105 protein-coding genes, 1 tRNA gene, 3 pseudogenes and 1 riboswitch (2 of these 110 cut by a window edge) are annotated in these 115,343 nt (G+C 50.4%); of the genes and pseudogenes, 30 read left to right on the top strand and 79 right to left on the bottom strand.

What is annotated here, in order from left to right; translation table 11 throughout:
* Together MKX50_RS03630 and MKX50_RS03625 are read right to left on the bottom strand one after the other, a co-directional pair.
* Positions 1-666: the 5' portion of an MFS transporter gene (locus MKX50_RS03630; protein ID WP_213595118.1), read on the bottom strand. Its footprint begins 528 nt before the window's first position; only the first 666 of its 1,194 coding nucleotides appear in the window; it begins with the start codon at positions 664-666; its stop codon lies beyond the left edge, outside the window.
* A gap of 52 nt (positions 667-718) precedes the next feature.
* Positions 719-1,135: a MarR family transcriptional regulator gene (locus MKX50_RS03625; RefSeq protein WP_213595119.1), complete on the bottom strand. Its 417-nt coding sequence runs from the start codon at positions 1,133-1,135 to the stop codon at positions 719-721.
* A 144-nt stretch (positions 1,136-1,279) separates the two neighbouring features.
* On the opposite strand from MKX50_RS03625, the gene MKX50_RS03620 reads away from it, so the two are divergent.
* The 4 genes from MKX50_RS03620 (at position 1,280) to MKX50_RS03605 (ending at position 4,094) form a co-directional block, all read left to right on the top strand.
* The gene (locus MKX50_RS03620; protein ID WP_213595121.1) at positions 1,280-1,438 is read left to right on the top strand and encodes an asparagine synthase; all 159 of its coding nucleotides are present in this window, start codon (positions 1,280-1,282) and stop codon (positions 1,436-1,438) included.
* Between the two features lie 169 nt (positions 1,439-1,607).
* Positions 1,608-1,838, top strand: a complete 231-nt coding sequence (locus MKX50_RS03615; RefSeq protein ID WP_230873867.1) for a DUF2642 domain-containing protein — start codon at positions 1,608-1,610, stop codon at positions 1,836-1,838.
* A gap of 164 nt (positions 1,839-2,002) precedes the next feature.
* Positions 2,003-2,332, top strand: a complete 330-nt coding sequence (locus tag MKX50_RS03610; RefSeq protein WP_155611822.1) for a metalloregulator ArsR/SmtB family transcription factor — start codon at positions 2,003-2,005, stop codon at positions 2,330-2,332.
* Between the two features lie 25 nt (positions 2,333-2,357).
* Positions 2,358-4,094, top strand: coding sequence for a SulP family inorganic anion transporter (locus MKX50_RS03605; RefSeq protein WP_339158442.1), 1,737 nt, complete (start codon positions 2,358-2,360; stop codon positions 4,092-4,094).
* A 129-nt stretch (positions 4,095-4,223) separates the two neighbouring features.
* Here MKX50_RS03605 and MKX50_RS03600 read toward each other — a convergent pair whose 3' ends face one another.
* The 3 genes from MKX50_RS03600 to MKX50_RS03590 all read right to left on the bottom strand — a co-directional run bounded on the left by MKX50_RS03600 (position 4,224) and on the right by MKX50_RS03590 (position 7,367).
* A complete protein-coding gene (locus MKX50_RS03600; RefSeq protein ID WP_213595125.1) occupies positions 4,224-5,525 on the bottom strand; it encodes an ABC transporter substrate-binding protein in 1,302 nt (433 codons plus the stop codon).
* Positions 5,526-5,652: 127 nt separating this feature from the next.
* Positions 5,653-6,486, bottom strand: a complete 834-nt coding sequence (locus MKX50_RS03595; RefSeq protein ID WP_213595127.1) for a carbohydrate ABC transporter permease — start codon at positions 6,484-6,486, stop codon at positions 5,653-5,655.
* Complete coding sequence (locus MKX50_RS03590; RefSeq protein WP_213595129.1) at positions 6,486-7,367, bottom strand: sugar ABC transporter permease; 882 nt, start codon at positions 7,365-7,367, stop codon at positions 6,486-6,488. The genes MKX50_RS03595 and MKX50_RS03590 overlap by 1 nt, the downstream gene beginning before the upstream one ends.
* Positions 7,368-7,554: 187 nt before the next feature.
* Here MKX50_RS03590 and MKX50_RS03585 point away from each other — a divergent pair, with 187 nt between their 5' ends.
* Positions 7,555-9,141, top strand: a complete 1,587-nt coding sequence (locus MKX50_RS03585; RefSeq protein WP_339158441.1) for a response regulator — start codon at positions 7,555-7,557, stop codon at positions 9,139-9,141.
* A 102-nt stretch (positions 9,142-9,243) separates the two neighbouring features.
* Here the strand turns inward: MKX50_RS03585 and pgmB are convergent, their stop codons facing one another.
* From pgmB to MKX50_RS03550, 7 genes are all read right to left on the bottom strand, one after another.
* Positions 9,244-9,885 (bottom strand): beta-phosphoglucomutase, encoded by a 642-nt coding sequence (gene pgmB / locus MKX50_RS03580; RefSeq protein ID WP_213595133.1) that lies wholly within the window; start codon positions 9,883-9,885, stop codon positions 9,244-9,246.
* A gap of 43 nt (positions 9,886-9,928) precedes the next feature.
* A complete protein-coding gene (locus tag MKX50_RS03575; RefSeq protein WP_213595135.1) occupies positions 9,929-10,552 on the bottom strand; it encodes a YitT family protein in 624 nt (207 codons plus the stop codon).
* A 24-nt stretch (positions 10,553-10,576) separates the two neighbouring features.
* Entirely contained in the window at positions 10,577-12,292 is a 1,716-nt protein-coding gene (locus MKX50_RS03570) for a glycoside hydrolase family 3 N-terminal domain-containing protein (RefSeq protein WP_244996887.1), read from the bottom strand.
* A 251-nt stretch (positions 12,293-12,543) separates the two neighbouring features.
* Positions 12,544-14,361: a sensor histidine kinase gene (locus MKX50_RS03565; protein WP_213595139.1), complete on the bottom strand. Its 1,818-nt coding sequence runs from the start codon at positions 14,359-14,361 to the stop codon at positions 12,544-12,546.
* 212 nt (positions 14,362-14,573) lie between these two features.
* Positions 14,574-15,332, bottom strand: a complete 759-nt coding sequence (locus MKX50_RS03560) for an SDR family oxidoreductase (protein WP_339158440.1) — start codon at positions 15,330-15,332, stop codon at positions 14,574-14,576.
* A gap of 58 nt (positions 15,333-15,390) precedes the next feature.
* Positions 15,391-17,043 carry a DUF4179 domain-containing protein gene (locus MKX50_RS03555; RefSeq protein WP_339158439.1) on the bottom strand — a complete coding sequence of 551 codons (1,653 nt, stop codon included), beginning with the start codon at positions 17,041-17,043 and terminating at the stop codon, positions 15,391-15,393.
* The gene (locus MKX50_RS03550) at positions 17,016-17,558 is read right to left on the bottom strand and encodes an RNA polymerase sigma factor (RefSeq protein WP_213595145.1); all 543 of its coding nucleotides are present in this window, start codon (positions 17,556-17,558) and stop codon (positions 17,016-17,018) included. The genes MKX50_RS03555 and MKX50_RS03550 overlap by 28 nt, the downstream gene beginning before the upstream one ends.
* 194 nt (positions 17,559-17,752) lie before the next feature.
* On the opposite strand from MKX50_RS03550, the gene MKX50_RS03545 reads away from it, so the two are divergent.
* Positions 17,753-18,214 carry a hypothetical protein gene (locus MKX50_RS03545; RefSeq protein WP_339158438.1) on the top strand — a complete coding sequence of 154 codons (462 nt, stop codon included), beginning with the start codon at positions 17,753-17,755 and terminating at the stop codon, positions 18,212-18,214.
* A gap of 146 nt (positions 18,215-18,360) precedes the next feature.
* On the opposite strand, the gene MKX50_RS03540 is transcribed toward MKX50_RS03545, so the two are convergent.
* From MKX50_RS03540 to MKX50_RS03525, 4 genes are all read right to left on the bottom strand, one after another.
* A complete protein-coding gene (locus MKX50_RS03540) occupies positions 18,361-20,058 on the bottom strand; it encodes a cellulase family glycosylhydrolase (RefSeq protein ID WP_339158437.1) in 1,698 nt (565 codons plus the stop codon).
* Between the two features lie 203 nt (positions 20,059-20,261).
* On the bottom strand, positions 20,262-21,728 hold the full coding sequence (locus tag MKX50_RS03535; RefSeq protein WP_339158436.1) for a glycosyl hydrolase family 18 protein: 1,467 nt from the start codon (positions 21,726-21,728) through the stop codon (positions 20,262-20,264).
* A gap of 626 nt (positions 21,729-22,354) precedes the next feature.
* Complete coding sequence (locus MKX50_RS03530) at positions 22,355-23,032, bottom strand: metal-dependent hydrolase (protein WP_339158435.1); 678 nt, start codon at positions 23,030-23,032, stop codon at positions 22,355-22,357.
* A gap of 394 nt (positions 23,033-23,426) precedes the next feature.
* Positions 23,427-24,434: an alpha/beta fold hydrolase gene (locus MKX50_RS03525; RefSeq protein WP_339158434.1), complete on the bottom strand. Its 1,008-nt coding sequence runs from the start codon at positions 24,432-24,434 to the stop codon at positions 23,427-23,429.
* A 135-nt stretch (positions 24,435-24,569) separates the two neighbouring features.
* On the opposite strand from MKX50_RS03525, the gene MKX50_RS03520 reads away from it, so the two are divergent.
* Positions 24,570-25,469, top strand: coding sequence for a LysR family transcriptional regulator (locus tag MKX50_RS03520; protein ID WP_339160005.1), 900 nt, complete (start codon positions 24,570-24,572; stop codon positions 25,467-25,469).
* A gap of 289 nt (positions 25,470-25,758) precedes the next feature.
* On the opposite strand, the gene MKX50_RS03515 is transcribed toward MKX50_RS03520, so the two are convergent.
* Positions 25,759-25,872, bottom strand: coding sequence for a putative holin-like toxin (locus MKX50_RS03515; protein ID WP_019635316.1), 114 nt, complete (start codon positions 25,870-25,872; stop codon positions 25,759-25,761).
* Between the two features lie 569 nt (positions 25,873-26,441).
* Between MKX50_RS03515 and MKX50_RS03510 the strand changes: the two genes are divergently transcribed.
* The 3 genes from MKX50_RS03510 (at position 26,442) to MKX50_RS03500 (ending at position 28,761) form a co-directional block, all read left to right on the top strand.
* The gene (locus MKX50_RS03510; RefSeq protein WP_155611813.1) at positions 26,442-26,885 is read left to right on the top strand and encodes a GNAT family N-acetyltransferase; all 444 of its coding nucleotides are present in this window, start codon (positions 26,442-26,444) and stop codon (positions 26,883-26,885) included.
* 113 nt (positions 26,886-26,998) lie between these two features.
* The gene (locus MKX50_RS03505; RefSeq protein WP_339158433.1) at positions 26,999-27,121 is read left to right on the top strand and encodes a YjcZ family sporulation protein; all 123 of its coding nucleotides are present in this window, start codon (positions 26,999-27,001) and stop codon (positions 27,119-27,121) included.
* Positions 27,122-27,621: 500 nt separating this feature from the next.
* A complete protein-coding gene (locus MKX50_RS03500; RefSeq protein WP_339158432.1) occupies positions 27,622-28,761 on the top strand; it encodes a hypothetical protein in 1,140 nt (379 codons plus the stop codon).
* 507 nt (positions 28,762-29,268) lie between these two features.
* On the opposite strand, the gene MKX50_RS03495 is transcribed toward MKX50_RS03500, so the two are convergent.
* The 6 genes from MKX50_RS03495 to MKX50_RS03470 all read right to left on the bottom strand — a co-directional run bounded on the left by MKX50_RS03495 (position 29,269) and on the right by MKX50_RS03470 (position 34,392).
* Positions 29,269-29,341 (bottom strand) — tRNA-Thr (locus tag MKX50_RS03495).
* 76 nt (positions 29,342-29,417) lie between these two features.
* Positions 29,418-29,720, bottom strand: coding sequence for an MTH1187 family thiamine-binding protein (locus MKX50_RS03490; protein ID WP_213591057.1), 303 nt, complete (start codon positions 29,718-29,720; stop codon positions 29,418-29,420).
* 212 nt (positions 29,721-29,932) lie between these two features.
* Positions 29,933-30,733, bottom strand: coding sequence for a PHP domain-containing protein (locus MKX50_RS03485; RefSeq protein WP_339158431.1), 801 nt, complete (start codon positions 30,731-30,733; stop codon positions 29,933-29,935).
* Between the two features lie 45 nt (positions 30,734-30,778).
* Complete coding sequence (locus MKX50_RS03480) at positions 30,779-31,603, bottom strand: energy-coupling factor transporter transmembrane component T (protein ID WP_339158430.1); 825 nt, start codon at positions 31,601-31,603, stop codon at positions 30,779-30,781.
* Positions 31,587-33,500 carry an energy-coupling factor transporter ATPase gene (locus MKX50_RS03475; protein WP_339158429.1) on the bottom strand — a complete coding sequence of 638 codons (1,914 nt, stop codon included), beginning with the start codon at positions 33,498-33,500 and terminating at the stop codon, positions 31,587-31,589. Before MKX50_RS03475 ends, MKX50_RS03480 begins: the two co-directional genes overlap by 17 nt.
* Positions 33,501-33,519: 19 nt before the next feature.
* Complete coding sequence (locus tag MKX50_RS03470) at positions 33,520-34,392, bottom strand: cell division protein FtsQ (protein ID WP_339158428.1); 873 nt, start codon at positions 34,390-34,392, stop codon at positions 33,520-33,522.
* Between the two features lie 209 nt (positions 34,393-34,601).
* Here MKX50_RS03470 and MKX50_RS03465 point away from each other — a divergent pair, with 209 nt between their 5' ends.
* From MKX50_RS03465 to MKX50_RS03445, 5 genes are all read left to right on the top strand, one after another.
* On the top strand, positions 34,602-35,432 hold the full coding sequence (locus MKX50_RS03465) for a MurR/RpiR family transcriptional regulator (protein WP_339158427.1): 831 nt from the start codon (positions 34,602-34,604) through the stop codon (positions 35,430-35,432).
* A gap of 139 nt (positions 35,433-35,571) precedes the next feature.
* Positions 35,572-35,808, top strand: a riboswitch (cobalamin riboswitch).
* Positions 35,809-35,998: 190 nt separating this feature from the next.
* Positions 35,999-37,975 (top strand): anaerobic ribonucleoside triphosphate reductase, encoded by a 1,977-nt coding sequence (locus MKX50_RS03460; protein ID WP_213591051.1) that lies wholly within the window; start codon positions 35,999-36,001, stop codon positions 37,973-37,975.
* Entirely contained in the window at positions 37,972-38,490 is a 519-nt protein-coding gene (gene nrdG / locus MKX50_RS03455) for an anaerobic ribonucleoside-triphosphate reductase activating protein (protein ID WP_339158426.1), read from the top strand. The genes MKX50_RS03460 and nrdG overlap by 4 nt, the downstream gene beginning before the upstream one ends.
* Positions 38,491-38,743: 253 nt before the next feature.
* Positions 38,744-41,077, top strand: coding sequence for a ribonucleoside-diphosphate reductase subunit alpha (locus MKX50_RS03450; protein WP_339158425.1), 2,334 nt, complete (start codon positions 38,744-38,746; stop codon positions 41,075-41,077).
* Positions 41,078-41,849: 772 nt separating this feature from the next.
* On the top strand, positions 41,850-42,881 hold the full coding sequence (locus tag MKX50_RS03445) for a ribonucleotide-diphosphate reductase subunit beta (RefSeq protein ID WP_155611799.1): 1,032 nt from the start codon (positions 41,850-41,852) through the stop codon (positions 42,879-42,881).
* A gap of 142 nt (positions 42,882-43,023) precedes the next feature.
* Here the strand turns inward: MKX50_RS03445 and MKX50_RS03440 are convergent, their stop codons facing one another.
* From MKX50_RS03440 to MKX50_RS03410, 7 genes and pseudogenes are all read right to left on the bottom strand, one after another.
* Positions 43,024-43,410: a YmaF family protein gene (locus tag MKX50_RS03440; protein WP_213591049.1), complete on the bottom strand. Its 387-nt coding sequence runs from the start codon at positions 43,408-43,410 to the stop codon at positions 43,024-43,026.
* A 732-nt stretch (positions 43,411-44,142) separates the two neighbouring features.
* Complete coding sequence (locus MKX50_RS03435; protein WP_339158424.1) at positions 44,143-45,318, bottom strand: DUF4272 domain-containing protein; 1,176 nt, start codon at positions 45,316-45,318, stop codon at positions 44,143-44,145.
* 65 nt (positions 45,319-45,383) lie between these two features.
* Positions 45,384-46,145, bottom strand: a complete 762-nt coding sequence (locus MKX50_RS03430; protein WP_339158423.1) for a class I SAM-dependent methyltransferase — start codon at positions 46,143-46,145, stop codon at positions 45,384-45,386.
* 251 nt (positions 46,146-46,396) lie between these two features.
* Positions 46,397-47,152: an AAA family ATPase gene (locus MKX50_RS03425; RefSeq protein WP_155611795.1), complete on the bottom strand. Its 756-nt coding sequence runs from the start codon at positions 47,150-47,152 to the stop codon at positions 46,397-46,399.
* A 3-nt stretch (positions 47,153-47,155) separates the two neighbouring features.
* Positions 47,156-48,994: an ABC transporter ATP-binding protein gene (locus MKX50_RS03420; protein WP_339158422.1), complete on the bottom strand. Its 1,839-nt coding sequence runs from the start codon at positions 48,992-48,994 to the stop codon at positions 47,156-47,158.
* Complete coding sequence (locus MKX50_RS03415; protein WP_339158421.1) at positions 48,975-50,810, bottom strand: ABC transporter ATP-binding protein; 1,836 nt, start codon at positions 50,808-50,810, stop codon at positions 48,975-48,977. Before MKX50_RS03415 ends, MKX50_RS03420 begins: the two co-directional genes overlap by 20 nt.
* A 211-nt stretch (positions 50,811-51,021) precedes the next feature.
* Positions 51,022-51,204, bottom strand: a pseudogene (locus MKX50_RS03410) (ATP-binding cassette domain-containing protein); the annotation flags it as partial.
* 305 nt (positions 51,205-51,509) lie between these two features.
* Between MKX50_RS03410 and MKX50_RS03405 the strand changes: the two are divergent.
* Positions 51,510-52,874 carry an ammonium transporter gene (locus MKX50_RS03405; protein ID WP_339158420.1) on the top strand — a complete coding sequence of 455 codons (1,365 nt, stop codon included), beginning with the start codon at positions 51,510-51,512 and terminating at the stop codon, positions 52,872-52,874.
* A 167-nt stretch (positions 52,875-53,041) separates the two neighbouring features.
* On the opposite strand, the gene MKX50_RS03400 is transcribed toward MKX50_RS03405, so the two are convergent.
* Positions 53,042-53,764, bottom strand: a complete 723-nt coding sequence (locus MKX50_RS03400; RefSeq protein WP_339158419.1) for a hypothetical protein — start codon at positions 53,762-53,764, stop codon at positions 53,042-53,044.
* A 519-nt stretch (positions 53,765-54,283) separates the two neighbouring features.
* On the opposite strand from MKX50_RS03400, the gene MKX50_RS03395 reads away from it, so the two are divergent.
* Both MKX50_RS03395 and MKX50_RS03390 read left to right on the top strand, forming a co-directional pair.
* Complete coding sequence (locus tag MKX50_RS03395) at positions 54,284-54,757, top strand: hypothetical protein (RefSeq protein WP_339158418.1); 474 nt, start codon at positions 54,284-54,286, stop codon at positions 54,755-54,757.
* 46 nt (positions 54,758-54,803) lie between these two features.
* A complete protein-coding gene (locus tag MKX50_RS03390) occupies positions 54,804-55,007 on the top strand; it encodes a hypothetical protein (RefSeq protein ID WP_213591041.1) in 204 nt (67 codons plus the stop codon).
* A gap of 127 nt (positions 55,008-55,134) precedes the next feature.
* Here MKX50_RS03390 and MKX50_RS03385 read toward each other — a convergent pair whose 3' ends face one another.
* The 8 genes from MKX50_RS03385 to MKX50_RS03350 form a co-directional block, all read right to left on the bottom strand.
* Positions 55,135-55,731, bottom strand: a complete 597-nt coding sequence (locus tag MKX50_RS03385) for an AAA family ATPase (protein ID WP_330163464.1) — start codon at positions 55,729-55,731, stop codon at positions 55,135-55,137.
* 222 nt (positions 55,732-55,953) lie between these two features.
* Complete coding sequence (locus MKX50_RS03380) at positions 55,954-59,313, bottom strand: glycosyltransferase (RefSeq protein WP_339160003.1); 3,360 nt, start codon at positions 59,311-59,313, stop codon at positions 55,954-55,956.
* A 2-nt stretch (positions 59,314-59,315) separates the two neighbouring features.
* The gene (locus MKX50_RS03375; RefSeq protein WP_339158417.1) at positions 59,316-60,578 is read right to left on the bottom strand and encodes a hypothetical protein; all 1,263 of its coding nucleotides are present in this window, start codon (positions 60,576-60,578) and stop codon (positions 59,316-59,318) included.
* 26 nt (positions 60,579-60,604) lie between these two features.
* Entirely contained in the window at positions 60,605-61,252 is a 648-nt protein-coding gene (locus MKX50_RS03370; protein ID WP_213591038.1) for a beta-mannanase, read from the bottom strand.
* A 30-nt stretch (positions 61,253-61,282) separates the two neighbouring features.
* A complete protein-coding gene (locus MKX50_RS03365; protein WP_339158416.1) occupies positions 61,283-62,569 on the bottom strand; it encodes a vWA domain-containing protein in 1,287 nt (428 codons plus the stop codon).
* A 96-nt stretch (positions 62,570-62,665) separates the two neighbouring features.
* Positions 62,666-65,089, bottom strand: a complete 2,424-nt coding sequence (locus MKX50_RS03360) for a transcription initiation factor TFIID (RefSeq protein ID WP_339158415.1) — start codon at positions 65,087-65,089, stop codon at positions 62,666-62,668.
* A complete protein-coding gene (locus MKX50_RS03355; protein WP_213591036.1) occupies positions 65,089-68,478 on the bottom strand; it encodes a tubulin-like doman-containing protein in 3,390 nt (1,129 codons plus the stop codon). The genes MKX50_RS03360 and MKX50_RS03355 overlap by 1 nt, the downstream gene beginning before the upstream one ends.
* A 20-nt stretch (positions 68,479-68,498) precedes the next feature.
* Positions 68,499-70,310, bottom strand: a complete 1,812-nt coding sequence (locus MKX50_RS03350; RefSeq protein WP_213591035.1) for a VWA domain-containing protein — start codon at positions 70,308-70,310, stop codon at positions 68,499-68,501.
* Between the two features lie 195 nt (positions 70,311-70,505).
* On the opposite strand from MKX50_RS03350, the gene MKX50_RS03345 reads away from it, so the two are divergent.
* Genes MKX50_RS03345 through MKX50_RS03335 form a run of 3 tightly spaced genes read left to right on the top strand, consistent with a single transcriptional unit; the run spans position 70,506 to position 73,409 of the window.
* Positions 70,506-70,655, top strand: a complete 150-nt coding sequence (locus MKX50_RS03345; protein ID WP_213591034.1) for a hypothetical protein — start codon at positions 70,506-70,508, stop codon at positions 70,653-70,655.
* Complete coding sequence (locus MKX50_RS03340; protein WP_213591033.1) at positions 70,652-71,602, top strand: hypothetical protein; 951 nt, start codon at positions 70,652-70,654, stop codon at positions 71,600-71,602. The genes MKX50_RS03345 and MKX50_RS03340 overlap by 4 nt, the downstream gene beginning before the upstream one ends.
* Positions 71,592-73,409, top strand: coding sequence for a hypothetical protein (locus MKX50_RS03335; RefSeq protein WP_339158414.1), 1,818 nt, complete (start codon positions 71,592-71,594; stop codon positions 73,407-73,409). The genes MKX50_RS03340 and MKX50_RS03335 overlap by 11 nt, the downstream gene beginning before the upstream one ends.
* A gap of 827 nt (positions 73,410-74,236) precedes the next feature.
* Here the strand turns inward: MKX50_RS03335 and ssuE are convergent.
* Entirely contained in the window at positions 74,237-74,791 is a 555-nt protein-coding gene (gene ssuE / locus MKX50_RS03330) for an NADPH-dependent FMN reductase (RefSeq protein WP_155611782.1), read from the bottom strand.
* A 218-nt stretch (positions 74,792-75,009) separates the two neighbouring features.
* Positions 75,010-75,192: a hypothetical protein gene (locus MKX50_RS03325; protein WP_339158413.1), complete on the bottom strand. Its 183-nt coding sequence runs from the start codon at positions 75,190-75,192 to the stop codon at positions 75,010-75,012.
* Positions 75,193-75,272: 80 nt separating this feature from the next.
* Between MKX50_RS03325 and MKX50_RS03320 the strand changes: the two genes are divergently transcribed.
* On the top strand, positions 75,273-76,196 hold the full coding sequence (locus MKX50_RS03320; RefSeq protein WP_339160001.1) for an SDR family oxidoreductase: 924 nt from the start codon (positions 75,273-75,275) through the stop codon (positions 76,194-76,196).
* Between the two features lie 228 nt (positions 76,197-76,424).
* Here the strand turns inward: MKX50_RS03320 and MKX50_RS03315 are convergent, their stop codons facing one another.
* From MKX50_RS03315 to MKX50_RS03290, 6 genes are all read right to left on the bottom strand, one after another.
* Complete coding sequence (locus tag MKX50_RS03315; RefSeq protein ID WP_213591030.1) at positions 76,425-78,113, bottom strand: NAD(P)H-hydrate dehydratase; 1,689 nt, start codon at positions 78,111-78,113, stop codon at positions 76,425-76,427.
* A gap of 428 nt (positions 78,114-78,541) precedes the next feature.
* The gene (locus MKX50_RS03310; RefSeq protein WP_213591029.1) at positions 78,542-79,180 is read right to left on the bottom strand and encodes an NAD(P)H-binding protein; all 639 of its coding nucleotides are present in this window, start codon (positions 79,178-79,180) and stop codon (positions 78,542-78,544) included.
* Positions 79,181-79,579: 399 nt separating this feature from the next.
* Positions 79,580-79,963, bottom strand: a complete 384-nt coding sequence (locus tag MKX50_RS03305) for a DUF1634 domain-containing protein (protein ID WP_213591028.1) — start codon at positions 79,961-79,963, stop codon at positions 79,580-79,582.
* 3 nt (positions 79,964-79,966) lie between these two features.
* Positions 79,967-80,800, bottom strand: a complete 834-nt coding sequence (locus MKX50_RS03300; RefSeq protein ID WP_213591027.1) for a sulfite exporter TauE/SafE family protein — start codon at positions 80,798-80,800, stop codon at positions 79,967-79,969.
* A gap of 62 nt (positions 80,801-80,862) precedes the next feature.
* On the bottom strand, positions 80,863-81,282 hold the full coding sequence (locus tag MKX50_RS03295) for a GNAT family N-acetyltransferase (RefSeq protein WP_213591026.1): 420 nt from the start codon (positions 81,280-81,282) through the stop codon (positions 80,863-80,865).
* A gap of 1 nt (position 81,283) precedes the next feature.
* The gene (locus MKX50_RS03290) at positions 81,284-81,985 is read right to left on the bottom strand and encodes a DUF421 domain-containing protein (RefSeq protein WP_213591025.1); all 702 of its coding nucleotides are present in this window, start codon (positions 81,983-81,985) and stop codon (positions 81,284-81,286) included.
* A 100-nt stretch (positions 81,986-82,085) separates the two neighbouring features.
* On the opposite strand from MKX50_RS03290, the gene MKX50_RS03285 reads away from it, so the two are divergent.
* On the top strand, positions 82,086-83,078 hold the full coding sequence (locus MKX50_RS03285) for a hypothetical protein (RefSeq protein WP_339158412.1): 993 nt from the start codon (positions 82,086-82,088) through the stop codon (positions 83,076-83,078).
* 118 nt (positions 83,079-83,196) lie between these two features.
* Here MKX50_RS03285 and MKX50_RS03280 read toward each other — a convergent pair whose 3' ends face one another.
* The 4 genes from MKX50_RS03280 to MKX50_RS03265 all read right to left on the bottom strand — a co-directional run bounded on the left by MKX50_RS03280 (position 83,197) and on the right by MKX50_RS03265 (position 86,530).
* A complete protein-coding gene (locus MKX50_RS03280; protein ID WP_213591023.1) occupies positions 83,197-83,421 on the bottom strand; it encodes a YezD family protein in 225 nt (74 codons plus the stop codon).
* Between the two features lie 63 nt (positions 83,422-83,484).
* Positions 83,485-84,345, bottom strand: coding sequence for a sulfate ABC transporter permease subunit CysW (gene cysW, locus MKX50_RS03275; protein ID WP_213591022.1), 861 nt, complete (start codon positions 84,343-84,345; stop codon positions 83,485-83,487).
* A 252-nt stretch (positions 84,346-84,597) separates the two neighbouring features.
* Positions 84,598-85,428, bottom strand: coding sequence for a sulfate ABC transporter permease subunit CysT (gene cysT, locus MKX50_RS03270; protein WP_213591021.1), 831 nt, complete (start codon positions 85,426-85,428; stop codon positions 84,598-84,600).
* Between the two features lie 73 nt (positions 85,429-85,501).
* Positions 85,502-86,530: a sulfate ABC transporter substrate-binding protein gene (locus MKX50_RS03265; protein WP_339158411.1), complete on the bottom strand. Its 1,029-nt coding sequence runs from the start codon at positions 86,528-86,530 to the stop codon at positions 85,502-85,504.
* A gap of 232 nt (positions 86,531-86,762) precedes the next feature.
* Here MKX50_RS03265 and MKX50_RS03260 point away from each other — a divergent pair, with 232 nt between their 5' ends.
* The gene (locus MKX50_RS03260; protein ID WP_339158410.1) at positions 86,763-87,107 is read left to right on the top strand and encodes a hypothetical protein; all 345 of its coding nucleotides are present in this window, start codon (positions 86,763-86,765) and stop codon (positions 87,105-87,107) included.
* A 505-nt stretch (positions 87,108-87,612) separates the two neighbouring features.
* Here MKX50_RS03260 and MKX50_RS03255 read toward each other — a convergent pair.
* Both MKX50_RS03255 and MKX50_RS03250 read right to left on the bottom strand, forming a co-directional pair.
* On the bottom strand, positions 87,613-88,773 hold the full coding sequence (locus MKX50_RS03255) for a lactonase family protein (protein WP_339158409.1): 1,161 nt from the start codon (positions 88,771-88,773) through the stop codon (positions 87,613-87,615).
* 29 nt (positions 88,774-88,802) lie between these two features.
* The gene (locus MKX50_RS03250; protein ID WP_213591019.1) at positions 88,803-89,237 is read right to left on the bottom strand and encodes an Rrf2 family transcriptional regulator; all 435 of its coding nucleotides are present in this window, start codon (positions 89,235-89,237) and stop codon (positions 88,803-88,805) included.
* A gap of 141 nt (positions 89,238-89,378) precedes the next feature.
* Here MKX50_RS03250 and MKX50_RS03245 point away from each other — a divergent pair, with 141 nt between their 5' ends.
* Positions 89,379-89,870, top strand: coding sequence for a cytochrome c biogenesis protein CcdC (locus MKX50_RS03245; protein ID WP_213591018.1), 492 nt, complete (start codon positions 89,379-89,381; stop codon positions 89,868-89,870).
* Between the two features lie 165 nt (positions 89,871-90,035).
* On the opposite strand, the gene MKX50_RS03240 is transcribed toward MKX50_RS03245, so the two are convergent.
* From MKX50_RS03240 to MKX50_RS03220, 5 genes are read right to left on the bottom strand one after another with little or no spacing between them, the layout of a single operon-like run.
* A complete protein-coding gene (locus tag MKX50_RS03240; protein ID WP_339158408.1) occupies positions 90,036-91,193 on the bottom strand; it encodes an ABC transporter permease in 1,158 nt (385 codons plus the stop codon).
* The gene (locus MKX50_RS03235; RefSeq protein WP_339158407.1) at positions 91,186-91,353 is read right to left on the bottom strand and encodes a hypothetical protein; all 168 of its coding nucleotides are present in this window, start codon (positions 91,351-91,353) and stop codon (positions 91,186-91,188) included. Before MKX50_RS03235 ends, MKX50_RS03240 begins: the two co-directional genes overlap by 8 nt.
* On the bottom strand, positions 91,335-91,955 hold the full coding sequence (locus MKX50_RS03230) for an ABC transporter permease (RefSeq protein WP_339158406.1): 621 nt from the start codon (positions 91,953-91,955) through the stop codon (positions 91,335-91,337). The genes MKX50_RS03235 and MKX50_RS03230 overlap by 19 nt, the downstream gene beginning before the upstream one ends.
* A complete protein-coding gene (locus MKX50_RS03225) occupies positions 91,909-92,373 on the bottom strand; it encodes an ABC transporter permease (RefSeq protein WP_339158405.1) in 465 nt (154 codons plus the stop codon). The genes MKX50_RS03230 and MKX50_RS03225 overlap by 47 nt, the downstream gene beginning before the upstream one ends.
* A 17-nt stretch (positions 92,374-92,390) precedes the next feature.
* Complete coding sequence (locus tag MKX50_RS03220; RefSeq protein ID WP_339158404.1) at positions 92,391-93,326, bottom strand: ABC transporter ATP-binding protein; 936 nt, start codon at positions 93,324-93,326, stop codon at positions 92,391-92,393.
* Positions 93,327-93,505: 179 nt separating this feature from the next.
* Here MKX50_RS03220 and MKX50_RS03215 point away from each other — a divergent pair, with 179 nt between their 5' ends.
* Both MKX50_RS03215 and MKX50_RS03210 read left to right on the top strand, forming a co-directional pair.
* Positions 93,506-94,663, top strand: a complete 1,158-nt coding sequence (locus tag MKX50_RS03215; RefSeq protein WP_339158403.1) for a sensor histidine kinase — start codon at positions 93,506-93,508, stop codon at positions 94,661-94,663.
* 22 nt (positions 94,664-94,685) lie between these two features.
* Positions 94,686-95,603 carry a response regulator transcription factor gene (locus tag MKX50_RS03210; RefSeq protein WP_339158402.1) on the top strand — a complete coding sequence of 306 codons (918 nt, stop codon included), beginning with the start codon at positions 94,686-94,688 and terminating at the stop codon, positions 95,601-95,603.
* Positions 95,604-96,032: 429 nt separating this feature from the next.
* Here the strand turns inward: MKX50_RS03210 and MKX50_RS03205 are convergent, their stop codons facing one another.
* Entirely contained in the window at positions 96,033-96,251 is a 219-nt protein-coding gene (locus MKX50_RS03205) for a cold-shock protein (RefSeq protein ID WP_339158401.1), read from the bottom strand.
* Positions 96,252-96,352: 101 nt separating this feature from the next.
* Positions 96,353-96,553 (bottom strand): cold-shock protein, encoded by a 201-nt coding sequence (locus tag MKX50_RS03200; RefSeq protein ID WP_155611761.1) that lies wholly within the window; start codon positions 96,551-96,553, stop codon positions 96,353-96,355.
* Positions 96,554-96,975: 422 nt separating this feature from the next.
* Between MKX50_RS03200 and MKX50_RS03195 the strand changes: the two genes are divergently transcribed.
* Entirely contained in the window at positions 96,976-97,755 is a 780-nt protein-coding gene (locus MKX50_RS03195) for a TatD family hydrolase (RefSeq protein ID WP_155611760.1), read from the top strand.
* Between the two features lie 19 nt (positions 97,756-97,774).
* On the opposite strand, the gene nfsA is transcribed toward MKX50_RS03195, so the two are convergent.
* Both nfsA and MKX50_RS03185 read right to left on the bottom strand, forming a co-directional pair.
* A complete protein-coding gene (gene nfsA, locus MKX50_RS03190; RefSeq protein WP_155611949.1) occupies positions 97,775-98,518 on the bottom strand; it encodes an oxygen-insensitive NADPH nitroreductase in 744 nt (247 codons plus the stop codon).
* 77 nt (positions 98,519-98,595) lie between these two features.
* Positions 98,596-99,204: a LysE/ArgO family amino acid transporter gene (locus MKX50_RS03185; RefSeq protein ID WP_213591011.1), complete on the bottom strand. Its 609-nt coding sequence runs from the start codon at positions 99,202-99,204 to the stop codon at positions 98,596-98,598.
* Positions 99,205-99,379: 175 nt separating this feature from the next.
* On the opposite strand from MKX50_RS03185, the gene MKX50_RS03180 reads away from it, so the two are divergent.
* Positions 99,380-100,831, top strand: coding sequence for a PLP-dependent aminotransferase family protein (locus MKX50_RS03180; RefSeq protein WP_339158399.1), 1,452 nt, complete (start codon positions 99,380-99,382; stop codon positions 100,829-100,831).
* Between the two features lie 93 nt (positions 100,832-100,924).
* A complete protein-coding gene (locus MKX50_RS03175) occupies positions 100,925-101,596 on the top strand; it encodes a hypothetical protein (protein WP_339158398.1) in 672 nt (223 codons plus the stop codon).
* Positions 101,597-101,671: 75 nt separating this feature from the next.
* Here the strand turns inward: MKX50_RS03175 and copZ are convergent, their stop codons facing one another.
* The 17 genes and pseudogenes from copZ to qoxC all read right to left on the bottom strand — a co-directional run.
* Positions 101,672-101,872 carry a copper chaperone CopZ gene (copZ, locus tag MKX50_RS03170; protein WP_155611756.1) on the bottom strand — a complete coding sequence of 67 codons (201 nt, stop codon included), beginning with the start codon at positions 101,870-101,872 and terminating at the stop codon, positions 101,672-101,674.
* A 53-nt stretch (positions 101,873-101,925) separates the two neighbouring features.
* Positions 101,926-102,267 (bottom strand): metal-sensitive transcriptional regulator, encoded by a 342-nt coding sequence (locus MKX50_RS03165; protein WP_155611755.1) that lies wholly within the window; start codon positions 102,265-102,267, stop codon positions 101,926-101,928.
* 355 nt (positions 102,268-102,622) lie between these two features.
* A complete protein-coding gene (locus MKX50_RS03160; protein ID WP_339158397.1) occupies positions 102,623-103,024 on the bottom strand; it encodes a hypothetical protein in 402 nt (133 codons plus the stop codon).
* Between the two features lie 78 nt (positions 103,025-103,102).
* Positions 103,103-103,633, bottom strand: a complete 531-nt coding sequence (locus tag MKX50_RS03155) for a hypothetical protein (protein WP_339158396.1) — start codon at positions 103,631-103,633, stop codon at positions 103,103-103,105.
* 703 nt (positions 103,634-104,336) lie between these two features.
* A complete protein-coding gene (locus MKX50_RS03150) occupies positions 104,337-104,867 on the bottom strand; it encodes a hypothetical protein (protein ID WP_339158395.1) in 531 nt (176 codons plus the stop codon).
* Positions 104,868-105,203 carry a hypothetical protein gene (locus MKX50_RS03145; protein WP_339158394.1) on the bottom strand — a complete coding sequence of 112 codons (336 nt, stop codon included), beginning with the start codon at positions 105,201-105,203 and terminating at the stop codon, positions 104,868-104,870.
* A 713-nt stretch (positions 105,204-105,916) separates the two neighbouring features.
* A pseudogene (locus MKX50_RS03140) lies at positions 105,917-106,719 on the bottom strand (hypothetical protein); the annotation flags it as partial.
* Positions 106,720-106,879: 160 nt separating this feature from the next.
* Complete coding sequence (locus tag MKX50_RS03135) at positions 106,880-107,251, bottom strand: hypothetical protein (RefSeq protein ID WP_155611752.1); 372 nt, start codon at positions 107,249-107,251, stop codon at positions 106,880-106,882.
* A 14-nt stretch (positions 107,252-107,265) separates the two neighbouring features.
* On the bottom strand, positions 107,266-108,075 hold the full coding sequence (locus MKX50_RS03130; RefSeq protein WP_339158393.1) for a hypothetical protein: 810 nt from the start codon (positions 108,073-108,075) through the stop codon (positions 107,266-107,268).
* A gap of 98 nt (positions 108,076-108,173) precedes the next feature.
* A pseudogene (locus tag MKX50_RS03125) lies at positions 108,174-110,165 on the bottom strand (contractile injection system protein, VgrG/Pvc8 family); the annotation flags it as partial.
* 47 nt (positions 110,166-110,212) lie between these two features.
* Positions 110,213-110,644, bottom strand: coding sequence for a DUF4280 domain-containing protein (locus MKX50_RS03120; RefSeq protein WP_339158392.1), 432 nt, complete (start codon positions 110,642-110,644; stop codon positions 110,213-110,215).
* Positions 110,641-111,180, bottom strand: coding sequence for a hypothetical protein (locus tag MKX50_RS03115; protein ID WP_339158391.1), 540 nt, complete (start codon positions 111,178-111,180; stop codon positions 110,641-110,643). The genes MKX50_RS03120 and MKX50_RS03115 overlap by 4 nt, the downstream gene beginning before the upstream one ends.
* The gene (locus MKX50_RS03110) at positions 111,177-112,394 is read right to left on the bottom strand and encodes a pentapeptide repeat-containing protein (RefSeq protein WP_339158390.1); all 1,218 of its coding nucleotides are present in this window, start codon (positions 112,392-112,394) and stop codon (positions 111,177-111,179) included. Before MKX50_RS03110 ends, MKX50_RS03115 begins: the two co-directional genes overlap by 4 nt.
* Positions 112,395-112,422: 28 nt before the next feature.
* Positions 112,423-113,838 (bottom strand): contractile injection system protein, VgrG/Pvc8 family, encoded by a 1,416-nt coding sequence (locus MKX50_RS03105; protein ID WP_339158389.1) that lies wholly within the window; start codon positions 113,836-113,838, stop codon positions 112,423-112,425.
* Entirely contained in the window at positions 113,835-114,503 is a 669-nt protein-coding gene (locus MKX50_RS03100; RefSeq protein WP_339158388.1) for a hypothetical protein, read from the bottom strand. The genes MKX50_RS03105 and MKX50_RS03100 overlap by 4 nt, the downstream gene beginning before the upstream one ends.
* A gap of 249 nt (positions 114,504-114,752) precedes the next feature.
* Positions 114,753-115,037, bottom strand: coding sequence for a cytochrome aa3 quinol oxidase subunit IV (gene qoxD, locus MKX50_RS03095; protein WP_155612972.1), 285 nt, complete (start codon positions 115,035-115,037; stop codon positions 114,753-114,755).
* A gap of 1 nt (position 115,038) precedes the next feature.
* A protein-coding gene (qoxC, locus tag MKX50_RS03090) for a cytochrome aa3 quinol oxidase subunit III (protein WP_213591001.1) crosses the window boundary here: on the bottom strand, positions 115,039-115,343 show its 3' portion. 292 nt of this gene lie beyond the right edge of the window; the window shows 305 of its 597 coding nt (coding positions 293-597); the start codon falls outside the window, past its right edge — the gene reads right to left on this strand; it ends in the stop codon at positions 115,039-115,041.

Below are 115,343 nucleotides of genomic sequence, written 5' to 3'. Positions count from 1 at the left end.
AGCGAGCATAAAGCCGGAAATGGAAATCGGAATCGCCTTCGTCTCGATGAAGTTGCTCCAATGCCAGGATGAGGCAGCGCCAGACTTCTTAGGTTCCGGCTCGCCAGGGATTTGCAGCAGCAGGCCGCAGGCCAAAGATAGTGCCGAGAATATAAGACACATGATGAATAGCACGGGGAAACTAAAGTGGGTAATGATGGTTAAGCCAAGGAACGGCCCGAAAACCATTGCCAGACTCATGAAGAGCGTAAAATAACCGATCCCTTCGCCTTTGCGCTTCTCTGGAATGAGCTTAATTGCAATCGCCGAGGTGGTCGTCGCCGCAACGCCGAAGGCCGCCCCGTGAATGACGCGCAGGACGAGCAGCGGCGCAAAGCCGTGCACAATCAAATATAAGGCGCTGCAGACCGCAAACAGAATGAGTGAAACATTCATGATTTTGCGGTTGTCCAGCTCATTCAGCCACTTGCCGGCTAACGGGCGGAAGATGACGGCCGCGATAACGAACACTGTTGTTACGAGGCCGATTCCCTTCTGGCTGCCATGCAGCGATTCCAGCACAAAGGTCGGCAGCGTTACCGCCAAAATATAAAAGGTCATAAACACAAAAAAACTGCTGAAGCAAATCAGCAAGAAGTTCTTGTTCCATAAGCTGGTTTCTCTCAAATCGTATTCCTGCTTTCTATGTTGAATTTGGGGGATAGACGCTTCGCAGGGTCTATAGACGTTCATTTATTTTTTGAAAAATCTGGCGCAGCAGCGCAAGCTCTTCTACGGTCAAATCCTTTAAGTACGACTGCGTAAACTCTGCCTCGATCGGCAGAAGCTTCTCACTTAAGCTTCTGCCGCTCTCTGTGACATGGATCAGATAGGATCGCCGATCCTCCTTGTTGGCTCCTCTGCGTATGAATTCCTTCCTCTCCAGTTGGTCAAGAATACGAGTGACGTTGGTTGGGTCTTTCTCGGTGCGCCGGGACAGCTCTGCTTGCGTGATGCCTTCTTCCTCCGTCAGTGTCTGCAGCACGCCCCACTGCTCGGATGTGATGCCAAATTCATGGAATCTCTGGGTTAAATGCTGGGTGATTTTTCGTCCGGTGTTCGTAATGATATAGCCAAGGGAATCCTTGATCCGCAACGCTGAACGCCTCCTCGCGCGATTTATTATATGTATAACAATTATAGATATAGCAACTATCTATTGTCAATCCTATGCATAATTTGCATTTGGACGAATCAGAATAACCTTGTCTTTCCAACTGAATCCAAAGGAGTGTTATGCATGCGTGAAGGTTTGATTCCTACTGTTCTTGGAGCCGTAGTATCCGCTTCAGCCGTCTCACTGCTTCGGAGCAAGTATAAGCTTGCCGCCACCGGCGCTCTTGGCTTTGGCCTGGCCCATATCGTGCTCGGAGCCATCGACCTCGTCGAGCATCGGTAGCTGATCAGGAAAGATTGCCCGGGGAGTAAACCTTCCCGGGTTTTACTTTTCGCTCCTTCGGTGGGCTAGCGCCCATACGGCGAACTAGTCATTCGCATAGAATGCCGTATCATTTGAAATGGGAGTGAATCACTTGAATCATTATTATCCAATGCATCACCATCATCACATGTCTCATCATGGAGGCCATGGCCATCATCCTCTGGCAGTAACTCTGGTCGACCCGTGCGTGGTCGATGCGCTAAGAGCCAATGTCGGCAACTATGTGGTGCTGGAGACGACTCGCGGAGGAATCGACGGCTGTATCGCCGACGTCAAGCCGGATCATGTGGTGTTGGATGCACGCGGCAAGAAATTTTTGGTTCGCATCTGCGAAATCGTCTGGATCATGCCTAAATAACGCTGGAGATAAAGGGATACTAGGAAAGCTGCGGCCTTCGCAGCTTTCTTTGTTTTGTACATACGTCATTTACAAACGGCGTTTGTCATGCTATCATGAGCTTTGATTCAAATATTCAAAATTTCAGATATATGAATATATGAAACCAAGGAGATTTTTTCGTTATGGACAAAGGCATACAGCAATTCAAGGCCGATTTTTTCAAAGCGCTTGCTCATCCGATGAGAATCCGCATCTTGGAAATATTAAGCCAAGGAGAACGCAATGTGAACGAGCTTCAGACGATGCTGGAATCGGAGGGCTCGGCGGTATCCCAGCAATTAGCCGTGCTTCGCGCCAAGAACCTGGTCAATACCGTCAAGGAAGGCACAACCGTGATTTACTCGCTTCGTGATCCATTGATCAGCGACCTGCTCGCGGTAGCCAGACAAATTTTCAACAACCATTTAGTAGAATCCATATCTCTGCTGGAGGATATCAATAAACAAATTTAACGATTAGAAAAGAAGGTTATACAAAATGAAATGGGTAGGACGATTTAGTGGTTACTCTGCACAAGCGTTCCGCAAGGATTTAGTGTCGGGCTGTATCGTCGGGATTGTCGCCATTCCTTTAGGGATGGCTTTTGCCATTGCTTCGGGAGTAAAACCCGAGTATGGGCTGTACACAACGATCATAGCGGGGATTCTAATCTCTCTGCTCGGCGGATCTAAATTCCAAATCGGCGGACCGACCGGAGCGTTTATTCCGGTTCTGCTGGCGGTCGTCATGCAGTACGGGTACGAAAACCTGCTGGTCGCCGGATTTCTGGCGGGCGTATTCCTTGTGCTGATGGGGCTCCTTCGGCTGGGATCGCTGATCAGGTTTATTCCGAAGCCGGTCACCATCGGGTTTACCTCCGGGATTGCGGTCATTATTTTCAGCGGACAAATCGCTAACTTTCTTGGACTTGAGGGAGTGGAGCGCCATGAGTATTTTTTCTATAACATGAAAGAAATATTCCTGCGGATATCCTCTTTGAACCTGTACAGCGTGCTGATTGCCGGCATATGCTTGGCTGCTCTTATTCTAACTCCTAAAATTTTGCCCAAGGTGCCTGGATCTCTCGTGGGCATCATTGTTTCCACTTTGATTGCCGCCTGGCTGTTCCCCGGCAAGTTAACGACAATTGGTGCAGCCTACGGGCCTATTCCTGCAGGACTGCCGAGCTTCGCTCCGCTCGATTTCACCTGGGATCGCATCCTCCTGATGCTGCAGCCCGCTTTGATCATAGCTATGCTGGGGAGCATTGAGTCGCTCTTATCCGCCGTCGTCGCCGACGAAATGACTGGAACCCGCCATAACAGCAACCGGGAATTAATCGGGCAAGGGGTAGCCAATATGGCGGCGCCGCTATTCGGAGGCATCCCTGCTACTGGCGCAATTGCCCGGACAGCAACGAATATCAAGAACGGTGCGGCTTCCCCGCTATCCGGGGTCATTCACGGCATCGTCGTTCTGCTGATCGTTGTCTTGTTCGCGCCTTACGCTTCCAGCATTCCGCTGGCCAGCATGGCTCCTATATTAATGGTCGTAGCCTGGAACATGAGCGAATACAAGAACTTTACCCATATGCTCAAAATGCGGACAGGGGATTCGCTGATCCTGCTCGTTACTTTTGTGCTCACCGTATTTACAACCTTGACAGTCGCTGTTCAAGCCGGATTGGCCCTGGCGGTCATACTATTCTTGAAACGGATGAGCGGTATGGTTGCGGTTAATAAAATGCTGCCTGACCACACCTCGGGCAAAGAGAAGGTGCAGGCTCATATGGTATCCGAAGAGCGGAATTGTCCGCAGCTCGGCATTTATACGATTGAAGGAACGCTTTTCTTCGGGGCCACCCATGTCCTGGAGAAATTGGAGGAGAAGCTGCTCGGTGACCCCGACCTGCAGGTTGTGCTGCTGCGTATGGGTAGAGTCCCCTTCATGGACACCACGGGGGAGGCCAATTTTATCAGCCTGATTCAGCGTCTGATGCAGCGCGGCGTCATCGTTCTCATTTCCGGCATCAAGCCTCAGCCCAAAGAGCTGCTTCTCAAAACCGGCGGTTATGCGATGATTGGCGAGAAACGATTTTTTGAGCACACGGGAGAAGCCCTAAACTATGCCTTGGAAAATCTGCAATTCCAAAAATGCCTTGGCTGCAAGCAGTTCGCATTCAGGGAGTGCACCGGGCTTAGCAGCACTGGCAGCCTGCGTCAGCATATTTCGTAGGTCTTGGGTCAATAATTGTAAACAAAGCCTCCCTTGGCTCCGACTTTGGAGTCTTAAGGGAGACTTTATCAGCTCATCGACTATAATAAGATACTAAGATACAAGTACACTTTTAAATGTTGAACATGGCTATTTAAATTTATCCCAAGCACTCTTCAGCTCAATCAACAGCTGATCCCGATCAAGATAACCAGAAGAATATTTTTGCATAGCTGAGCCAAACTCTGGAACTACGCCAACCGGGTATCTTGGCCAATGCCAACCATATGTCTTGCCTTCCATTACGTAAGACTGTACCGCTGCCGCTAGATCACCAATGATTTCAGAATCAGCCTCAATGTTATTGAATGCAGGAATGAATTTGAACTCATCCGTAATATAACGTTGTCCAGTCTCCGAGGTGACCAACCAATTTAAAAACTCTTTCGCTTGATCCTTGACTTCGGAATTTTTATTAACAACCCAGAAGTTGGGTACACCGACATAAATATGATCATTCAGCTTAACATCGTCATTAATCGGTACAGGCATAATACCCAAGTTCATCTTATCATTTAAATTGTTAAGCATCGGCTGGATCCAGTTCCCATTAAATATGATAGCTGCATCCCCACTTGAAAATAACGTAACCTGTGTATTGTAATCGGTGGTCATTGGATTTTGAACGGAATGATTTAATTCCAGATCAATCAGATCTAACCAGTCTCTAAAAATAGGGTTATCTACGAAATTCATTGTTCCATCATTGATTTCCCGGATAAACTGCACCGGATCCCCTTGCATTGCAAACGGTACATTGACGCCAAAGCGTCCCGGAATAATACCTTGATAGGATGTAGCAAAAGCCTTGATTCCTGACTCCTCGAGCTTCTGAATTACTGCCTTTAACTCCGTGATTGTGTTAGGAATTTCTTTAATACCGGCTTGTTCAAATAAATCCTTATTATATATAAAGCCGTAGCCTTCCAAGTTCATAGGCATTCCATACAGAAGGCCATCTTTCGTAATTGGCTCCCGGGCAATTTCCACAACATTTTGTGCCCATGGCTCATTTGATAAATCCTCTAGATGGTCGATCCAGGTTTCCATTTCGGTATAACCCGTATTTACAAATATATCCGGCATTTCATTACCTGCAAATCTACCTTTAAGTGCAGAAGCATAGTCAGTACCTATCACTGTATCAATCTGTAATTTGACACCTGGATGTTCTTGCTCATAATCTTGCTTTAACTCGTTTAATTGATCCACAATTTCTGTCTTGGCATTAAATATTTTGAGTGTAATATTCTCCTTGTTATTTCCTCCGCTACTATCACCGCTCACACCATTTGCACCCTTATTGCCGGCACTGCTGTTGTTTTGAGAACAACCAGCAATAACCACGAGTACTAATAACATCAGCATAAGAGTACTTTTTATGCGCTTCATATTTCTACCCCCTATAGTATATATGTGACTACGCCTTTATTATCATCGTTTGCCAAATAGGTTGTACACCGAAAATACTGAGCAAACAAGTGGATTATTTTGAGCAGCCCTAAACATTCCTTCGATATTAACCTTTTACAGCGCCAGCAGTTACACCCTCAATGATGTGTCGTTGGAGAAAAAAGAAGAACACGATTGCTGGTGTAATACTCATTACTAAGGCGGCCAATGCCAGATCCCATTGCTTCGTATACTCGCTGAACAAAGAGTTAATTGCCAGTTGAATGGTTCGCAACTCAGGCTTAAGCAGTATGAGCTGTGCCAACAAAAACTCATTCCAAAACCAAAGGGTGTTCAGCAGAACAACTGTAACTGTCATTGGTTTTAATAGCGGGAATACAATGCTCCAATATACACGATAAGGTGAGCATCCATCAATAATCGCCGACTCTTCTATTTCATACGGTATGGATTTTACAAATCCATGGAACAAGAACGTCGAGAACGCAATACCCAGCCCAATATAGCTTACCACTAGTCCCGGAATGCTATTGATAATCCCAAGTACATTCAATATTTTAACGAGTGGGAGCATGATCGCCTGAATGGGGATCACCATCGCCGCTACGAATAGCGAAAACATCATATTATTGAATTTACTTGGTTTCCGAACCATCCGGTAGGCACACATTGATGCAATAGTAGTCAAGCCTACTGTACTAACTATTGTAATTATTAAGGAATTGGTTATAGCTAATGGTAAATTCAGTATATCCCAAGCACGTTGATAGTTTGCAAATCTCCAGATTTCTGGAATCGAGGCCGTGTTCTTAAGCAGCTCCGGCATCGACTTGAATGAATTAACCAGCACAAAATAAAATGGAATCAAAAAGAATAAAGCTAGAAGGATGACAACCACTTCAACTAAATGAAGCTTATTCCTGGACATAAAAGTGCTCATCACATGCGAATCTCCCTTCTTTTAGTCAGGTATACTTGAATAACTGTTATTAGGGCTACCGCTATAAAAAATATAAATGCTTTGGCTGTTCCGAGACCGTATCGGTTATTCGCAAAGGCTTCTATATAAATATTCATAGATACAGATTCAGTTGATCTAAATGGCCCGCCATTCGTTAAAGAATAGTTCAAATCATACATCTTATACGTATGATTTATCGTCCAGAAAAGACAAACAGTAATAGAGGACATAATCATGGGAAGGATGACATGACGCAGCATCTGCCTGCGCTTTGCCCCATCAACATATGCGGCTTCTTTTAAATCTTCCGGTACATTTGATAGTCCTGCAATGTAAATGACCATTACGTAACCCGTTCCTTGCCATACACTTACAATGACCAGACCCCAGAATGCAGTTGCTTCCGTACCAAGCCATGCCAAATTAAACAAGAAGAAATCAGAATGAGCCCCCAGTGTAGTAAAGCCCCTCACAAATATAAATTGCCAGATAAAGCCTAGCAGTAATCCACCCAATACGTTTGGCATGAAAAAAACGGATCTGAGCATATTACGCGTTTTTAACTTTTGAACAAGCATATAAGCAATAAAAAAACCCAGTAAATTAGTTAATATAACAATGGTTACTGTAATTTTCGTCGTAAACCAGAACGAATTGGCAAAATCCTTGTCCTCCATAAAGATCTTTTTAAAATTGTCAAACCACACCCAGTTAATGTTCGGTGAAACTCCATTCCAATCCGTCATGGAATAATAAAGTCCAAGCAAAAATGGAGCTATAATAACCAAACTAAAGATGAGCACAGCTGGTCCTATAAAAACAAGCTGTTGCATCCATTTTGAATCTTTCCCGACATGCATATGCTTTCCCCCTTCTCATTTTTAGCGGATAATGTCGATCCTTATCACTAGTTTAAAGACCGACCACCCATACTCCCACTCAGGAAACAGACGAAGATGGTGGATTTTATTGAGTCAAACAGTGCAGGAAATGGTGCATGAAGGAAAAAAGTCTTCTATAATCATATTAAAGAACACGGAGGACATCATGAAACTATTGATCATAGACGACGAGAAGCATGTACGAAAATCAATTCGATTGTTGGTGGATTGGGATTCCTTAAATATCAATACAATCGAGGAATCTCAAAATGGAGAAGAAGCGATCGAAATACTTAAATCAGGAGAGCCTGACATCATAATTCTGGATATGATGATGCCTTTAAAAAATGGTATGGAGCTAATGGATTGGATGAAGCTTCACCAGATCCAATCCAACATTATTGTGCTTAGCGGCTTTGATGACTTTAATTTTGTTAGGCACACACTGCAGCATGGGGCTATTGATTACTTGTTAAAGCCTATAAATCCACAGCACCTGGAAGATGCATTAAAGAAAGCTATAGACAAGCGTAATGAGTCTCGAAAAATGAAAGCTGAACACCAGGAACTGGTTACAGTCGTTAATGAATTAAAGCCAGTCTATCTCGATAAATTACTTTCAAATTTATTGCTGTTTCCAGACACAGTAATCAATAATACTATGAATAATGATTTTTTAGAGCTGTGCCACACTGGTACATGCCAAGTCACTGTCACGAATATCGATTTAGTAAGCAACAAAGAGAAGACCGCTGCTAGTGTCATTGAGCTGTGTAATCAATATTTATGGGAGCGTAAAAAAGGCTACGTGTTTAGAAACATCATTCATCCTGATGAAATAGTCATCTTACATTGGAATGATTTTACGGATATAGATTTTATTTTATCCAAAATTAACCAATTGCTGTGGGATATATCAGGTGATCAGCTCGAATTTGGCCTTGGTTCGCCAACAGCTTTCCCTGCAAATTTATCAACTTCCTACAAGGAAGCTATAAACTCACTAAAGCATTGCAATTTACTTATGTCATCTTCGTCCCGAATTCATTCTGGTAAAACTTCCTTTAGCACACAATTTAGCTCCCTTGGTTTCGGTGAATATAAAGAGGGGTTACGGCTCGCAGTGCGCAGTGGGAACACAGGACAAATACGAGCCGCTGTTCAGAAATGGATTGATCATTTATATACAAAGGATCATATTACTTTTATGCAATATAAGTGGTGGGTTGAGGAATACCAATTAGCCAAACAGATGTGGATCGAAGAATTCACAAATAATTATATTGAGGAATTAGAGCCGGATCAGAAGCGTGATTACCTTCCATTTCCACTTGATCAAAACAGAAAATTTTCTCTACAGCAACTACAGGAGCATATTATAGATGATCTTATAGTTTGTTCCATAAAAATAATAAAATATCAAATGAATAGTAATAATGTCATTCACGAAATATCAAACTATATCAGAAAGAACTACCAGGATGTCTCGCTATCGGATATAGCTAATCAATTTCATTTGAATCGGGAGCACATTTCGCGCAGATTCAAACAGGAATTTGGAATTACAATTGTTAATTATGTAAGTCAAATCCGTATAGATAAAGCTAAAGTGCTGTTATTGAACCCTCACTTGAAAATTGCTGAAGTTGGCAGTGCTGTAGGCTATGATGATGAAAAATATTTTAGCCGAGTATTTAAAAAGCTTACTGGACTATCGCCTACAGATTACCGTAACAACGAATCTACGCAATAATGGATTGAACATATAAAAAGAGGAGCGAATCTGCAGCCACATCGCTGCAGATTTTTGCTCCTCTTCTTTAACTTTTATATGGATTGTGAATACCCAGTACTTTTAAAATAGCGGGAGCTCTACCTCCAACATATTGGTAAATATAAAATCAGCTTCGCATAATATTTCCTCACTACCTATGCCAACTGTTTTCATCCCTGCTGCCTTAGCTGCCGCAATCCCAGCCTGTGAATCTTCAAATACTACACACTTATCCGACGTAATATTTAGTAAATTCGCGCACTTCACAAACACTTCTGGATCAGGTTTGGCATTTTGCACCATATTCCCATCAACAATTACATCAAAAGCCTCAATAATCCCTGTCCGGGTTAGAATGGCTTTCGCATTTTTACTGGCCGAGCCTATCGCGGTTAGTACTCCTTGGGACTTCAATTTATGAATATATTCCTCTGCTCCCGCCAGCAAGCCCGATTTATCCATGTTATGAATATACTCTCTGTACCAGTTATTCTTTTTCTCTGCCAGTTCAAGCTTCACTTCTGCACCTAGAGACACGCCCCCAATTTCCAGAATAATATCCAGGCACTTCATTCGGTTTACGCCCTTTAATCGTTCGTTGTCTTCTTCAGTAAATGTAATGTTGAGCGTATCAGCCAAACGTTTCCATGCAAAATAATGATACTTGGCCGTATCGACCAAGACTCCGTCTAAATCAAAAATTGCTGCTTTAAATATCGACATCGCCAACCGCCTTTTTAATTCTTATTCAAAATTACAATTATCTTTACAAAAGTGCATTATTCCCCCGGGAGCTTGGTTGGGCCGAATTTAGCAGTTTAAGAATGGTTTCGACAATTGTGCCTGTTAATAGTACTCCTAGAACAGTTCCAATTCCCAAGCTTCCCCCCATTAAAAATCCTGTCCCAGCAAGCACACTGTCAATTCCCAGCTTGGCCCACTTCAAATTAATGTTTAGCTTTTTATACACGATCATCATTATGGCATCGACGGCACCAGCCCCCATCCCCGCCCTTATATATATTGCCAAGCCGCTTCCAACACAAAGAATGCCCATTAGAAGCACAATAAAGGATATTATAATATTCTGCGGGGAAGGAATATTGAGCCGCAGCAATAAATCTATGAAAAAGCCAACCAAAAGAGCATGCATAATCGTACCGATTCCCAGCCTCGACCGATCAATAAAAAATACAACCAGAACTAACAACATAAGAAAAATCTGTAGTGCGCTCCCAATTGAGACGCCCAAAGTCTTAGATAATCCTTCGCAAAATACGGTAAAAGAATCTACTCCCAATCCAGATTTCAGATACATTACAACCCCCATAGCCAATATCATTAGCCCGAAAGTTATACTAACCATTTTCGATAATACTTTGATAATCATCTCAATAGTACCTTCGTTTCTCGTCTATAGTCTTGTATCCCAAAGTCCGCAGAATGGATCTACCGGGTTAATTCCCTTAAACTCTGACTTTCCTGTTAACTTTTCTACCAAAGCCTCGGCTACATATGTGTTAGAACTGTAGGCATTGATATAAGCGGAAACCATAGGCACGTCCAGAAGATGATACGGGTTTGATGTAGAGATAAAAATAACGGGGATATCCCTTGCGTATTTTGGAGCGTCTTCACCCAAAAAGTCAGACCATGTAATTCTGACGCTCGTTTGGTTGCTGGCCACACGCATATTGGCATAATAAAGAACGAGGTCATATTTCTCCCCCAGCTCTTTGATGCTAATATTGCCTCTCAAGCCGCCCGGCATGCTTTCTGCATTAAAATCGTCGACATGAAATCCAGCCTCTTCAAGCCTGGTTTTAAATCTCAATGCTTCAGGTGTAAAACCGGCATCATCCGTTGGTTCATTAGTGACAACACAAAGAAGAACTTTTTTACAGCGTTCAGGGGATATCGGAATTAATCCCTCTGTGTTCTTCACTAACGTTATTGCCTGATCAGCACACTCTTTAGCCCATTGTATATGCTCGTCACATTTCAATATACTTAAGGCGCTCTCATCAGGGACGAGTGTATTGCTCGCTTGCTTTTCATGTAATTTGAGCGAGGCTTTCAGCGCCAGAATGCGAGTAACCGCCTCGTCTAATCTTTCTGTGCTGAGAATACCTCTCTCAATCCCTTTAAACATGTAATCAACATCTTCTTTATGATTGATCGTAAATAAAAACATATCGCAGCCAGCAGCAATCGTTGTGGGAACAGCATCTTCACGTTTCATAGCTACAGTGAATCCCGCCATTTGCGTAGCATCACTAACAATTAGTCCGTTAAACCCTAGTTGCTCTCTTAACAGCTTATTATTAAGTTCACTGGACAGGGATGCCGGCATAATATCTTTATTCTGAATTTCCGGATTTAATTTCCTGGAATAGGCCGGAAGCTTGATATGAGAAGCCATCAGCGTATTAGCTCCAGCGTCAATCATCCCCTTATACACTTTACCAAAGGTGTCATCCCATTCCTGAACGGACATTGAATTTACGCTGGCCAGAAGATGCTGATCCCTGAAATCAACGCCGTCTCCTGGCCAATGCTTGATGGATACGGCCATCTCATTTTCATAAGCAGCTTTCATATATCCCTTAGCCATCTTTAATATCCTGTCAGGATCTGAGCCAAATGTGCGAACATTAGTAATCGGATTATTATAATTTATATCAATATCAATAATCGGTTCGAACGTCCAATTAATCCCGACAGCAGCGCCCTCTCGACAAGCTACGAGCCCTAGCTTATATCCACATTCCTCATCATCGGTCGCCGCCACCTGCATTGGTGAGCCGTAATAAGTTCCGTCCTTAAGCCCGCCATTGCCTCCACTGCCGCCACGTTCCAAATTACCTGCAATCAACATCGGTATTTTTGATTTCTGCTGCAAGTATCTGATTGAACTTTGAATGTTTTTTCCCGAATCCGGTCTGAACATAATACCACCGGGCTGAATCGTCTCGAATAAACTGTCGATATCCATTCCAGGCTTGTCCCATACAATTTCACAAAACAATTGCCCGACCTTCTCTTCAAGACTCATTCCTGCAAGTGTGTCTTGTACCCAATTCACACCGTCATCGTTTAAATAAAATGGTTTTCCTTTAAGATCAATCACCAAAATCAGCCCCCATCTTATAGTTTTAGGTATCACTGGTGTCACTCAAAGGCCATCTCATTCGCATAATCTTTTCTTTACAGTTAAACTCCTGGAATATTTCCAGGAGTTTAGCCAGTTGATTTGAATATTTATGAATTTGATTACTAAATTTGAGCTATTTATAGACTTGTCAGATATGCGGTGAAATGACTTTGATATGACCAGTATAAAACCTAAGATCAGGGAGCTACACTGATTTATCTGAGTGTTTAGGTGGACGATTTTGTGCTCTCTTCCTCATCGTTCGACCATAACGGAATGAGAATAGTGACCTTTAATCCCCCATTTTCTAAGTTGTTCAACTCCAGCCCTGCCTGGTTACCATGGTATAGCCGCAGTCTGTTTAATACATTCATTAGACCTATATGCTCTGCTCTATCGATTGCACTATTTTGAATTCGCGATAATTCATGACGTAGCTGGTTCAACCTCTCCTCTGGGATACCGCCCCCGTTATCTTCCACAACGATGATAAGAACCTCTTCATTCAAATAAGTATGAATTGTAATATGACCTGCCTGAGCGGAGCTATGCTTCCCATGCTTAAAGTAGTTCTCCACAATGGGCTGTACAATCATCTTTGGAACCGTTATATTTTTCGTGTCATTATCTATATGCATATCAAAATGCAAATCATCTTCAAATCGCTGCTTCTGCAGCACTAAATAGTAGTTAACATACTCCATTTCCTTCGCTAAGGGCACTGTAGTTTCTTTAGAATTCATACTGTAATGCATGATTTGCCCCATCGACATTAATAACATATATACCTTCGGAACATTATATTCTAAAGCGAGAGCACCTATCGATTGCAATGAATTATACATAAAATGAGGATTAATTTGTGATTGCAATATTTTCAACTCATTGGTTTTATTGGCTAAACTCAATTTATATCCCCTAAGGATTAAGTCATTGATGGTTTGCATCATCGACTTAAATCTTCTTGCCAAGCTGCCAATCTCATCCATCCGATTAATAGAGATTGTCTCCTCCAACTTACCAGCCTGTATGGCGTTGCTCCAACGAATAAGCTCCTTAATCGGTTTTGTAAAACGATCAGAAACCACGACGATGGCCACTAAAGCTATGACAAGAAATATAATTGCCACCCATGAATTGATAAGTCCTAATTGACGAGCGTTAGCATATAAAGAAACGTCTGGCACCCTTTTAACGATCGTCCAATCCACCATGGATGATTCCAGTTTGGAGAATATCGTAATTCCTGAAAACTCGGCAGTTTTCAGTTCTAGACTCCCTAACGTTTCGGTCGACATTGCGATATTTTGCGCCCATGCTTCGGTCAAAATCTCCCCGACTTTTGAATCCCCAGACGTGTAAACAACTCTTCCTTCCTTATCCAAAATATACAATTCCTCTTTTTTGCTATCAAATAATCTAGCTACTAAATTCTCAACAATATCAAGCTTTACATCTACGGAGATTATTCCGATCCGTTCTGTAGATGGAATCATATAAAGAGGCCGATGGATAGTAAAGACCATTTTACTGTCAGCAGAAGTAACTGGCTTCAACTCAAAATTATGACTTTCGTGCGTAGATTCTACATATGCAACATACGGAGTAATCTGTTCATCCAATATAGGAGGGTGATTAGTGAATCCTTTTGTATAAGTATCCTTATAGAGTAAATATGAACGGTTATTGCTGTCCACACTCAAATAAACCTGATGAATCCCTTCTGCTGACCGGGATACCAACTGCATGGCAGTCATAATATAAGATTCACTTTGATTGTCCGTCCAGCCCCGATTTAAAATATTCTCCAATGTTGCGTTAGAATATAGTGTGAAGGTCGAGTTTTCAATCGTATCCAAATAGTTTAATAAATTCTCTCTGCCTTCGGAAATTAACTTTTTATTAATATCGATGGCCTGATTTTTTAGCGAATTTTTAGTATAAACATACGTAATGATATTAGAGGTAGCTACGGGCACCACGACAGAAAATAATAACAGCAATATTAATTTATTTCTAATGCTCGACTGGATAAAACGCATCATAAATTAGCACCTCGGGTGTGTGATATAACTTTTGAAATAGCTTACTATATAAAACAAGCAAGACTCAATTCAATTTTTTGAGTGAACGAACTTCCTCTAATTGAATCAACTTGAATATAGACACAAAAAAGCACGCCCCGAAAAATTTCCGAAGTCGTGCTGCGTGAACGTTTTCTTTGCAAACGTGTATTATCTTAGGGAACCCACTTCACTCAATAAGCTGTCCAGCCTGCGTCAGCCGAAACCACCGTCCCGTTTACGAAGCTGGAATCCTCAGAAGCAAGAAACAAGGCTATCTTGGCAATTTCCTCGGCTTTTCCCGTACGCGGATTAATGGCCATACCGAGCTGCTGCCTTGAAGCTCCAAATTGGTTTATGCCCGTCATCGAAGCGCCGATATTTGTTTCTACTCCACCCGGAGCAATCGCGTTGCAGCGAATCCCTTGCATTGCGTACATGAAGCCCGTATTTTTGGTAAACCCGATGACCGCATGCTTGGAGGCCGTATACGCTACCCCTGCCCGCGCTCCCTGCAGCCCGCCAACCGAAGCCACGTTGACGATGACTCCCTTCTGCTTCTCAAGGAAAACCGGCAGCACCTTACGAGTCGTGCGCATGACGCTAGTTGTGTTTACGGCAAAAATCCGGTCCCACTGCTCGTCTGTTACATCGCCTGCGGGCTCCATATTGTCCATAATTCCCGCATTATTAACCAGTACATCGACCGTTCCATAGGTTTTGACCGTGGTATCGACCAGATTTTGAATATCCTCTTCCACAGCAACATTCGTTTTAATCGCAAAAGCAGTTCCGTCCTGTGAAGTAATTTCTTCGACCGTAGCGTTTGCCCCATCTAAATTCAAATCAGACACAGCCACTTTCGCGCCCTCTTTCGCAAATAGCAACGCGATTTGTTTTCCCATCCCCGATGCTGCCCCGGTTACGATCGCTACTTGATTCTGAAGCTTCACCTTCATCCCTCCCGAATGTTCATCCCCTGTTAGATTGCGACTATAGCTGCTGCAATATTCATGATTTCGTTTCGATTAATGGTATTTCTATGTCACGGGCCGAATCAAAATATCGATAAAATCCCGGATTTAGCTCCAAAGTTTCCGATATATTCAGATTTTCGTAGCGTTCAACTTTTGTGCCCGAACTGTTCGGTCCGGAAGGAGCCATTTTAGGGTAGACGTCTTCCCCAGCTACACGCAGCATCGTCTGGCTGATCCCTTTAAAATGCGGATCATCCGATTCCGATTCCACAACAAGGTCTTTGCCATCCATATAGTATGTGAATTTTACATAGAAGTCCTCGACCTTCATCTCCACATACTGCTTTTCTTTGTTAGGCTGATGAAGTTCAACCCAATTTTTGGATTTATCACGTTTTGTAACGACCGGATCCTTAAGAATCAATTTAAGCGAAGCATCTGACCAATCTTTATACCACTCCGGGGAACTGAATTGGTAAACATGCTGATAATTGTTCGGCCCATCTCCTAGAAGGTAAAAGACGCCCTCAATCTCTTTGCCGTCTACCTCAAGCCGAACCGTGTCATACCAAACAGAGCCCTCCTTCATGCGTTCCATCGACTGGTCTTCCAGGTAGGCGATTCTGATTTCCAGCGGTGTAATTATCAGCTTCTGCAAGGCTTTTCCCGTTATGTGCTCAAACTCAGCGTTATTGAGGAGCTTGCGGGACAAAAGGACCTCCGCCGCCTTCTTGCCATCCGCTTCAAAATCAATTTGCCAGCTGCCCTTGACTCGGCTTACCTCGCGCAGATAGCTGAAATCGAACTCCGCTTCTGTCCATTCCTGCTCAGAAAGCTCAAACTCCTGCTGGATCAGTAATCCAGAACCTTCATGCGGAAGAATCGTCCGTACGCCCTGGTCAGTTCCTCCCTTGTTTGTTTTTAGAATCAGATGTGGATCCCAGTGCTCCGCGTTCGCTTCAGTAGTCTTAACATTATAGCGGACAATGAATTGTCCCTTCGATCGCTGCACTGATTCGATGTCGAGACTTGGATAGCGGCTGGTGTCCGTAAGAATTGTCTGTCCCGTCTGAGGGATGGATTTTAGAGGAACCTCTGCATATTGATAAAAGACGAGGTTCTCAGCAGATAACACATATTGTTTTCGTCCTTTTAGCTCATTCGGCGCTTCATAAATGCCAAGCAGCTTGCCGCTTTGTTCATCATATTGGAGATAGCCCTGCAGCAGCACACTTTTCCCGGAAGCGTCAGTAATTTTAATATGTTCAAATTCAATAGCATCGAATACCGTACCAGTTGGATCTGGATCCATCGAAACAAGAAGCTTCATTTTTTTATCGTCCGCCACGACGCCATGAAGTCCCATGGTTACCCCTTCGCTAAGCGCCTGCTTGTCATATTGCTGGCCATACCCCTGGTTTAAAGCTGCCGTTATGCTTTTCCCGCCGCTTAAACCGTCCCAATTGAGCGCCACGCTTGCAAACACGGGCACCCCGATGATCAGAAAACAACTAGCCATGACGGCTGCAGAAATCCATCGCTTCCTTGATCTCCCCAAGCTATTCGGCGTTTGCTCCAGTTTACGCTTGCTAGCTTCCTGCTCGATCACCGTCCACATCGCATCGTAATTCGGCCGCGGTTCTTCCTGCAAATACTGCTTTATTTGGCGTTCACGGAATTGCTCCATTCCAAATCCTCTCCTTTTTTCTTTTGCTTTTCAATCGGCCCCAGCTTGTTTCGCAGCAATCCCAATCCTCGATTGAGTCTGGATTTGACGGTTCCTTCCGGGATCTCGATCACCTTGGAGATTTCCGGGACCGTCAGCTCATTGGCAAAACGCAGAATGACGACGATTCGGATTTTATCCGGCAGACTGCTGATCAGCCCATGAAAGGCTGTCCTTGTTTCCCGGTGATCATAGCTCTCTTCGACGGGATTGGAGATTTGCGGACGGGAGAGAATATATGCTAGCGTTTCTTTGGTCCAGCCTTTCCTGCGTCTTCTTAGCAGGCTGTTGCACTCGTTTGCGGCTATTCTGAGGAGCCATGGCCTGAGCTCGCGAATTTGCGACCTGTCGGCAAGGATCGCTTTCACGAAAACCTCCTGGCAAACATCCTCAGCATCTCCGCGATTTTGCAGCATGTAGTAGCAGAGACGATACACTTGTTCCTTGAAAGCCTCAAACAGCTCGCGGTCATTCACCTTCACACACCTCCTTGCTTCGCTTTCGATAACTATGACTGTTATGAAACCCAAATCGTTCATTTTATTTGATTTCATTTTTCAAATATTTTGAAATATCCTGCCCACCAAAAATATAGTATAATGTTCTAGAAACAAATGTTCTCTATTTTTTCTGAAAAGATGGGGATAAAAAATTAGTGAGGTGCGAGCTCATGATTGACCAGAAGCTAGATCTCATCTTAGTTGAACTTAAGGAAATCAAAGCAGTACAAGCCAGCCAAGGCGAGCAGCTAAATAGCCAAAACAAGCAACTAAGTAACCACCACCAGCAATTCAAAGAGATCAATAAACAGCTCAAGGAAATTCGAGGAAAGCTTAATGAGCACGACCAAGAATTCAAAGAAATCCGAGGACAGTTACAAAGCCACAATGAGCAGCTAAACAGTCATGGCGGGCACATTCAACAATTAATTCATATCGTTGCTGCCACAAATACAAAGGTAGAAGAACTAACGGACCACATGAATCAAGTCCGTGAGGATATATCTGTACTTAAAACTAATCAGCAAACCGTTCTCCAAACCCAGCAGGAGCATGAGAAATTGCTCGAAAGATTGTCCATCCGCTCCGTTTCACATGAAGCCGATATTGCTGAACTGAGACGAGCTAAATAAATTGCTGATGATTCGTTTATACTTCCTAAACGCATAAAGCCCCGGCCAGCTGGCCGGGGCTTTATTTCTGTTTATTCGAAGCAATTACTTTCAACTAAGGCCATACCAAATTAGGCAGTATATCGGTCCTTTTTTGCCAAACTCGCTTATGAAGCCGTACCCGTCACCGTCAAACCGCTCTTTTTAATCGTGTAGTTGACGATCTCCCCGCTCCAAAAGTGGAACTTGAGCGTGACTGTGGCATCGTTCACTTCATTAAAGAACGCCTGCTGCAGTTTGATTTTCCCCTCGCTATAGGCGGGGCTGAACGTCGTTTCGAATTCCTTAAAGGAAGTCCAGTTATGCGGACCGGCATTGCCGCCGTTTACATAGACCGCTTCCATCGTAGCAAGCTGATCCCCGTTGAAAGCCGTTGGAATCGCAAAGGAAGAAGTAGTCCCCGTCGTACTGCTAAGCTTAGGCGTATTGTACAGGACTACGTTGAACTTCCAGTCGGCGCCTCTATTGAATTTAGCCACGATCGTCGCGTTGACCCCCAATTTGCCCGAGGAGGTCAGCTTGGTCAACTGGCTCGCTTTAAAAGTTAATGTGCTGCCGTTTAAAGTGTAATCAGTGCCTGATTTCAGTGTCGTTCCATTTACGGAAAGGGAAGTTAGCGTATTCCCGTTAAGATTGAGCTGAACCGAAGTATCTTTTACCGCCGTGCCCTGCTTGACATGGATCAGGTCGCTGGAAGCCGTGGATGAACGTCCGGTCCAACTGGCCTTGATCATATTGAATAGATCCGGGTCAGACCACTTGAAGCTCGTGCGGTTGAAGTGCTGTCCGTTATCCCACAGCATAGTGGAAATGCTTTTTTGCTTCACATACTGGGCAAAAAACTCGAAAAATTTCAATTTCTCACCCTGTTCAATGACGCCGGTATTCTTATCGAATCCAAGCAGGCCATATTCGCCGACTACCACCGGGATTCCCTTTGCTACAAATGTGTTATACACGTTATCGAAGGTCGTTATAATATCATTTTGCGTCTCCGCATCAAATTTCGTATATCCTGCGATATTTACGCTAAACGGCCAGAATCCATAAAAATGAACGGTTGCGATCAGATTCTTGTCGTTCAGTTTGGTCATCGTATTATAAAGCGCCGTCATTCTCTCTTGGGTGGGAGAGGCCTCCAACGTAGAGAGAACTAGCGGGCGAGTCGCGTTCTGGCCGCCGGAATTTCTGACGATGTTGAAAAAGGATACGTTCAGCTCGTCCAGCATTTTTTGCTGCTTGGCTTCATCCGTAGTTCCGCCATCCGTAAAGCGAGGCTCATTCACGCTCTCGAACATCAGCTTGCTCGGGCTGTTCTTGAACTTGTTGGCAATTTGCGTCCAAATCGCATTATAACGGGCCAGTACTTGATCGTGCTGCGACTCCATTTTGCTGATCCATAGCCAGGAATCATGATGGACATTAATCATCACATAGAGGTTCGCGTCCAAAGCCCACTGTACGACCTCCTGCACTCGATTGAGGTACGCGGCTTCAATTTGATAATTTGGGGCCGCGCCGATATGGGAATCCCAGGTAACAGGAATCCGTATGCTCTTATAGCCTTGCGCAGCGATGTTCTGAATGAGCTCTTTCGTGATCCGCGGATTGCCCCATGCCGTCTCATCCGCACCGACAGCATCCAGAGAATTGCCAAGGTTCCAGCCAGGCTGCATCGCTTCAACATAGGACTGCATGGCACTTGGTGGAGCCGCTGCTAAAGCGGCATTAGGAACGACGGCTGCCAATAATGCAACAACGATGGCCAACGAAAGAATAACTTTACTGCTTCTACGTTTTTTCATCTGAATTCTCCTTTACTCTTTTTTAAAAATTACATATCTTGGCATGAAAGCGGTTACGATGACTAATCTATCACATTTTCCAATTGGCATGCACCATAATAATTAGAGAATAAATCATGTGTAAATTAGCGATGTTTACTCGTGCTCTTTCTTGAAATGAACAAAACCCCGGCCGATTGACCGGGGCAAGCTTCTATCTTCAATTAAGGAAGTGTATTCAGAAAAGGTTTGACCGTGTTTGCTAAACTATAATTCGTCGTCGCATCCCAATTGATCGACCATGTCATCGCTCCCCGGATATCCGGGTATTTGGCAACCGGTTTATAGCTTCCGCAGCCATTGCCGGTCGCCAGGCAGTTCAGCGCATTGTTCACGACCGTCGGGGAGACATATCCCCCGCCTGCCGCTGACGGCGTAGCCGGAACGCCGATGCCTAATTGGGAGGGCGCTACCCATTGCAAGGTTAAATCGGAAAGAGCCGTTAAGAAGTCTACTGTGCCTTGCGAGTAACATTTACCGTCGCGCCCCAGCATGCAGCCTGAATTATAATACTGGACATTAATGACGGATGTAATATCTTTCAGATTATTATATAGCTGCATATAAGATGTATTCTGATTCTGCATGTCAATCGTCTGCGGAGCCATCGTCAAAATAAAGTTGCTGCCCACTCTTTGCTGCAGCTGACGAATGGCGCTGGTTAAATTCGCAACATTCATGCCATGCTCCAAATCGATATCCACGCCATCCAGGCCGAATTGAGTGATGATGCCATACATGCTTTCCACAAAATTCGTAACGTTAGGCGAAGCGTTATTCAAATTAATATTGCCCTGCTCACCGCCAATGGATATGATGACCTTCTTCCCTTGCGCGCGTTTTGCCTGGATATCTGCAATCAGATCCGCATTCGAATATCCGCCCAGAGCCGACGACAACGAGGGATTCACACTAAAAGTAACTCCGCCCGGCTTAGAAGGATCCATATCAGCAAACGATAATACAATGATATCGTATTGGCTTGGCACATCTCTTACTCTTAAATTGCTAGAGTTATTAATAAAATTATGCCAATACCCTGTCAGAGTATGCTTTGGAAGCTGGCCTCCTCCTCCTCCATTTCCTGCAGCCGTCGTTGCATTTACGGTCGCACTTGCCGGGGAGCGATTTCCGGCTGCATCCTTGGCTACCACCTTAAAGGAATAAGCTGTACTGGCTGCAAGTCCTGTAACCGTAGCTGTAGTTCCTGTTACAGAAAGAACCACAGATGATCCTTGATATACATCATATCCGGTTACCCCTACGTTGTCCGAAGATGCCGACCAGGTTAAGGTTACGCTGGATGACGTGACACCGCTCACCTTCAGATTCGCGGGAGCTGTTGGTGCCGCGGTATCGCCTCCACCTCCGCCGCCTTGAACCAACTGCCATAAAGCAGGCACGTTAGGCGGTTCCCACCCTACTAAAGAGGTATGGGACTGAATATTCCGATAGGTACTTCCACCATACGTCACGGTATCGTTGATTGCATAGGACACATTAGGCGCCCAAGCACCACGGTCGGCCGCCGAAGCCGCCAGCGGCAGCAAACTGATCAGCAACGTAAAGACCAGCAACAACGGCAGCACTTTTCCCGGCTTGCCCAGCATGCCAAATAAACCCTTCTTCATCTACTAAACCCCTCCCCATGAAATGATCAGCAAGGTTTCTGTCTCTCCACGCAAAACGGAAACATCACCTCCCTTCATTTGTGTGACAGCTTTGTTATACCGGTAATGATCTCCCCCAAACATTATAACGTTATATACACATAATCTATATGATATGTAAATATTTCTCAATAGATCGTAGGGATTATTTTTACGAATACGCAAATCTGAGAAACCCCAAAGTCGGCATAAATAGCCCAATTTCTTTAGGTCAAGTATCATGAATCCATTGCCGTCCATAAGATGAACTAATTACTCACCGAAAGGAGAAAGAACAATGAATAAGGAATTCTTTAGTGTTCAAGAATCTCAACAAAGAGACCCTCAGCCATACCACGCTGGTTATTGGCATGGGCATCATCATCCTCACTTCCATGGCCATGGTCATCATGGGCCTCACTTCATCCATCATCATCATCATTTTCATCATCACTACTACCGTACGGATCGAGCGGAGCAAACTACACGATGATCATTTAAAAAAGAGGTCAAAAACTAAGGCGAGAACAGTTACGCCCGGATTTATATGTGAATATATATCCGCAAGCGTTACATTCTCGCCTTTTTTATATAGAGGAAAGCAAGCTTCAGAGGACAAACCCGTAAATTCCCCAGACCACGATGCTGAGTAAATGACACAGTTTAGAAATCATCCGTTCGGCAGCTCCTCCGTTATCGAATAAACGCAGAGCTATTTTAAACTTCGGAACAAATAAGGAACGTATCCCGTCACTCCCAAAAATATCTCCAAATAAATGAGACCACCAGCCCGCAATAAACCCTAGACAACTTGCCATCACCCATCCTGAGTACTGACTGCCAAAGATGAAGAGTCCCAAACTTAGAACGATTGCAAACTCAGGCGAATGAATGATCCAACGGTGTTTTACGAACGGCATGATGAGCAGAGCAATTCCCGTAAAAAGGGCCACCCAGTGCCAGTCGTAAACGAAATACCCCATCAGCATCAAAGTACCGCTAGCGATAAGTATGATCGTCCGAAGCCTTGCCAAGCAGCCAGCCATAATACCGGCGCCAATCCAAATCGCCCCGGCTTGTATGGAGTAACCTAGTAGAATCAACACGAATCCTATGAATAGGAATATCCCCGACAATGCCCGCATGAGCTTTCTCTTCCCCGATGACAGCTGGATCTTCTGGCTCGCCGTACTCGTTTTATGATCCAAATCCGGGGCAAGGCCCCCCATGATCGAAGCTGCGCATATCACTCCTGCGAAGCCAATAACCTCCAAAGTGGTACTCATTGGGGAAGCCGTTAGGGCAGCTACAGAAGTAGCCGATCCCGCAAGTAAGGCTAATGCAGAGTGTCCCTGTTTATTCAATTGTCATCACATCCCTTCTCTGGCTGACTGACTGTATCCTGCTGTCGTTGAAATACCGCGGGATTGATAGCACAAACAAGAACGTACGTTTCTATATTAACTCAGACATATCACCTTATTCAAGGTAAAAAAAGACCACCTAGGCTATAACCGAGGTGGTCGCTTATATTTCACCAGCTAATCTGAATTCCTCTTTCAACAGCGTTTGATACTCACACTACCAACGACACTAGATCTCCCATCAATAAAAGCTTGTTCTATTGCATTAGAAATCTAATCCTCTTCACAGACAACGCTTTTATATCTACCAACCTCATCACATCGCCAACAAGCGCTTTAGGTTGTCATCAATAAATTGATTATCGGCACTGTTGATTCCGCGGCCCGCAAAATGGCCCCATATCGACTCGATCGGTTGAAAAAAAGCACTAGGCATACGCTTAACCTCGTATTCGTTATCGTCCGCCGTGCAGAAAAGATCCGTGCTTCCTGGCATGACACAGGCCAGCGCTTTAATGCTTCTGAGCGCCTTATCGAAATCTCCGTTATAGGCGGGGTTTGCACTGATATCCGCATTTTGCCCTGTCCATAACATGGCTAGTACATTGTGCGGATCCATCTGCATAAAGCTATTTTCCCAGACGCCAGCCATAAAATCTGCCAATGAGTCAAATCCCAGCTCACGATAAAGTTCCTCCCTGTAAAACGCCTGAGATACGCCCCATCCCGCATAGACATTGCCAACGGCGCGCATATCTGCAGAAGTCAACTGGTTTATCTTACTCGAATCGAAGCGGACTGCAGCCATGAGCGCAGCTTTCATTCCGTCCAGGACCACATACGTGTGGGGCCAGGTCTTGGCAACTCCAGCGAAAGGTGCAATGCGTTCCACCATGTCGGGATAACTTGCCCCCCATTGGAATGATTGAATGCCTCCCATGGACCATCCAACAACAAGCGCGATCTTGCGAATGCCAAATTTTTCGGTCACCAGCCGATACTGGAATTGAACGTTGTCATAGATCGTTACCTGCGGAAAATTAGCCTTGTCGAACGGGGGCGGCGTATTCGTAGGAGACGAAGATAAACCGTTGCCCAGCAGATTAGGAACAATAATGAAATATTTTTGCGGATCCAGTGCCATGCCGTTTCCAATCAGCCATTCATTTTGAACATGCGTATCGCCAAAAGCAGTTGGATAGACGATGACATTATCTTTCTGTTCATTCAATCTTCCATAGGTCTTATAAGCAAGAAAAGCGCCCGGCAACGTCACCCCGGATTGCAGCGTTACGTCACCCAAATCAAAAATCTCATAATTCATCGTAGTGTCTCTCCCTTCAAAAAGAAACCATATGTTTTATTCTTGTTGTTAGTATAGTTCTGTGATACTCTCAATAAAAGTGAATGAAATTGATAGCACTATTCAATAATATTGAAAGTATAGGGGGATCGTATGATGGAACTGCGCCAACTGATTACGTTCCGCACGGTGGCATCCACTTTAAATTTCAGCCGGGCTGCGGAAGTGCTAAATTACGTCCCCTCCAACGTCACGATGCAAATCAAAGCATTGGAGGATGAGCTTGGGGTTCGTCTCTTTGACCGCTTGGGCAAACAGCTCGTTCTCACAACGGCGGGGAAACGCTTTTTAACACATATCCAAGGGGTCTTAGACAAATTGGACGAAGCCCGCGGTGTCGTTCATGACAATGAAAATTTAACCGGAACCCTTACGGTAAGTGCCAATGAAGTTATTTGCACCTACCGGCTTCCAGCTGTCTTTCAACGGTTTCGTTCGCAGCATCCGGGAGTTCGTCTCATCTTCCGCTCCGTACCCAATCAAGAGCTCAAACAGACACTCTTTGAGGGAACTGCGGATATCGTCTTTATGTTGGACGAGCCCATCCGTTCGAGCGGACTTGCCGTGGAGCCGCTGGTGGAAGAAACCTTCCGCCTTTTCGCTGCTCCAGACCACCCGCTCGCGAAACGAACTGTGCTGCAGCTGGAGGATTTTCACGGACAAGTGTTCCTGACGAATGAAAAGGGTTGCCCCTATCGAACGATGTTTGACCGGTCATTTGAGAAAGAGGGCATTGATAGCATCACTTATTTAGAGTTTCAAAGTGCCGAAGCTATTAAACAATGTGCTATTTCAGGAATCGGTATTGCCTTTCTTCCAGAAATCGTAGCCAAAGCCGAAGTGGAGCGAGGCGAGCTTGTCGCCCTTCCATGGCAAATTCCTGACCTGCACGTGTATACTCAGATGTCATGGCATAAAGATAAATGGCTTTCACCCATCATCTTATCTTTCATAGAAGCAGCAAGGGAGATTCTAGCTATAGAGGAGGAGGATTAATACGTTTAGAAGGATGCTAGCGAAGGAATTCAACTCCGGTCTACACATTAACCGATGGCTTGCTGGATGAGCGTTCCATGACGTTTGGAATGCCGTGCCTCCTCACTTCGCTTCCAGCCACATAAAATGGAACTCCCAGGTTGAGGTATAATTATGCTTATGCTATGATAAAAATAGTTAAGGAGCCGTGCAGCAACACGGCTCCCCGTACACTTACCGCTTTAAAGAGCGGTCGGCTGTAGGATTTAATGCAATCGAAATAGACCGCAATCCTAATCCCTAGGGCGGTCTATTTCTTTGTGTTTTGATTAATTGCTACAACGATAGCCACAACCAGCGTCAACAGAGCAATAATAAGCCCTCCAAAGCTGATCATCATCGTCAAAGCATCTTTAATCTCCACAGGCATCACCTCCCTTCCGGGAGACTAGCCGACCGTCCTTTTAAGCCAGTTCCATGTACAAGTTCCATTATACCAAAATATGCTTATTTTTACTTAGTTTCAAACGGTCAAAATGTCTATCAATCTAACTATATCGTATAAGCAGAGTAAGAGCCAGGTTCCCTTTCCACGCAAAAAAGCGCAGCCTCCGCGCGCTATACTTGGCTGGTGAAGGGACTCGAACCCCCGACCTACGTATACGAATGCGTTACCGTATGTATTTAAAGGGGTATCTAAGGTATTAGAAGACATAAAATAACGGTTATTATAGAGTTTAGGTTCTACTAAGTTTTATATGGGATCCTAAGTCGGTAGAACATTAATATTCAGTCCAGTAGTCAACCCTTCTGTTGTTGCCCCACCCTTTTAATAATAGAATTGAGTTGGTGTACTGGCGATCTGACCAAAGTATATAATGTTGCTTAGCTTGATCAGAATATCAAATTAGATATCACCAAGCTGTGGTCCAATCATTTGGCATATAAACTTATTAATATAATGTAACAAGCCAAAGGGGAGGATGTATCATCATGATTAGACGGAGTAGAAAAAATGACCAAAAACATATCCATGCCCTTATTCGAACAGAACTGATTCCTTTTTCCCAGAAGACGTTTCCAGATGTTAAATACAATAAGCGTGAAATTAATAAACGTTTAGAGAGAGGGTACACATATGTGTATGCCCGGACTCCCAATGCCCCGCCACAAGGCTTTATCCACTCTGTTATCCTAGACAATACCCATATAGTCGACATGCTTGCCGTAAACAAAAATGCAAGAAAAAGAGGGATTGGCTCAAAATTAATGAACAGGTCCTTGTCTCTAGCCTTAAAAAACAAATGTTCCAAAAGCCACTTATATGTTGATGCAGTTAATTATAAAGCTCAGCAGTTTTATTATAAACAGGGATACCAAATTGAGAAATATGAGCCATTGGTAAACTGCTACCTATTATCGAAAAAAATTGGTTAAAGCTAAGCTTTGCGAGCAACTAAACCGTATTTTTATTTGCAGTAAAAAGTCCAATCTATTCTTAAGATGCGAGCATATCCTAAAGTCAGATTGAAAAGGAGGGAGGAACTAATATGGGATATGCTGCAGGAGCTGGGACTTGCGGTGCTGGTGCTGGAATTTGGACCAGTACAGGAGTTATCCTCGTTTTGTTTATTCTCTTAGTTATTATTAGTCGCGCTTGGATTAGAGACTAAACCTATAGGTTTTCACTGGATTTGGTAAGAGTCACCCCTGATTAATGTTTAATATAACCTCCATCTCTCTTGAACTGACGTTTAATTAAATACTATATTGCTTTCGAACTTGTCACATCTCTAGATTGAGGCTAAGTGAAATACTTGCTTTACGAAGAGTAGATGTTGATACAAAAAAGACAATAACTACGGTTCATCCATTCATGGAGACTGTTCTTCCTGTCATTCTTTCCAGCTGTGTCAAATTAGGCATACTATGGCGCATGGATGAATAATTAAATAAAACAGGAATTGTATTATGTAATTAATAAAAGGGGCAAGATAGTTAAATTAAATTTAAAAGAAGAAAGCAGCAGATACCTGCTGTTGGAGTGTCAGGAAAGACCCCTGGACTATTTAACACTTCATTCTCCCTAGTTAATGTAATCGTAATATCAATTTGTAAAAAATTATGTTAACATGAATCTGATTTTTACAAATTGATGTGTGAGGTTGTGTACATGAGTTTTGATATTATAGATGATTACCTTAGAAGGACGAAGAAACGTAATTCGAAACTTATTGGAGGAATTTTCCCATCTATATTATTAGTATTCATTACGTTTGGGGTAATCTTCTTATTGTTTATATTTACTCCTAGAGATGCTTGGTTTACGTATAAAACTAATACTAACAATATTGTTTTGAAAGATACTATGTTTGGACTTCACTTAAAGGCAACTACAGATAGCTTGTATATTACTCAGGGAGAAATGACAAATACTACCCCCCTTTCTGTAAAGGTAAATGGTGAGATCCAAACCATAGCTCCATATGAACTACGAATTGTTTATGATTACACAACTAGTAGAGATAGTTTTGATGATATTAATATAACAATTCCAAATCTTTTATTAGACAATAATGTATTGATCGAGTCTAATGGTTTAAATGAACTTGACACATTAGGGATACATAATAATTATGATAATTCTGAATATCTCAGTGGGTTTCAAGTAAACGTTGGTCAAGGTAAGTCCATTGATTGGTCGGATAAAAGTGAGACTGTACCCATAAGGAGCAAAACTGTTTGGAGTTTATCAACCGAATCGGATGTAACGCTCTTGTTTAAATATCATGTTCAGGTATACCTTAAAAATGTGGAGACACCCATCAATCAGCAAATACAATTAATATCTGTTAATGATGATTCACAAAAAGGGAAACCATCTATCATGCTGGAATTTTTAACAGAACATCCTTTTTCGTTCAAAATACAAACTGAGAAGAACCAAACATTGAGTTACAATGGTTATTCAAAAGAGATTGATATCGTTGGAGAAGAGAATGCAGTTCTAACTGTATTTAGGACTGGTGAACCTCAAAAGTATGAAATACCTAATGCTGCAGTCTCAGTCGGAGCCAAGAATTATCCAAAAAATCAACTTAACTCTAATTTATCTGTAGATAAAAATTCAAAAATAGGGGGCATATTTTCGGCAAGTGGAACAGTAAATAAACTTACTGTAAATAACGAATCATTTTTTCAAAATATATCTCAATGGGTTCAGAACAACATATCAACAATAATCACTACCATTCTTACTGCTATCATAACCGCTCTATTCGCTTATTTAACAACAATCCAGCGAAAGAATTGACCGATACATAAAATCAAAATGGAGATTCGGTTGTAACAGAGGTGTCATTAAAATAGATAAAGTGTGTCAGGGCAGATTGTAGGCGTACATGATAGGGTCATTCCAACTAAGAAATATCTTATTCGACTTTAAAATATAAAAGATCAAAAAGCCAAGACGAAGTGAACAATTAAAAGATTTCTTGATTAATGATTAAGTTAATCTGGTAAAATAAGCGGTATAGGTGATGCCCCTATGCTTCTAATGTAAAGCGGATTGGAATTGGTACACAGCAATAGTTAGCAAGAATTGAATTCTCCTCAGTAGACAATCGTATATGGAGCCATTCAGTCTTAGGATTGTCAGATGAAGGACAATCTCTTCTTTTTTCTTGGAGAACAAACTAATCCCAAAAACAATACTTTACTCGAATAAAGGTCAGAAGAATGTTAGAAGTTTGCATAGAAACACAAAAACAGCGCGACCCCGAAATCCTCGGAAGCCGCGCTGCGCTTGACTTTAGCAAGATGCTGGTGAAGGGACTCGAACCCCCGACCTACGCATTACGAATGCGTTGCTCTACCAACTGAGCTACACCAGCATATTCACTAATTTAGTGGAAACAAAAAATATTATAACTCGATCTGAAAATTTTGCAAGTCCTCAAAATCAGGAATTTATTGCAGCTTCGCCTGCACCGAACGCAGCTTCTGCTCAGAGGAGCTCGCTTTGTCGCGCCGGTCATCGATCTTGATCGAGGTGGACACCCGCTGAGCACCCGATTGGAACGGCGACTCATGAATCGCGCGAATCGCAGCGAACACGCTGTCCAATGGCCCTTCAATAATTGTGCTCATTGAGGTCAGCGTATATTGGATGCCTTCCTGCTTCTCTAATACCCGCTGCAGCTCAGCTACGTACGGGCTTAAGCTGGTCGACCCCGTCCCGATAGGAATTACCGTTACCTCTGCAATCGCCATGCTTCTCCCTCCTTCTTAGAGTATTGTCCATGCTTCTTAATCCGCATTCCACTGCCTCTTATTGTAACAATTTCCACCCCTTCATTTCAAATAAACTCAGCACACCCTTATACCCAGTACCGTATCATAATCTGCATGGAGGAATGAAGTACAGGCCTCTCCCGCACCCGGAAGAGGCCCTGTACCTTGCCTGTGTAGTGATCTTCGCCCGCTTACGCCATTTCCCCGAGCTCCCGCAAATCGCCACTGCTCTCTTCGGAAACAGCCTGCTCCTTCTTCAACAGCGCCTTGATCACATTCGCTGACTTCACCTTCGCATGCAGGCATGGCGAAACTTCTATCTGATACGCCCCCTGCCGGATCAGGCCGCGCAGTTCCTCTGCCGTCCCTGCTTCCTCGTCAAAGCTATTAACAATACTGCCGTACTGCATATATTGATGCGTATCACTGCCCCCGACAACAGGACGCCTCAGACGCTGTGCAAATTCATCGAGTTGAGCGCGATAAGCCTCCAAGCCTTGGGCATAAATATCCTTGCCGTTCAGATCAAAAGCGTCCAGACGCCGCAGCAGTTCAACCGGCAAATGATGCAGCGGCGTGCTGAGCCGGAAAGGATGCGCGCCGATGCGTAAAAAGCCCTGTCCCTCACTCCAATCCAGCAGCGACTGGAAGTTGATGAACCGCCCTTTCTCGGTATAAGGTTCCAGGCGCTGCCTCAAAGCCAATATCCGCTCCCGGTCGCCAATAATCAAAATATGCCCCGTCTCCTGAATATCTACTTCAATGCCGGGAAACACCTTGATCCCCTCAGCTAAATAATAACCGTGCTCATAAGGATAATGCCGGTCCAGCACTTCATAAATATCCTCATACCGCCAGGTGTTGAAATGCTCCGTCATGGCGACGGCATCCAGTCCGTTCTTTCCCGCCTCGGCCATCATTTCCTTGAAATAAGCGTGGCTGAAGACTGTTTTTTTGGCAAGCTTGACATGGGTATGCAAATCTATTCTCATCGGATTCTCCTTCGTATTTGATAATAAACTATCCGCATCATTCATTTATATGGAGATTTGAGCTGCAAGAACAGGAAGCAGTACGACGTACAATCCCGAGCCAAGCAGGAACACGGCGTCACGGGCGGTAAATTTCATGTATGACAGCTTGATTCTTTTGGCCTCCGGGGAATGGTAGGCGTACGAGAAGCCCTTGGCCTCCAGTGCTTCCACCGTAGTGCGCGTGCGTTTGGCAATGCTCAGAATTAATGGGTAAAAAGACAGCACCGCTATTTTCAAAAAATAAACGATGCTCCTCCAGTACAGCAGCCCATGCCTCCTTGGTGCCACGCCCCGCAGCCGGAACGACAGAAAAATATGGTGGTACTCCTCCACGAGGCTAGGAAGCGTCCGATAGCCGTAGGCGATGCCAAACGACACCTGCTTGGGGACGCCGATGCGGAGCAGCCCGTCGCTCAGCTTCTCGGGGTCCATGGAGCAAAATACGGTAATGCTGGCCATCGAAATGACCGATAGCTTCATCGTCAGTTTCAGCAGGGGCAGAATCGTCTCCCCACCCCCGCCGAACAGCCAGGATACAATGAACAGATACCCCGCCTGGCTCAGTAAGCCGAGACAAAGGATGACTATAATGAGCGGACTCACCCGTGATATCATCGTCGTAACGGCCAGGAGCAGGAACATGCCGAGCAGCAGCACCTCGTTATGAATGAACCAGGGAGCGATGCCGAAATACAAATACCAGAGGAACAGCGTCCGTGGATCCAGTCTGGCCAAAAACGTATTGCCGTTGCCATAGGCCGTGTTGAGCAGCTCGATTTTGACCCCTTCCACCGATACGCGGTCCATTAGCTTACGAACATACTCCATGCCTCGCCGCCCCCTTTCTCGATTCGTTCCAGCGCTGCGTGAATTCGTCCACCGTATAGCTGAGCGGCGCCATCCCCAGCCTGCGGCTAAGCTCTAAAATCTGCGGCGCCCGAAGGCCAGCCTGCTCCAGCAAATGGGCATCGCCGAACACCGATTCCCGTGTTCCGTCCCGGATAATATCGCCCTGATGCATCACGATAATCCGGTTGGCCCATTCCGCTACCAGCTGCATATCATGAGTTGCCACAATGACGGTCTCCACATGACGATTCAACTGCAGCAGCAGGCGTGTGATGTCTTTGCGGGTCGCGATATCCAGGTTCGCGGTCGGCTCGTCGAGCAGAATCACGGACGGATTCATCGCGACTCCGATCGCCAGCGAAGCGCGCCGCTGCTGACCGCCGCTGAGCAGCCGGCCGTCCCGGTGCTGCAGCTCGGTCAGTCCGAAGCTCTCGAGTATGGCGTCTACCTTCTCCTTATATCCCTCCACCCGGCGAGCCTTAAGAAAGAACTCCACATCCTTGCGGATCGAATCCTCAATGAACATCTCCTCCGGATTTTGATAAATGTAGGTCACTGTATTGGCGAGCTGCTCGGGCGTCGTTGCAGCCGTATCCATTCCTTTGACAACGATCCGGCCGCTTTCAGGCTTCGTTACCCCGGTGATCAGCCGCATGAAGGAGGATTTCCCTGCCCCATTGTTGCCAACGAGGGCCACCAGATCCCCTGTTCTGAACGTTACACTGACATCCCGAAGCACATTCTTACGCTCCCGGCTCACCGTCCGGTAGGAGAAGCGGACATGCTTGGCTTCAATGATTGGGTCTGCGTCCGTGTTAACGCCCATATTAACGCCAGTGTTAGCTTCAGTATTAACTTCAGTAACACCAGCATCAGTACCTTCAACAGGGATCCCGACCAGTTCGCCGCATTCCCCCTGCAGCTCCAGCTGCTGCTGTCGCTGAAAGTAAGCCGCCGCCTCGTCAAGTGTAATCGGATACGGTGCGAGATGCGGCAAGCCAAGGCCGAACTGGCCAAGGTTAGGCCAACTACCATCTATCCCGGCAGAATCCCGTTCTCGGGTTTTAGCGATCTGGGCGGCGGCCTGGGTGACCTGAGGCGGATAAATGTGGCTGGACCGCAGCTGCTCCAGCTCTAGAAGCGCCTCCTCTACCGGCTTCGACCATACGGCCCGGCCTTGATCCATCAGCACGACCTGCCTGCAATATTCCGCAATAAACTCCGTATGATGCTCGATAACGATAATCGTCTTGCCATGCTGCTCATTCAGACGGCTCAGCAAATCATAGATCTCCCTGGCATGGCAAGGATCAAGCTGGGCGACGGGCTCATCAATAATCAGGATATCCGGATCCAGCGAGATTGCCCCGGCAAGCGCCAGCTGATGCTTCTGCCCCCCGCTAAGCTGCCAGATGAATTCCTTCGGGTCTACCGTCAGATCCACCAAGCGCAATGCCCGCAGCCCGCGTTCCAGGTAATCCTCGAACCCGTAATTCAGCGGAGCAAAGCTGGCGTCGTCCAGCACGGTCGGACGGATAAGCTGATTCTCGAAGTCTTGGTAGACGTAACCGACATGGCGCGACAAACGGGCAACATCATGCTCCAGCGTCTGCAGCCCGTTCACACGGACGCTCCCCTCGAAATCCCCGACATAATAGTGGGGTATTAGTCCATTCAGTGTTTTGCACAGCGTTGATTTCCCGCTCCCATTTCCACCGATAACGGCGACGAAATCACCGCGCTTAATCTGCAAGGACACTCCGTTTAGCACCGGAGCCTCCGCGCCCGGGTATGTAAAAGTCACGTTGTCGATCGATACGATCCAATCGGGCTCCGCTCTCTCCGCCTCCCGCAATAGAGTCCTGTCTTGATACATGCTTCAACCTCCACTCTGATTAGATCCCGGTGCCTGCCGTACCCGAACGTTTTCCTCTGCGAACCAGCAGCCAGATCGTAAGGCATGCCACCGCGGCGGCAGCGCCGATGCTGACCCAGATGAACCAGCCGCCAATGCTCTCCAGGAAGTCGGCATCCCATTCAACGAGTGCCATATCCGATTCCGCCAGGAACTCCGCAGCAGCCGCCAGAACAGCCAGTATTACGGATACAACGATCAATCTGGGAGCCATAATTTCAGCGAATGAATATTTCATCTTATTATTTCTAGGCTTCATGCCAAGGAGCGGTTCGATTTTCCCATACAAGCGCGGCACAAGATACAGTGTCGGCAGCAGCGCAAACAGAATTCCTGAGAACAGCACATCGTTCAAAAAAGCCACTCCCTCAACAACTACCACGCTCTCCGCCAAGCCCGGCACCGCCTCGAACTCCTCCACACCGATCCATACCTTGCCGATATCGACCGCGCAGCTAATAAATTGGTGGATGATGACTCCCATCATTGCTGCGACGCCAACCTGCCTGCGGTTCTGCGGATCGTTCACCAGCGTCCCGGCGATGAACATCGCCAGGGAGAAGCCGATGAACTTCTCCAGCTCGCCAAGCCCGCCGAATTGCCCCAGCATAATCTCCCCGAAGATGACTTCGCCCAGTGCTGCCCCGACGGCTGCGTAGAACGGATGGAACAAAATGCACAGCGTCAGCGGAATAAAAGCGAAATACTCGACGGACAGTTCGATCGGTCCCAGCCGAACCGACGGAATCAGCTCGGTGATCATATTCGATAGACCGTACAGCGACATGGATAGAATGAATACCATCATTTTCTGGGACTGGGTTAATACATACCTTTGCCTTAATTGAGCCACTTACTTCCCCTCCTGGTTTCAGATAGCTCCACTATAGGAGGGATTTATTAAAGCTGCTTCTATATCTTGTAAATCATATGTAAAAATTATTTCATCACTTTATTTAATGTAAAAAATATATCATTTCAGGCTAGATTCTCATTACCGCCCCCCTGCAGATATGTTAATCTAAAGCTATCAATTCATTCGAAGGAAGAGAGGCCAACCTCATGAACTTGGACTGGAATTTAGAAACCTTATCCCCGGGTCAATATAAAATTGCCGACTATATCCAGAAGAATATGCAAACTGTCCTCTTTCTGACCGAACAGGAAATCGCGGACAACTTGGGACTCAGCATCGCCTCCGTATCGAGGTTTTGGCGTTCTGTCGGATTTAAAAATATCAAAGATTTCAAAAACCAGCTTCGCGAGCATCTGGAGGTTACCCCTGCCGCCAAGATGAAGAACATCATGGATAGAGCCAACGCGGCATCCTTTCCCGGACAATTTCTTGCCTCCAGCATCGAACATCTGGAGAGCACGCTGCAGCATTATTCACAGGAAGCATTTGACGCCGCTGTGGATGCGCTTGTCACGGCGCGCAGAGTATATTTGTACGCTCCGGGTCCCTCGTCCGGCCTCGCCCAGCTGATGCATTACCGCCTCAGCCGCTTCGGCCTGTCCATCCATCGCCTTGATCGCGGAGGCAGCGAGCTGTTCGAGGATCTGCTTCATATAACAGGCGAAGACGTCGTTGTTCTCTTCGGCTTCGTCCGTCTGCTGCCGGAAGCCAAGGTGATCACAGATCATGCCAAGCAATGCGGCTACCGCACGATACTCATTACCGATCGCCTTGTCTCCGACTTCTCGGGCCAATGCGACATGACCCTGTATGCCAGCCGGGGCGAGATTTGGGAATTCCATTCGATGATCGCCCCGACCTTCCTGGTAGAGAACCTGATCGTTGCCGCCGGGATGAGAAACCAGGAGCAGCATCTGCGCAAATTAGAGCAGTTGAACCAGCTGCGCAAAAAATACGATCATGAACTGCCGCGATAAATGTTCACAATTTTTCTGCATCTCCCACTCGCCGCATCAGGGTTGCTTTCACCTGTTTTTTCATGATTTTTCATCCTTCAGCTAGTGAAGATGACTGTTTACAAACACTACATATTGGGGTAATGTAAGTTGCAGACAACCAAATATAGTGGAATCGGGTGATCCAGCCCCCTATTTCTCGGCTGGGGCTTAAAAGGGAAGTGCGGTGCAATTCCGCTGCGGTCCCGCCACTGTGACCGGGTGCATGCAAGAGCTTGCCAAGGCTCCTTGCAGCGCTTCACTGACAGAATGCCACTGCAGATATTAACCATCTGCGGGAAGGCGTCAGTGAAGAAGTCCGGAAGCCAGGAGACCTGCCCGTTTCTGTATTTGACACCAAATACCAGATGAACCTGCGAGGAACAGGTAGGTGTCCGCTTGCAGCTTACATACGCATTCATCCTGCATTTCATAGGATGATCCAGGCATTTCTTCAAACGCGCATTCGGGCATTTCCAACCTTGTATGATCGGAAATGCCTTTTTATATGGTTGTAATGCGTAGTTTTTCGGGAGGGGAACTTTGTTATGGCGATGATGAACCCGGTTTATACAAGCCGCCAAGACATGCTGGATGAAGTGATTACATTAGGAGAAGAGATCGTTGCAAGCAGCAATCTTGAGGTGCTGCGGGAGAACGCCAACTTGAACGGCGAAAGCTTCTCTGGCAAAATGAGCAAATTCGGCAGCGAGTACGCGAAATGGTATGCGAACCATTTTGTCATGCCAAAGCCGCTCGTTCAGGCCATTCAGGACAATATCGTCTATGTGCACGATTTGGATCAATACGCGATCGGAACGACGAACTGCATCTTCATTCCGTTCGACAAGCTGCTGCGCGAAGGGTTCAACACCGGCAACGGCAGCGTAAGGCCGCCGAATTCGATCATGACGGCGATGGCGCTTGTGGCGATCATTTTTCAGTCCCAGCAAAATGCGCAATACGGCGGTGTATCCGCCAATAAGCTGGACCACGACCTGGCGCCTTATGTAACCAAATCCTTCGTCAAATATTTCCGCAAAGGATTGGACTACTTTGAAGAAGGAGACAGCGCAGCGGATTACGGTTTGATCACCATGGCTCGCTCTGATCTGCAGGCGCAGTATCCAAGGGCCTTCAAATATGCGGTTAAAGAGACCGAAAGCGAAACGCTGCAGGCCGCCGAGAGCCTCATCCACAATCTCAATACGATGTCGAGCCGGGCGGGCGGACAAATTCCTTTTACGAGCATCAACTACGGCACATGCACGTCGATAGAAGGGCAGCTCGTAATCAGTTCACTGCTGGCCGCAACGATGCGCGGACTTGGCAGCGGCGAGACACCGATTTTCCCGATTCAGATTTTTAAATGCAAGCAGGGCGTGAACCAGCAGCCGGGCGAACCCAATTACGAACTGTTCCTGAAAGCAGCGGAATGCTCGGCCAAACGGCTGTATCCGAATTTCGCCAACCTGGACGCCCCGCTCAATCTGATGTATTACGATCCGGCGAACCCGGATACCGAATTTGCCACGATGGGCTGCCGCACGCGGGTGCTGAGCGACCGCTTCGGCCGCAACCACCTTTCCGGCAAAGGAAACTTGTCCTTCAACACCCTGAACCTGGTCAAGCTGGGCCTGGAGCACGGCATAGCGTTAGGACTGCGGCAGACCGCAGATGAACAAGGCTTCTACCGGGAACTGGAGCATTATATGGATATCGCGCTGGACGGACTGCTGCACCGCTTCCGGATTCAATCGTCCCAGAAAGCCAAGGCTTCCGACTTCATGATGCGCGAAGGTGTCTGGGAGGGCGGCGAGCAACTGAACCCCGAGGATACGGTGGGAGAGCTGCTCAAGCACGGCAGCCTGTCGATCGGCTTCATCGGGCTCGCAGAATGCATGAAAGCCATGTATGGTAAACATCACGGCGAAGATGCCGATGTATATAAGAAGGCCTATAATTTGATCGCCTTCATGCGCGATTATTGCGACCGTCAGAGCGAAAGACACAACCTGAACATTACCCTGTTCGCCACTCCGGCGGAAGGGCTGTCGGGGAAATTCACCAAGCGGGACCGGGCTGACTACGGGGAAATTCCTGGCGTCGTTGACCGGGAGTATTATACGAACTCTTTTCACATACCGGTATACTACAACATTAGCGCAGCTAAAAAAATCGAGCTGGAAGCACCGTTCCACGGACTGTGCAATGCGGGAGCCATCTCCTACATTGAGCTGAACGGCAGCGCCCGCAGCAATCCGGCTGCATTCCTGCGCATCATTCAGTACGCGCTGTCGCAGCAGGTGAGCTATTTCAGCATCAACCATCCGATCGACCGCTGCTCGGGCTGCGGCTACGAAGGAATCATTGGCGCATCCTGCCCATCCTGCAACGCTAGCGAGCAGGACGTCCATATCCGCCGGCTGCGCCGCGTAACCGGATATTTAACCGGGGATTTCCAGACCCGCTTCAACGCTGCCAAACAGGCCGAGGTTCGTGATCGCCTCAAGCATTCGACATGAATATTTGCGGCTATTACCCGGAATCTATTAATGAAGGCGAAGGACTGCGGGCAGCGCTCTTTATAAGCGGCTGTCGCCATTATTGCAAAGGCTGCTTCAGTCCGGCCACCTGGAATTTCCTTTACGGCGAACCGTTTACTCCCGAACGGGAACAGGAAATCATTCGGGACATCGCCGGCAACCCGCTGCTTAGCGGAGTGTCGATTCTTGGCGGAGACCCTTTTTTCTCGGCAGCTGAGGTCAGCGCATTTCTCGATCGTCTGCGCGAGGCGGCAGGCGCTATATCCGCCTGGATTTACAGCGGTTATACATTTGAGGAATTAACCAGAGACGCAAAGTCCCCGGAATACGGACTTCTAAGCCGCTGCCAAGTGTTAGTAGACGGACGCTACGTTGATGAGCTGCGGGACCCCTCCCTGCTCTATCGCGGCAGCTCCAATCAGAGGCTGATTGACATTCCGGCAAGCCTGTCCCAGCGCGGCATTGTCGAATGGCGTCCAACTTTCTCTTTCTAGCTGACTGCCTTTCTAGTATAATTATGATTTGTGTTCACTTTATTGACGTCACCGGCGCCAAGTCATAATGTGGTTGTTCAAAGCTCTTCTAGGGATCGCATGAGTATAGCTGCAGATCTTTGGAGACCGCATATGCAGCGCCTCTTTTTTTGACGAATACTTGCAATTTAAGAATTAAAGATTTGAGCATCCAAGATTCGACAATGAATTGGAAGATAGAATAACCCATTTCAAGAAAGCGAGGAATTTTCATATGCCTTCACTCGTAACGAAACCCAACAACCGCCAGCTTGCGTTCGACAATGACCGTCTCGGCATTTACGCCGACCGTATTCTGGAGGGATTACATACACTGAGCAAGGAGCGCCTGCTGCGTGGCGTTACCGCTAAGCTGAGACATGACGTCGTTACCGGCGAGGAAATCAGCAGCGCCTTTACGATGTCCGCCCTAGAGCTCGTTACCAAGGACGAGCCGGACTGGAAGTTTGCCGCAGCCCGCGCCCTGCTCACAACCTTATACAAAAAAGCAGCGGTCAACCGCCGTTACAAAGCGTATCCGGAAGAGCCCTACGGTTCGTTCTACCATCTCATTACCGAGCTGGTCAAAGCGGGCATCTACCGCCAAGAATTGCTCGATTGCTATACGAAAGAGCAAATCGATGAGCTGGGCGAGCTGATCGACCCGACCCGCGACCTGCTGTTCGATTATATCGGCCTGCTGACGCTCGCTGAGCGCTACCTGGCGACGGATTTTGACGGACGCACGATGGAACTGCCTCAGGAACGCTACATGGTCATCGCGATGTACCTGATGCACCAAGAGCCAGCGGACAAGCGTCTGGACTATGTAAAAGAAGCTTACTGGGCGATGAGCAACATCTATATGACCGCCGCTACGCCGACGATGTCCAATGCCGGTAAAAAAGTCGCCGGACAGCTGTCCAGCTGCTTCATCGATACGGTGGACGACTCGCTGGAAGGCATTTTCGATTCTAATACGGACGTGGCCCGCCTCAGCAAAATGGGCGGCGGCATCGGCGTCTATCTCGGCAAGGTTCGCGCCCGTGGCTCGGACATTCGCGGCCACAAGAACACCAGCTCCGGCGTAATCCCGTGGATTCGCCAGCTGAACAACACCGCCGTCAGCGTCGACCAGCTCGGCACACGCAAAGGAGCCATCGCGGTATACCTGGACGTGTTCCACAAGGATATCCTTGCTTTCCTTGACCTGAAGCTGAATAACGGCGATGAGCGGATGCGCGCGCATGACGTGTTCCACGGCGTCTGCCTCCCTGACCTTTTCATGGAAGCCGTCGAGGCTCGCGGCGAATGGAACCTGTTCTGCCCGCACGAAGTGAAGAAAACGATGGGCTGGAAAGACGAGAACGGCCGTCCGCTAGGCCTGGAGGATTTCTACGACAAAGAGGTCGGCAGCGGCGAGTTCCGTGAGAAATACGGGGAAGCGGTCAATCATCCGACACTGTCGAGAATTACGATGCCAGCGATCGATATTATGAAACGGATCATGAAATCGCAGCTGGAGACGGGCACCCCGTACATGTTCTATAGAGACACCGTCAACCGCGCCAACCCGAACCGGGCGCACGGCATGATCTACTCTTCTAACCTGTGCACGGAAATCATGCAGAACCAGTCGCCAACCGTTGTAGAACAAGAGGAGCTGGTAACGAAGGACGGACAAACCCGTATCGTCGTTTCCAAAATCCCTGGCGATTTCGTCGTCTGCAACCTGAACTCGATCCACCTTGCCCGCGCTGTACCGGCTGGCGTATTAGATCGGCTCGTTCCGATTCAGACGCGGATGCTCGATAACGTCATCGACATCAACAACATTGAGGTACTGCAAGCTCAATACACGAACAGCCAATACCGGGCGATCGGGCTGGGCACCTTCGGGCTGCATCATTTGCTTGCTCTGGAAGGCATCCGCTGGGAATCCGAGGAAGCCGTTAAATATAACGACGATCTCTACGAAAAAATCAACTATCTGCTGGTCAAATCCAGTATGGAGCTAGCTAAAGAGAAAGGCCGCTATCCGAAGTTCGCCGGCTCCGATTGGGAGAACGGCAACTACTTCACGTACCGGAATTACACCGACGGCACTCGTGAAGGCAAGTTCGTAACAACCGAGCAATGGCGCGAGCTGGCGGAGGAAGTCAGCCAGAACGGCGTGCGCAACGCCTGGATGTTCGCAATTGCGCCGAACGGCTCAACTTCGATCATCGCTGGTTCTACTGCGAGCATCGATCCGCTGTACGAACTGCTCTCCTACGAGGAGAAGACGACGTACAAAATCGCCAACCCGGCGCCGGATCTGTCCGAGAAGACGATCTGGTACTACAAAACGGCTTTCCTGATTGACCAGCACTGGTCGATCGATATGGCCGGAGCACGCCAGCGTCACGTCGACCAAGCGCAAAGCTTCAACCTGTACGTGCGCCCGGACATCAAGGCGACGGAGTTCCTGGATCTGCATCTGCATGCCTGGAAGGCCGGCCTGAAATCGACTTACTATGTTCGCAGCCGCGCGCTGACGATTGAAGAGTGTGAGAGCTGCGCCAGTTAATTGATCCCATCCCACCCAAACCCTCCCTTGTCGTAAGGGAGGGCCCCCAGGGCCTGCTGCCCTCGGGACTCCCGCAAAAGGGAGTAACGTTGGAGTTGTAGAGGCGCTCCTGCTCGCTGTTCCCTTCGGGAATGCGCTATGGGCTGGTGGGTGGAACGCTTTTCCCCGGGTACGTCTTACTTTAGGCGCACCCGTGCTGCCTGGAAACACGCTGCGGGGGACTGCCGCTGTCGAGCGCACCCGAGGTAGTTCGTGCAACTGGTCCGCTTGCCGCCCTAACGGGCCCGCTCTACGGTAGCGCTCCTGCATTGGAGCGGATTGCTGCTTTGGGCGGTTCATTGTGGGGCTGCGTGCTGAGGGGCGCTGTCCCCTGCGGGGATTCGCTTGGGTTGGTGCAAGGCATGTGGGGAATGCTACGATGAACTTTTGGCGATTGCTACGAAGGGATTTGGAGCGGACTGCGGCTTTGGGCGGTTCGTGGGGCTGCGTGCTGAGGGGCGCTGTCCCCTGCGGGGATTCGCTTGGGTTGGTGCAAGGCATGTGGGGAATGCTACGATGAACTTTTGGCGATTGCTACGAAGGGATTTGGAGTGAACTGCTGCTTGGGCGGTTCGTTGTGAGGCTCCGTGCTGGGGGGCGCTGTCCCCTGCGGGGATTCGCTCGGGCTGGTGCAGGGCATGTGGGGAGTGCTACGGGGAACTTAGAGGCTCAAACTTATCGCTACTAATGTGAATTTTTAAAATAACATCAAATCTTTGAGGAGATGAGATCATTGCAACTGCAAACGATTTTTAATACGGAGGCACCGAACAAATCAACTCGCATCATTAACGGAGAGTGCTCCGGTATCCTGAACTGGAACGACATCCGCATGCCGCATATGTACAAGCTGTACAAAGTACTGCTGCTCAACCACTGGATTGCGGACGAAATTCCAATGAGCAAGGATGCGCAGCAATTTCCGCTATTGGATCCCGAGGAGCAGCGCACGTTCAAGATCAATATTTCGCTGCTGGCGGTTCTGGATTCGATGCAAACGATGTTCGTTGGGGACGTAAAACGTTATTTCACGGATTCTTCGCTTGAGGCGATTTCCGCCATTATTGCTCAGCAAGAGGTCGTGCATAACCAATCGTACTCCTACGTGCTGTCCTCGATCGTATCGGAGCAGGAGCAGAAAGAGATTTTTGAATATTGGAAGCATGATCCCGTGCTGCTGGACCGGAACAAGTTCATCTCGGAAATTTACCAGAACTTCCGCAATGAGCAATCGCCGCAGACATTCTTTGAAGCGCTCGTAGCGGATCTCATTCTCGAAGGGATTTTCTTCTACAGTACGTTCGCCTTCTTCTACAATCTGGCGCGCGATCAGAAGATGATGGGGACGAGCCAGATGATTTCCTACATCCAGCGTGACGAGAATCAGCACTGCTACTTCTTCGCTGAAGTGTTCAAGCAACTGCTGCTCGACTATCCGGAGCTAAATACGAAGGAAAACATCGACTACGTATACCGTACGATCGACCGGGCAGTGGAGCTGGAGACGAACTGGGCGCACTATACGCTCAAGGAAGTCCGCGGCATCGACTTGAACGAATTGTCCGATTACATCAAGTACATTGCCAACAAGCGCCTGGGCCTAATGGGACTCGAGAAGGCGTACGAAGGCGTGGATGTCAACTGCATGCCATGGATCAAGCCGTTCTCGGACGAAGCGCTGAACGCGACGAAGACGGACTTCTTCGAAGCCAAATCCCGCAACTATGGCAAGGTCGGCGACGACAACGGATTCGACGATCTGTAAAACAAAGTTATAAAATAATATAGCACCCTACGAACCAACATTGGCCGCTCCCCTTACAAGGGAATTCCAATAGAGTTTCGCTGGGGTGCTTTTTGGTTGCTGCAGTCGAATTCTTCCTCCCAACCAGACTATCTCAGCCCATTCAGGCCTCCTCGTTGCCCGTATTCCCGCGGTAGTGATGCCGATGCGGCGTGCTTCCGTCTACTGTCGTGTACCCTTCGAAATAATGGTAATGCCCGCCCCCAGGCAATGGGATCGCCGGCCCTGTTGTCCCTCTAATTTTATGAGTGTGGCCTGCGTTGAAGGAGGTCACCGCATAATAGGTATGAACATGTTGAACCCCGCTTGGAGCCGGTTCCGTTCTGCCAGCGTAATGGTGCCTGTGTCCAACATCATAGGATGTCTCCCCTGCAAAAGGATGAACATGGACAGGTTTTCCATTCCAAGACGTAATATACAGCTTGTGCGAGTGTTCAGAATCAGAACCATCCTCCCGATGGACAACAAAGCCAGTTACAGGTATCTCCAACAAAAACTCCCCTTTTCATTGTGATACTGAATTGTATGCCGGGGAGCAGTGGAGAGTTCGATGGTCTAAAGCTCTTAATTTTGCGGACTTCAACGGTATGGGGATGGCAGAAGAAGATTGCACAAACGATAAAACTTGCTCTTACCACAGATGAAGTTATGGTTATTCCACAGAAAATGGCACGCAACTTGTACCGGAATGCATTTTAATCGTCTTCCACAAGCTCAAGTAACCATTTAGTGGAGATTTTTGAAAAACTAAATGTATTTTATACATCTAGTTAAGCTCTTTTATCAAAAATACATACGCTAAATGCAAAACATGCAGTTAGTTTGCCTGAATGGAGCTAATTCGCCGAAATAGCTTAAAACTAAATGTAGGTTTTGCAGTTAGTTCCCGCTAACACGGCCAAAACCGCTGAACTAACTGCATGAAATACATCTAGTACCTGATCCTGGCTATCAAGGTTCAGTCAGTTCAGCCAGTTCAGTCAGTTCCAGTCATAATCTGTGTCACCCTGGCCGTCTGGGTTAGCTCCGCGAACCGGCCGTACGGTTATAAAGCCATCGAGTCGTATAATTTGCTGTAGAGACAGTCCCGAGTTCAATTAAGGGACCGCGGAGAAAATACATTAATTTCAAGACAGTTCCGTACTTTAGCGAGAAAAATTCTGTACTTTTGCAGCTTTCCTCTTCAATCAATAAACAACGGCAACAAATCAGCTACCTAACCCTAAGTATCCATACGAACATGATCCCATGATTCATCTCCGCAGCCGATCAGCCAGAACAGCGCCCTGCGCCGCTCCATGACAATGCTTTCGTTCATCCCGGCCGGCGCGCTCTCCCCTTTGACTCTGCTGTTCACACAGGCCCAATGCAGACGGTAGATCCGATCCGCTTCATCCAAAATTTCCTCTGGACGGCGGACTGCCGTTCTTTCCATGAACTCCTCCAAGCTGCCGCAGCTGGACACCGCCTGAATTGCAAAATCGCAATCACAAGCCTGGCTTGGAAAATCGAGCCGCTCCACCAGACCCAAAGCCCAGATCAGCGCCCAATAGGCCTCGTATTGCCAGGAGATATTCACCGCATCCTGATGCTCGGGCTCCTCCTGCTGGAGCAGCTCCACTTCATTTTCCGTCAGGGCATCCGTTACCCCATACTTATCCAGCATCCCTGTCACAAACTGTCTGGATTGCTCCAGATCCTCATCCTGTAGAACATCACAGGCATACTGGATCACAAGCAACAGAGCCACCGCCCGACGGGCGATTTCCTCACCCGACTTAAACCGTAAATCCGCTAAAGGCGGCAGCTGGGGCAGCCCTTCATTCCAGGGGATATTCATCTCCCGCAAATAAGCGATCGTCGCTAGCTTCCGCTGCTCGCCCTCGGCTGAAACCCGTTCCTCGCCTCTAATTTTGCGCGTGCAAGCCCTTGGCCTGAACTCGGCATTGCCTGACCTTCCGTCAGGATGCACAATGATACGACCGTCGTGATCGGCCAGCGTCCCGTCCGGGAAGAAGCCGATGCCATCCACGCCGCGAAGAAGCCCCCGGAACAACGTCAGGTAAGCCTCGTCGTAATCCTTCTCCGTCTCAATCGCCAGCATCGTATTAATCACGGAAATCTGCGTAAGCACAAGCCGCTTAAGCTGCTCGTCCTCAAACGGAATACGATCGTAGAACCCCATCATGCCAGGAACATTGTTCGCAAAATAATCCGGATCAGTATCCTCGGAGGCAACCCGGATGACCATCTTGTTCTTGTTAAACCATTTTCGCTGCTGAACCACATATTCCCCGGGACCGCCGTCTATTTTGTAGCCGTCTGCAAATATTTCCGCAATTAAGCCCGGAACATCTCCGGTATCATTCCTTGAAGCAAATATCGTAAAATGCCGCACGATAAAACCACGCCTCCTTAAAAAACGGGGCTGCAAAAGCCCCGCTTATAAAATATCTATATGATCTATATCGGTTTGCGAGCCACGATGAAAAAGCGGTGCTCCCGGCTCTCCACACAGCCGTCCTGCTCCAGCTTCTTCTGCAGCTCACACAGCTTCTCAAAGCACCCATCCACAGAAAACCCGGCAAACTCCCATTCAATGACCTTCGCAAAATACACCAGCGCCCCGATATCCAAAAACCGGAGACGGGGAAAACACTCCTGCCGCTCCATGACCGTTAATCCAGCCACCGTTAACTCGCGAGCCGCCTGCTCCAGGCCGAACCCGGAATCTGTGGTCATCCCTTGTTCCCCAAGCAGCCAACGGGACAGCGCCCGGTTGTTCTGCCCGCCTACCTGCTGGGTAATGAACCAGCCGCCCGGCTTCAGGACTCTAGCCAGTTCCTGCACCGAATAGGCTTCATGACGATTGATCACCAAATCGAAGAACCCGTCGTCAAAAGGCAGGCTCGCATCATCGAACACCTGTCTGACCTCAATCCCATAAGCGGGCAAGACAGCCCGGCAGAGCTCGAAATTCGGCGGATACGCCTCTGTCGCAAACGTTCTCCCTCTTGGAGGCTGGAGCGACCGTAGAAACTCACCGCCCCCGGTCCCCATATCGAGCATCACGCACTCTCCGCTCATCTGGGCCAGCACCGCAGCTTTGTAATCCCAAGGCAGATCCTCCTCCGCGATGCGCCCGGTCAAGGAGGAGAAATCCCACCCCTTAAAGCTCTTTTCTTCTTCCTTTTTCCATAACTCTCTTAATCTCTCACGATTCATCTGGCATCCCTCTCTCTTGAATTTCACTAGGAAACATAAAGTCAATCTAGGCTAAACCACAGAGAGGCACAGCTGCCGGATAACAATTATAAGCCCAATAATAAGCCCTTATAGCCCGGTACAATCGGTTATCCGCTACATGGCAGCTGCACCGGGCAAATACCGTATTTTCTCACCGTCCTCAAAATCATCGTCTACTCACCCCATAAACTTTTTATGTATTGAACTAAAAAAGGAGCCGCCGCAGTTCTTCACTCCAGCAGCTCCCTCAGCATACGTTCCCGGCCGTTCATGAACTCCTTCATGATCATGAAATGATCGGTCTCCTCCAGCGTCGCCTCGCGAATCCCCTCCGGGGTCAGCTGGTAAATCACGCTATCCGGGTAGGCCATGATGATCGGCGAATGCGTGGAAATAATCAGCTGCGAATACTCACTGACGAGCTGATGAATCCGCGACAGCATCGCCATTTGACGGTACGGGGACAAAGCGGCCTCGGGCTCGTCCATAATATACAGGCCCCTTCCGCGAAAGCGGTTCATGAACGCCGCAAAAAACGATTCGCCGTGCGACATCATATGCAGCGGCCTGCCGCCGTAAGAGCCGACTACCGAAGGCCCGCCCACTCCCTCATCCAGCCGCCCGATCTCCGTGGCCAGATTATAGTAGCTCTCCGCCCGGAAGAAGAAGCCATCCCTCGGCTTGCGCACGCCTCTCACCAGACGAATATATTCATGCAGCTCGGAATGCGTCTCGGCGGTCGAGAAGTTGAAATTCAGCGTCCCGCCCTCCGGGTTGAAGCCAAGAGCGACCGCGATCGCCTCCAGCAGCGTCGATTTGCCCATGCCGTTCTCGCCGACGATATAAGTCACTCTCGGGTGGAATTCAAGCTGCTCCAGATCAGCAACCACCGGCAGATGAAAAGGGTACTCCCGAAAGGACGGCACCTCCTCCCGCCGCAGCGCAATGCTGCGCAAGTAGGCATCCATTTTCGACAGACCGTTCATAGGCTATTCGTCCTCCCCCTGCAAAGTCCCGTGATACAGCTCGCTGTAGAAGCCCTCCTGCCGCAGCAGCTCCTCATGCGAGCCCTGCTCGATCAGCCGGCCGTCCTTCAGCACGAGGATTTTATCGGCCTGACGGATCGTATTGAGCCGGTGCGCGATGACGAAGCTTGTTCTGCCCTTCATCAGCCGCTGCAGGCCATCCTGGATTTTGAGCTCGGTCACCGTGTCGATGCTGCTGGTCGCTTCGTCCAGCACGAGGATCGACGGATTGGCGAGGATCGCCCGCGCGATCGCCAGCAGCTGCCGCTGTCCCTGGCTGATGCCGCTGCCGTCCGCATCGAGCATCTTATCGTAGCCGTCCTGCAGACGCATAATGAAGGAATGCGCATTCGCCAGGCGAGACGCCTCCTCTACCTCCTCATCGGTCGCATCGAGCCGCCCGAAGCGGATATTTTCCCGGATCGTCCCCTTAAACAGGAAGGAATCCTGCAGCACGAACGCCATATGGGAACGCAGACTCTCCCGCCGGATCGACGTAATATCCCGGCCATCGACCGTAATAACCCCTTTAGACGGATTGTAAAAACGGGACAGCAGCTGGATCAGCGTCGTTTTTCCCGCTCCCGTAGGGCCCACCAAGGCGATCATCTCCCCCGGCTTCGCCTCAAAGCTGATCCCCTCCAGCGTATCGCCGCCCTCTTCATAGGAGAACGATACGTCCGAGAACCGGACAGCGCCCTCCACCTGCTGCAGCGTGACCGCTGCTCCTTCGTCCCGTTCCTCGACCTCTTCGTCCATCACCTCGAACACCCGCTCCGCCCCGGCAATCGCCGACAGCAGCGTGTTCCACTGGTTCGCCAAATCATTCAGCGGCCGGGTGAACTGCCGCGAATATTCCACGAAGACGATGATCACACCTACCGTAATCGCCCCGCGGATCGCCAGAATGCCGCCGACCCCGGCGACCAGCGCAAAACCCAGATTATTCAGCGCATTCATCAGCTTCGGAATGAAGCCCGAAATCGTCTGCGCCCAAAATCCCGATTGCCGGATCGCATCGTTGCGCTCCCTGAACTCGCGCATCACCCGCTCCTCCTGCGAGAAGGCTTTGATGATCCGCTGACCCGACAGCGTCTCCTCAATATAACCGTTCAGCTCGCCCAGATTTTTCTGGCGCTCCTTATAGAGCGGACCCGTCCGCCGCGTAATCCAGCGCATCCCAAGCATCATCAGCGGCACGATCATGAACGTCAGCAGTGTCAGCAGCGGGCTGAGATACAGCATGACCGCCAGCGTCCCGATCAGCGTCAGCACACTGGAGAATATCTGAATCGCCGAGCTGTTCAGCGTCGAGCTGACATTGTCGATATCGTTCGTCAACCGGCTCATAATCTCGCCCTGCTGCCTGGTTCCGAAGAACGGAATGGGCAGCCGGTGAAGCTGGCGGAACAGATCGATCCGCATGCGGTACACCGTCTCCTGGGCGATCTCGATCATCCAAATATTTTGCAGCCAGGAGCTCAGCGAGAATCCGATATACACTGCCCCTAATCCTGTTAAAAATAACACCCACGGCGCTCCCCCGCCCCCTGCGAGGAAATCATCCACGGCAACGCCGATCAAATACGGTCCCAGCAGCGCCAGCGCCGAGCTGGCCACCACCATCAGCAGGACGAGCGCCAGCTTCGCCTTGCGCCGGGCCAGATACTGCCAGATGCGCCCCAGCGTCCCCGACCAGTTCTTGGCCTTGGCCTTTGGCTTGCGCCCCGCGGCAGAACCAGCGGCGTTAGCATCCAGCTTCGGATAAGGATGCCGGAACGGTTCAACGAAGGTTTTGAGCATGCTGCGACGCCTCCCCGTACTGAGATTCGTAAATCCGCCGATACAGCGGAGATTCCGCCATTAATTCCTCATGGCTGCCCTTGGCGATAAGACGCCCCTCATCGAGCAGCAGAATGAGGTCGGCCGACGTGGTGGAGCTGATTTTTTGCGTAATAAGAAAAGTAGTGCAGGATAACCGCGTCAGCTCCTCCAGTAAAGCCGCCTCTGTCCTCACGTCCAGCGCGCTCGTGCTGTCGTCCAGAATAAGGATCGCCGGCCGGCGCACCAGCGCCCGGGCGATCGACAGCCGCTGCTTCTGCCCGCCGGACAAATTCACGCCGCGCTGCCCGAGCATCGTGTCGTATCCATGGGGCAGCCGCTTGATCGTCTCGTGAATCTGCGCCTGCTTGGCCGCATTTACGATTTGCTCCATGCTCGCATCCTCGCGGCCCCAGGCGATATTGTCCCGCACCGAACCCGAGAACAGCATGACCTCCTGCGGAACATAGCCGATTGCCCCGCGCAGCTGCTCCGGCTCCATCTGGCGGATGTCGCGGCCGTCGATGCGGATCGTTCCGCCCGTCGCCTCATGCAGGCGGGGAACCAGTTGAACGAGCGAGGTCTTGCCCGACCCGGTAGCCCCCATGATCGCGATCCTCTGCCGAGGTTTGGCCTCAAAAGAGATCTCCTGCAGCACCCGAATATCGCTGGCCGGGTAGCTGAAGCTCACCTCGTCAAACTGCACCTCGCCCTGGATCGGAAGGAGAGTCTTATCGGCAGCACCAGCCTGCTGGGAGGGTTTCTGTCCCCCATGAGCTTGACGTCCTTCACTGGCTTCACGGGCATGTCCAGCCTTGTCCGTCACCATAGCTCCTGCTTCCGCCGATCCTTCTTCCTCCTCCGTACGGAGCACCTCCACGACCCGCTGGCCGGAAGCAGCCGCCCGCGAATACGAGCTGATGATCCAGGATAGCGCGGACAACGCCCCAATCGTGCGCAGCGAGTAGTTCAGCACCGCCACCACCTCGCCTGTCGTGGCCTGTCCCGACGCGATATCCAAGCGGCCGAACCACAGGATCGCGATAATGCCGCCGTTCATCATCAGCAGCATGAGCGGCATCGTCGTCTCCGTCAGCCGCAGGGCAGAGACGGTGCCCTGCATCAGCTCACGGCTCCGCTGCTCGAACCGCTTCATTTCATGACCGACGCGAACGAACACGCGGATCAGCCGCATGCCGGTCAGATTCTCCTGAATAACCCCGTTCACCGTATCCATCCGCTGCTGCACGGCGCGAAAGAGTAGGGATGTTTTTTTCATCATCCACATAATGAAGACCGCCAGCACCGGCGCCGTTACCGTCAGCAGCAGGCCCAGCTTCACATTTACGATCAGAGCCATAATGACGCTCCCCGTCACGACCAGCGGGACACGCGTCGCAAAGCGCAGGCTCATGAACACCATTTCCTGCAGCTGTGTAATATCCCCGGTCAGACGCGTAATGAGCGATGACGTCGGGAATCTGCTGAACACCGCATACGAGAAGGACTGAACTTTGTCATACAGCTTGTCGCGCAAATCATATCCAAACCCCTGGCTGGCATGGGACGCAAAGAAAGAGCTGGCCAACCCCGCCGCAAAAGCAAGGAGCGCGCTCACGACGAGCACGCCTCCCCACAGCCAGACGACGGACAGATCCTGCTTGCTGATCCCGTCATCGATAATGCGGGAGATGAGCAGCGGCTGGATCAGCTCCACAAACAGCTCGATCAACATCATGCAAATTGCCGACATGGCGGCAATGCGGTATTTTTTGATAAAAGATAATATTGTAGCCATTCTGCTTACCTCCGGATGATTTCCGCCTGGCTTGCACTCTAGCTTGTCATTCCTGCTGCGCTCGCCTAATTTGCTGTTTTTGTATCATTCGACAAAACCAGCTGTATGTTATATTCCGGTTTTTTGCCGAAATTCCTTCATCATAAGACATAGTCATGTAAACAAAATGCATCGCATCGTTCTCCGTGCTTCCGGCCACCTGCACCTTGAAATAGAATTGGTACACAATTCGACGTCATGGCGGCCATCCCCCGTCAACCCCTTGCTGCTGAACTTGGCAATGTCCTTCCCGTCGACGAGCACCTCGCCTTCGTCCGCCGTATCCATCCCCAGGTATATTAAGCAGCGTGGATTTCCCTGCCCCGCTTGGACCCACGATAATCGCGAATTAACCATGAAAAAATATAGAATTTTCCCTGTGCAGCTCACGTTTTATTGCCTTTATACCTAGTGTAACACAACAAAAAAAGCAAGCAAAAAAACCTCATTAGATCTATTACATCACCGCAAATAAATACAAATCACATTTAGTTTACGATCCCCAGCAGCCTGATAGAACAAAGCGTTTTCAAGCAATTTTCTGACGCAATACTATATATTAAATGCGAAAAAGTGCATGTAATCCCAAGGCTCCTCCCGTTTATAATTTCATTAACCTTTTTAGGGAATTAGTAACTATCACTTGGAGGAGTGGGTAACATGATGGAAATTGGATTTAACTCGCTGTTCGTGTTCTTGGCCGCGATGCTGGTCTTTTTTATGCAGGCCGGGTTTGCTTTGCTGGAGGCAGGGAATGTACGAATGAAGAACGCCGGTCATGTTGCCGGCAAGACGGTGCTGACGCTGGGCGTGGCCATCCTGTCCTGGTGGGCCTTGGGTTTTGGTTTCGCTTTTGGCGACGGAAACAGCTTTTGGGGAACAGCAGGTTTTTTATTCGGGGGAGAAGGAGATAGCGGTTCGTTTAGCGTACTGGCCGACATCGGCGTACCGCTGAATTTAATGTTTCTGTTCCAGATGGCTTTTGCCGCGGTTTCACTGGCTATTGCCTGCGGCGGGATGGCGGAGCGGGCGAAGCTCAGCGTGTATATCGTGTTTGGGATTATTTTCTCAGTAATTATTTACCCTATGGTCACTCATTGGGTATGGGGCGGCGGCTGGCTTGGCAGCCTTGGGATGCAGGACTATGCTGGATCAACCGTCGTTCACTTGACAGGAGCGACCGCTGCGTTGGCCGCGACAATTCTGCTGAAGCCCCGACTGCGCAAATACAACAAAGACGGGAAGCCCAACAGCATTCCGGGGCATAACCAGGTCATTACGGTACTAGGGGTCATTATTCTGTGGATCGGCTGGTTTGGCTTTAACCCTGGAAGCGCGTTAACTCCGTTAAATGATGGATTTTTCGGGTACGTCCTAATGACTACAAATTTGGCTGCCGCAGCTGGCGGTGTTGCTGCTCTCCTCATTTCTTGGCTAGTTCGGGGTAAATCCGATATCCCGAGTATGTTGAACGGCGTATTGGGCGCACTTGTTGCCATTACGGGGTCTTGCGCCTTCCTTGATACCTGGGCTTCCATCCTGGTCGGTGCCGTGGCAGGGATCATAACCTTTGTTGCGGGGAGATGGATAGAACGTGCAGGCATTGACGATCCGATCGCTGCCGCCTCGGTTCACGGCATCGCCGGAGTATGGGGAGCCATCTCCACAGGTCTGTTCGCCACGCCGAAGCTGGTAGAAGTGACGGGGGTCGGCCAAGCGGGATTGTTCTACGGCGGCGGCCTCGGACAATTGGGCGTGCAAATCCTCGGCGTCGTCGGCACGTTCGCCTTCGTCTTCATCCTCTCCTTCTCCATTCTGTGGGTGATGAAGAAGCTGATGGGCCTGCGCGTCTCGCAGGAAGAAGAGGCCATGGGCCTCGACCTGAGCGAGCATGGAACTTATGGTTATCCCGAGCATATGAAATGGAGAATGAGAACGGCAGGCGGCTCGCCTATGAAGGATAGAGAAAATGATGGGAATGCGGGCCAGGATATCCTAGTAGTGCGACCTGCGGCGATGGAGTGAGTGATGGGATGTGCGAGAGGGCTGCGGCCCTCTTTTTATTGGAAGAGAATGTCCTCACACTATGTAAGCACAATGATCACAAGCAATACGGATACTTGCTTAACCACCCTCATATACCAAAAAATCAAATTGGATGCATCTCCGAAATGGTCTCAGAGATGCATCCCTTATTCAGCGATAAAATATTTATTCGTTAGATCTAATTTATAAAACGTAATGTCTGCATTTTCTTCAGATGTACCAGCTGAAATACCAGGTGCTACCTTTAAAAAATCATTCTCATTAACCGGTAATTGATCGTTAGGGTAATTTAATGTATCGGTTGTAGTATCATTTTTAATGAATTTAAGAGATATAGCTTCTCCATTACTTTTATTTACGGCAATTGCATAGGCATTTAACCCATGACCTGATGTATACTGTGGGGTTAGGAAGTAAACGTCAGCATCGTTAAAACTTACCTTATCAAAATTGACAACTCTATCAGATTGTTGAATAAAAGTGATTTCTTTTAATTGCATAACTTCATGCTTCTTTCCATCAATTATGTTTATCACGGTATAGTTACCTTGGAATGTTAAATCCCCTTCTAACCCTGCGACACTAGGAGCATTGAGACGACCAAATTCTTCCTTTCCATTCGCTACTACAATAAGTTCTCCAAAGTCAGTGTTTGTTTGCGCTCTGAGAGTACCATCTTTATTCACTGAATCTAAGGTAATTATGTTGGAGAATTCGGTGTTTGGAAATTGAGTTTTAAACTTCGAAGATTCTTTAATTGGTGTACTAGAATTAATAGAACTATTGGATGTATTTAGACTTTCATAATTGGCTCGGTTATCATTTTCACAGCCCAAAAGAAGAGTTAGCAGGAAGAATGAAAGTAACAAATTAGCGAACCTATTGATTTTAACTCACCTCATTTGTTTTGTTTCCATTAGGCGGAGCTATCCCCATGAATTTTATATATAGAAAAGGCTGCCCCAAGGTCATTATAGATAGTTGAGTGGCCGCCCCACTTCTTTCAGTAAGTATTTCGTTTCTTCTAAGTCACTTTTCTCTCCTCCTGCCTGATCCCATTTTTATAAATGGATTTCATGTATCTAATTATGCTCTAAACGCTTGTTGCTGGAAATTAGATGGATAATATGTTGCTAAAATCAAGAATCCAGTCCATACTGGCCAGTTACCCTTCTTCTAACGACATGAAATACATTTAAATCTACTTCTCCTTCTTTAACACAAAAACTAACTACTATAAATCCATTTATATCAGTTCAACTATTAGCCATACGGCAGCGAATTAATTAACGGGTGTACTAGAGGCTGTAGCCCTCTTTTTTGTATTTTAGGGTTTAATGTTATACGATGATTCAAATTCCATTAAAAACCACAAAAGAGGTGTACTGTTGAAAAAGAGCATTTGGCTGATTGTTTCAGCAGCTATTTCCCTACTTTCCACTTTTGCTTCTTTTCATATGAGATTATCTACATTTGATATCCGTAGACAGGCTTTAGAGTCCAGCATTGAGTTCGATAATGCCACAGCCCTTGGTTTAGACCTTGTATTTTTTCCCATTGCTATATTTATCGTTCATCTTGTCCTACACCTAGCCATCATGCCAATCACTGTATTCTCGGATAAATATCGTCATCGGCGCATTGTAATACAGGAGCTCTTTTCTTTTAAGAAAAGTAAGATGATTAATTTTATAATGATATTACTATATCTGGCGTCGCTGTATTGCATATTCCCGATATTTACAAACGCCTACTATCCTTTTTGGAGCAAGTTGGCGGTTTGCACCGCTGTTTTCATGTATTTAATTTGGCTGCTCCAGATCATTCAGGAGAGAACAGTTCTTCCCTATCAAGATCCCTGATCCTAGATATCAAGCGCATAGAACAGTAAGGTGAAAGGAATTTGATATGAATAAAAAAATGCTAACATTCTGGGGATTCGTCTTTATTGGTGTAGTTATAATTGCAACGATCTTTTTGAACAGAGCGCATATTAAGAACCATGCGTTTGCAGATAAACTGGCAATGGACTGTAAAGAAGCGGGCGGAGTTCCGGAAATGCAAAACACTTGGACTGGTATTGGAGTTAAGGTGACTTGTAAACTTAAATAATTCTGAAGCCCACTCTTCCTAGAATTTGTGATAGAGTGGGCTTTCTTTTTTTACAAATCCCGGATAGCAGACTGCTTATCCCCTCCCCCAACAAAAAACGCCACCCCAAGGGGCAGCGTTATCCTGCTTAACGGCTAGTAGCCTTCACAAACTCATACACCGAATCAACCTTCTCCGAGGTCAAATCGCCGCTGTTATCGAACACAAGAACCGAGGATTTCGGAATGTCCCAGTTAATCTCAGGAACAAACTGAACACGATGCTTGAAATCGTCCCAATGCTCCAGCTTCCAGGTGTCGCGTTCGGTTTGACGGTCGATGATGCGCTGTTTCTGGGTTTCCATATCACTTAGTGTTACAACGATAACCTTCACGTCAACTTCGTTTTTCGTCAGACCTGCTGCGGAGATAACGTCTTCGATCCACTGCTTGTTCTTCAATTCAGCCGTAAAGGGAGAGATCATGAACACGTTCTGCCCTGCGGCCAGATTCTCGATGCAAATATCCTTGGTGGTGTCGTACTCCAGATCGCGGAGATGCTTCTTATAGAAATCGGAGTCACGGTCGTTCACGTCCAAGCCGTTCATCTCCAAAATTTTCTCAACGAATCTTCCGCCTACGGTATCCCGATCCAGGAAAGCCGCCGGAATCCGGTCAGCAATCTTGCGGGCAACTGTAGTTTTCCCTGTACCAGCTACCCCTACAAAAAAAACAAGCTTCTGCACTCCAAGTCCCCCTAACTTTTAGATAAAAACAGTGTACCATTGCTCAGTTGTACAGACAACGGCCTTGAGGCACTGGAGTTGTCCCCTACGCGTTATTCCTAAGTCGCTGTTCGCGAATTCTTCACTCCATTACGTTAGGCTGATTTGCTCCATCTATAAGACTGATTTGCATCAAACTAAGGCTGAGCCGCATCAGACTGCTATATGACGGATTAACCAAGTCTAAGGCTGAACTGTTTCAGTCTCCGGCTGTGCTGGCACCGCTGGCTGTGTAGGTTGCGTAAACTGTAAGCTCCCGCCTGCCTTAGCTTCCGCCTCCTGGCGCGTTATGACCGTATATTGCTGGTCGCCTACCTTTATCACGCTGCCTGCCGGAACATCCACCTTCTGGCCTAGGGAGACCGTAACACGTGAAGAGTATTCAGGCTTCTCCTCTCCATTAGTAACACCGTTCAAAGCCCCTTCCGGTTGCGTCGCATTCGGATCGCCAGCCTGTCCACTCCCCGATGCATCCGTTCCTAAGGTCCCGGCTTGGCCGCTAGTTCCAGCTCCTTGATCAGCTTGACCATCTGAGCTGCCTGGGCCGGTATGTGGAGCCCCGGCTCCTTGTCCTTCAACATTCCCAGCAGGGCCATCCAATGTTTCCGTCGAATCTCCAGAGCCTGCCGCACCATGGCTTGTTACAGCATTGTCAGCGGATCTATTGCCAACTCCACCATTACCAACTGCGTCATCACCGGCTCCGGTACTGTCTGCTCCACCATTTGCAGCTGTACCAGTGCCTGCTCCCTCATTCGCCGCCGAGCCAGCACTGCCTGCTGCCGAACCGTTAGGGCCGCCAGTGCCGTCAGAGCCACTAGTCCCTGCTCCCTCTGTTCCGCTTCCATCACCACTGCCGCCCGATTCCGCACCGTCAGTTCCGCTGCTCGCTCCGTTTTCAGCCGAGCCTCCGGCAGCTCCGGTTCCATCCGCACAGTAAGCGTCAAATTTCAAATTCGCAAACTGCTGAACGGTCTGATCCGGCGCTTCAATCGACAATGCCGCAGGATCGAATGCCTTGCACTTCTCTGCCCCGGCAAAAAGAAACACCAGCGAAGTTGTCTCCGCGCCGTCAGTGCCTGTCACCTGGTCGGCATAGACAAGCACTTCGGGTTCAATCGGAGCAGGCGGAGGGGTGGCCTCGGTCGGCGGCTTGGCGCCGCCAAGCATGCCCTGCTGCTGCATGATGATTAAAATGCCTGCAATGACCACTAGACCAGCCAGCAGAATCATCGCGCTCATTCTCGCTTTTTTCCCGTTCTGTGCCAGAAATCGCTTGAACGGCGAGGACAACTCCAGGCGTATTTTGGCAAATACGGCGGCCAATGGCGCTCCCGCTTTATCGAAATAGCGGGTCCGGTAGTCCCTGTTTTTGAAGGCGTTCCGGTCATGCGTTTTGAAATAATTCAGCAGCGCCGCCGTATAGCCAGAAACGATGCCGCGGCCATGGGCAAATTGCGGCTGTCCCTGCGACCAGAGCATGAACTCGTAAATCCGCTCCGGGTCCTTCGCATTCCGCTGCAGGTAATCCAGCAGCGCCTTATAATCGACCTGCCCGGATGTGGTGTCATAGAAGACCAGCACGATTTTGCCGAAATGGGCCAGATCCACCGTAGATTGCAGCCATTTTTTGCCCAAATTCTGCAGCCGCCCCACGTCCGCCGCAGGCAGACCGTCAAAAATATCCTCCGCAGCCTCGCGCTGGGCAAACCATTCATACAACGCCTGCAGCATATCGACATGATTGCGCTGCTTGCCCTCGAACAGCAGCCCGGCAAAAGCATCCGGACGAGCCAGAAACTCCGCCCCTGTAATTTGTTCCCGGGTCAGCTGCTCCAGCTCCAGCTCATCCAGCAGCACCCGCTTGGCCGCAAGCGACAGTTCCTCCGCCAGCTCGGAATCGGCTAAGGTCATGCCGCGATCCGTCACCGGGGTTCTTCCCCACTTGCGGATATGCTCCAGCGCCATATGTACCGCCGGCAGCAGCGGCTGCTCCTGCTTCAGCTTGTCCGCCAGAGCCGCAACCGCGTATTCCTTGAAGGCTCCGTTCCGCAGCACGCCCGGATGGGCGACGGCCCAGCCGTGCACCACGTTCAGCACTTCCCGCGACCCGAGCGCTTCCTCGAACTTGGCGCGAATGTAAGGCTCGAATAGTGAGCTTTCCAGATCGCTATTTTTAAGAACATGGTCAAAAAAGGTCTTGCTCATCTCCAGCTGGCTCTCCACCAGAGCGTACAGCGAACGGGCCAGGTCGGGCTTGTCCCCCATAACCGCATTGCCGATCGCATAGATCAAATAATTGATCAGCTTGATGCCATAGCTTCTGCTCTCCAGGCGATAGTAGTCCCTGAAGCATTCCACGACGGCCAGGTCAGGCATGCTCCGCAGCTTCACCGCATCGAATTCCCGGTCAAACGCAGCCAGGAAAATATCGTTCAGCCGGATACGCGATTCCAAAGCGCCCGCAGGCTCCAAATAACTCAGCAAGCCCCGCAGCACGGTAATTTTATGAGCCTCGTATAAGTCCCAATTTCCGGCCTCGATCTGGTAGAACACAGCCAGCTCATGATAGCTGGACAGCAGCAGGCGCCGCTGCGGCTCCATGCCCGCCAGCATCTCATCCGCGAAGCGGTGGAACGCCTGAAGCCGCTCCAAATCGCCGATCGCCTTCCAGACCATTTCGAGATACGGCTGTCTTCCTTCCTCCAGCTCATCCTGCGGCGCGCGGCCGGTGGCGAGATCAAACACATAGTCCTTCTCAATTTCCCGGTCATTTGGCCGAATGCTGCCGCGCTCCACAAATTGCAGATGGATGAACTTGCGGCTCTGCGGCTCCTTCGCGTACGTGATGAAGCCGAGGCGGCGGCGCTGCTCGAACGGCAGGCAGGCGTACAGCACCTGAACGAGCGCGGAGGCCGCTGCTGAAATTTGCTCCGCCGGCACGTCCAGCGCGACATAGACCTTCTTCCGGCCCTCGCCTACCGCGGTCATGACCGCGAACAACAGCCGCTTGAAGGTTTTCTCGTCCAGCTTCAGCTCATGCAGCAGCTTCTCGGCCATCAGGCGCGGCAGACCCTCCTGCGCATAACGCGGGTTCTGCGGAATGTGCTCAAGCTCCGGCAGCTGCCGGCCGATCTCCGGGACGTATCTCTCCGCAAACGCTGCTTCAACATAGTCGCGGTAATGAGTGACGATCTCATCCTGCCGCGCGGCCGGAATGATGTAGTTATGCGTCAGGAAGGCGCTGCGCAGCCCGGTGAAATCCGCCGACTGATACACGCTGCGCCCCAGCACCGTATCGCCGCTCTCGGTATGAAACAGATGGATCGCAGGCGGATAGCTGGCATCATCCTTCTCGCCCCGGGAGACGAGCTCCGCGGGCGCATCGTAGCCGCAGAACGGATGCAGCTGTTTTTTGATAAACACCGCATCCAGGCCGTCTGAGGCCGCAACCGTGTCAAACCCTTCCGTCGCCCGGAAAATCCCGCTGCGCTCCCGGGTATAAATCTGCTGCTGAATCAAATCGGGGGATGATCGCTTCATGCTCAAGACATTTCTCTCCCCTCAATATACTTCAGCTTGTACAGCAGCCAAATGAATGGTTCGTCCACGCGGATCGGCTGGACCACGTCCTGCAGCTTCTGATCCACTGGATTGCTGCCCAGCGCCGATACGGCAAAATAGCCCGTGTCCTTGAAATACACGTCCATCGTACCCTTGAACGGGCGATCGACCTTCTCAATGAAGCGGCGAATTTCCCCATCGATGTTCTCGAACTCGGTCAAATTGAAATATTTGCGATGCACCGCATTGTTAAAAATATTGCTGTTCGACTTGATATACTCGCCCTCTTCGTCCTTTAAGACGTGCAGCATATCGCTTTTTGTAAGTACGACGGCGGTCGGGATATCTGTCTTGCCCTGATCCTCGTAAGCGATGAAATCCCCGAACATCGTCAGTACGACATCCCGCGGTTCATCATATTGCGATACCCATTCGCCCGGCTTGTCGCCGACATTGATGCGGATTTTCTCGCGGATCGAGCGAATCTGCAGCGGATCGACCATAAACAGCAGCGCTGAGGAATTTTTAATATGCTGTCCCTGCAGGCCCAGATAGTCCTGATCCACCATCCCTTCCCCGGCGACGTCGAAGAAGACCAGCGTTAGCGGCGGCTTCGACTCATCCTTGAACACGAATTGGAAAATAAACGGCTCCTGCATTTTCTCCTTCTGCGTGGAGGCCAGCAGGTCTCCGCGCTCGAACAGCGGCTCCTCGTACATCGTACGGAACTTGCGGCTGATCTCCGCATTCAGCGGCATGCAGGCCGCGTCGAAATGATCGGCGGTCGTATTTTGCAGCGTATGGATCAATGCGGTCATATATACGGATTTCCCCACCTGGGAGGCGCCGACGATCGAAATGATGTTGCTCGGCACTTTGCCCGCCGTTACCGGCAGCTCGTTATGGCAGCTCGGGCACAGCCTGCGCCGGGTCACCTCGCCATAACGGTCGTTCAGCCCGATCAGGACATGATCGGAATAAATCAGATGCTCCGGCGGAACGTCCTGGGGACGCAGCACGGCTTCCATGTCATAGACGATGTCCAGTCCGAACCGCTCCCGGTATCTGTTCAGCACTTCGTCCTCGCGCAGCGCGTAATCCTCGTCGTCTTCGCGGTAATGAGTCGCCCGGAAGACAACATCGTCCGGCGCGAACTTGCTGAAGCAGTAAGGGCAGACAATATCGTAAAACAACGGCCGCGGCTCGGCCTGCGGTTTTCTCTTGAACAAATCAAACAAGCCCATCGTTCATTCCTCCTCGCTTGCGGTGCTTATTCAGGAATCAGCTCGAAGAACCGGCCGTACTTGCGGCCGTCCGTAAAGAACAGCCGCACGTAGTCGTTCTTGCCGACCTCGATAACGGGCAGCGTGGATCTGCCCGCCGGGAAATCCCGGAGAAAAGGGTACACCGTCCCGTCCTCGATGCTGGCCGGATAGCTGTCCTGCTTTTTCACATAACATAACGCTTCCTTAGGGACCTCCACCTCGGCGAGCACCGAAATTTGCACCGTCTTGTATTTGCGCAGCAGGCTGCTCTTCTGCCGGATCGAATAACGGATTTTCGCCCGTCCGGTGCTGATCTCCACCGTATTCTCCGCCCCCGGCTGGCGAATGAGCAGCTTCTCCCCGTGCTCCATGATGCAGGCATACACGGTATAGCGCACCAGACCGACCTGGTCGATCCGGTCGCGGTATCCGCCTGCCGCCTTGTACTCCTCGCGGGTATACAGCCTCAGCTCCCCGGGCTGTGGGGCATGATCGCTCTCCCCGTACAGGCCCCGGTCCGCCGCTCTCTCGTCAATATAGACCGCCTGCAGGCCTTCGGGCCATTGCCAGCGGAGCAGGCATTGATCCTCATCGAGCTTGTAGCTCAGCTGTGTGATCAGCGGCAAGCCTTCCTCTGCTTCAATAAAACGCATTGCTCTGCCCCCTTATGCCTTTAAAATCCCTTAAAATCCTCTGCTGCGCCGCTCCCGCGCCGGCTCCGTATACCCTGCAGCCGCATCCCGGACAGCGGCGCCTCTCCGGCGGATGCCGGTGCGTGCTCCGTTCTCGCGCATCGGCACGACGACCGTGAACACCGTCATCACCGCAGCCAGGATCAGGCAGGCCAGCAGCCGCAGCAGCGCATCGCCGACAGCCGAGCCGTTCAGGCCGAACTCCAGCAGCAGACCGGCCAGAAGACCGGCAACAGCACCGCCGATCGTGAAGCTTTTGGCTAAATAACGGTTATCGAACATGAGGCCCAGCGACAAGCCCAGCAGCGCCCCAAGCGCCAGAATCAGCACGATTCTCAGGATCATGTAATAGGCGCTATGAGCCATCAATCCGGTGCGCTCTGTCACCAGCGTGCGTTCGTCCAGATTGTCGTATATTTGCTGGAAGACAAAAGAAAGGTTGGCCGCATCCGCTTCGTCATAATACCGGCCGCCTGTTTCACTCGCGATCTCCTTGAGCAGGGTTGCTCCTTGGGAGTTGCCATACCGGCTTAACCCCAGGCCCACTGTATTCACAGCGACTCCCCGGCTCCGGTAATCGGCCAGCACTTGTGCCGTATTCACGTCGCTGAAGCCGTCGGACAGCAGAACCGCCATCGCCCCGCTGGAACTGTTCAGCCCTTTGATCTGCTCCATCCCCGATTCCAGCGCCAGGGCGATATCCGTACCGAAATTCGTCGGCTCCAGTGCGTCGATCACGGCGTGCACCTCGCTCTTCACCCCTTGGTCGCGAACGCGGATAAAAGGCTGGATCAGCTCGGGCTGGTCATTGAACACAAGAATCGCCACCTGCTTGCTGCTGTCCATCTGATCCACAAACGATTTGGCCGCCTCATAGCGCAGATCGTCCGGGTCCGTCTCCATCATGCTTCCGGAATTGTCGATGATGAGCACGATGTCCTTCACTGTCTTGGCGCGGCCGACATTCAGCTCATAAATGAATTCGAACGCCGTCCCTGCCAGGAGCAGCATCACAAGCGTAGCCGGAACAAGCAGCTTCCAGGAGGTGCCCATATATCTTTGCCGCCAGGAAGAGCCGTTCAGCCGCGGAGAAATCATTTCCGCAATCAGGCAGAACAGGCCGATCGAAAGGGCGAGAATGCCGAAATAGAGTCCAATGAGCAGAATTCCCGGCATCCGGCCGGACAGCTGCCCCAGCAGCACCTCGCCGATCACGAATCCGACGGCCCCGCCAATGAGGCTGAACAGCACCAACAGCCAGTTAATTTTACGCTGCATACACGTACTTCCTTCCTACAATTTTTATATATGCCGAACCCCCTCCGGCACGGCGTTAACGCCATCCGGGGGAGCACAGCAAGTCTACGCAGGCGATTAACGCAGCTTGGGCAGCAAAGCCCGGTCTATTCCGTGAAATTCATAACCGTTCTGCGAATAAGTTTCATAATAGACTTTTCCATTCAGGTAATACATCAAGTCCTCAATGTGGAAGCCGCCCATCAGGTTGAGCTTCTCCAGGCCGCTGCTTCGTTGTTCATGCACACAACCCAGCTTGTAAATCCGCGACGTCTCGTCTGCCTGGAAAATATGGCGTACGAGTTCGCTCGTATAATCGCCGAACACGTACTTCTCCTCGTAGCGATGCTCCTGCGTGTAATCGTACAAACGAGCCTGGATCGCGGCGTTGTCCTCCAGAATGCGGTACAGCTTCTTGAACAGCTCCTCCTTGGTCAGCACCGTCTTGTTGCCGTACTCGACGGTCACATTGGCCCGCTGGAGCAGCTCTTCCTCGAACGTCCGCTTGAACAGCGGCGAGGCCAGGATCGTCTGCTTGCAGACCTCGATCAGCCGGTCCGTCAGCCCTTCCGGCCCGTTCTCCATCAACCGGCGCGAGTCGCCGAGAGCACTTTCGGCAAAGAACGCATGGCGTCCCCGCTTGGCTTCCCACTGCTCCATCACATCGGCGGTCACCCGCTCGTAATACTCCATGATGTTCTGGCCGATATAATCGTCCGCCGTCTTGATGCTGCCCAGCGCCGTATCCCGCAGCTCCCGCTCCAGCGCTTCCAGCTGCGCAATCTCGGCGCGGTACCGGCCATGCAGCGCCTGCAGAGCGTCCTCCAGCTTAGCGATGAGCTTCAGCCGCATCTCCAGTAGCAGAATGTCCCGCTTGCGGGAATACACGTTGTCGAACAAATAGCGGATCAGACTGCGCAAATTATGCCGGTCCATAAGCGGAACGCGCGGAATAGACTGCTCCTCCACCCGGCCCTGGCGGAACTGCTCCAACTCGGCCTTCGCCGAAGACAGCAGCAGCTCCGCTTCACGGCGGCTGTGGCGCAGGTGGGCGGCAACGCCCATATCCCCGTCACCGTCGCCTGTCCAGGCGGCCAGTGCATAAATTTGCACATCCGGCCGCTGTTCAAGCGAACGCGTCACTGCCTGATCGAGCCATTTGGCCGCCTCGAATTCCTTCAAATGGCGAGCCGCCTCCTCCTCGAAATTACGGCGGAAGAACGCCTCGCCCCCGCCGCCGAACAGCGTCTCTTCCGCCTCCTTCAGCGACAGCTTGCGCACGGCCCCGTAGCTGACATCGTTCGTCATCAGGCCATGCATTTCGCCAAGGCCTTCCCCGGAAGGAAGCATGCTCGCCGTCACCCGCTCCAGAGCGGCTCCATCCAGGCCGAAGAAGCTCTGCTTCTCGGCAGCGGTCAGCGGCGGCTCCTGCTTCATCCGCTCCAGCAGGCCGCGGTAGAAGTGATAGAGCACAGCAAGGGCGATGGACTGGTTCGGCCGCTTCACCCGGGATAACCCGGCGGAGACTAAGCCCTGACGCCCCGACTCCGTCATAATATTGTTCTTGAACGAAGTATTATTGTAAGCCGGGTTGCTCGCGCCCCAGGCCTGTTCCTTCTGATGCCTGTTCTTCAGCAGGCTGATATGCGAGATGATCTCGTAGCAGCTCTGCATGCCGTTCAATGAGGCGATTCCCCGCTCATCCCGGTCCGACAGCACATAGACGAGATCGAACAGCGGGGATGGCGAATGGGTGACTGGAATCGAGATGCCATCCTCCGTCACATGAAGAGGTGCGCTGAATTCGTAGTTCGAATCCTGCATCAGCTCCAGCTCGCGGAGAAATGCCACGCCCAGCGAGCTGCTGTAGCCGAAAGCCTCCGCTCCCTCACGCTCGCTGATCAAAGCGTACAGATCAAGCTGCACCGCCTTGAACGACTGCCGGAAAATCGCTTCAGCCAGAAGCGTGATTTCCGGGACAAACACATTAAGCGGGTCATCGACCCGCGTAATGATCGAGAGGCGGACCCGGTCAAAGGACGGGTACAGCCTCCCATACTCGGCGAGAGCGCCGCTGGCCTGCCGCAGCACCCGGTTCAGCGCCGGCAGGCCCCCGGCTTCCTCATAGAACTGCCGATAAATGTCGCGGCGCGCGGCAGGCGCTGCCGAGCCCTCCTCTACCGTGACCGGAACGCGATAATGCAGCATACGTGGTGAGGAAGGAGTACTGGACTGGTTCAAGCCGGCCCCGCCCGGTATCCCCGCCGAGCCAGCGGCAGGACCATCCTCCGCCCCGGCGTGAATATAGATCAGGCCCTCGCTGTTCTCCCATTTTTTCTCGTTCATCTGCATGATCGGTTCAATGGCTTCTTTGCTCTTGTCGCCTATAAACAGAAACACTGCGGGATAATGAATGCTGCTCTGGTCGTCGCCCAGGCCTGTGCTGCGCTCCTCCGCCCGGTCATAGGCAGCGGCGAACTGCTCCAGCTTCTGCCTGATCATTATTTCAACCTTCTGCGAATATCGTTCAGCTTCGCGGCGACCTGTCTGTAGAACTGGTACATCTCTTCCCCGTTAGCCAGCTCCACCTTCTCGTATTCCAGCGAGTCCCGCCCCTCTTGGAATCGTTCGGCCAGCTCATCCAGCGTCTGCAGCAGCGGCTCGATATCCTCGCTCGCCGTCAGCTCTGCATCGCGGCGCGATGCCTTGCGCATCAAGGCGCTGCGGTTCTTCTCCTCCAAGCCGCGGAAATGCGTGAACACTTCGTATTCCACGTAATTACGGCTCTTCATCAAGTTGGCGAATGGCTCCCACGCCTCTTCCTCCGGATCGCGGTCGTAGACGTAGAGCGCGCCTTTTTTCGTAATCGTTTCGGTATAGAGCGCCTCAATGAACTGCTCCAGCCACTTCTCCTCGTCCTGGTGCTGCTCCAGCACCGCATCGAGCTTCGCCGCCATCGCCGCAATCCCGTCGTACTTGGCGATCTCCTGCCGCACGCGCGCGATCAGCTCCGGCGTACGGATCAGGTTCTCCTTGGCCAGCTCCTCATTGATGCTGCCAAAAATGTCCTTGTCGCCCTCCCTCGGCAGCCCTTCGGCCAGCAGGCGTCTGAGCTCGACCGCGGCACGCTTCACTTCGCCCAAATTCGGCTTCGGCGCATCCAGGCGCATATCATAGGCAGCCAACGTGCTCTCCAAATCGAACGGCTTCGTAAACACTGCGGAATAACGGTTGCTCGTATTGTGGTCGACGTCTTTTTCCACGATGACCTTCAGCTCAAGCGCTTTGGCAAACTCCTCGCGCACGCGCGAGTTATAGCTCTGCACCCGCGAGTTGAAGTACGTGTCGCCCCATGATTTCTCCGGGATCGGCGAAGGCAGGTACGTCCAGTTGTTCTTGTCCGTCTGCACCAGATGGCGCCCGATTCCTTCCTTATCGAGAATCGTCCGCTCATAGCTCTCCTCGTACACCTTCAGCGGCGTGTAGACGAACAGCGGCACCCCGTTACGCGTGTTCAGCCAGAAGATCCGGTTTTTCACTTCACTTTCCTTGACCGTGAAATGTGATTTACCAACCGCGTTGTTCTGGTAGTTGCGAATCCCTTTGAGGATGCTCGGCGCCTGCACCGGAACGGAGACGAAGCCCCAAGATGGGAAATGCAGATTGCCTGTGCTGTTCGACAGATGGAAGACTGGAACGGCCTCCTCATCCAGCTTGCTGGCAATGAAGCGCTCCACGAATTTCTCGATCGACTCGTCCTGCCCGTATTTGATGACCAGGAAATCCTCCATTGACTTCGTAATGAGATCGCCGAATTTCTCGGTCAGGAAGTCGGAGATGGAGCTGACGATATCGATCTCCTGCTCCTTCACCCATTGGTTTGAATTGTTCAACAGCTCCAGGGAGAAATCGCGAATCAGATCGTCGACGTCTTTCTTGTCCATGATGCCGCTGACGACACTGGAAATATCCGGCACGCTGACGATATTCCAGTAGTACGTCTTGTTGCCTTTATGATCGACCTGCTCCTCGCCGCTTGTCAGGATGTCCCCGTTTTTAGCAAAAATCGAGCTCAGCGCGTTCAGAATTTCCGTAAACACGCTGTAAATCCGGTTGTTCTCCTGATTCAGCAGCTGGTACAAGTCCTCGTAAAATTCGATCATTTGCTCCGTGCGCTCCACGTCCGCATGCAGCCAATATTCATGAATTTTCGCTTCGATATAAGCGTTCTTCTTCTTCTCCTTGGAGACGAATGCGCTCTTGGCGTCGCCCAGCTTCTCGTGCGCCTGGTCCTGCGCCGCCTCGATGTCGCGCGGTATGCGCAGCAGGTTCTCACGCAGGGTCTCAATGTAGGACAGCAGCATTTTCAGCAGGCAGAAGCCTTTTTCCGTGTAGATCAAACGGGACACATAGAACGGACCTTGCTCCGGATGGAGGAACAGACGGCGGATCTGCTCGCTGAACTGCTCCAGCACCTCGCCAGGCAGCTGCTTCTTCGCCTTGATATATTCCTCTCTCGCCCGGGCCAGGAAGGTCTGCTCCAGCTCCGTATCCATGTTCACGATCTGGGATTTCACCACGTTGGCGAAGCTCAGCCGCTCACTGTTCTCGTAGCCGGGCAGCGGCTCGGGAACGCGGGATTCAAATGTCTTGATCATGCTCTCAAGGTCAATGCCCAGCTTGCGGGCAAACTTCTCGACGTCCTCCTGGCTCGGCGCATGCTGGAACATTTTCTCCATTTTGCCGAACAGACGATATGCCAAATACGTGGTCATTTCCTCGATCGGCAGCACCGCGGAGGACGCCCCGATAATGTTATATTCATAGTTCGCCGGGTACATCTTGTTCATTTGCGCGATGTTCGTGCGAATATTGCTGATATAGTCGTGGATCGCAAACTCCTCGCCAGACTGCTTCTCTTCGCTCGCCATGAAGTTCGTAATGTTCTCGGCGGTGACGTTCATGCAGTAATCATAAGCGTTCTCCAGCAGCTTGCCCTCGGTATTCGTCGCCGAAATAAGATGGCACAGATTGAACGGCGGCAATGGAGAGTTAACCGTCAGAATGTTGCCGTACTGCTGCTTGAACCGCTCGCCGCGGCTGTCCACGTTCATCCAGTAGTCCAGCTCTTTCAGAGCCGCATAGCCGTTCTTCTTGATGTACTCACGCGTATGCTCGCTGAGGCTCTTGTTGGACAGGTTGATGTCTGGAGTGAACAAATAGCCGAGCGTATTCACCCGGTCGATCCCGGCCGAACCGTGATCGCGCTCAATGATGCCGCGCACGATATAGGCGATATCTAGGAAGCAGCCGCTTCCCGTTCCGCCAGACAAGCCGGTCAGCAGAAATACCATCAGCTTCTTGTTGGTGCCTACCGACAGTGTTTTGATCTTCTTGTCAATCGCCTGCACGACCTGATTGATCTTCGTGAACAGCAGCAGCCGTCCGGCCTGCCGCACGCCCGCCGCCCCGTTCATGCCGTCCGTAATGCTGAGTTCCGGAGACAGCCAATCGGTAATATACGGCTCCAAAATACTCCGGTTCTGCAGCAGTCCGCCGATTTCCGGGTTGGACAGCAGGACGAATTCATTGATTGGGTCGAGCCCGATGCCTTTATAGCGCTTCGTGCGGTCCTGCTCGTTCGTCTCGAACGCCAGGAATTCCACGTTGTCAGGCTTCTCGCGCTTCTTCTTGGACAACGGGTCCTCCGGCAGCTTGAAGCGGCGGTTGATCTGATATTTCAAGCGAAGCAATGCATCGATCCCCGTACCGCCCAGGCCGATGATGAGGATCGGATTATCGATCGTGTCGACACGGATTTTGTCGCTGACGATGCCTCCGCCTAGCGATACGTCCAATTGCTGGATATGCTCTCTGACTACCGGTTTCATATACGTTTTCCTCCTCAAATTTATACCAGGTACTCTATGAAAATCGTCTTATCCATATGCTGCAGCGGCAGCGTAATCCGGTCTCCGCTCTTCAGCTCCAGTCCCGCGCTCGCATCCACAACCCGTCCGGATTTCTCGACCGGAGCGTCTGAACCGTTGCGCAGCATGATCCGGTCTCCCTTCGCCGGGGTAAAGACGACTTTCTCCGTCTCCTTCAGCTCCGGCGCAAGCTGCAGCAGCTGATGCAAATTGAATTTGCCCTTGAAGGCGGTCAATTTCTTATATTGCGGGAACGACTTCTCGTGCGTATTCTCGTCGCGGATTTCGATGACGATTTGCCCAACGAAGCCCCGGTTCGCTTTCTTCACGGCTGCAGTAATGAAGTAAGCGGCTGCCGCAAGAACAGCTGCGGCTATGGCCGAGATGACGACGGTAAGCCACGGAAACGGCTTTTCTTCTTCAGGGGCCGCTGGCGTTGCCGGCTTGGCCGCCGCCGCTCCTCCGGAAGCAGCTTTGGCGCTGATCGTTACCGGCTCGGACTCCCGGTAGAAACTGCGCTCCTCGGCGCGCACCTTCAGCTCGTAATCATGGGCTTCGGGAATTTCGAACGTTCCCTCGAATTTGTCGCCCGTGTTGTTCAGTTTAATTTCCTCCGTCTTGCCGCTGTCCAGATCCTTCGCAAGCAGCACGGCGTTCATGTTCTTGTACAGCTCGGCGGTTTGCAGCTTCTGGCCGTTGCTCGTCAGATACGCTCCGATCTGCACCTTGTCGCCGGGCTTATGGCTTCCCGCCGCAATCGGCTCCATCTCCAGCTCCAGGTCGTAGTTGAAGACGAGGTTAATGTCGATTTTATCCTTGGACGCCCCCTTGACCCGCAGCTTCCAATCGCCCTCGGCCGGACTCAGCAGCTTAATGAGGGAATAGCTCTTCGACTTCGACAGCAGCACATCGTCCGACGGCACCGCTATTTTATCCCCGGCAGGGTTCACCAGCTCCGTCTCGACCGGCTGCGCCGACATGATCGATATGTTCGCTTCGAGCACGTTCGCATTCGGCACGTTGACCGTAACCTCCTGGAAGCTGCCGGTCCCCGTCATGCTCTGGATCGGCACGATCTTCAGCTTCAGATGGCTGGCGAAAATTTCACTAAGGATGCGCGGAAGATCATCCGCCGTGCTGGTCGAAAAGGACTTGGCGGCTGTCTGGTTCGCGAGATCCTCCAGCGGCGCCTTGTTCAGCTTGCCGTCAGCATTCAGCCCGATCGTATAGATCGGAATGCCGGCTGCCTTCGCTTCCTCAACCGCTTGATTCAGCTCCTGGTCGGATGCGCTCTGCGTACGCCCAGAGCTTTTGTTGAAATCATTGTTGCCGTCCGCAAGCAGGACAATCATTGGCTCATGGTTCGGGTCGGAGCCTTTTTGCAGCACCTTGACCGCTTCCTTGATCCCCACTGCGATATCGGTGTACGGCCCCCTGTCGAGGCCATCGATGAAATCCTTCAGATCCTGCTTATCCTGGGGGGACTTGATCTCAAGCAGCGCCTTCTCCCGCTGGACTTTGTCCGTATAGGCGATAATGCCTACCTTATCCCCCTGCGCGGACAGCATATCGATGAACATCTTCATCGCTTCATTGCCGACTTTATTCGAGTCGCTCGTCTTCATAGAGTTGCTGACATCGATGACGAGCACCGCGTCGATTCGCGAACCGGGCTGGCTCCCCTGCGCGGCCGGCGCTGCTCCGTATATCTCGGAGCCCAGCGTAGAAACGAGTAACCAAAAGACCATAAAAGCCGTTAATATACGTAAAGACTGCTTATTACGCTTCTGCATAATCGTGCTCCTTTATTCTGGTTTCAGGTAGTATAATTGTACTAGAGCTTTATCTATTGTAATCAATATTCCTTAAAAAAAGGTTAAGAGGTTGAAAATATTCATCCCTATGTTTCGTCAAAATCTACCAAGTCGATCGCTGTCCATATGATATAATTAATACCTTCATAATTCAATTACGAAAGGAAGCCGCATATGGTTACATACGGATGCCTGACCCTTTTGTTTCTGTTTGCCATTGTAAAGTCCGTGCTCTATTACACGCGCAGAGATCGTATCGTCGCTCCCCAGGAGCTTGACGCCCAATTGCTGCAGCTTATCAACCATGAAGAGAGAGTGCCATGAAAAAGAAAAATATTGTACTGCGCCCTCCCATAAAAACGAAATATGCCTATGAAAAGTTAAGATGCTGCAAAAATTGCCATAACTATACCGTACTTATGGAGGAGAATTGCACGACCTGCGGCAAACCGGCGCTGCTTCCCGTTCAGGAGCTGGCGCTGCGCGCGGCGAAGCGCTCCTTGAGCAATGATCTGCTGCTCACTCTGCTGCTGACGCTGATTGCAGTCGCATTTAGCCCGACCTTTCAGTTTATCGCCATTTCGGCGGTCTCCGGGGCTGCGCTGATGGCTCTTCTCTTATTCGTAAGGCGCAAGGCGCTGCCGAGCCGGACCTCTATCGAGCTGAGCAAAATGTTCGTCCGCGACCGGGACCGCATCGCAAACGGCCTCGTACGCAATCTGGATATCGCAGCCGCGCAGGAGAACGAGGCGCGTTCCTATGAATTGATGCGCGAAGTCGCCGTCATCATTCGCAACGACCATATCCGCAAGCTGCAAATTCTCCTGCTGCAATCCCTTGTGCTGCGCAAGGATATGGATCTGGAGCTGGAGCCGCTGCTGCTCGAGGACTTCGACCCCGAGCTGGCTTCCTATATCGGCGAGCTGGCCAAAATCAAGCGGGAGCTCATCAAAGACCGTACCTTCCAATATGTCATTAAATATGAGCAGCAAATTACGGCGATGAAGGACGGGGATGACATTCTTGCCGGAGTAGCTGGCGCAGCAGTACGAATGAAACGCTATGTGCTGGCCTATTCCGGATTCCTGGCCCGTTATGCCCGCAAGCTGCCCAAGGACCGGTTCCTCCGGCTGTACCGCATCGTCACAGAGAATCCGGACTTGAACTGGGGCGCTCTCCAAGCGGAGACGGCGCGGATCTATGAGGAGAAATACCAGTGGGATGCCGATTTTCAACAAATAAAGCCGAGGTCTAACATCCATGACGTATAAAAAATGGTTAACCCTGCATCATCTGCTCATTGTATTATGTGTATTAATGATTCCGCTGCTGATATACAAAGGAATAGGAATTTCCCAGAAGCTTAGCATAATCGATCAAGCGGAAGCTCTGTATGAGGAAAAAAATCTGATCGACGCCGAGACTTTATTCCAGAAAGCGCGGAGTAACAAGACAATTCAGTATAAAGAGGAGCTCATCTCCTCCCGGCTGGAGGAGATGGCGCCGATCACCGCTATGAAGGAAAACCTATCCGGCATCCTGGGTCAAGCATCCGCGGCGGCCCGGGGAGACGACTTCGAGCGCCTGATGGACGCCTACGCCAGCCTTCAGCAGATCCGCAGCAGCTACATGACGCCCGAAGGGCCTTACAGCGAATATTATAAGCAGGTCTCTGAACAATATGGCATATCGCAAAGCTTCATGGATTATTTCAAACAATTCCGCACAGCTCTGCTGGAAGAACCAGAGCGTAATTTAGAGAATGGCCATTATGACGATGAATCGTTCAAATGGAAGCTGCTGCGCATGCCCGCCCATTTCTTCGGAACGGAGCAGGAATGGCTCGATCAGCTGAATGCGGTATTCCAGCAATATGATGAAACCAAGCTGGAGCGGATCACAGCAAGCGGATATATCGAGGCTATGCTGCAGAACGCTTCATCCATGGTGAAGCAATACGAAGCCCATGAGCACAAGGCACCCTGGGTAATATCCAAAACGAACGAATTAATGGATTCCCTGCTGAAACAAGATTGGGACAACAAGGACTACGCCGCCTTTGCCCTGCATTCCCGGCAGTTTGAGTCGTTCGCCAGCTCCGCTAACCCGCGTTCCAAGGTGCTGGCCTATGCCAAGGATGGTATTGCCAAGCTGCTCCGCTCCGCCAAAAAAAGCACGGCCAGCGGAAATTATCAGGAAGCGATCGACCTGTATAGGGCGCTTGGCAATTACCAGGATACGAAGGCGGAAATCCGTGCGACCGAGTTGGCCTGGGTAGCCGCTGAGCCGGTGCGGCTTCTGCCGGCTTCCGGCGACGGGGAAGGCTATAAGCATGTCGCGGGCGGCACAAAAAAATTCGGCTCGAACGTTTACGTCGCTGCGACCGATGCGGGCAATCAGTTGTTTTTCGGCCGGATGAACAGCGAGGAAAGCGTGCAGATCTTATCAAATCGCGACCTATCCTCCCATGCGCAAATCCACAGCCTGCGCATTGACCCGGTTCTGAGCACCTCGAGCACTCCTGTGGTGGTCATCGAGGCGGACTCGGCTGCGCGCGAGACGTTGTATATGGCCTTCGAAGTGCTGGAGGACCGCATCCAGCTGTTGTTTTCGTTTGAAGCGGACGACTTGATTGTACAAAATGACGACACGCTGCATGTCGTAAATCCGCACGGTGAAGGCGAAGGCGAGACGGCCATCTATGTCCGTTACGGCGATCACTTTGAGTTTACCGGAGTCAAGCAAACCTACGTAGATATTTCCGCCGATGACGTCGCTTTTTATCCCGGTACCCTTGTCCGTTTCACCAGCACCATCACTTCCCCGGGGACCGGAGAAGTGCTCGCCTTCGGCCAGAATAGCTATATCATGCTGCAGGGCGATTTCACCTTCTACGAAGGAGAAGCCACGGTCACAGGGCGCTTTACGCATTACACCGAGCACTATATGGAATTCCAGGAAAGCGGGACAACCGAAGAGCAGTACACCAGCTCGCCTGATGATTCTATCATCGTAGGCCAGCCTGCGGGACGATTCATACGCATCCCCGTCGTCAAGGTGGAGTCCGTGAGTCAGTAAGAGGATTTCTTTCTTTTCTGATAAAGTTAATTCGAATGTGCAGGTATTCCTCCGAATCCGAACTTGCGTCATATCGGCCGAAAACGGTGGAGGGATGCTATGATGGCCTCACGGTTCCTTAGATGAATACTGGATATCCTCACGGACTCAATAACTTGGATACGAAGAAATGTGAATGAAATCCTTAGCAGGATACTAGATAATCTCACGGTTCCTTAGATGAATGGTGCGGCAGCCTCAGCAGCCCCTTAATTGAACTGGGGGCTTTCTCTCCAGTTCAATTAAACTACTGATTTTCGACTGTCCTCGATGGTTCGGGCAATGATTGTGACTGTGCCTAGATGGACACACATTGTGGCTGTGTGACTGTACCTAGATGGACACTTTGGACACTGATTGTGACTGTACCTAGATGACAGGGATCAGCAGGTAACTAGATGTAATTCATGCAGTTAGTTCATCGATTTTAGCCGTGTTAAAGGGAACTAACTGCAAAACCTACATTTAGTTTTAAGTGATTTCGACGAATTCGCTCCATTCTGGTAAACTAACTGCATGTTTTGCATTTAGCGCATGTTTTTTTGATAAAAGAGCTTAACTAGCTGTATAAAATACATTTAGTTTTGATTTTCCAGCGGTACAAGTTACTCGCCCAGTTTCTTTGGAATCACCTTGAATTCAGTGGCTTCCAAGAAACCGGATCATGGGAGACCCTAAATAAAAAATTCTGCACTATTGCATCATTTTGCGGTTCCAACAAACTCAAAAAAAGCTCTAAATCGTTCATTACGAATGATTTAGAGCTTTTTAACTTTAGCTTGCTGAGATTACTTTAGGGCCGCATATTGGATGCGCCGTTTGGTCTCCTCGACCAGTTCGGCCACGTTATCCTCCAGCCGCGTAACCAGTTCCTCACTAACGTCGAAGCCGCCTTGATCCGTACGGGCGATATAAGCATCTACCGCGTATACCCCGCCCAGAATATGGCGTGCCCCAAGCGCTGATAACACCGGCTTAAGCGAGTAATCGATCGACAGCAGATGCGCAAGGCTTCCGCCGATAAAAAGCGGCAGGATGATTTTGCCGGCCAGGCCTTTTTGCGGGACAAGATCCAGGAAGGTTTTCAATACTCCCGTGTAGGAGGCCTTGTAAACCGGACTGGCGATAATAACGGCATCCGCTTCGGCCACAAGACCGTTCGCCTTCACGATCGCCTCGCTCTCAAACTTCGTATGGATGAGATCCTCCGGAGGAAGCTCGCCCACATTCACATGATTCACTTCGAAGTCCTGCTTCCGCAGCAGCTCATCCGCCAGCTCGATCATCGCCGTCAGACGGGAGCCGGGCGTAGGACTGCCATTAATAATCGTTACCTTTGGCATATCTATATTCTCCTTTACTTAGGTTCGTTGTCGTTCGCTACTTACTATCATAGCTAGTCTCTATCATAGCTAATTTATCCGTTGTGATCTAATCCTGCGTTTGCAGTGTGAGCTTCCATCGATTTAATTCCGACCGAGCAACTCTACTTTACTAAAAATGCTATCAATATTTTCGTCCAAAGTCAATCATCGGCACCCTTGCCTAGGCATATGCATACTCATACTTCAGAAGAATTATTATGATTAATTTTTGGAGGTTTTGCTGTTGAACCCGATGAATCCAGTGAATTCCATGCACTCAGTGCACTCAGTGCATTCAGCGCATTCAATGCCCCCATTGCACCCAATGAATTCAATAAATCCCATAAGCCCGGTAACCCCGGTTTTCCCGATGCATCCAAATGCCCCAATAGCGGCTCACGGCCAGAAGCACATGGCACATCCCGCAGATCACGAGCTTCCCATGACGGCAGGGCAGCACATGCATCCTTATCCAGGAGACAGCGGCAACCCCGTTTACCCGTATTATGCCAAGACAACCGTATGCAAAGAGCAGCCCATCGCTTTCCCGCCTCAGCATCAGCCCCATCAGCCTGGCCTGGAAAGCTTGATGCATCCCCGTCCGATCTCGGAAAATCCAAACTATCGCGGCAGCTGCAAGCTGAAAGGCAAGGTCGCCATTATCACTGGCGGAGACAGCGGCATCGGCCGGGCGGTCGCAATCGCTTTTGCCAAAGAAGGAGCGGATGTCGTGATCCCCTATTTGTGGGAAACATCGGACGCCCTGGAGACCAAAGCCCGTGTTGAAGAGCTTGGCCAATGCTGCCTCCCTATCAAAATCGATCTGCGGTTCAAGCAAAACTGCGAAGCCGTCGTCCGCGAAACGATTTCCACCTTTGGCAAACTCGACATTCTGGTCAACAATCACGGCGTACAATATCCTCAGCAAAGCATCGCTGATATTTCAGAGCAGCAGCTTTATCAGACTTTTCAAACGAATATTTTTCCGTTTTTCTTCATGGTTCAGGCCGCATTGCCCCATTTATGCCGAGGCAGTTCGATTATTAACACCGCCTCCATCACGGCCTATCAAGGACATAAGACTTTGATCGATTATTCATCGACCAAAGGAGCGATCGTCTCGTTCACCCGGTCTCTGTCGCTCTCGCTGATCGACTGCGGCATTCGCGTCAACGCCGTGGCGCCGGGCTCGACCTGGACGCCGCTTATTGCCTCCAGCTTCAGCGCAGAGGAGGTTGCCGTCTTCGGTACGGATGCGCCTATCGGACGTGCGGCGCAGCCGTATGAGCTGGCTCCCGCCTATGTATACCTCGCCAGCAGCGATTCCAGCTTCGTTACCGGAGAAGTCGTCCATGTAAACGGTGGAGCAATGGTTACGACATAGAGCAGCGGCATTCCCTGGTTGACCGCTTTAACGGCCTGCCGCGGGCGGCTAGCTTCCCTGCGTGCCGGGAGCCGGGACTATCGTTTATGGCGGCAGATTACAGTTGTACTTCGTGCGTACTACTCCCCGTGCACAGGTAGCGGGTCCGGGGCATGCTTGGATGGCTATCGACCATATGCCGATGAACTGCACTTGCGCTGCAAAGCCTATCGCCCTGCAACTCAAGCGCTACAGCGCCTCGATGATGTCTCCGGCAAGCAGGGAGCCGGCTGTCCATCGCGCCGAGGCGGCGCGCTCTCCGGCCAGGCCGTGCAGGTAAACGCCCAGCGCAGCGGCTTGAATCGCGCTCAGGCCTTGGGCCAGCAGCGAGGCGATGATGCCCGTAAGCACATCGCCGCTTCCTCCGGTCGCCATCCCGGGGTGACCGGTGGTGTTGACGTAGACGCTGCCGTCAGGGTCCGCAACGACCGTGCGGGCCCCTTTGAGCACGAGCGTTACGCCATGCTGCACGGCGAAGCTGCGCGCCAGGCCGAGGCGGTCCCGCTGGACCTCGGCCGTGCTCAGCCCGGCGAGCCGGGCCATTTCGCCGGGATGCGGCGTCAGCACCGTCGCCGCGTCCCGGCGCTGCCACGCTGCCAGGCCTCCGGCCGCAGCGAGGATGTTCAGGGCATCCGCGTCCACGACAAGCGGACGGGGGATGCCCTCCCACAGGGCGCGCAGGAAGCCCGCCTCGCCCGGGAAGCGGCCAAGCCCCGGGCCGACGGCGAGCACATCGCGCGCCTGCATGAGCCGCAGCACTTCATCTGCGGCGGCCTCGCTCCACGCCCCGTTCCCGTCGTCGGGAACCGGGGCGGTCATGAGCTCGGGCACGGCGCCTGCCGTGTGCGGCAGCAGCGCCGCGGGCAGCGCCCACGTGGCCAGCCCGCAGCCGGCGCGCAGCGCGGCCTTGGCCGAGAGCAGCGCCGCGCCGCTCATCGGCAGGCTGCCCGCGGCCAGCAGCACGTGCCCGTACGTGCCCTTATGGCCGTCCGCCTGGCGGATACGGTCCACGCTGACGCCGAGCCCGCTCTGCAGCGAGGCCTCGGTCAGCAGCTGCCCTGCCCCGGGCACATGCGGAGGCAATGCAGCCGGGATGCCGATATAGCGCACCACGACCTCCCCAGCCGCCTCCGCTCCCGGATATTGGGTCAGCCCCGCCTTCATAAAGGCCAGGCTAACCGTCTTCCGGGCCCGGATGCACGGGTCGTGCAGGCTGCCCGTATCGGCGTCAAGGCCGCTCGGGATGTCTGCCGCGATGATCGGCAGACCGCTTCCAATCGCTTCGCGGATCAGGGAAGCGTAAGCCCCTCGCGGGGGCCCTTTCGCGCCCGTGCCGAGCAGCGCGTCCACGATCCCGGTGCAGCCGGAGAAAGTCCCGGCCTCACCGGGCGTGTATACCGATCGCGGCAGGCCCAGCCTTTCCGCGATCGCGTGCTGCGCCGCCGCATCTCCGCGAAGCGATTCCGGCGGCTCCGCATACAGCAGGCGGACGCCAAGACCCGCGTCCGCCAAATGACGGGCACAGACCAGCCCGTCGCCCCCGTTGTTGCCTTTGCCAATCAGGATTAGCCAACATTCCCCGGCCAGCGCCTCTCTATCGCCTGCATCCGAGCGGATCACCTCCCGGGACGCTTGGATATCCTGCCGGGCACCAGCCTTGGCGTCCGCCGGGTGTTTCTGCCAGTCCCACCCCCATGCGGGACGCTGCGCCGGTTGGCGGCCATCGGTTGTACGCGGGCTGTTGGCCCGGCAATAAGCCAGCACCTCCTCAGCAATGGCCCGTCCGGCGTTTTCCATTAAAACCATCGCCGGAATGCCCAGCATATTTATCGTGTACTGATCGATCTCCCTCATCTGTTCCGAAGTCACCAGTTGCATTGTTACCCCCTCCCGCCTGCTAACCTGCCTTATTACTTTTGATCATAACCAAGCCAAACAACATTATTGCTAATTGCTATTCATCATGGCCATGCACAGCAACATCCTGCTTTAATGCTGTTCATCGTAAGCCTGTCCCCAATATCCGGCTTTGTTACTGTTCATCCAGGTCTGTCCTCAACATCCGGCTTCATTGCTGTTCATCGTAGGCCTGTCCCCAATATCCGGCTTTGTTACTGTTCATCTAGATCAGCCCTTAACATCCGGCTTTGTTACTGTCCATCCAAGTCTATCCTCAATATCCTGCATTATTGCAGCAGCCTGATTGAGTGCTTACAACATAAGTATGCCTACGCCTTCCTGACAATCCCGAACATCTCACATCAGCAGACGCTTTAAATAATAGAATTTTACACCACTGATCTGAACTAATATGCAACCGTAAATCTCGCCTCAGGGAACTGCGGGTCTTCAGCTTCATCCAGCAAAGCCACCGCATAGTCCTCTACGGAAATATGGCTCTGATCCCTTTCGTCCGTAACTAAACGGTTCAGGCCAATCCGGAATTGCCCTGTGCGTTTGCCCGGCTCAATGACAGCTGCTGGACTTAATACCGTCCACAGCAGATCGGAGGCTCTGTAGACGTGATAGGCTTCCTCATGCGCTCTCGCCAAAGGCCGGATTTCCTCCGGAAATTCCGGGGTATCCATCAATTGAACGCCGGATTCCGTTTCCAATCCCCCGGCTCCGCCCACGACGATCAAACGGCGGACGCCTCCCCGCTTTACCCCCTCCACCAAGGAACGGGCTGCTTCCGGGAGCTCGTCCTCTTCTCCAAACTGCGGGCCGTAAGCGCTAATGACGAGATCCTTCCCCTCCACTGCCTGTGCAATCGATTCCGGCATCAAAATATCTCCGGTCAGCAAATGAAGCCGCTCCTGCCCCGCCTCAGCCTCAAGCTTGGATGTATTGCGAACGACGGCGGTCACTTCATGTCCGCGCCGCAGCGCTTCCGCCAAAATGGCCTTGCCAATCGTGCCCGTACTGCCGTAAATGACGATTTTCATTTCGAACGCCTTCTCTCTTCTGGTTTTGATGATGCTTTCTATTATAATTATCACAAACCGCCTCGGCTCAAACGTCGCAGGCAACCCCGGACAACAAAAAGGGCCTCTTCCAGGCGCATGGGAGCTGACCACGCCCTCGATTGCGAGAAAAAGTCAGTCTCCTGATTAGCGGAAGAGGCTTTGTCCATAAAGCCGATGGCGTAAAGCGGATGTGCTTGAAGCTAAGCTGAGCGCACCCTCAAGTTAAACTGCTTTAGGTTTAAAGTAATCTGTGCTGGATTAAGAAGCCAAACTGCCCCAGGCCAATATGTGCAGCCATGCTAGATCAAGAGGTTAAGCTGTGCTAACCAAAAGTTAAGCCCTGCGCTAGATCAGGCTGTTAAGCTGCTCCAGCCCACACTAGGCTCCAACCTTGCCAAGCGCAAAACTGAACGCCAGGATGACCAGCACGAGAATCGAAATCAGCACGAAGCGGTAGTCCTTCTCATGGATAAACGCGAACATGGAGACGAAGACGCGGAATACCGGGGTCAGGATGAGCAGGATCAAGCCAGCCTCGATAATGGCTACGGACTTCAGCTCCACCATACCATGCCAAATTTCCAGCAGGCTCGTCGGGAAGGTATCCCCGGGATAACCGCTGTCCCCGGTAACGAGAAACAGGACCAGGCCGACGACGATCACGAGGCCGGCCAGCACGATGCCGATCCGCAGCATTTTGCTAATGGCGATTTCGACCTCCGCCGCCCGGTCCTGACGGCTTGCTTGTTGTTGCTCCGCCATAGGTTACGCCCCCCATCCTTGGTAGATCATTTGACAGGCTACATAGATCATGATCGGAATGAATAGCTTGCGGATCGTTTTGCTTTTCAGCCGCTGCATGATCCTGGCTCCGATTGTCGCTCCGATCAACACACCGAGAGCCACCGGAGCCGAAATGACAGGAATGATATCGCCGCGCAGAAAATAGATTCCCGCACTAGCCGCGGCAGTAACGCCCATCATGAAGTTGCTCGTCGCCGTCGATACTTTAAGCGGCATTTTCATAAAAACGTCCATCGCCATCACCTTGAAGCTTCCGCTGCCGATGCCGAGCAGTCCGGATACTACGCCGGCGCCGTACATGACGCCAAAACCTTCGTACACCCGATCCACGTTATAGGTAATATTTTTGCCAAGCGCTTTATCATAGTACTCTCCGCCAAGCCCCAGCTTCTCTGCCACGGGATGCTGCGGGACGTTCACGGGGATTTCCTCCTTGCCCTTCTTCACCATCGCATAAGCCGAATACAATAGCAGCAGGGCAAAAATGTAATACAAGAAATTCGGTGCAATTAACGCCGCGAGGAACGCTCCCGTAATCGCCCCTACCGTCGTGGCAATTTCCAGGAACATGCCTACCCTCACATTCGTGATTCGGTCTCTTATGTAAGCTACGGCCGAGCCGCTGGAAGTCGCGATAACCGAAATCAGACTGGCTCCAATCGCATGGTTAATTTCCACGCCGAACAGCAGTGTCAGTGCCGGAGTAACGACGATTCCACCACCAAGACCAAGAATGGAGCCTACAATTCCGGCCAGGATGGCAATCAACAAAATTTCAATGACAGTGGCAGTCAAACAGACATCTCCTTTATTTATCAGTTCAGGGGATCATGCAGCAAAGCTCAGCTCATGCTGCGCTATTGTGTAATCCTTAAATACATCCCGAGAGACGCCGGGGCCGTGTACTGGAAGCCATATTTCAAATACAGCCTATCTGCCGGCTGATCGGCGATGAGGCTGACATAGGCTTCCGGCGGCGCCTCTCTAGCCAGATAGGCCATGATCTCGTCCATGACGAGCCTTCCAAGCCCTTGCCCCTGATAATCCGGACGCACGGCGATATCCACGATTTGCAGAAAACAGCCCCCATCGCCTACAACTCTTCCCATGCCGATGAGCTCATTTTCAGCATACAAACATACCGCAAAAAGAGAGTTGCCCAAGCCGACCCTGATTCCCTGCTCGCTCCGCGGGCTTAGACCCACTTGTCTTCTTAGGGCCGCATAATCTCCAGCATCCGGAATCTCCCTTACTACACGAACTTGCTCCCGCTCCACTCTAATTCTCCCTTCTGTTCCGCTGCTGCGGCACCACGTAAAGGTCCTCGTCTTCCTTCCACTCCGCATAGGCCACGTCCTCCAGCCGCTCATAACCGCTCTTCTCCAGCAGCCGCTGCAGCCAGGCTTCGTCTTTGCCGATCATTTGCAAGCTTGTGCGGTCGACCACGCCGTTCTCTACCAGACAGTAAGACAGGCACGCCTTCTCATTGAAGGTGTCCAAGCCGAGGTCCTTACGCTTGATTGCTTCCTCCTGCGGCCTCTTCATCACGCTAAGCGTTCCGTTAGGTTCAAATATAGCATAAGCGACCTCGCTTATGAAGAAGACTTCATGCTGTCTAAGCAGCATGCGCAGCTGATCGAAGTCCAGTCCGTTTTGACGCATATGCCGGAGATCCACCTTGCCGTCGCGGATGATGATGGACGGCTTCCCGTCCAGAAAGCCGCGGGCCCGCTTCACCTTCTGCGATATTTTTTCAAATACGAAGGACAGTACTCCCCATAAAAACAACGCAAAGATCAATTCCGAATATTTAATGTCTTCGTCATATACCGTCTCCCCGACCAGGTCGCTCAGCATGACGGATGAAACAAAATCGAACGGCGTAAGCTGGGAAATTTCCTTTTTCCCGAGCAGGCGTGTCAGTACCCACAGCCCGACGAAGCCGATAAATATTTTCAGCGCGATTTTTCCAATAACCATGTAAATCCCCCCAAAAGTAAGGTAGTGCTCTCTATATACCCACTTTAGGAGGATCTTGATTTGCAAAAAATTGCGAATCGTCGTTTTCCAACTCTGGCGCTTGAAAAACGCACCTGACGTATGCAATAGTGGAATGAGGAATATCGAAAGGGTGGTACGGGTGTTTCTCTGGGATTGGATCGCGTGGCTTCAATTGTATACCCCGGCAGCCATAATTATTGCCCCGGCGGTCGTCATATTTGCGTGGCAATATGGCGCTTCCAAGCGAAGAACAGCCTACCGGATTAATGTTCGGCTTGACCGCTTGCACCGCAGCTTGGAGCTGTACACCGCAGCCACGGGAGCGCTCCTCCGGGAAGCGGGCAGCCCTCGCGAACTGTCATCAGCCGAGCATGCCGCGCTGGTCGATAAGCTGCTGGCCTGTAAAGCCGCACCCTATGTCACCGAAGATTTACTCGCACAAATCGCGGCTTATATGATGGAGGAACGCGACAGCACGCGCCTCTCGCTGCTGCTTAGAACGATTGAGCGCGAGACCGAACGCCTGATGGACGAGCGCAGCGCGCTGCTGGGCCGCGCCGAGAAGCCGGGCTGGGGCTGGGCGGTCTGGCAGCAGATTCAGCATGCGCTGCCGTTCGCATTTACCGTAGGCCTCTTTATCTTGATCCTGTGGTTCCTGGGCTCGCTGGACCAGGCCAGCCAGATGCAAGAAGAACGCTGGGCCGTGCTGTATATCTGGTCTCGCTTCCTCTCCTGCCTGTTCTCGCTGATCGTGGTATATCCATTTCTCCGAGGCGGACGCAGGGAGACGTCCAGTTCTTTGCTGCAGCGCTGGCTAGCCGTGGCGATCGGTTTGGCTGCTATGCTCCATTTCATAAGTTTAGCCTGGGCACCGTATGTTCTTGCACTTCAGCTGCTGCTATTCCTGTTTGGATTTCGTTTTAGCCGCAGCAAGCCGCGCAAGTCGCGCCCCTTCGTGGGCCATTATTTCGAAGAGGACGAACTAGCCCTGCTCCAGGAGCAAATTACGGATTTGCCCGGCCTTGAGACGGATTCCGCAGCGAAGTCCTCCAAAAACTCTCTGCCGGAATGATGCATCCGTTTCGCGAACGCAGGCGCAAATAACCCCGATATCTGCTGTCCTCCGAGGTCTGCCGACCTCGAAGCCACCGGAATCGGGGTTGTCTCTTTTTCATATCGCTATAATTTATTTATCTAGTTCCTGACTGACGCAAGGGCCGGGCCGCGTTACGCTGGCTCCCGGAGGACTTGGCTGCGCCGGAGGTTCCCATTTCGTACCGTTTACGCTCTGTACGCTCCACCTGGACAATCTGTCCTTCATGGACGACAATGTTGAGCGACCCGAATTCCATCTCGTCTAACAATCCTGCAATCCGATCCAACCATACATCGTCAACCTTCAATGGTTTTGCCATACTTACTGCCTCCCTCTCCTCGGCAATTCAGCCTGTGAATATTTCGTTTCATGAAAAACAACATTAATGCTGACTTTTTCGTGTGAACCAGCTTTTGAATATTAGGGTCACGAGCGCCAATAACAGCAGCAAGGAAGCTACGGCAAACGACGCCGAGAACTGATACTCGTTATACAAAATTTCCACATGCAGGGGAAGCGTGTTGGTCTCGCCCCGGATATGCCCGGAGACGACGGATACGGCGCCAAATTCCCCCATCGCTCTTGCATTACACAAAATGATGCCGTACAGCAGACCCCATTTGATGTTCGGCAGCGTTACTTTCCAGAAGATTTTGAAGCCCCGTGCCCCCAGCATAACCGCCGCCTCTTCCTCCTGCTGTCCTTGATCCTCCATTAACGGGATAAGCTCGCGGGCAACGAAGGGAAAGGTCACGAATAAGGTGGCCAAAATGATTCCCGGCAGCGCGAAAATAACCTTCAAATTATGCTCCTCGAGCCATGGGCCAAACCAGCCGTTGGCACCGTAGACCAGAACGTAGATCAAACCGCCGATTACCGGAGATACAGCAAAAGGCAAATCGATCAGCGTGACGAGCAGCTGCTTCCCGCGGAATTTGAACTTCGTCACGGCCCAGGCCGCGGCGACGCCAAAAATCGTATTCAGCGGCACCGTGATAACAGCAACCAGAAGCGTGAGCTTCAAGGCCGACAGCGCATCCGGGTCCCGGATGGCCTCAATATATACTTCCCAGCCCTTCTTCAGGGCTTCACTAAGAACGACAACCAATGGCAGAACGATAAGCCACAGCAGCACCAAAACTGCCGCCCCGATCAGAATCCACTTCACAGCGCTTGATTCATTCACTTTGCGCTGCCTGACCGTGGATGGTTTCTTGGCAGATAGCGGTACAGAGCCAGCCATTTCCTGATACCTCCCCGAATACTAATACTGGATGCTTGATGATCGCTTGAATGCCAAATCGTTGGATTGCTTCATCACTGGATTGTTTCATTACCGGATTGGTTCATCGCTTGATCATCAAATCGATATTTCCTGTTTCACATGCCTTACCGGCTAATATCAGCATACGTCCCTTACATGACCCGTATCATGAGCATTACGTCTTGGGCAGTAAAAGCGATGAGACATTGGCGGCGGGCGGTTATGCCCCTGCTATTTTGCCGTCTTGCGTACTCTACGCTGCAAAGAGTTGATGAGCAGCAGCAGTACAAAAGAAATGATCAGGAGCATGAGAGCCACGGCTGTAGCCCCCGCGTAATCGAACTGCTCCAGCTTCGACATGATGAGCAGCGGGGCAATCTCGGTCTTCATCGGCATGTTGCCGGAAATGAAGACGACTGAGCCATACTCCCCGATCCCCCGGGCGAAAGCCAAGGCAAACCCTGTCATCAGCGGCGGAATCAGCTCCGGCAGAACGACGGAGCGGAACGTACGGAACCGGCTGGCGCCTAACGTGGAGGCCGCCTCCTCAACCTCGGCATCCAGCTCCTGAAGCACCGGTTGAACGGTTCTGACGACAAAGGGAATCCCTATGAACATCAGCGCCAGGGTGATGCCGATCGGGGTAAAGGCGATTCTGATCCCCAAGGGTTCAAACAAGGAGCCGATCCAGCCGTTCGCCGAATAAATCGCCGTCAGCGATACTCCAGCAACCGCAGTAGGCAGAGCAAAAGGAAGATCAATCATCGCATCGAACAATCCTTTGCCGGGAAATTCGTATCGAACAAGCACCCACGCGATCAGCAGACCGAGTACGGTATCAATCAGTCCAGCCGCTGCCGCGGTGAGAAAGCTGACTTTATATGAAGCAAGTACGCGCGAATCTGTCGCAACATCCCAGAACTTCTCCCAGGTTAGACCCGTAGAGTTCAGCAGCAGCGCAGATAACGGAATCAATACGACCAAACTGATATATAGTACGCTGTAACCCATCGTGATCCCGAAGCCGGGAAGCACCCCGCGCTTTGAAGTGCTACTGTGCATGCAGGTTCATCCTTTCCATCCGTTGCATCCCGCTCGATCACCGCAGGAATGCCCCTCCGTTTGTGCGGTCGGTTTATTTCGGCGCATAAATTTGCGTGAATATGCCGCCGTCGCTAAAATGCTTCTGTTGTGCCTCAGCCCATCCGCCAAATTCATCATCTATTGTAAACAGCTTGATCTCGGGGAAAGCATCTTTGTATTTGCTCTTTACACTATCCAGCGTAGGACGGTAATAATTCTCCGCTGCAATCGTCTGGCCTTCCTCCGAATACAGGTACTGCAAATATGCCTCGGCCACTTCGCGGGTGCCTTTTTTATCGGCATTTTTATCAACTACCGCTACAGGCGGTTCAGCCAAAATACTTTCTGACGGGTAGACGATGTCGAACTTATCCGGGCCAAGCTCCTCTACGGACAGCCAAGCCTCATTCTCCCAAGCCAGCAGCACATCCCCGAGTCCGCGCTCCACAAATGTCGTGGTTGCTCCGCGGGCACCGCTGTCCAGTACCGGAACATGCTCATACAGCTTCTTTACAAACTCTTGAGCTTTGGCCTCGTCATTGTTGTTCTGGTGCAGGGCATAGCCCCATGCCGCAAGGTAATTCCAGCGCGCTCCGCCGGAGGTTTGCGGGTTAGGCGTAATGACCTCGATTCCGTCCGTGACCAGATCATCCCAATCCTTGATGCCTTTCGGATTGCCCTTGCGAACGAGGAACACGATCGTCGACGTATATGGCGAGCTGTTATGCTCGTATTTCTGCTGCCAGCCTTCATTGATTAATCCGGCCTGCTGGATCGCGTCGATGTCATAACCAAGAGCTAACGTAACCACATCCGCATCAAGACCGTCGATCACCGCCCGGCCCTGCTTGCCTGATCCGCCATGCGACTGCTTGATCGATACCTTCTCGCCCTTCTCCTTCTCCCAATGAGCAGCAAATGCTTTGTTGAACTCGGTATACAGCTCCCGGGTCGGATCGTAGGATACGTTTAGCAAGTTGACCTCTTTGGCCCCGCTTCCCGAATTTCCGCAAGCCGCGGCAACCAGCGATACCGCCAATACGAGACCTGCAATCAACCCTTGCTTCAACACCTTTTTCATAACTACTCACTCTCCCCATCTCTCTTTAAGAAACCTGTCATTATTTCTGCGGACATGCTCGATGTGCCTCAACTGCTTCTCATGCCAACTGCCTAGCAAAATAGAAAGAGAAACGCCCTATCCCTACGGTCAGACCGAACTGCTACCGTGTCTGCCAAGGCAAGTAGAGCGTTCCTCCGTCCGTACGGTGAGAACTTTATTTTATTTATTATTCCTACCTGTTTAGTATGCTATGATTGTATTCTATATGCGCTGGGTTTTCTTGTCAAACACTTTTATTGGAAATGTATTAAAAAACTATAAGAGAAGCTTATATTCCCTTGTGGAGCACATTTTGGGGGCATTGGCTAATTTAGGTACGCAAAAAAAAGGACAAGGCCGGCCGGTCTTGTCCTTAATTCTTCAACGGGGAAGTGGGGGTGTAGCTTCGTGGGGTTCAGAGACTGGTGGGTTTGATGGAAACGTTGGGGCTGGTGGGGCTGGTGGGTTTGGTGGGTTTGGTGGGTTTGGTGGGTTTGGTGGGTTTGGTGGGTTTGGTGTGCTCGATATGGTCGATCTGCTGATGTGCTCGATATGATCGATGTGCTCGATGTGCTCGATGTCCTCGATGTGCTGATGAGTCTAGTGGGACTAATGACTGAGGGGGGATGAGACGGGTGGGCTCGGCGGGATTGATGCCTCAGCCCTCGGAATTGGCTGCTTCCTAACGGACAGGAGATCCGCTATTTGTTGAAATAGACCTCTTTCACAGGTGCTTACGGACCCTGGTTCCGTTATTTGGCCAAATGGACTGCCTAAAACATGCTTTTGGGAGCAATAGCGGAACACAGGTCCGTTAGCCCTCTAAATTTCCCGTTATTTCGCAAATAGCGCCCCCTGTGTCCGTTAGGTTCGCATATGCCCAGCCACTGCATAGCTAACCACTGCTCGCACACCAACCAACTCTCTATTTGCAACACCAACTAACTCACTACTTACTACTAACTAAGCCACTACCCGCTAGTCCGCTACTGCTGCCTGCTACCAAACTTACATCTCACTTCACAGACACCTTTACCCAAGCCAAGCCACAGATCAGTGTGCTACCGCGGAACAATCGCGATACAGGAAGGCTCTTTCACCTCCAGCACGCTGTCGGCAGGCGAAAGGCTGCCGGTGGCCCGGTCGCGGCCGAGCAAGGTGATGCTGTTGCTAAACTGGTTCGCCACGAGCACATAGTCGTCCAGGACAGCAAAGTTGCGCGGCCACTTTCCGCCAACACTAGTCCACTCCGGGGCGCTGAGCTGTCCGGTCGAAGCGTCCAGCTTGAAGCGGACGATACTGTCATGGCCACGGTTCGATGCGTATACATATTTGCCATCCGGCGACAGATGAATGTCCGCCGCATAGCTCTCTTCGGCAAAGTCCTCGGGCAAAGTGCTTATATGCTGAATAATTTCCAAAATACCATGGGTTGGGTTATACGCAAACACGGTCACTGTGTTGTTCAGCTCATTGATACCGTAAGCGAACGTATCGGACGGATGGATAATGAAATGCCTTGGCCCCGCTCCAGGTGGCAGCGCCACCTCACGGTGCGTAACGAGCTTGCCGTCTTCCACTCTGTACACGACGATCTGGTCCAGACCCAGGTCGGAGACGAAGGCATATTTGCCATCCTTGGATGGGAGTACGCTGTGGGCATGAGCTGCCTCCTGGCGATCCTGGCGAAAGCCGCTGCCAACATGCTGAACAGCCGCCGCCATTTGGGCTAAGCTCCCCTCCCCATCCAATTCAAAGCTGTTGACATGGCCGCTGGAATAATTGGCGACAAGCAGATGCCCGGAAGGAGACAGCGACAAATGACACGGGCTTGAACCCTCCGTACGCGCCGTTTCAAGCAGATTCAGCTTGCCGTCCTGCGGATTAATGCCATAGGCAGCGACCTTGCCGTCCTCGCATTCCAAAGCGGCATATAGCCGCATTGTTCCCGCCGCTTCCTCAGCTGCCTGGCTAACAGGGTTGGCCGAATCTTCCGCGGTATCGCTTTCATGTTTCTGCATGACGTATGCAGCCGCCTGACGCCCTGCATGTTGTTTATCCGCGACGATAAGAAAAGACGGGTTCTCGATGTCTGAGGTGCCGTGAATTAGACGAAGCTCTCCGCTGTCCGTATTTAAGCTGCAAAGATGAATCCCAGCTTCTTCTCCAGAAGAGTAGCCCCCAACATAGAAATACTGTTCCTCTGGCTTAAAGATACTCATAGACTTTCTCCCCCTATTGGTTGGTTGATTTACGAACCTGCCTCAGCCCGCAGCTCCTGAAGCAATCCCTTCACCCGGGATACTTTGATTTCATCAAAATACCGCTCAAGCTGATCCTCACCTCCGGCAAAAATCCGGTCCATGACCTCACGCATCTTCGAGGATACCTGGCAGGGCGATTCCTGGCTGCCCGAGCACCAGCCTGGCTGAAGGGTGCCTCTCGCGAACAGGCGGTACAAGTCGCCAAGGCTGATGGCGTTCAAATCGGCGCTGAGCAAGTAGCCGCCGCCCACTCCTTCTTTTGTCGACACATACCCTTGCTTCTTTAGCAGGCTCAGCACCTTGCGGACCCGGGCAGGATGCGTAGCCACGCTCGCCGCAATTTTCTCGCTGTTGGCAATGCAATGGGCATTCATATGCAAAAAAAGAAGGCAATGCAGGGCAACTGTAAACTCGCTGTTCATATTCCTTTCCCCTTTCCGTCATATCCTTGAAACACGGGCGCGCTGATGATTTCGCGAGCCTTGGGCTCATTTTTATTTTCCGTATGTGATTTATGTTATAATGGTCTCGCCAACTACACATGTTCAAGAAAGGGACATTCTATGAATATCACCATTCCTTCTTATATGCAGGTTTTTGTAACCGTCGGAGCCATCGTTATGGCTGCACTCGCGCTGTTTATCCGGTTAAAAGCCAGCCGCAGGCCCGTAACGGTCAAGAAGATCATTATTCCGCCGCTAGGCATGACTACCGGCTTCGGGATGTTCATCGTTCCTGAATTTCATATCCCAATTCTTTGGGGCGCCGTCGCCTTTGCCGTAGGTTGGTTATTCTTCTCTTACCCGCTGAATCGCAGCACACAATTCGAACTGATCGACGGCGAGGTATACGCCAAACGTACCCGCGGCTTTGCCTATATCCTGATCGGCTTGCTTGCGCTGAGACTCGTCCTGCATGAAGTCGTAGAGCAATATATCTCCGTGCTTCAGACGGGCTCCGTATTTTTCCTGCTGGCCTACGGAATGATTCTCCGCTGGCGGCTGTTCATGCTTAAGGAATACCGCCGCATCACAGGACAGCTTCATGCGGGTTGACCGACCCACGCTTCTTTCCAACATATTAAATTTTATATAGGGATGCAATCTTTTTCCACTACATTTTCTCTGCCGCGTCCTTGAACGGCAAACAGGTTATCCGGATGACGCCGATCGTCAACGGGATAACCTGTTTTTGTGTTGCTGTAATATACACCCTCGTCCTTATGCCCTTGCCTGCCCCTCACTGGGGCGAAGGATCGCCGAACCGATGATCAGCAGCACGAACGCCATGAGCACCAGGATGAGCAGCGGAGTAACGACTTCCTTCAGACTGCTTCCCGAGGAGAGCAGCTCGATGGCCTCGATCGTCCACTTCTGCGGCACGAAATTAGCTGCCTTCTGCATATATTCCGGCATGAAGGAAATCGGCCAGAAGCAGCCCCCGATCATGCAGGTCGGGGTAATGATCAGATTGTTCAGCATCCCGGCGTTCTGCGGATTGCGAATCAATCCGGCGGCCGCACTTGCGATGCCCATCGCTACGAGCATAAACGCAGCCATTACGATAAAGTGCAAATGCAGCGGGATGCCGGCATCATATCGCAGCACCCAGCGGCTGAGCATCAATACGACCGCAATCTGGATCAGGCCGACAAAGAAGCTGCCAAGGAAGTTGCCCGCAGCGATCTCCCACGCTCTGACCGGTGCGCTATATATACGGGCCATCGTCCGCTTGCTGCGGTCCTCCACAATTTGCGTCACCGAGCTGCTGATTAAGCTCATCAGGAACAACAGCGTAAAGCCGGTGACCGTGCTAAGCCCCTCCTTCGGGTAGAGCCGAAGTTCCTGATCGATGGCGGTTACGCGGTGTTTTCCCGTCTCCCGGAACACATCGGCCAGCGCTGCGCTGTCCTGTCCGCCCTCGCCGGCCGCTGTCCTAACCATCCCTGCGGAAGCCGCCATCCCCCGTATAAGCCCATCCAGGTTGATTCTAAGGGTAAAGGTCGCCTCGCTTGTTGCCAAATCATATACCTGGAGCTTAGGGACGCGTCCGGAGCGGACTCCTTCGGTGAACCCGGCCGGGATGGCAAAGCCTATTGCGGCTTGTTTGGACAGCAGCGCATCCTTCATCGCCGCATCATCCTCATATTTCTTTAAGGCATAGCCGGGCTTGTCAGCCAGCTCCTCCAGCAGGAACGCGCTGGCCAACCCCTGATCCCGATCCACGTACGCGATTTGCGACAGCGTCATTTCTTCCTGCCCCAGCAGGGCGATGACGAGAGAGATAACGACGCACGGCAGCAGGATGTAGCCGAGCAGCCCTTTTTTGGTGCCGATCGTTCGTCTTATGACATTCCAGGCAATCGTCAAGCTACTCATGATAACCCACCTTCCGATATGAAACGATGCCGGCGGCAAGCAGCAGGCCGCAGAATAAGCCCAGCATCATCAAGTAATGCATCACTTCGCCCGGATCCGCCCCGAGCATCAAACGCAGTATGGCCTGCATTGCCCAGTGGTTCACCGTAAATTCGCCCATCCGTTGAATGATCTCCATCGGCATCGGCTGGAACCCCCGCTCAGAAAAGTCATGACGACGATGACTGTCACGACGGCCGAACGGGCAGCCGCGGATGATTTGGTTAACAAGGTAAGGATCACGGCCAGCATCATAGAGGCGATCACTACGAGCAGACAGGTCAGCGCCAGCATCCACAGATGACGGCCCCAGTCCACACCGTAGAACCATGACGTTCCGCAAATAATGACGGCGGCCTGTAAAAAAGCGACCAGGCTGTTCCCGGCGATTTTCCCCATAAATATCTCCAGTGTGCTTACGGGCATCGAATTTAAACGGTACAGCGTCTTCTTGCGCTTCTCTTCGGATAAGCTGATGCTTGCCGACAGTCCCGAGTACAGGAGGAACATGATCAGCATCGCGGCAGCGTAGTATTGAAAAGCGGAATACGTCTCGCCCCCTACATTCAACGAGGCGGTCTCAACATACGTCGCCTCCAGCCCGCTCATCGTTCCCATGGCCTCGCCAATGCCCTGCGGGCCCAAGGCGATGATCGCTGCCTGCATCCGGTTGACCTCATCCAAATAGGCATGGAAGATCATCTGGGCGACGTAATTTTTCATGCTGTCTTTTCCGGGAATGAGCTCCCACTGCGCTTCCTTCCCCTGTTACCCGCTCCTCGAAATCAGATGGAATGATGACGCCGAAATCTGCTTCGCCCCGGGTCAAGGCTTCAACCGCTTCTTCGCGGCTCACGGTCTTTTCAATCCGCATTCTTTGTTTAATTTCCGGGCTGTTCAAAAACTCGCGAAGCCCTAATCCCACCTCAAGCTCTCCTTGTACAGCTCCCCCGGTATTCGGCTCGACGATCAAAACCCTGGCCTGCTCAACCGAAGCTTCTGCCTCGTCTTTAAAGTTGCTGGAGAGGGCGTTGCCCAGAATGAATATAAGCACCATCGGCAGCAAAAATAAGTTCAGTAATACGGCGCGCGTCCGCGTAAGCATCCGCAGCTCGAACCAGGCGATTGTCCATAGCTTCACAGCGTATCCCCCTAGCCCTAATCCCGCAGCGTACGCCCGGTCAGATTGAGGAACAGCGTCTCTAGCGTCGGCTGCTCGCATACTACAGAATGAATCACGGCGTCATGCTTGGCGCAAATGTACAGAATATCCTGCAGCTCGTTCTGTGAAGAAGACGTGTACAGCTCCAGACCATTCTCATTTTCCAAAATGCGGGTGATCCGCGGGTGCTGCTTCAGCTCGGACAATACCGCCTCCCCTAGACCAGAGGCCGTCATAACGATTTTCTCCTCGCCGGCGACCCGTTCCCGGAGCTCCTGCTCCGTCCCGCAGGCAATGACATGGCCTTGATCGACAATCGCTACCCTATCGCATAAGGAGGCGACCTCCTCCATGTAATGGCTCGTATAGATTACTGTCGAACCCATGCGGTTCAATTCACGCACCGATTCCAGAATATGATTCCGTGACTGGGGATCGATCCCCACAGTTGGCTCATCCATAATGATCAGCTTCGGGCGGTGCACGATCGAGCAGGCGATATTGAGCCTCCGTTTCATCCCTCCGGAGAACGTATGCGGCAGCTGCATGGCCCGCTCCTCCAGACCGACAAACCGCAGCGCTTCCTTCACCCGCTCCTTCAGCTCCCCTCCCCGCAGGCCGTACAATCGGCCAAAAAACGTTACATTGTCCACCGCAGACATATTTTCATATAAAGCCAGGTCCTGGGGAACGAGCCCGATTCTGCGCTTTACATCGAGCGGCCGGTCCTTGACAGGGATCCCGTCGACTGTAATGCTGCCTTGATCCATCGGCAGTAGCCCGACGATCATGTTCATGGTCGTGCTCTTCCCTGCTCCGTTTGGGCCGAGGAGCCCGAATATTTCCCCGGCTTCAATGGTCATATTCAAGTGATCGACGGACAATTTGTCTCCGTATCTTTTTACGACATTGTTTACTTCTACGAATGCCATCCTGCTTTCGCCCTCCCACGCATCTTTGACTCTGTAGTCATTGTATCAGGCCTCGCTTCCCGCGTAAGGTATCGATGGTCACCAATATAAAATGACGAAAGTCACCATTTGCCGCACCCGAACTCTCAGAGGAATGCTATAATAATTGCATCTTATTTCGATGAAAAGGGTTGAGAACGATGAAGAAGCCTTCGCTTCTTCCTTTTCTGTACGGGATGATTCTGCTCCCGGGATTTTTACATATTTTCCTGCTGCCAAACCCTCCTTATGACCGGTACGTCATCCATATGCTGGCCTTGTTCGCGTTGGCCGTACTGGGACGCTTCGCGAAGGAGAGCATCCATTTAACGGCTTGGTGCCTTATGCTCATCGCCTATTCAGTATGGCTTTGCTACATTTACGGCGGACTGGCCAGCCTGTCGGCTCTGGCACCGGTGTTCGTCTATTCGTCCATGCCCGGCAGGTTCGTGCGAATCAGTCTGTTTGGGCTTCATTCCGGCGCAATCTTCTTCACAATGCTGTCCGAGCCGCTGTTCTGGAGGTTCGGCGTGCTGCTGTTTCTATCGTTGCTGGCAGGCATTCTCGCCTATCTCCAGTTGTTCAAGACCAAGCAGGACGAGCTCCAGCAAAAATACGATGACCTCCGCAGACGGCATTACGAGCTCAATGAGACCCATCGCCGTTTAATGCTGTTCAGCAAGCAGGTGGAAGGCGCGGCCCAGGCCGAGGAGCGGACGCGAATTTCCAGGGAGCTTCACGATGATCTGGGGCACCGCCTGATCCGTGTGAAAATGATGATGGAAGCCGCACTGCATGTCGTACCTGCTGATCCTGACAAAGGAATGGCCCTGCTTGGGCAAATTCGCGATCAGCTCTCTGCCGGTCTCGACCAGCTGCGTGCCACGGTGCGCCGACTGAAGCCGCCTTCCGAGACGACGGGAATTCAGGCGCTGAGCCTGATGCTGGAGGAAATCGGCCGGGAGAACGGCATCCGGACGACGCTGTCCGTAGAGGGACAGCCTTACCCGTTATATCCAAGCCTGGAGATCATTCTGTATAAAAATGCGCGGGAGGCCCTGACCAATGCGTTAAAGCACGGTCAGCCCGGCGCAGTCGAAATCCGGCTGGCCTACGGGGACGACGAGGTCCGCATGGCCGTCAGCAATGACGGGAAGGTGCCGCCGCCCCACTGGAATAACAGCAGAACGGCTGGCTTAGGGATGTCGGGAATGCGGGAACGATGCCAGGTCGCGGGAGGAAGGCTGGAGGTCGAGGTAGAGCCTTGCTTTACCGTAACGACCCGGCTTCCCGTGACGCATCAAGGAGATATTTTATAATCGGGAGTGTGAATAGGCTGCCATGACAAACACAACAACGAACGCAAACGCAGCTGCAGGAGTGCATTTATCCGTATTAATCGTGGACGACGATCCATTCATTCGGGAGAGCTTATCCCTGCTAATAGGCATGGATCCCCAAATTGAAGTCGTTGGCACGGCGTGTCATGGCCTGGAGGCCGTAAATCAGCTGGAGAGCGGCGGGATGCCTGTGCCGGACGTGGTGCTCATGGATATCCGGATGCCGGAATGCGATGGCGTGGAGGGAACGAAGCGGATCAAGGCGCTTTTTCCGCAGACCTCGGTGCTCATCCTGACCACTTTCGATGATGATGAGTTCATTATCGAAGCCTTGCAAAGCGGTGCCAGCGGGTATCTGCTCAAAAATATCCCGCCCAGCCGGATTATCGAGGGGATCAAAACTGTACATAGCGGCAGCATGCTCATCCATCCGGACATTGCCCGCAAGCTGACCGGAATGCTCCGGGCTGATGCGCACAAAGCTGGGGCTGGGGCTGGGGCTGAACAAAGTGCTGGCGATGCGGCAGGACGGTCCGAGCAGCTTCCGGGTCGGGCTTCTTCCGGCAGGGCTTCCTCTGACGGGGCTTCTTTTTCCGGTTCGGCTACTTCCGATGGGGCTTCTTCCGGCGGGGCTTCTTCCGGCGGGGCTTCTTCCGGTTCAGCTTCTTCCAGCTCGGGTTCCGCCGCGCCAGCCGACTCCGTACAGAGCAAATTGCGGGCAGCAGGACTAACCCCAGCCGAGCAAAATGTCGTAGCCCTGATTGCGGACGGCATGTCCAACAAGGAGATTGCCCAAAAACTGTTCCTTAGCGAGGGCACCGTCAAAAACTACATTACCGACATTCTCGCCAAGCTGCAGGTTCGCGACCGGACACAACTCGCTATTTTGTATTGGAAAAGCTACAATCAGCTGGGGTAAGCAGATGGTTAGGCACGGGTAACTAGTTGGGCAAGATCAGGTGACTGATGCATTTCACACCAGGGTAACTAGATGTGTTCATGCCAAGGTAAATAGGTGCATTTCATGCAGTTAGTTCATCCGATTTGGGCGTGTTGGAGGGAACTAACTGCAAAACCTGCATTTAGTTTCAAGGTTTTTCGGCGAATTGGCTCTATTTAGGCAAACTAACTGCATGTTTTACATTTAACGCATGGTTTTTTTAACAAACAGCCTTAACTAGCTGTATAAAATACATTTACCTAGCAAAACCAGAGTCTCAATGACCGCCACCAGCGATCTAACCATCTCGCTCCTCAGCCCTCTATAGTATGCAAAAAAGCAGCTGCGCTCCGTTGTTTGGAGCTGCAACTGCTTTTGCTTGTCGATCAGTGACTAGCTATTCGATTCTTACGCCTTTAGGCAGCGACTTCTGATCCAAGTTGTGTTCACCAATTGGGGAAGCATGCGCATCCCCTTCTCCATTTCCGAAGAACACAGAGGACATGCCGGAGTGTAATCAAACGCAAAATTATCCCTCATCCATCCGTTGCAGCTCTCGCTCGTACAAGACCAGACCGGCGTGTTCTCCTCAGGAATTTCTTCTAACGTTTTTTTACGGTAATTCATGTTCATCCTCCTTGGACGTAATTTCACTATAGACAAACCACGATCAACATCTTTAACAGAACTGCCCTTAACGGAGTTCGTTAAGAGCAGCTGAGCCTGCATTAAAGTTTGACTACGTTTTCGGCTTGTGGTCCGCGGTTGCCTTGAACAACGTTAAATTGAACTTGTTGGCCTTCGTCCAGCGTTTTGAAGCCTTCGCCTGTAATCGCGCTAAAGTGTACGAATACGTCGTTTCCGCCTTCCACTTCGATAAAGCCGAAGCCTTTCTCAGCGTTAAACCATTTTACTGTTCCAGTTTCCATGAGGATACCTCTAAAAATATTAACATGTTCATTTTTACAAAAAAAATTCACACATTGAAAAAAGCTCCATCTCACAAGGTGACACTCTTTTCAAAGGGTGAATTTCAGGTATGCCTCACTTGAATCGACCATTTTTAATTATATCCTGATCTCAGGAAAAAAGCAAATGAACTGTAAAAATACGGCAGGGTCATTTCACCATCTGCACCACTTCACGGCTTTCCGGGGCGGCCAAACAGATATCCTTGCGCAAGTACGGCGCAGCTGCCATGGCAAAACTCAACCCCTCCCGCCGCTCGACGCCCTCCACAAGCACTTTAACGGGACTTAATCGATTGAGGCGATGCTGTGGTTTATTGGGTGAACAGATATAATGAGGTTAACGAAGTCATACCAACGAATGGGGAGGGAATTCACAGAGCATGATTGATGCCCATATCCACCTGGACCAGTATAGCGATGCCGATATCAAGCGTATTGTGAAAAATATGCAATTCAGCGGTATCGAGGGGCTTGTGTGCGTATCCACAAATCTGGAGTCCTCAATGGCTAACCTGGCTCTTGCCGAGCGGTACCCGGGAATCATCCATCCAGCCTTCGGCTATCATCCGGAGAACCCCCTCCCAAATGAGGAGGAAGTCAGCCGGCTGTTGTCCTGGATGGAGCGCAAGGCCCCCCGCATAATCGCCGTAGGAGAAATTGGCCTGCCTTACTATCTTCGCCGTCAGATGGCCAAGGAAGGCCGCTCCCTCGACCTGCACGCATATGTACAGCTGCTGGAGCGGTTCCTTAGCTTTGCCGGGCAACATGGCAAACCCGTCGTGCTTCATGCCGTGTACGAGGATGCCGAGCTCGCGTGCGATCTATTGGAGCGCTACCGCATTCGCAAGGCTCACTTCCACTGGTTCAAGGGCGCAAAGCATACGGTGCGAAAAATGGCCGATCGCGGCTATTACATTTCATTTACTCCGGATCTGCTCTATGAACCAGAAATCATGGAGCTCGCCCGTAGCTATCCCCTCGATCAGGTGATGGCGGAGACGGATGGCCCCTGGCCTTTCGAAGGGCCGTTTGCAGGGCAGCTTACCCAGCCGGCCATGGTGCTGAAGGTCGCCGAAGCTTGGGCCGCCATTCAAGGCATCGCCCCAGAGGAGGCGCGCTGCCGGCTGCGCGAGAATACGAAGCGTTTTTACGGTATATAGGCGTAGTTGAAGAGTTTCTTTACTTCGTGCCAAACCCCCGTTCACGTAAAAAGGAAGCCATATGCATTCGCGAAGGCTGTGCGAGCTTATCCGCCATCAGCTCCGACCACGGTGTGTCTTTGGCTCCCCCGGTTCTTTCGCGCAAATACGCCGACATGATCTCGTCATACCGTTCGACATGCTTCTCCGAACCGGACGCGTCATAGCCGTTCCAATGCAGAACCGCCTGCTGCGGCAGCCTTGGACGAAGCACGGGCTGTTGGTCCGGGTAGCCGACGCACATCCCGAACACAGGATAGACGAGCTCTGGCAAACCTAGCAGGCTGGCGACCTCGGCGATTTGATTGCGGATGCCGCCGATATACACAATGCCAAGGCCCAGTGACTCAGCGGCAACTGCGGCGTTCTGGGCCGCCAATGCGGTATCTACGGTCGCTACGATCAGATTTTCCATAGAGCCTTCGTAAGTTTCCTGACCAGCCCGGTGTTGCTGCGCCGCCATCTTCAATCTCGACAAATCGGCACACCACACCAAAAACACGGGACAGCTGTACACGTACGCTTGATTGCCGCTAAGCCGGGCCAGCTCTGCTTTAAGCGGCTCCTCGGTCACGGCGATCACGCTGTAAGCTTGAACATTGCTGGAGGACGAAGCCGCTTGTCCGGCAGCAATGATCGTTTCGACCTGCTCCCGCGTCAACGCCTGATCCGTAAATTTACGGATGGAGCGGTGGTTAAGCAGCAAGGCCATCGTTTCGTTCATAGACTCCATCGCATCGGTAATATTTTCGTTATTCATCGCTTGGTTCTCTCTCCTTTCAATGCATTCATGCTTTCTACTCAAAATAACTGAATCACAATATACCCTGCCATGGCCCAGACGATGAGCGCCGACAGCTTATTGATATGACGCAGCAGTCTCCTGCTTGGATCCATGCCGCCAATCAGGCGTCCCATCCAGCACAGCCCCAGAAACCAGACCCACGATACCGCGACGGCTGCGCCGGCAAACAATGCTTTATCCAGTCCCTCGAAGCGAAGCGAGCTCGTGCCGATTACGCCGATCGTATCCATGATAGCATGGGGATTGAGCAGCGACACGGAAAGCGCGAATACAATTTGTTTACCCGCCGGGAGGCTGGCTTCACCAGCCGCTGGCAAATCCGGACGGCTCCGCCAAATCGACCAGCCCATGTACAGCATGAACAATGCGCCAACAATGAACAGCAATATTTTCAGCCAGGATATCGTTAGAACGATCAGGGAGACCCCGGCAACCGCAAGCATAATCAATAGCGTATCACATAAAGCCGCCGTTATGACCGCAGGCAGGGCGTGGCGAAACTTGCGGTGCCCCGCTCCCTGGTTAAATACGAATACATTCTGCACGCCAAGCGGCAGTATCAGTCCAAATGCCAGGACCAGGCCATATATCGTCGCTTCCCACATACAATGATTCCTCCGTTTTCTGCAAAAGTTGCTGTTCTCATTGTAAGCAGTAAGAGACGGGTTTGGCTCCAGCCATTTGGATGGATAGCAAACCAACCAAATTATATAATAGGATTAAATGAAACTTGGCATGGTGCCACTGCGCACCTGCACATCGCGACGTTGGAGGATGGTTATGGAGCAATCCCACTGGCAGCCCAGCCGTCAATCGGCTACCCCGCTGCATATGCAAATCACACAGTATATCCGGGACAAAATCGTCGGCGGTGAGTGGCCGGTAGGCACCCGCATCCCTTCGCAGCGCAAATTGGCCGAGGCCTTCAAGGTGAATCGCAGCACGGTTGTGACTGCCTTGGACGAGCTCACGGCCGCCGGGATGCTGGAGGGCTGCAAAGGCGGCGGAACTCGGGTAGTCAACCATACGTGGGGTGCGCTCGCTGCTACGCCGCCGACAAATTGGAACGACTATGTCAAATCCGGCATCCATCGGCCCAACCTGCCCGCCGTCCAGGAGATCAACCGCGCCGAGTTCCATCCCGGTGTGATCCGGCTCGGCACGGGAGAACTGTCGCCCGAGCTGCTTCCGCACCTGGAGATGAGCAATGTACTGCGCCGCGTGGCAGATCGGACTCCCCCACTTGGATATGGGGAGCCGATGGGAGACCTGCGGCTTCGCGTTCTGCTTGCAGCCCGGCTCCAGAAGCTCGGCATCGCGGCCTCTCCCGCTTCCGTGCTTATCGTCTCCGGGGCGCTGCAGGCGCTGCAGCTCATCTCCGTCGGATTGCTCGAGCCGGGTTCGGCCGTGCTTGTAGAACGTCCCTCCTACCTGTACTCCGTTCCTGTGTTTCAATCCGCGGGCATGAAGCTGCGCGGCGTCCCGATGGACGAGAACGGCCTGCGGGCCGATTTGGTCGGCGCTTACGCCAGGCAGTACAACGCTTCATTGCTGTATACGATCCCAACCTTCCATAACCCGTCGGGTACAATAATGAGCGAGGCACGCCGCGGGCAGCTGATGGAGGTTACCGAAGCCGGGGGCCTGCCGGTGATCGAAGACGACGTATATCGCGACTTATGGCTGGACGCTCCCCCTCCCCGCCCGCTTAAAGCCAGGGATGCCAGCGGGAACGTCCTTTATCTGGGCAGCTTGTCCAAGACGGTCAGCCCCGGCCTGCGCATCGGCTGGATCGCCGGTCCTCAGCCCGTACTGGAGCGGCTCGCCGACATCAAGATGCAAAGCGACTACGGCTCCAGCACATTGTCCCAGCAGGCAGCCGCCGAGTGGCTGGGCAGCGGAATGTACGAGCAGCATATGGAGCGGATTCGTGAACGGCTGAGGGAGCGCCGTGCCGTCATGCTGAACAGCCTAGACAGGCATTTCGCTGGTATCGCAAGCTGGAAAGTGCCTGCTGGCGGCTTTTATGTCTGGCTCAAGCTGCATGCCCCGCTTCCCGCGAGAACCCTGTTCGACCAGGCGCTGCGCCGGAACATTCTCATTAATCCCGGCCATCTGTACGACCGGGACGCGAACCAGCATATCCGCCTGTCATATGCCTTTGCTTCCCTGGATGACATGGAGCGCAGTCTTGCCCAGTTGGCGGAGATCATCGAGTCTATTTTGTCCTAATGTATAATCCCTATCATATTTTGCTAAAACATCCCAACCCGAGGCAACTATTGTGACCCTGCTACCGTTTAATTAGATGGGAGGGGTCATACCATGCGTACTATGCGTTTTGTGCTGCTTGTTGCCTGCGTCATTGCGATATTCCTGCTCATTGCAGGCTGTAAAAATACAAAGGAGCTTAACAGCGAGCCAGGCGTTCCACAGCCCGCCGCCTTTGAGCAGCGCCCTGAACCTGTCAGTGCCGGAGCCGATGGCGAGAATGAAGCAGATGCTGCTGGGTACCTCGAAGCGGAAGCCGGGGAACCTGGGGAGACTGAGAATGATCAGGACACAACTTCGAATCCCGAAGCCGATGGGAGCGCGGGGCAACTGTACGGCCTGGTTTTTGAAGCGATGATGCCGATCGACGAAGCCTTGAATGAGGACTTGAAATACATTGCGATAGATTTCAGCGTACTGACGCAATTAACAGAGGAAGATAAGCAGTATATCGAGGAATACATCAGCAGCAGGTTTGCCGCCCCGGTTAGGGACGCGACTTTCGAGCAGTTGAAGGAAAGCGAGGGCGACGATTTTACCGTTAACGGGATGGTACTGAGCGGCGTGCTGCTCCAAATCGATAAGGTGGAAATCAGCGAGCACGGAGCCGTCATTGAAGGCATGAAGTACCGATCCGGTAACGGGGCCGTCGGCATAGCCATCCAGCTGGAATTGAAGGACGGGGCCTGGAAAGTGATTGAGGCGACTAACACTTGGATTAGCTGATGGAATATCTGATTTTCATAAAAAAGCTGCCCGGATCACAAGATTTCTTGTACTCCCGGACAGCTCTGTATTGCGTTATACCACGTCGTAGCCCTGATCTTCGATCGCTTCCTTGATCGTCTCTACACTAAGCTTGCCCTCGTCATAGCTGACCGTGACGTTTTTGGCCGACAAATCGACCTTGGCGCTCGCTCCAAGCTTGGATACCGCGCCCTCGATGGAGTTCACGCAGTGATTGCAGGACATTCCTTCTACGTTTAAGGTAACTGTTTGCATTTCCATTCCTCCTCTAATTCATCCGGTTATATGATTAGCATTCATTCCAGCCATTATTTCATCAGCTTATTCACCGTAACCAGGAGCTCTTCCACCACTTCGGTCTCCCCGGCCTGGATGCGTTCAATGACGCAGCTCTTCATATGGCCTTCAAGCAGCAGCCTGCCAACACTGTTCAGAGCCGACTGTACAGCCGCAATTTGGTTGAGAACGTCGTCGCAGTACGTATCCTTGTCGATCATCCCCTTAATTCCCCGAATTTGCCCTTCAATCCGGTTAAGACGCCGGTTCAGATTGCTCTTCAGCTCATCGGAATGATGACTGCGTCTCTCATCTGCGGACGAATCTGCTGAGGGATCCGCACAATGATGCTCCGTTTCCCTAGGTTCTGTCATACGGCTATCACTCCTTTCCTTAAGAATTATTATATTATACCCCTGCGGGGTATGTAAAGATGTATTGAATGTAAAGCAGCCTTTAACTCAAAAGTGTATGCTCACTCCGATCATTGCACTTCGACGCTTCTCTTGCAGCGGCGTTTTGCTCTGCATTACTCCTAACCTTCGTTCGTAATTCATCTTCCCTCTTACTAGCCCATTCAGCTGCATTTTTTCATATTAGTTTGTAAATACTCGTTCCAGTCTCGCTACAGGATCCTTTTTTCTAATAAAAAGGCTTATCCCCCTCAGGTACTGAGTTGGAATAGGCTTTATTAATATTTTTACCAAGTTGTAAATATAGAGATCCTCACTACTTATAATATTCTTCTACTGAAATCACTTCAATGGAAGTGCAATAAAACTCAATAAATTGAAAGCCATCATTTTCACCATATCCACTATCATCATGTACATGATAACGCTGAGTACTTACCAGGCCTTGTTCCTTCAAATCATGAACTATTAGATCCCTTGACAATGGAATTGTAGTTGCCTTTCGTATCGTTAAGTCATCAACGGTATGATACCTAAACTTCACTTTAAATGGTTCTTTTGTTTTTAGAAGAGTTACTTGAAAGGTCAAATCCAATGTCCCGAAATAATTGTCTTCTAAATCATCCTCAACCTTATATTCAAACTTGATAATTCTTTCGTATACCCAAGATCCATTAAGTGTATCTTCAATTATTTCACTGTTTTTAATATTCACCATTTTATAACTCCTTATCAATCAAAAGAGAAACCCTGAAAGACATAGAGTCGATCAAGGTTTCAAGTTATTTATCAATGATTAAGTCAGGATAAATTCCTGCATCTGTTCCTCTAACAATAATATAACCTCATTCTCTTTGGCCAAAATACAAAATAAATCGCCATCTAAGATCCTAATCTCTAATTGTGCTAACTCATGCTGTATTTTATTATGATCCTTTGCCTCAACCCTTGGACGAAGATTATAATCAAATGGGACGTCGTTCGGAAAGCAAATAAGAACAGCGTTTCTTATTGTTTGAGTATCATCCAGTACTTCCATGAACTGCGACAGTGTCAAATAAGCAATTTTTTCCCGTTCAACTTTGTTTCCAAAATCAAAAGCTACTTCGATAGATTTATTTTGTCCATAACCAGGATAATCACCTTTATATCTGGGAATTATCTCAATATCACCCACTCCCCAATATATGTTACTCCATTTTTCGTTAATAATTTCCAGCAAATTGATAATAAAGCCACTATTGCTGTTTGCATCTAAATATCGAAATTTCAACATACCGTTTTGCGCCTCACTTAAAAGGTGGCTTTGTATCCATACGATGGTCAATTTTATACCCACCTATTGGATATTTCTCATTCCATTGTACCTCATGCCAATATGGAGCACTATGATTCTTGTTAGCCATGATTAGAATAATCAGTCCATCCCTTTTCTCCTTCATAATCGCAGGAACGTCGTACTTGTCCTGATCTGCTGGAGTGCATGTTCGATCTAGGAGAACCAGAAAATGTCTTCCTTACAGATATCACATACATGAGCTATAGTAGGGGGTAGTGGGCGCATCTCTCTTATGTGAAGGATGGAGCTACGAAGCAGATTTTGGCGAACTATCTCTCTTCAACGCTTGAGTTATCAATTGTTGAACAGACATTAGCTCGCTTACTCAAACGATTGGACGGCAATATTCATCCCAATGCAATCTTCCATTCTTATTACCAAGGTATGCACTGTACACACCATAGAACCCGTCTCCTCATCGCTAAATCTGGTTTAAACAGTCGATGTCTCGCAATGGAAACTACTGGGGATGTATATCTATTCATGATCTGAGTCTACGGGTTAATAAGTACCTCAACTACTATAATTCAGAACGCAATCAGTGAACATTAAAAAAGATGACTCCTGATGAATTCTGAAGTCATCTCCTAGCTGCCTAAGACAATTTAAAAAGTTTCTTAAATATCCATAAATGGGGTTACAAAGCTAGCTCGCAACTATAAATCACTAATAAAGTGTAATGTTTTGCGGACTAAGTTCTAATGAAATCTTGATTAAATCCATACTTTTTTGTATTAAGTATATATTCTCTCACAGGAACAAAATCAGCATTATTCAACTCGATACTTACACTTGAGCAAGTTGCCACAGATAATTCACATCTACCGTATGGAGATGTAAGAGTACCCTCTAATTCATAAATATTATTACTATCCTTTAAGTTTTCCTCTCCCCAAGTTTTATTTAGTTTCATTAAGGTCTTATCCGGCCAACATAAGTTATTTGGATTATAGTCGTAACTAAACAATTCGATTTCTATATTGCAGCCAATAACATCATTGAATATTATTTTTGTAAAACCCGAAACATAAACATCATCATTGAATGGCCTAGTACTTTCAGTTAATCCATAAGCTTCTAGACCATACACACTGATGGGAAGTGTTATTCCCCAAATATCTAACTCTAACCTATTAGAAGTCATTGCAGAATAATCAAATCTTAGGTGAGATTCACCTAAGTAAATTAATTCAAATTTTTCTTTTGAGATATCTAGTAACAATTATTCCAGCCTCCTTAGTATTATTTCTTGCTGCTTACTCAAGACATTTTCACCGAATGCTTTCCCATCTGTTGTTTTCTGTATACCAAACATTAACTCATCTGAAGCCTTACCCTTGCTTACTAGCTCAAATCCGAATTTTGAAAGTTCGTCATCATTCATTTTGTATATCTTTTTGAAGTAAGGATTTTTTTCTCCTCCGACTATCTTTAGTAAGCCTCCCGGCTTAATTACTCTCGGAATATCACTTTCGAGTGGGCTATAACCAAACGGATTTTGGCAAATCACCTCTGCTTGTGAACCAGTTCTAATCCTAGATAAGTTGTTCGCGTCCATAAATTCAATACCATCTGCTCTCGGATCAATATCCCCATTTCTATAACCTGACCGAGGATTATCACCCGCACCAATATTCAGTCTGTTATTTTCGTTAAGACCCCCGTCCCCTTATTCTTGATCCTTTCAAGAATTTCCTTCTCTTTTTTCAAATGCACATCGAAGTTGGACGCTTCTCTTACAGCTGCGCTTTGCTCTACATTGGTCTTAACTTTCGTGCGTAATTCTTCTCGTCCTTTACTTACCCACTCAACTGCATCTTTTCCATATTTGTTCTTGTAGTAGTTATTCCAATCTGCCCCAAACACAGGATTTTTATTGCTCGTATTCGACGGATTCGGAGGTTTTGGAGTCTCCTTAGGCATCTCCGTTTTCATATTGTTAAGCCCAGGCTTTTTTAAACCCAAGCTAGGGCTTATAAAGCCGCCGCCTCTTACTGTCGGAACATCTATCGGGTTCCCCCAGAAAAGTTCATTTAAAGTAACTCCGTCTCTTTCGGCATTGTAGCACGTGTAAATAATAGCTACGCCACCGAGTACATCTACTCCATACTTCCGTTTCATTTCTTTTACAATCAAGTTATAATCCTGCTTCTCTGCAATTCGCTGCGCCACATCCTTAGTTAATTCATCGGACCAATTCAGCTCTGTTTGTACTTCTAAGGTTAATCGATGGGTGTCTACATACTCCTTAGGAAAATACCTAGGAGGTTCCCAGCGCCTCCTCACATCCTCAGGAACCTCGCGGTAGGCTTGGAACATGTTGTTCGATTCTCTCAACACGTTGTAAACAAGATCTAATGGGCTGGACGAATACAGCATCTGGCGAGCACTCGTTACCATCTTGCCTAAGATCCACTGGGTGTAGTAAGCCTGTCTTTCTTCTTCGTACATTCGCTGGTCGATCAGTCCCTGTAGGAGCAGGCCTGCTAGTTGCTTTAGCGGATGAAAAGGGTTATTAGCAGGCACATCACGCGCCTTCCCATCACTTCGCACAGGAACTCCCGCCGTTGCCAGCAGCGCCACACCTACTGCCTTATTCACAGGCCCCCTAGCGCACCTATTAAAATTCCCGCCATCGCTGGAATCGAACCCACGAGCTTCGACTCTGTAGCCAGCATGCTATTGGCCGCGGCTTCAGCAGCCGGGCTCGTAATTTTGGCTGTAGGAGAATTTCCACTACCCGATGAAGTATGGGATGCGGCAGATGATTGGGCTGCCTCATATTCCTGTACGCTGATTAGCTCAGGCTCTGGGACAGGCGGCAGGTCGGTGACAAAGACCGGGGCTTTCACCGTCCCTTCCTGCTCGATCACCGGAGCTTTGAGGTCTGTTTCACCATCCAGAACCATGCTGCTGGCTCCGCCTTTGAGATACAGCGCTGTGCCGGCTTGTAGCGATAGTCCCTTCCCTGCCTCTAGCTTAACGTCGCCGCCTTGAATTTGCACATTCCCCGGACTGCTGATGGTTGCGCTGTTAGTTTCATGAACAGTAATAGATACTTTGCCGGATAAGTTCGATCGAAACATCACTATAACCAAAAAAAGCTCATTCCCACCTATAAACAGGTAGAAATAAGCTTTTATTGAGTTTTTGCAACACTAGTATGTCACATGAATAAATATAAAATGGCTACCTCAATCACCTACGATCTCATTTCGTACTGCAAACTCCTAACTATTGTCCATCCGCAGTTTTTATTTCTCTCCATTCAATCTCGTTAGATTGGATGTTTAGTACAATTACATCGTCCAAACCATTAAGAACTATTTTAATATGCTCACCTTCTCCATCAAATGGGAGTACATCAACCTCTAGTATCTCACTACTGTCCAAATTAAATAAATGAGGTTCAGTTTTGTAGAATGTCACATCGGAGAAAATTAATATTCCAAGTTGCATTTCTGGCTCAGTTTCAACATAGAAAGATTGCTTCCACTGACACAATTCTAAAGTCATCCTTAACTGCTTCTCGACTTCATTATACTCTAAATCCTCTACAAGACTATCAAAAAGGTTATACACTTTAATAAATTCTGATGGTTTCATTTTTCTCTCCTAATCTAAGGTATAATGTGAGATGCTTTCGAGCCTTTTGCTACCGGATTACCATTAACATCAAGGTAATAATCATTTTTCCCTGTACTATTTGGGTTGTGAATATGATAATGATCTTTACCCTCAAAACCATTTGCTCCTGGTTTCCCAGGGTCAAACCTAACTTTCATTCCTGTAACAGGGTCAATATATTCTCGCGAGCTAGTATTCTTCGCCATTCCTTCTGGCGTTGTATCTTTCCAGCCGTTATTAATTAATTCTTTAGGATCCTTTGGTAAATTATTCGTAGTATACTTAGCTTTTGGCGTCCCCTTATTCTTGATCCTTTCAAGAATTTCCTTCTCTTTTTTCAAATGCACATCGAAGTTGGACGCTTCTCTTACAGCTGCGCTTTGCTCTACATTGGTCTTAACTTTCGTGCGTAATTCTTCTCGTCCTTTACTTACCCACTCAACTGCATTTTTCCCGTATTTAGACTGTAAAAACTCATTCCAATCTGCCCCAAACACAGGATTTTTATTGCTCGTATTCGGCGGATTCGGAGGTTTTGGAGTCTCCTTAGGCATCTCCGTATTCATATTGTTAAGCCCAGGCTTTTTTAAACCCAAGCTAGGGCCTATGAAGCCGCCGCCTTTTACTGTCGGAATATCTATCGGGTTCCCCCAGAAAAGTTCATTTAAAGTAACCCCGTCTCTTTCGGCATTGTAGCACGTGTAAATAATAGCTACGCCACCGAGTACATCTACTCCATACTTCCGTTTCATTTCTTTTACAATCAAGTTATAGTCCTGTTTCTCTGCAATTCGCTGCGCCACATCCTTAGTTAATTCATCGGACCAATTCAGCTCTGTTTGTACTTCTAGGTTAACCGATGGGTGTCCACATATTCCTCAGGAAAATACCTAGGAGGTTCCCAGCGCCTCCTCACATCCTCAGGAACCTCGCGGTAGGCTTGGAACATGTTGTTCGATTCTCTCAACACGTTGTAAACAAGATCTAATGGGCTGGACGAATACAGCATCTGGCGAGCACTCGTTACCATCTTGCCTAAGATCCACTGGGTGTAGTAAGCCTGTCTTTCTTCTTCGTACATTCGCTGGTCGATCAGTCCCTGTAGGAGCAGGCCTGCTAGTTGCTTTAGCGGATGAAAAGGGTTATTAGCAGGCACATCACGCGCCTTCCCATCACTTCGCACAGGAACTCCCGCCGTTGCCAGCAGCGCCACACCTACTGCCTTATTCACAGGCCCCCCTAGCGCACCTATTAAAATTCCCGCCATCGCTGGAATCGAACCCACCAGCTTCGACTCTGTAGCCAGCATGCTATTGGCCGCGGCTTCAGCAGCCGGACTCGTAATTTTGGCTGTAGGAGAATTTCCACTACCCGATGAAGTATGGGATGCGGCAGATGATTGGGCTGCCTCATATTCCTGTACGCTGATTAGCTCAGGCTCTGGGACAGGCGGCAGTTCGGTGACAAAGACCGGGGCTTTCATCGTCCCTTCCTGCTCGATCACCGGAGCTTTGAGGTCTGTTTCACCATCCAGCACCATGCTGCTGGCTCCGCCTTTGAGATACAGCGCTGTGCCGGCTTGTAGTGATAGTCCCTTCCCTGCCTCCAGCTTAATGTCGCCGCCTTGAATTTGCACATTCCCCGGACTGCTGATGGTAACGCCGTTAGTCTCATGAAGCGTAATTGACAGCTTCCCTGAAGAGTCCAGCGACAGCTCTTGCCCGGACAGCTCTACAACACTCCCCTTCGCATGCTGCCAGACCTTGCCGTCAGGTTGTCCATGCGTACGCTGTTGACGTAATGCATCGGTGACATAGGCGTCTTGCTCACGGTTTGTGGGCAGATACAGCTCCACCTGATCCCCGATTTCCGGCATATTATACCACCCGCTGTGGGCTTCCGCCACATAACGGGTGGCTACGGGAAACCAGCAGGCGGCAGGATGCTGCTCGGGGTCAATCTTGAGTTGAAGCTGTACACGATCCTGTTCTATATGCAGCACCTTTCCTAGTAGTGAAACCCCTGTAATCTGCTCATTCTCAACCCGCGCATAGCGAATTTCCTGTTCGGGTTGAAGATCATATCGCGTACGCAGCATTCCATCTTCTAAACGTGTCACGGCCCGAACCACGATAAGTTCTTTACCTTGTCCAATGGGGAGTTCAATCACATCCCCTAAGGCATAGTACTCCAAGCTTTCAATCGTATAAGTGACGTACGAACCAGACCGCTCCCCCGGATTCCCGGCAGACAGCTCATGAAACGTTTTCCGCACCCGGTAGAATACATCCCGTTCCAGCTTATGCATTTTGCCTGTCGGCAGCCCAAAAAAGATCTTGGGCGATGCTGCCGTCACTTCAGGCACGAGCACCGATCCGAATCGGGAGGCAAGGCGCTTTAAAAACGCCCAATCCGTCTCCTGATATTGCAGCAGGAAAGTTTCCAGTTTGGCGCCGTCCGTGACGGTATCAATCGCATCCCCGTACTTATACTTCCGCACCAGTGCCGTGACCAAATCATCATAAGTGCGCTGCGGTTCTTGATAAGAACGATTCTTTAATTTCAGATCCAATTGATAGGAATGCGAGGCAGCCTCCAGCTCAAAAGTATAGACTCCCCTTATACAGTGTATTGACAGACGGGTGGTCATCCCGTGGAATAACCTCCTTACCACTTGCCCCTGCTCGTCCAGCTGGCGAATAACGATGGGTTCCTGATCCATCGTTTGCCCGATCCATGCAGCCCCTTGTTCTTCGGGAAGAATGCCGGTCATCTGTAAATATGCGTGTTCATTGATCGCTCTATGAATATGTAACTGCTGAATATGCTGCGGCTGAAAGGGAGCGTCTAAACGTATGCTTTCATAACCGATCCCCTCTATATGTAAACCCAAGGTCGTACTTCCTCCCTCCTGATTCGGTCACGGCTCTTGCCGTCCCGTTAGTCCAGCTCCTGGCCGTCATCTTCTATGCGAATATGTCCGCAATATAAGCAGTGGTGCGTGCAGTCCTGCGTCAGAGCCGGCTGGCCCTCGATCAACATATCGCTTTTCCCATTCAGCCATGGCATCGTAAGAACAGGGACGCACGGAGCCTTCTTCACCCCGTAAATATCAACCATTTCACTGGTCTGCACAGCAGGATTATGAGGGCTGAAGCAGTTGCCAAAGGACGGAATGTTCTCTCCGGGCACGTAATCTGCGATATTCATCATGGCTTTATTTTTGACGTATACCCCATGGCTGAAAGGACGCTTTAACCGGGTAGGCTGAGTGCCATAGCTGCAGCTCAAAATCGCACCGGCTACGACATAGCTTTTGGCCCCGCCCCCTCCTGGCTGCACCTGCTCATGCTCTACCTTTGCTTCCTTCATGAACCTGTTCCCTCCTTGCTTTCCGTCTCTACTCTTTCAAGTCTAATCCCTATAAATGGACGACGCAGCAGGCTCTCTGCCAACGCCAGATTGATAAAAATGTAAGGCTCCATCAAACCCGCTATTTGGAAAATAGGAGACATGGCCTTCCCGTGCTGCAGTACCAAATGCTTCAATGTACGATCGGGATACCGTTCGGTGCTATCAGACAAGCATTCCTCCTTAGGAGGGCGAAGCACCCAGTACACCTCTTGCCTGGCTACCTTAAAATCTGTAAGTATGGCTGCTCTCCATTCCATGCCAGGCCTGTATTTCTCCAATAACGCCTTCATGCGATTGGATACCAGCGGCACGGGATATTCCAGAAAGTCTGGAAACACGGATTGCGAATGAAGCTGTATTGCTAAAAACAAAGGCGCATCTTCCTCTTGAGCAAGAGTCATCTGCATGCCGCTCTTCATGGATAATGAGGACAGCGGCACTGGTTCAATCCGATGCTTGGGCCGGTCATCCATTCTTAGCCGATAATATCTCACGTAAGTTGCCTCCTAACTTCACGGAGCTGTTCCTCCGTCATATTCACACCCCGCAAATTGGCGCCTGTAAAATCAGTTCCACTCAACCGCGCGCCATCAAAAGACACGTCTGTCAGATCTGCTCCAGCAAAACTGGCACCTGTCAGATCGGCATTCTCGAAGCAAGCCGCCGCTAGATCCGCATTGATAAATGAAGCCTGCTGCAGCAGGGTATCCCGGAATACCGCACCTTGAAGCTGAGCTGCTCTAAAAGAAGCTCCCTGCAGATCCGCCCCCGTAAAATTCACCCCGCTAAATCCTAATGGCTCCCACTCCAGCCATGAATCTGAATCGCTTACGCTGCCCATTACCCTGTCCAACAGAGCATTCCTTAGGGAGCAGCCGCTAAAATCAGCTCCATAGATCAGGCTGAAGGTAAAGTCAGCCCGTTGAAGCAAGCTATCCTGCCAATCAGTACCCACCAACACGCAATACTGCAAACGGCTATTCTCCATCTGCATGCTGCGGAAAGCCGTATAGCGAAAATCCAAGCGGCTGTAGTCCCCCTCCGATAGGTCAAGCTCCGTCAAGGCTTCATAGCCGTACTGCTGCGCTTCCTTTAATTCCAGCCATGCTTTAACCTCTTGAACATCCCGCTTCCGGCGATCTTCTTTGTATACGGAGACGCTTTGATCCAAATACTCTCCGGCCCGAATCTCAAATGTCTCTGCACGATCCAGCGCTTGGAACTCGGGAGTACGCACCGCTCGCTTCATCGCCAGACGAAGCATATTTACCATAAATGCATGGAGTTCTGCCGCCGCGTCCAGCATGATCTGCTCTATTCCGACCTCTGAAGGCTGCTCCACGGCTTCAGCCTGACGCTGCTGCTGTAGATCACTCCAATAGGAGAAGGCCCAGCTTATCTCCCACTCAAATTGAATGGGGTTCGCATCAAATACCCAATACTCATCGGCGGCCTCGACTAAATAGACCGGATGCTGCTCCAGCCACGATGTTCGCAGCATAGAGTAAGTGATGTAGCTTATGCTGCCTTTTTGTCCCTGAACCTGCTTTTGACGAATGTCGCGGCAATATTCTCTAAATTTCTGTACACATTCCTCAATACGTTGTTCTAACGTAGCCTTAAACATCTCCGCCCAATCTTTACGACTAGAGAGCCTTGCCTCATTAAAATTTACCTGCTGCTCCGGACCCTCCAAAGGCTTGTCCATTTCGTTTACACCACCTGGTACGCTTATGCTAATTAGATTTCACTTCGCTGCCCTTCATCTTGGCTGAACCGCTAAGTTCAATAGAACTGCCGTTGCAATCCATACGCAGCTCGCTGCCTGCGGAGAGTGACATCGTTGTCCCAGCCGTCAGGCTTAGATCTCCCCCCGCCGAGATGCTTACGGCATTGTTGCTTACAATATGTATGCCATCCTTATCGTTCAGCTTGATATAAATAGCCCCTTCTTTCCCCGTAATGACCAGTTCATCGGGTCCCAGGCAAATTTCTTTGCCATGAGGGGTTCGCCATATTTTCCTCTGAGGATCCAAAATTTTATTATGGGCGCTTCCTTGCGTATTTCGTCTGACAGCACTCCCCGCAATTCCATCTTCTTCTCGGCTGCCCGGAAAATATAGCGAAACGGGATCGCCGATTTCAGGCATCACATACCAGCCCGTATGTCCCTCAGCACTATAAGCCGTAGAGTAGTTGAACCAGTATGCCTCATCTACCTTCTGCTGCTCATCGCAGTCCAAATGAATGCGCACCTGATCCTGGCGCACGTCAACAACTACGCCGCTTAACGATGCGCCGGCTAGTTTTTCCTGATAGTAGCTTTTTTGCCGGAAGCCTTGGTAAGATCCCAATACATATTGGTGTCTCAACTGGCCTTGTCTCATTTCGGTATAAGCTTCCATCACAAATAGGCTGTGCCCCTGAAAGTTCAACTGCGCTCCTAAATCCAGCACCTCGTCCGTCTCCACTTCATAAAAAATGAAGTCGTTCTCCGTCAGCCTGGCCTGGTCATTCTCCTGAAAATAACGAAAAGGCAGCATTTGCTTGCGTACGGTGTAACGGCTATGATCCAGCACCACATGTGCAGGAATATCCTCAATGCCAAAATAAAACTTCGGACTATCAAAACGGGCGGCGGGCATCAAGCTTGTATGATAGCGGGAGGCCAACCGTCTTAAGAAAGCCCAATCCGTCTCCTGGTACTGGATGGCAATACGCCCGATCTTCGCCCCATCAGTAGCCCCGTCAATCACATCAAGCCCCTCGTAGTCCTCGCGAATCTGTTCCAGCAATTGAGGAATCGTCATATTGATATTCTGAAAAGAGCGCGTACGCTGCTTGATGTCCATTCGGTAGGTATGCGAGATAGCCTCTACCTCCAAATAGTAGACATCACGTGCAACTTTCACCTCAACTGAGAGTGCAATCCCGCTGAATAATGGTGTGGTGCCGCCTGCCTCATCCTTTTGGCTTACTTCAATGACCGTATAGCTGTGCGTTGTTTCTACGCAGCTGTCCCGCATATCTTCCGGAATCACGCCTGTAAAATACAGCCGGGTATGCTCATTTATTTTCTTCGTTAAGGTGAGCTGTTCCAGGTTAATTCTCTCAAATGGCTGAATTAGAATGTTATCGTATCCCAGACTCATCTTGAAGCATCTCCTTCCTTGTGCAGCAACTCGGAGGAATCAGAGACACCTCTAAGCGACTGGACTATAACTTTAGCTACAGGCAGCCATGCTTCCCTATCGGACTCCATACAGTTAAAAGCACCGATGATCACGTATCCTTCCAGAATAAACAGCAGCATTTCGTTATATAGGTTCCCGTCCACCCCTGCTGTTACAAAGCGAATACACCCTATAGAATGGCCGGATGGATTAACGATCAACTCCGTCCCTATCCAATTGCGGATGGGTTGTACAGATCGCAGCACATCTGCCATTCGCTCCATAAAATCAGGAAGCTCCTCCAAATCCAAAGCCGTGTCTGTCGGATTAAAGGTCATATTGATGGTCCCTTCAGAAGAAGTGTAAATAACCTTCGGGCGATGCTCCGAAGGATATTTAAATTTAGCTTGCTCCAGGGGCATGAGATGAAAGGATTTTGGAATTTTCACCTCGATTTTTCCATCCAGTACGGTCACAGGGGCGAAGGTTATAACCTCATCTTTGATGCGCAGCACCATATTCTTGTCCGCCACTAAGCTTACTTGCTCTGAATCTGTTAATTGGGATTGGCTCGCTTTTGCCTCATCATGCTTATGTATTAATTCCTGTTTCATGCTAAGAATCTGTTCATCTAAGTACTTCATCGTATGTAGTCTCTTCTTCCTCCGAATCTTATTTTTGTAAATGTAACCCATCCATACCTATATTTCGGACATAGACTCATAAAAGTTAACCCATACTCCGCAGATTCCCTTATTTCACCAGAAGGGCATCCGCCCGACGATTTGCTGCAAAAAAAATCACCCTGACCCCAGGCTTTCGCCTTTGGATCAGAGTGATTCTCATTTCTATATAAATCTAGCTCTTTATTAAACTCAAACTTGCCTATTCGCTTATTGATATCCCCAGATCATCGTAAACAGTGTACCGAAAATCGTCACCAGACCTACGAACAGCGCGTACGCGATATTCGTATAAAGTGATGTCTTCGTACCTGTCTCGCCGATGTGCATGAAGACGAACAGCTGAACTGACATTTGAATGATCGCACAAACGAGCAGAACCGTCATTTGCATCCCGTAGGACATATCGAAGAACAGAACGGTCAGTGCAACGATCGAAAGGATCAGCGAAGAGACATATCCCATGACGTGTTGAAGCGGGAACAGTTTTTTCATGTCACATCAATCCTTTCAAGTATACAAAGCTGAAGATGAAAATCCAGACGACATCCAGGAAGTGCCAGTACAGCGAGAAGATGAACGACTTGTTCGCCGTATCCGGCGTGAAGCCTTCACGTTTCATTTGCAGCATCAATCCGCCGCCCCACACCAATCCAAGCGTAACGTGCGCCCCGTGGAGGCCCAGCAGCGTGAATAAGCTGGACATGAACGCGTTCGTTTGCAGTGTCGCGCCTTCGCCTACATACGTAACGAATTCATAAATCTCGACGCCCAGGAATCCGAGGCCAAGCAATAAAGTGA

It is taken from the genome of Paenibacillus sp. FSL W8-0186, assembly GCF_037969765.1.
Lineage (GTDB): Bacteria > Bacillota > Bacilli > Paenibacillales > Paenibacillaceae > Fontibacillus > Fontibacillus woosongensis.
The sequence above is the reverse complement of the archived record's forward strand: the minus strand, read 5'-3'. Positions and strand labels throughout refer to the sequence as shown.

Coding starts and splice junctions, on each gene's coding strand:
- MKX50_RS03215 (WP_339158403.1), top strand. CDS start 93,506: ATGAAGAAGCCTTCGCTTCTTCCTTTTCTGTACGGGATGATTCTGCTC.
- MKX50_RS03405 (WP_339158420.1), top strand. CDS start 51,510: ATGATGGAAATTGGATTTAACTCGCTGTTCGTGTTCTTGGCCGCGATG.
- MKX50_RS03425 (WP_155611795.1), bottom strand. CDS start 47,152: ATGAACGGTCTGTCGAAAATGGATGCCTACTTGCGCAGCATTGCGCTG.
- MKX50_RS03245 (WP_213591018.1), top strand. CDS start 89,379: ATGAATATCACCATTCCTTCTTATATGCAGGTTTTTGTAACCGTCGGA.
- MKX50_RS03450 (WP_339158425.1), top strand. CDS start 38,744: ATGCCTTCACTCGTAACGAAACCCAACAACCGCCAGCTTGCGTTCGAC.
- pgmB (WP_213595133.1), bottom strand. CDS start 9,885: ATGTCGATATTTAAAGCAGCAATTTTTGATTTAGACGGAGTCTTGGTC.
- MKX50_RS03255 (WP_339158409.1), bottom strand. CDS start 88,773: ATGAGTATCTTTAAGCCAGAGGAACAGTATTTCTATGTTGGGGGCTAC.
- MKX50_RS03195 (WP_155611760.1), top strand. CDS start 96,976: ATGATTGATGCCCATATCCACCTGGACCAGTATAGCGATGCCGATATC.
- MKX50_RS03335 (WP_339158414.1), top strand. CDS start 71,592: ATGACGTATAAAAAATGGTTAACCCTGCATCATCTGCTCATTGTATTA.
- MKX50_RS03365 (WP_339158416.1), bottom strand. CDS start 62,569: ATGCAGCGTAAAATTAACTGGCTGTTGGTGCTGTTCAGCCTCATTGGC.
- MKX50_RS03340 (WP_213591033.1), top strand. CDS start 70,652: ATGAAAAAGAAAAATATTGTACTGCGCCCTCCCATAAAAACGAAATAT.
- MKX50_RS03460 (WP_213591051.1), top strand. CDS start 35,999: ATGGCGATGATGAACCCGGTTTATACAAGCCGCCAAGACATGCTGGAT.
- MKX50_RS03585 (WP_339158441.1), top strand. CDS start 7,555: ATGAAACTATTGATCATAGACGACGAGAAGCATGTACGAAAATCAATT.
- MKX50_RS03120 (WP_339158392.1), bottom strand. CDS start 110,644: ATGAAGGAAGCAAAGGTAGAGCATGAGCAGGTGCAGCCAGGAGGGGGC.
- cysT (WP_213591021.1), bottom strand. CDS start 85,428: ATGCACAGTAGCACTTCAAAGCGCGGGGTGCTTCCCGGCTTCGGGATC.
- MKX50_RS03565 (WP_213595139.1), bottom strand. CDS start 14,361: ATGATGCGTTTTATCCAGTCGAGCATTAGAAATAAATTAATATTGCTG.
- MKX50_RS03180 (WP_339158399.1), top strand. CDS start 99,380: ATGGAGCAATCCCACTGGCAGCCCAGCCGTCAATCGGCTACCCCGCTG.
- MKX50_RS03465 (WP_339158427.1), top strand. CDS start 34,602: ATGAACTTGGACTGGAATTTAGAAACCTTATCCCCGGGTCAATATAAA.
- MKX50_RS03505 (WP_339158433.1), top strand. CDS start 26,999: ATGGGATATGCTGCAGGAGCTGGGACTTGCGGTGCTGGTGCTGGAATT.
- MKX50_RS03265 (WP_339158411.1), bottom strand. CDS start 86,530: ATGAAAAAGGTGTTGAAGCAAGGGTTGATTGCAGGTCTCGTATTGGCG.
- nfsA (WP_155611949.1), bottom strand. CDS start 98,518: ATGAACGAAACGATGGCCTTGCTGCTTAACCACCGCTCCATCCGTAAA.
- MKX50_RS03595 (WP_213595127.1), bottom strand. CDS start 6,486: ATGAGCACTTTTATGTCCAGGAATAAGCTTCATTTAGTTGAAGTGGTT.
- MKX50_RS03260 (WP_339158410.1), top strand. CDS start 86,763: ATGATTGTATTCTATATGCGCTGGGTTTTCTTGTCAAACACTTTTATT.
- MKX50_RS03240 (WP_339158408.1), bottom strand. CDS start 91,193: ATGAGTAGCTTGACGATTGCCTGGAATGTCATAAGACGAACGATCGGC.
- MKX50_RS03250 (WP_213591019.1), bottom strand. CDS start 89,237: ATGAACAGCGAGTTTACAGTTGCCCTGCATTGCCTTCTTTTTTTGCAT.
- MKX50_RS03380 (WP_339160003.1), bottom strand. CDS start 59,313: ATGAAGCGATCATCCCCCGATTTGATTCAGCAGCAGATTTATACCCGG.
- MKX50_RS03105 (WP_339158389.1), bottom strand. CDS start 113,838: ATGAGTCTGGGATACGATAACATTCTAATTCAGCCATTTGAGAGAATT.
- MKX50_RS03480 (WP_339158430.1), bottom strand. CDS start 31,603: ATGGAGTATGTTCGTAAGCTAATGGACCGCGTATCGGTGGAAGGGGTC.
- MKX50_RS03475 (WP_339158429.1), bottom strand. CDS start 33,500: ATGTATCAAGACAGGACTCTATTGCGGGAGGCGGAGAGAGCGGAGCCC.
- MKX50_RS03165 (WP_155611755.1), bottom strand. CDS start 102,267: ATGACAGAACCTAGGGAAACGGAGCATCATTGTGCGGATCCCTCAGCA.
- MKX50_RS03530 (WP_339158435.1), bottom strand. CDS start 23,032: ATGAGTACCACTTTGGAGGTTATTGGCTTCGCAGGAGTGATATGCGCA.
- MKX50_RS03290 (WP_213591025.1), bottom strand. CDS start 81,985: ATGGTTATTGGAAAAATCGCGCTGAAAATATTTATCGGCTTCGTCGGG.
- MKX50_RS03135 (WP_155611752.1), bottom strand. CDS start 107,251: ATGAAACCATCAGAATTTATTAAAGTGTATAACCTTTTTGATAGTCTT.
- MKX50_RS03535 (WP_339158436.1), bottom strand. CDS start 21,728: ATGAAGAAGGGTTTATTTGGCATGCTGGGCAAGCCGGGAAAAGTGCTG.
- qoxD (WP_155612972.1), bottom strand. CDS start 115,037: ATGAAAAAACTGTTCCCGCTTCAACACGTCATGGGATATGTCTCTTCG.
- MKX50_RS03510 (WP_155611813.1), top strand. CDS start 26,442: ATGATTAGACGGAGTAGAAAAAATGACCAAAAACATATCCATGCCCTT.
- MKX50_RS03375 (WP_339158417.1), bottom strand. CDS start 60,578: ATGGGCTTGTTTGATTTGTTCAAGAGAAAACCGCAGGCCGAGCCGCGG.
- MKX50_RS03110 (WP_339158390.1), bottom strand. CDS start 112,394: ATGGACAAGCCTTTGGAGGGTCCGGAGCAGCAGGTAAATTTTAATGAG.
- MKX50_RS03205 (WP_339158401.1), bottom strand. CDS start 96,251: ATGAATTACCGTAAAAAAACGTTAGAAGAAATTCCTGAGGAGAACACG.
- cysW (WP_213591022.1), bottom strand. CDS start 84,345: ATGGCTGGCTCTGTACCGCTATCTGCCAAGAAACCATCCACGGTCAGG.
- MKX50_RS03575 (WP_213595135.1), bottom strand. CDS start 10,552: ATGATTATCAAAGTATTATCGAAAATGGTTAGTATAACTTTCGGGCTA.
- MKX50_RS03175 (WP_339158398.1), top strand. CDS start 100,925: ATGCGTACTATGCGTTTTGTGCTGCTTGTTGCCTGCGTCATTGCGATA.
- MKX50_RS03485 (WP_339158431.1), bottom strand. CDS start 30,733: ATGAGAATAGATTTGCATACCCATGTCAAGCTTGCCAAAAAAACAGTC.
- MKX50_RS03590 (WP_213595129.1), bottom strand. CDS start 7,367: ATGCATGTCGGGAAAGATTCAAAATGGATGCAACAGCTTGTTTTTATA.
- MKX50_RS03605 (WP_339158442.1), top strand. CDS start 2,358: ATGAAATGGGTAGGACGATTTAGTGGTTACTCTGCACAAGCGTTCCGC.
- copZ (WP_155611756.1), bottom strand. CDS start 101,872: ATGCAAACAGTTACCTTAAACGTAGAAGGAATGTCCTGCAATCACTGC.
- MKX50_RS03540 (WP_339158437.1), bottom strand. CDS start 20,058: ATGAAAAAACGTAGAAGCAGTAAAGTTATTCTTTCGTTGGCCATCGTT.
- MKX50_RS03370 (WP_213591038.1), bottom strand. CDS start 61,252: ATGCGTTTTATTGAAGCAGAGGAAGGCTTGCCGCTGATCACACAGCTG.
- MKX50_RS03390 (WP_213591041.1), top strand. CDS start 54,804: ATGAATAAAAAAATGCTAACATTCTGGGGATTCGTCTTTATTGGTGTA.
- MKX50_RS03355 (WP_213591036.1), bottom strand. CDS start 68,478: ATGAAACCGGTAGTCAGAGAGCATATCCAGCAATTGGACGTATCGCTA.
- MKX50_RS03490 (WP_213591057.1), bottom strand. CDS start 29,720: ATGGCGATTGCAGAGGTAACGGTAATTCCTATCGGGACGGGGTCGACC.
- MKX50_RS03145 (WP_339158394.1), bottom strand. CDS start 105,203: ATGGACGCGAACAACTTATCTAGGATTAGAACTGGTTCACAAGCAGAG.
- MKX50_RS03200 (WP_155611761.1), bottom strand. CDS start 96,553: ATGGAAACTGGAACAGTAAAATGGTTTAACGCTGAGAAAGGCTTCGGC.
- MKX50_RS03220 (WP_339158404.1), bottom strand. CDS start 93,326: ATGGCATTCGTAGAAGTAAACAATGTCGTAAAAAGATACGGAGACAAA.
- MKX50_RS03360 (WP_339158415.1), bottom strand. CDS start 65,089: ATGATCAGGCAGAAGCTGGAGCAGTTCGCCGCTGCCTATGACCGGGCG.
- MKX50_RS03210 (WP_339158402.1), top strand. CDS start 94,686: ATGACAAACACAACAACGAACGCAAACGCAGCTGCAGGAGTGCATTTA.
- MKX50_RS03160 (WP_339158397.1), bottom strand. CDS start 103,024: ATGGTGAATATTAAAAACAGTGAAATAATTGAAGATACACTTAATGGA.
- MKX50_RS03545 (WP_339158438.1), top strand. CDS start 17,753: ATGATTGACCAGAAGCTAGATCTCATCTTAGTTGAACTTAAGGAAATC.
- MKX50_RS03345 (WP_213591034.1), top strand. CDS start 70,506: ATGGTTACATACGGATGCCTGACCCTTTTGTTTCTGTTTGCCATTGTA.
- MKX50_RS03525 (WP_339158434.1), bottom strand. CDS start 24,434: ATGAATTATGAGATTTTTGATTTGGGTGACGTAACGCTGCAATCCGGG.
- ssuE (WP_155611782.1), bottom strand. CDS start 74,791: ATGCCAAAGGTAACGATTATTAATGGCAGTCCTACGCCCGGCTCCCGT.
- MKX50_RS03350 (WP_213591035.1), bottom strand. CDS start 70,310: ATGCAGAAGCGTAATAAGCAGTCTTTACGTATATTAACGGCTTTTATG.
- MKX50_RS03615 (WP_230873867.1), top strand. CDS start 1,608: ATGTCTCATCATGGAGGCCATGGCCATCATCCTCTGGCAGTAACTCTG.
- MKX50_RS03230 (WP_339158406.1), bottom strand. CDS start 91,955: ATGAAAAATTACGTCGCCCAGATGATCTTCCATGCCTATTTGGATGAG.
- MKX50_RS03520 (WP_339160005.1), top strand. CDS start 24,570: ATGGAACTGCGCCAACTGATTACGTTCCGCACGGTGGCATCCACTTTA.
- MKX50_RS03500 (WP_339158432.1), top strand. CDS start 27,622: ATGAGTTTTGATATTATAGATGATTACCTTAGAAGGACGAAGAAACGT.
- MKX50_RS03420 (WP_339158422.1), bottom strand. CDS start 48,994: ATGCTCAAAACCTTCGTTGAACCGTTCCGGCATCCTTATCCGAAGCTG.
- MKX50_RS03555 (WP_339158439.1), bottom strand. CDS start 17,043: ATGGAGCAATTCCGTGAACGCCAAATAAAGCAGTATTTGCAGGAAGAA.
- MKX50_RS03320 (WP_339160001.1), top strand. CDS start 75,273: ATGCATCCTTATCCAGGAGACAGCGGCAACCCCGTTTACCCGTATTAT.
- MKX50_RS03100 (WP_339158388.1), bottom strand. CDS start 114,503: ATGAAGTACTTAGATGAACAGATTCTTAGCATGAAACAGGAATTAATA.
- MKX50_RS03600 (WP_213595125.1), bottom strand. CDS start 5,525: ATGAAGCGCATAAAAAGTACTCTTATGCTGATGTTATTAGTACTCGTG.
- MKX50_RS03430 (WP_339158423.1), bottom strand. CDS start 46,145: ATGAATCGTGAGAGATTAAGAGAGTTATGGAAAAAGGAAGAAGAAAAG.
- MKX50_RS03610 (WP_155611822.1), top strand. CDS start 2,003: ATGGACAAAGGCATACAGCAATTCAAGGCCGATTTTTTCAAAGCGCTT.
- MKX50_RS03415 (WP_339158421.1), bottom strand. CDS start 50,810: ATGGCTACAATATTATCTTTTATCAAAAAATACCGCATTGCCGCCATG.
- MKX50_RS03235 (WP_339158407.1), bottom strand. CDS start 91,353: ATGGGCGAATTTACGGTGAACCACTGGGCAATGCAGGCCATACTGCGT.
- MKX50_RS03620 (WP_213595121.1), top strand. CDS start 1,280: ATGCGTGAAGGTTTGATTCCTACTGTTCTTGGAGCCGTAGTATCCGCT.
- MKX50_RS03310 (WP_213591029.1), bottom strand. CDS start 79,180: ATGAAAATCGTCATTTACGGCAGTACGGGCACGATTGGCAAGGCCATT.
- MKX50_RS03185 (WP_213591011.1), bottom strand. CDS start 99,204: ATGTGGGAAGCGACGATATATGGCCTGGTCCTGGCATTTGGACTGATA.
- MKX50_RS03280 (WP_213591023.1), bottom strand. CDS start 83,421: ATGGCAAAACCATTGAAGGTTGACGATGTATGGTTGGATCGGATTGCA.
- MKX50_RS03305 (WP_213591028.1), bottom strand. CDS start 79,963: ATGGCGGAGCAACAACAAGCAAGCCGTCAGGACCGGGCGGCGGAGGTC.
- MKX50_RS03315 (WP_213591030.1), bottom strand. CDS start 78,113: ATGCAACTGGTGACTTCGGAACAGATGAGGGAGATCGATCAGTACACG.
- nrdG (WP_339158426.1), top strand. CDS start 37,972: ATGAATATTTGCGGCTATTACCCGGAATCTATTAATGAAGGCGAAGGA.